General features: G+C 37.3%; 96 protein-coding genes, 6 pseudogenes and 1 riboswitch (2 of these 103 cut by a window edge). Of the genes and pseudogenes, 95 read left to right on the forward strand and 7 right to left on the reverse strand.

What is annotated here, in order from left to right:
- The 64 genes from MHH45_RS24560 to MHH45_RS24875 all read left to right on the forward strand — a co-directional run.
- Positions 1-753, forward strand: partial view of a DAK2 domain-containing protein gene (locus tag MHH45_RS24560; RefSeq protein ID WP_016115979.1) — the 3' end only. The gene continues 924 nt to the left of window position 1, outside the view; only the last 753 of its 1,677 coding nucleotides appear in the window; the start codon falls outside the window, past its left edge; the stop codon is at positions 751-753.
- 430 nt (positions 754-1,183) lie between these two features.
- Positions 1,184-3,232 carry an ATP-dependent DNA helicase RecG gene (gene recG, locus MHH45_RS24565; protein WP_016133225.1) on the forward strand — a complete coding sequence of 683 codons (2,049 nt, stop codon included), beginning with the start codon at positions 1,184-1,186 and terminating at the stop codon, positions 3,230-3,232.
- An 83-nt stretch (positions 3,233-3,315) separates the two neighbouring features.
- The gene (gene fapR / locus MHH45_RS24570; RefSeq protein ID WP_340863271.1) at positions 3,316-3,915 is read left to right on the forward strand and encodes a transcription factor FapR; all 600 of its coding nucleotides are present in this window, start codon (positions 3,316-3,318) and stop codon (positions 3,913-3,915) included.
- Entirely contained in the window at positions 3,912-4,904 is a 993-nt protein-coding gene (gene plsX / locus MHH45_RS24575; protein WP_016115976.1) for a phosphate acyltransferase PlsX, read from the forward strand. Before fapR ends, plsX begins: the two co-directional genes overlap by 4 nt.
- Before the next feature lie 14 nt (positions 4,905-4,918).
- Entirely contained in the window at positions 4,919-5,869 is a 951-nt protein-coding gene (gene fabD / locus MHH45_RS24580; RefSeq protein WP_016115975.1) for an ACP S-malonyltransferase, read from the forward strand.
- The gene (gene fabG, locus MHH45_RS24585) at positions 5,863-6,603 is read left to right on the forward strand and encodes a 3-oxoacyl-[acyl-carrier-protein] reductase (protein WP_016115974.1); all 741 of its coding nucleotides are present in this window, start codon (positions 5,863-5,865) and stop codon (positions 6,601-6,603) included. The genes fabD and fabG overlap by 7 nt, the downstream gene beginning before the upstream one ends.
- A 71-nt stretch (positions 6,604-6,674) precedes the next feature.
- A complete protein-coding gene (gene acpP / locus MHH45_RS24590; RefSeq protein WP_000786062.1) occupies positions 6,675-6,908 on the forward strand; it encodes an acyl carrier protein in 234 nt (77 codons plus the stop codon).
- Between the two features lie 59 nt (positions 6,909-6,967).
- Positions 6,968-7,705, forward strand: coding sequence for a ribonuclease III (rncS, locus tag MHH45_RS24595; protein WP_003199450.1), 738 nt, complete (start codon positions 6,968-6,970; stop codon positions 7,703-7,705).
- A 148-nt stretch (positions 7,706-7,853) separates the two neighbouring features.
- A complete protein-coding gene (gene smc / locus MHH45_RS24600; protein WP_016115973.1) occupies positions 7,854-11,423 on the forward strand; it encodes a chromosome segregation protein SMC in 3,570 nt (1,189 codons plus the stop codon).
- 14 nt (positions 11,424-11,437) lie between these two features.
- Positions 11,438-12,427, forward strand: coding sequence for a signal recognition particle-docking protein FtsY (gene ftsY / locus MHH45_RS24605; RefSeq protein WP_016115972.1), 990 nt, complete (start codon positions 11,438-11,440; stop codon positions 12,425-12,427).
- Positions 12,428-12,706: 279 nt separating this feature from the next.
- Entirely contained in the window at positions 12,707-13,039 is a 333-nt protein-coding gene (locus tag MHH45_RS24610; RefSeq protein ID WP_000891062.1) for a putative DNA-binding protein, read from the forward strand.
- 12 nt (positions 13,040-13,051) lie between these two features.
- Positions 13,052-14,401 (forward strand): signal recognition particle protein, encoded by a 1,350-nt coding sequence (gene ffh, locus MHH45_RS24615; RefSeq protein ID WP_003199457.1) that lies wholly within the window; start codon positions 13,052-13,054, stop codon positions 14,399-14,401.
- Positions 14,402-14,502: 101 nt separating this feature from the next.
- On the forward strand, positions 14,503-14,775 hold the full coding sequence (gene rpsP / locus MHH45_RS24620; RefSeq protein ID WP_000268750.1) for a 30S ribosomal protein S16: 273 nt from the start codon (positions 14,503-14,505) through the stop codon (positions 14,773-14,775).
- A gap of 14 nt (positions 14,776-14,789) precedes the next feature.
- Positions 14,790-15,017, forward strand: coding sequence for a KH domain-containing protein (locus MHH45_RS24625; RefSeq protein WP_016115971.1), 228 nt, complete (start codon positions 14,790-14,792; stop codon positions 15,015-15,017).
- A 119-nt stretch (positions 15,018-15,136) separates the two neighbouring features.
- The gene (gene rimM / locus MHH45_RS24630; RefSeq protein ID WP_033671426.1) at positions 15,137-15,652 is read left to right on the forward strand and encodes a ribosome maturation factor RimM; all 516 of its coding nucleotides are present in this window, start codon (positions 15,137-15,139) and stop codon (positions 15,650-15,652) included.
- Positions 15,652-16,386 carry a tRNA (guanosine(37)-N1)-methyltransferase TrmD gene (gene trmD / locus MHH45_RS24635; protein ID WP_016115969.1) on the forward strand — a complete coding sequence of 245 codons (735 nt, stop codon included), beginning with the start codon at positions 15,652-15,654 and terminating at the stop codon, positions 16,384-16,386. Before rimM ends, trmD begins: the two co-directional genes overlap by 1 nt.
- A gap of 146 nt (positions 16,387-16,532) precedes the next feature.
- Positions 16,533-16,877 (forward strand): 50S ribosomal protein L19, encoded by a 345-nt coding sequence (gene rplS / locus MHH45_RS24640; protein ID WP_001186516.1) that lies wholly within the window; start codon positions 16,533-16,535, stop codon positions 16,875-16,877.
- A 101-nt stretch (positions 16,878-16,978) separates the two neighbouring features.
- Positions 16,979-17,530, forward strand: coding sequence for a signal peptidase I (lepB, locus tag MHH45_RS24645; protein WP_016115968.1), 552 nt, complete (start codon positions 16,979-16,981; stop codon positions 17,528-17,530).
- Between the two features lie 21 nt (positions 17,531-17,551).
- Positions 17,552-18,424: a ribosome biogenesis GTPase YlqF gene (gene ylqF / locus MHH45_RS24650; protein ID WP_016115967.1), complete on the forward strand. Its 873-nt coding sequence runs from the start codon at positions 17,552-17,554 to the stop codon at positions 18,422-18,424.
- 56 nt (positions 18,425-18,480) lie between these two features.
- Entirely contained in the window at positions 18,481-19,254 is a 774-nt protein-coding gene (locus MHH45_RS24655; protein ID WP_016115966.1) for a ribonuclease HII, read from the forward strand.
- Between the two features lie 193 nt (positions 19,255-19,447).
- Entirely contained in the window at positions 19,448-20,608 is a 1,161-nt protein-coding gene (sucC, locus tag MHH45_RS24660; RefSeq protein WP_016115965.1) for an ADP-forming succinate--CoA ligase subunit beta, read from the forward strand.
- A gap of 19 nt (positions 20,609-20,627) precedes the next feature.
- Positions 20,628-21,530: a succinate--CoA ligase subunit alpha gene (sucD, locus tag MHH45_RS24665; protein ID WP_016115964.1), complete on the forward strand. Its 903-nt coding sequence runs from the start codon at positions 20,628-20,630 to the stop codon at positions 21,528-21,530.
- 89 nt (positions 21,531-21,619) lie between these two features.
- On the forward strand, positions 21,620-22,489 hold the full coding sequence (gene dprA, locus MHH45_RS24670; RefSeq protein WP_016115963.1) for a DNA-processing protein DprA: 870 nt from the start codon (positions 21,620-21,622) through the stop codon (positions 22,487-22,489).
- Positions 22,490-22,633: 144 nt separating this feature from the next.
- Positions 22,634-24,712, forward strand: a complete 2,079-nt coding sequence (topA, locus tag MHH45_RS24675; protein WP_016115962.1) for a type I DNA topoisomerase — start codon at positions 22,634-22,636, stop codon at positions 24,710-24,712.
- A 51-nt stretch (positions 24,713-24,763) separates the two neighbouring features.
- On the forward strand, positions 24,764-26,068 hold the full coding sequence (gene trmFO, locus MHH45_RS24680) for an FADH(2)-oxidizing methylenetetrahydrofolate--tRNA-(uracil(54)-C(5))-methyltransferase TrmFO (RefSeq protein ID WP_016115961.1): 1,305 nt from the start codon (positions 24,764-24,766) through the stop codon (positions 26,066-26,068).
- A 65-nt stretch (positions 26,069-26,133) separates the two neighbouring features.
- Positions 26,134-27,033, forward strand: coding sequence for a tyrosine recombinase XerC (gene xerC, locus MHH45_RS24685; RefSeq protein ID WP_088093638.1), 900 nt, complete (start codon positions 26,134-26,136; stop codon positions 27,031-27,033).
- 42 nt (positions 27,034-27,075) lie between these two features.
- Positions 27,076-27,618 (forward strand): ATP-dependent protease proteolytic subunit HslV, encoded by a 543-nt coding sequence (gene hslV / locus MHH45_RS24690; RefSeq protein ID WP_003199482.1) that lies wholly within the window; start codon positions 27,076-27,078, stop codon positions 27,616-27,618.
- Between the two features lie 22 nt (positions 27,619-27,640).
- Positions 27,641-29,032: an ATP-dependent protease ATPase subunit HslU gene (gene hslU / locus MHH45_RS24695; protein ID WP_003199484.1), complete on the forward strand. Its 1,392-nt coding sequence runs from the start codon at positions 27,641-27,643 to the stop codon at positions 29,030-29,032.
- Positions 29,033-29,109: 77 nt separating this feature from the next.
- A complete protein-coding gene (codY, locus tag MHH45_RS24700; protein WP_016115959.1) occupies positions 29,110-29,889 on the forward strand; it encodes a GTP-sensing pleiotropic transcriptional regulator CodY in 780 nt (259 codons plus the stop codon).
- A gap of 362 nt (positions 29,890-30,251) precedes the next feature.
- A complete protein-coding gene (gene rpsB, locus MHH45_RS24705) occupies positions 30,252-30,953 on the forward strand; it encodes a 30S ribosomal protein S2 (protein WP_016115958.1) in 702 nt (233 codons plus the stop codon).
- 82 nt (positions 30,954-31,035) lie between these two features.
- On the forward strand, positions 31,036-31,923 hold the full coding sequence (tsf, locus tag MHH45_RS24710; protein ID WP_016115957.1) for a translation elongation factor Ts: 888 nt from the start codon (positions 31,036-31,038) through the stop codon (positions 31,921-31,923).
- Positions 31,924-31,989: 66 nt separating this feature from the next.
- A complete protein-coding gene (gene pyrH, locus MHH45_RS24715; protein WP_016115956.1) occupies positions 31,990-32,712 on the forward strand; it encodes a UMP kinase in 723 nt (240 codons plus the stop codon).
- A gap of 2 nt (positions 32,713-32,714) precedes the next feature.
- A complete protein-coding gene (gene frr, locus MHH45_RS24720) occupies positions 32,715-33,272 on the forward strand; it encodes a ribosome recycling factor (protein WP_003199493.1) in 558 nt (185 codons plus the stop codon).
- Between the two features lie 85 nt (positions 33,273-33,357).
- Complete coding sequence (gene uppS, locus MHH45_RS24725) at positions 33,358-34,134, forward strand: isoprenyl transferase (RefSeq protein ID WP_016115955.1); 777 nt, start codon at positions 33,358-33,360, stop codon at positions 34,132-34,134.
- A 17-nt stretch (positions 34,135-34,151) separates the two neighbouring features.
- Complete coding sequence (locus MHH45_RS24730) at positions 34,152-34,943, forward strand: phosphatidate cytidylyltransferase (RefSeq protein WP_016115954.1); 792 nt, start codon at positions 34,152-34,154, stop codon at positions 34,941-34,943.
- A gap of 20 nt (positions 34,944-34,963) precedes the next feature.
- On the forward strand, positions 34,964-36,106 hold the full coding sequence (gene dxr, locus MHH45_RS24735) for a 1-deoxy-D-xylulose-5-phosphate reductoisomerase (protein ID WP_016115953.1): 1,143 nt from the start codon (positions 34,964-34,966) through the stop codon (positions 36,104-36,106).
- 17 nt (positions 36,107-36,123) lie between these two features.
- On the forward strand, positions 36,124-37,380 hold the full coding sequence (gene rseP, locus MHH45_RS24740; RefSeq protein WP_140385942.1) for an RIP metalloprotease RseP: 1,257 nt from the start codon (positions 36,124-36,126) through the stop codon (positions 37,378-37,380).
- 152 nt (positions 37,381-37,532) lie between these two features.
- Positions 37,533-39,233, forward strand: a complete 1,701-nt coding sequence (locus tag MHH45_RS24745; RefSeq protein WP_016131881.1) for a proline--tRNA ligase — start codon at positions 37,533-37,535, stop codon at positions 39,231-39,233.
- A gap of 126 nt (positions 39,234-39,359) precedes the next feature.
- Complete coding sequence (locus tag MHH45_RS24750) at positions 39,360-43,661, forward strand: PolC-type DNA polymerase III (protein ID WP_016115950.1); 4,302 nt, start codon at positions 39,360-39,362, stop codon at positions 43,659-43,661.
- 334 nt (positions 43,662-43,995) lie between these two features.
- On the forward strand, positions 43,996-44,466 hold the full coding sequence (rimP, locus tag MHH45_RS24755) for a ribosome maturation factor RimP (RefSeq protein WP_000359094.1): 471 nt from the start codon (positions 43,996-43,998) through the stop codon (positions 44,464-44,466).
- 17 nt (positions 44,467-44,483) lie between these two features.
- Positions 44,484-45,584 carry a transcription termination factor NusA gene (gene nusA, locus MHH45_RS24760; RefSeq protein WP_016115949.1) on the forward strand — a complete coding sequence of 367 codons (1,101 nt, stop codon included), beginning with the start codon at positions 44,484-44,486 and terminating at the stop codon, positions 45,582-45,584.
- Positions 45,585-45,595: 11 nt separating this feature from the next.
- Positions 45,596-45,868, forward strand: coding sequence for an RNase P modulator RnpM (gene rnpM / locus MHH45_RS24765; protein ID WP_000071126.1), 273 nt, complete (start codon positions 45,596-45,598; stop codon positions 45,866-45,868).
- The gene (locus MHH45_RS24770) at positions 45,869-46,180 is read left to right on the forward strand and encodes a YlxQ family RNA-binding protein (protein WP_001286526.1); all 312 of its coding nucleotides are present in this window, start codon (positions 45,869-45,871) and stop codon (positions 46,178-46,180) included.
- A 4-nt stretch (positions 46,181-46,184) separates the two neighbouring features.
- Positions 46,185-48,251: a translation initiation factor IF-2 gene (gene infB / locus MHH45_RS24775; RefSeq protein ID WP_016115948.1), complete on the forward strand. Its 2,067-nt coding sequence runs from the start codon at positions 46,185-46,187 to the stop codon at positions 48,249-48,251.
- Positions 48,248-48,529: a DUF503 domain-containing protein gene (locus MHH45_RS24780; RefSeq protein ID WP_016115947.1), complete on the forward strand. Its 282-nt coding sequence runs from the start codon at positions 48,248-48,250 to the stop codon at positions 48,527-48,529. The genes infB and MHH45_RS24780 overlap by 4 nt, the downstream gene beginning before the upstream one ends.
- 15 nt (positions 48,530-48,544) lie before the next feature.
- Positions 48,545-48,901: a 30S ribosome-binding factor RbfA gene (gene rbfA / locus MHH45_RS24785; RefSeq protein ID WP_016115946.1), complete on the forward strand. Its 357-nt coding sequence runs from the start codon at positions 48,545-48,547 to the stop codon at positions 48,899-48,901.
- A gap of 236 nt (positions 48,902-49,137) precedes the next feature.
- Positions 49,138-50,061 (forward strand): tRNA pseudouridine(55) synthase TruB, encoded by a 924-nt coding sequence (gene truB / locus MHH45_RS24790; RefSeq protein WP_016115945.1) that lies wholly within the window; start codon positions 49,138-49,140, stop codon positions 50,059-50,061.
- 43 nt (positions 50,062-50,104) lie between these two features.
- Complete coding sequence (ribF, locus tag MHH45_RS24795) at positions 50,105-51,073, forward strand: bifunctional riboflavin kinase/FAD synthetase (protein WP_016115944.1); 969 nt, start codon at positions 50,105-50,107, stop codon at positions 51,071-51,073.
- Between the two features lie 100 nt (positions 51,074-51,173).
- The gene (gene rpsO / locus MHH45_RS24800) at positions 51,174-51,443 is read left to right on the forward strand and encodes a 30S ribosomal protein S15 (protein WP_001229392.1); all 270 of its coding nucleotides are present in this window, start codon (positions 51,174-51,176) and stop codon (positions 51,441-51,443) included.
- 160 nt (positions 51,444-51,603) lie between these two features.
- Complete coding sequence (pnp, locus tag MHH45_RS24805) at positions 51,604-53,757, forward strand: polyribonucleotide nucleotidyltransferase (protein ID WP_016115943.1); 2,154 nt, start codon at positions 51,604-51,606, stop codon at positions 53,755-53,757.
- A 162-nt stretch (positions 53,758-53,919) separates the two neighbouring features.
- Positions 53,920-54,819 (forward strand): polysaccharide deacetylase family protein, encoded by a 900-nt coding sequence (locus MHH45_RS24810; protein WP_016115942.1) that lies wholly within the window; start codon positions 53,920-53,922, stop codon positions 54,817-54,819.
- An 86-nt stretch (positions 54,820-54,905) separates the two neighbouring features.
- On the forward strand, positions 54,906-56,144 hold the full coding sequence (locus tag MHH45_RS24815) for a M16 family metallopeptidase (protein WP_016115941.1): 1,239 nt from the start codon (positions 54,906-54,908) through the stop codon (positions 56,142-56,144).
- A 197-nt stretch (positions 56,145-56,341) separates the two neighbouring features.
- The gene (locus MHH45_RS24820; RefSeq protein ID WP_033671483.1) at positions 56,342-56,593 is read left to right on the forward strand and encodes a YlmC/YmxH family sporulation protein; all 252 of its coding nucleotides are present in this window, start codon (positions 56,342-56,344) and stop codon (positions 56,591-56,593) included.
- Between the two features lie 410 nt (positions 56,594-57,003).
- Positions 57,004-57,906, forward strand: a complete 903-nt coding sequence (gene dpaA, locus MHH45_RS24825) for a dipicolinic acid synthetase subunit A (RefSeq protein WP_016115939.1) — start codon at positions 57,004-57,006, stop codon at positions 57,904-57,906.
- Positions 57,903-58,502: a dipicolinate synthase subunit B gene (locus MHH45_RS24830; RefSeq protein ID WP_016115938.1), complete on the forward strand. Its 600-nt coding sequence runs from the start codon at positions 57,903-57,905 to the stop codon at positions 58,500-58,502. Before dpaA ends, MHH45_RS24830 begins: the two co-directional genes overlap by 4 nt.
- Positions 58,503-58,651: 149 nt before the next feature.
- A complete protein-coding gene (gene asd / locus MHH45_RS24835) occupies positions 58,652-59,698 on the forward strand; it encodes an aspartate-semialdehyde dehydrogenase (protein ID WP_016115937.1) in 1,047 nt (348 codons plus the stop codon).
- 23 nt (positions 59,699-59,721) lie between these two features.
- Positions 59,722-60,954 (forward strand): aspartate kinase, encoded by a 1,233-nt coding sequence (gene dapG, locus MHH45_RS24840; protein ID WP_016115936.1) that lies wholly within the window; start codon positions 59,722-59,724, stop codon positions 60,952-60,954.
- 11 nt (positions 60,955-60,965) lie between these two features.
- Positions 60,966-61,844, forward strand: coding sequence for a 4-hydroxy-tetrahydrodipicolinate synthase (gene dapA / locus MHH45_RS24845; protein ID WP_003203717.1), 879 nt, complete (start codon positions 60,966-60,968; stop codon positions 61,842-61,844).
- Between the two features lie 512 nt (positions 61,845-62,356).
- A complete protein-coding gene (locus MHH45_RS24850; protein WP_006095695.1) occupies positions 62,357-64,027 on the forward strand; it encodes a ribonuclease J in 1,671 nt (556 codons plus the stop codon).
- Between the two features lie 101 nt (positions 64,028-64,128).
- A complete protein-coding gene (locus tag MHH45_RS24855; RefSeq protein WP_016115934.1) occupies positions 64,129-64,878 on the forward strand; it encodes a ClpP family protease in 750 nt (249 codons plus the stop codon).
- Positions 64,875-65,078: a YlzJ-like family protein gene (locus MHH45_RS24860; protein ID WP_016115933.1), complete on the forward strand. Its 204-nt coding sequence runs from the start codon at positions 64,875-64,877 to the stop codon at positions 65,076-65,078. Before MHH45_RS24855 ends, MHH45_RS24860 begins: the two co-directional genes overlap by 4 nt.
- 213 nt (positions 65,079-65,291) lie before the next feature.
- Complete coding sequence (locus tag MHH45_RS24865) at positions 65,292-67,691, forward strand: DNA translocase FtsK (RefSeq protein ID WP_033671425.1); 2,400 nt, start codon at positions 65,292-65,294, stop codon at positions 67,689-67,691.
- A gap of 664 nt (positions 67,692-68,355) precedes the next feature.
- On the forward strand, positions 68,356-68,517 hold the full coding sequence (locus MHH45_RS24870) for a hypothetical protein (protein WP_033671424.1): 162 nt from the start codon (positions 68,356-68,358) through the stop codon (positions 68,515-68,517).
- A 606-nt stretch (positions 68,518-69,123) separates the two neighbouring features.
- Positions 69,124-69,558, forward strand: a complete 435-nt coding sequence (locus tag MHH45_RS24875; protein WP_016133220.1) for a hypothetical protein — start codon at positions 69,124-69,126, stop codon at positions 69,556-69,558.
- 366 nt (positions 69,559-69,924) lie between these two features.
- On the opposite strand, the pseudogene MHH45_RS24880 reads toward MHH45_RS24875, so the two are convergent.
- Positions 69,925-70,221, reverse strand: a pseudogene (locus MHH45_RS24880) (tyrosine-type recombinase/integrase); the annotation flags it as partial.
- A gap of 325 nt (positions 70,222-70,546) precedes the next feature.
- The gene (locus MHH45_RS24885) at positions 70,547-71,053 is read right to left on the reverse strand and encodes a DUF3995 domain-containing protein (protein WP_229161841.1); all 507 of its coding nucleotides are present in this window, start codon (positions 71,051-71,053) and stop codon (positions 70,547-70,549) included.
- 474 nt (positions 71,054-71,527) lie between these two features.
- Positions 71,528-71,629, forward strand: a riboswitch (purine riboswitch).
- A 232-nt stretch (positions 71,630-71,861) separates the two neighbouring features.
- Between MHH45_RS24885 and MHH45_RS24890 the strand changes: the two genes are divergently transcribed.
- From MHH45_RS24890 to MHH45_RS25015, 26 genes are all read left to right on the forward strand, one after another.
- Positions 71,862-72,587, forward strand: a complete 726-nt coding sequence (locus MHH45_RS24890; RefSeq protein ID WP_016115928.1) for a GntR family transcriptional regulator — start codon at positions 71,862-71,864, stop codon at positions 72,585-72,587.
- A gap of 89 nt (positions 72,588-72,676) precedes the next feature.
- Entirely contained in the window at positions 72,677-73,753 is a 1,077-nt protein-coding gene (locus MHH45_RS24895; protein ID WP_016133219.1) for a BMP family lipoprotein, read from the forward strand.
- A 105-nt stretch (positions 73,754-73,858) separates the two neighbouring features.
- Entirely contained in the window at positions 73,859-75,391 is a 1,533-nt protein-coding gene (locus MHH45_RS24900; RefSeq protein ID WP_016133218.1) for an ABC transporter ATP-binding protein, read from the forward strand.
- The gene (locus MHH45_RS24905; protein WP_016115925.1) at positions 75,384-76,442 is read left to right on the forward strand and encodes an ABC transporter permease; all 1,059 of its coding nucleotides are present in this window, start codon (positions 75,384-75,386) and stop codon (positions 76,440-76,442) included. Before MHH45_RS24900 ends, MHH45_RS24905 begins: the two co-directional genes overlap by 8 nt.
- Positions 76,443-77,402 carry an ABC transporter permease gene (locus tag MHH45_RS24910; RefSeq protein ID WP_003199393.1) on the forward strand — a complete coding sequence of 320 codons (960 nt, stop codon included), beginning with the start codon at positions 76,443-76,445 and terminating at the stop codon, positions 77,400-77,402.
- Between the two features lie 359 nt (positions 77,403-77,761).
- Positions 77,762-79,036, forward strand: coding sequence for an EF-P 5-aminopentanol modification-associated protein YfmF (gene yfmF, locus MHH45_RS24915; RefSeq protein ID WP_016133216.1), 1,275 nt, complete (start codon positions 77,762-77,764; stop codon positions 79,034-79,036).
- Entirely contained in the window at positions 79,037-80,323 is a 1,287-nt protein-coding gene (gene yfmH / locus MHH45_RS24920; protein WP_016115923.1) for an EF-P 5-aminopentanol modification-associated protein YfmH, read from the forward strand.
- Between the two features lie 184 nt (positions 80,324-80,507).
- On the forward strand, positions 80,508-81,221 hold the full coding sequence (gene ymfI / locus MHH45_RS24925) for an elongation factor P 5-aminopentanone reductase (protein ID WP_016115922.1): 714 nt from the start codon (positions 80,508-80,510) through the stop codon (positions 81,219-81,221).
- Positions 81,222-81,300: 79 nt separating this feature from the next.
- Positions 81,301-81,549, forward strand: coding sequence for a DUF3243 domain-containing protein (locus MHH45_RS24930; RefSeq protein WP_003199403.1), 249 nt, complete (start codon positions 81,301-81,303; stop codon positions 81,547-81,549).
- 136 nt (positions 81,550-81,685) lie between these two features.
- Positions 81,686-82,471 (forward strand): DUF3388 domain-containing protein, encoded by a 786-nt coding sequence (locus MHH45_RS24935; protein ID WP_016115921.1) that lies wholly within the window; start codon positions 81,686-81,688, stop codon positions 82,469-82,471.
- A 12-nt stretch (positions 82,472-82,483) separates the two neighbouring features.
- Positions 82,484-83,395, forward strand: coding sequence for a RodZ domain-containing protein (locus MHH45_RS24940; RefSeq protein ID WP_140386083.1), 912 nt, complete (start codon positions 82,484-82,486; stop codon positions 83,393-83,395).
- A 64-nt stretch (positions 83,396-83,459) separates the two neighbouring features.
- Positions 83,460-84,038 (forward strand): CDP-diacylglycerol--glycerol-3-phosphate 3-phosphatidyltransferase, encoded by a 579-nt coding sequence (pgsA, locus tag MHH45_RS24945; RefSeq protein ID WP_016115919.1) that lies wholly within the window; start codon positions 83,460-83,462, stop codon positions 84,036-84,038.
- A 20-nt stretch (positions 84,039-84,058) separates the two neighbouring features.
- A complete protein-coding gene (locus MHH45_RS24950) occupies positions 84,059-85,297 on the forward strand; it encodes a competence/damage-inducible protein A (protein WP_016115918.1) in 1,239 nt (412 codons plus the stop codon).
- Between the two features lie 142 nt (positions 85,298-85,439).
- Positions 85,440-86,465, forward strand: coding sequence for a recombinase RecA (gene recA / locus MHH45_RS24955; protein ID WP_016115917.1), 1,026 nt, complete (start codon positions 85,440-85,442; stop codon positions 86,463-86,465).
- Positions 86,466-86,896: 431 nt separating this feature from the next.
- On the forward strand, positions 86,897-88,465 hold the full coding sequence (rny, locus tag MHH45_RS24960; RefSeq protein WP_016115916.1) for a ribonuclease Y: 1,569 nt from the start codon (positions 86,897-86,899) through the stop codon (positions 88,463-88,465).
- Between the two features lie 182 nt (positions 88,466-88,647).
- Entirely contained in the window at positions 88,648-89,442 is a 795-nt protein-coding gene (locus tag MHH45_RS24965; protein ID WP_003199419.1) for a TIGR00282 family metallophosphoesterase, read from the forward strand.
- A 149-nt stretch (positions 89,443-89,591) separates the two neighbouring features.
- On the forward strand, positions 89,592-89,852 hold the full coding sequence (gene spoVS / locus MHH45_RS24970) for a stage V sporulation protein SpoVS (RefSeq protein WP_000404341.1): 261 nt from the start codon (positions 89,592-89,594) through the stop codon (positions 89,850-89,852).
- Positions 89,853-89,875: 23 nt separating this feature from the next.
- Positions 89,876-90,838: a dipeptidase gene (locus MHH45_RS24975; protein ID WP_016115915.1), complete on the forward strand. Its 963-nt coding sequence runs from the start codon at positions 89,876-89,878 to the stop codon at positions 90,836-90,838.
- Positions 90,839-91,096: 258 nt separating this feature from the next.
- Complete coding sequence (locus MHH45_RS24980) at positions 91,097-92,854, forward strand: 2-oxoacid:acceptor oxidoreductase subunit alpha (protein ID WP_088094301.1); 1,758 nt, start codon at positions 91,097-91,099, stop codon at positions 92,852-92,854.
- Positions 92,841-93,707, forward strand: a complete 867-nt coding sequence (locus MHH45_RS24985) for a 2-oxoacid:ferredoxin oxidoreductase subunit beta (protein ID WP_016115913.1) — start codon at positions 92,841-92,843, stop codon at positions 93,705-93,707. Before MHH45_RS24980 ends, MHH45_RS24985 begins: the two co-directional genes overlap by 14 nt.
- Positions 93,708-94,154: 447 nt before the next feature.
- Entirely contained in the window at positions 94,155-95,684 is a 1,530-nt protein-coding gene (miaB, locus tag MHH45_RS24990; protein WP_016115912.1) for a tRNA (N6-isopentenyl adenosine(37)-C2)-methylthiotransferase MiaB, read from the forward strand.
- Positions 95,685-95,687: 3 nt separating this feature from the next.
- Positions 95,688-96,119, forward strand: a complete 432-nt coding sequence (locus MHH45_RS24995; protein WP_016115911.1) for a RicAFT regulatory complex protein RicA family protein — start codon at positions 95,688-95,690, stop codon at positions 96,117-96,119.
- 129 nt (positions 96,120-96,248) lie between these two features.
- Complete coding sequence (gene cotE, locus MHH45_RS25000; RefSeq protein ID WP_016115910.1) at positions 96,249-96,791, forward strand: outer spore coat protein CotE; 543 nt, start codon at positions 96,249-96,251, stop codon at positions 96,789-96,791.
- Positions 96,792-96,969: 178 nt separating this feature from the next.
- Positions 96,970-99,642 carry a DNA mismatch repair protein MutS gene (gene mutS / locus MHH45_RS25005; RefSeq protein WP_016115909.1) on the forward strand — a complete coding sequence of 891 codons (2,673 nt, stop codon included), beginning with the start codon at positions 96,970-96,972 and terminating at the stop codon, positions 99,640-99,642.
- 8 nt (positions 99,643-99,650) lie between these two features.
- Positions 99,651-101,582, forward strand: coding sequence for a DNA mismatch repair endonuclease MutL (mutL, locus tag MHH45_RS25010; protein WP_016115908.1), 1,932 nt, complete (start codon positions 99,651-99,653; stop codon positions 101,580-101,582).
- Between the two features lie 1,320 nt (positions 101,583-102,902).
- Entirely contained in the window at positions 102,903-103,421 is a 519-nt protein-coding gene (locus tag MHH45_RS25015; RefSeq protein ID WP_016115907.1) for a GNAT family N-acetyltransferase, read from the forward strand.
- 273 nt (positions 103,422-103,694) lie between these two features.
- On the opposite strand, the gene MHH45_RS25020 is transcribed toward MHH45_RS25015, so the two are convergent.
- Positions 103,695-103,991, reverse strand: coding sequence for a WXG100 family type VII secretion target (locus tag MHH45_RS25020; protein WP_016115906.1), 297 nt, complete (start codon positions 103,989-103,991; stop codon positions 103,695-103,697).
- Positions 103,992-104,128: 137 nt separating this feature from the next.
- Positions 104,129-104,326, reverse strand: a pseudogene (locus MHH45_RS25025) (DUF1433 domain-containing protein); the annotation flags it as partial.
- Between the two features lie 103 nt (positions 104,327-104,429).
- Here MHH45_RS25025 and MHH45_RS25030 point away from each other — a divergent pair.
- Positions 104,430-104,684: pseudogene (locus MHH45_RS25030) on the forward strand (RNA-guided endonuclease InsQ/TnpB family protein); the annotation flags it as partial.
- A gap of 367 nt (positions 104,685-105,051) precedes the next feature.
- Entirely contained in the window at positions 105,052-106,101 is a 1,050-nt protein-coding gene (locus MHH45_RS25035) for a glucan-binding protein (protein ID WP_016115903.1), read from the forward strand.
- A 295-nt stretch (positions 106,102-106,396) separates the two neighbouring features.
- Here the strand turns inward: MHH45_RS25035 and MHH45_RS25040 are convergent.
- Positions 106,397-107,670, reverse strand: a pseudogene (locus tag MHH45_RS25040) (IS4 family transposase).
- Between the two features lie 189 nt (positions 107,671-107,859).
- Here MHH45_RS25040 and MHH45_RS25045 point away from each other — a divergent pair.
- Positions 107,860-109,290: pseudogene (locus tag MHH45_RS25045) on the forward strand (IS4 family transposase).
- A gap of 314 nt (positions 109,291-109,604) precedes the next feature.
- Here the strand turns inward: MHH45_RS25045 and MHH45_RS25050 are convergent.
- Both MHH45_RS25050 and MHH45_RS25055 read right to left on the reverse strand, forming a co-directional pair.
- A pseudogene (locus MHH45_RS25050) lies at positions 109,605-110,779 on the reverse strand (serine hydrolase domain-containing protein).
- A 618-nt stretch (positions 110,780-111,397) separates the two neighbouring features.
- Entirely contained in the window at positions 111,398-112,828 is a 1,431-nt protein-coding gene (locus MHH45_RS25055) for an IS4 family transposase (RefSeq protein ID WP_016131864.1), read from the reverse strand.
- Positions 112,829-113,336: 508 nt separating this feature from the next.
- On the opposite strand from MHH45_RS25055, the gene MHH45_RS25060 reads away from it, so the two are divergent.
- Complete coding sequence (locus tag MHH45_RS25060; RefSeq protein WP_016115899.1) at positions 113,337-114,083, forward strand: ABC transporter ATP-binding protein; 747 nt, start codon at positions 113,337-113,339, stop codon at positions 114,081-114,083.
- Positions 114,084-114,100: 17 nt separating this feature from the next.
- Positions 114,101-115,343: the start of an ABC transporter permease gene (locus tag MHH45_RS25065; protein WP_016115898.1), read on the forward strand. It continues 1,328 nt past the right edge of the window; the window shows 1,243 of its 2,571 coding nt (coding positions 1-1,243); its start codon is at positions 114,101-114,103; the stop codon falls past the right edge of the window.

The following is a 115,343-nucleotide window of genomic DNA, read 5'->3' on the forward strand; positions in this document are numbered from 1 at the left end:
ATTAAAATTAAAGTAGAAAATATGCGTGAACAGCATACTGCTTTATTAGATGAGCCAGCACCGATGCCGGAAAAAGTAATTCCAGTAAAAGAAAAGCAACCATACGGTATTGTAACTGTAGCGATGGGATCGGGTATTAAAAACCTATTCGAGAGCATTGGGGCAACACAAGTTATCGAAGGTGGTCAAACGATGAATCCAAGTACAGAGGATATCGTAAAGGCAATCGAAGAAGCAAATGCTGAAAAAATCATTATATTACCGAATAACGGGAATATTGTGATGGCAGCAGAGCAAGCGGCATCTGTTGTTGATCAAGAAGTGATTGTTGTTCGTTCAAAAACTGTTCCTCAAGGAATGGCTGCGATGTTAGCATTTAATCCAGTTGGAACGTTAGAAGAAAACGAAGAGAACATGCAAGAAGCACTAGCACATGTGAAAACAGGTCAAATTACGTATGCAGTTCGTGATACGGAAATTGACGGTGTAGCGATTCAAAAAAATGATTTCATGTGTATTGCAGATGGGAAAATTGTATCTACAAATTCTAAAAAAGTAGATGCAGCGAAGCAATTGCTAGAAAGCATGATTGATGAAGATTCTGAGATTGTAACGATCTTGCAAGGTGAAGATGCAACAGATGAAGAAGTTGCAGAGCTAGTTGCATTTGTAGAAGAGAAGTTTGAAGATGTAGAGGTAGAAGTTCACCAAGGAAATCAACCTGTATATTCTTTCATATTCTCTGTAGAATAAAGGGAATCTCTTTTTTGCATAGAGATGAATGGTTTTACTTGCTAATGAGCAAGAACTAGCGACAATCTATCGTCAGTGGTTCTTTTTCAAAAGGCTAGCATAATGACGATAAAAAAGAGCCTTGCTGCTATAGTAAGGCTCTTTTTTATCGCATATCTTTCTTCGGAATATACATAATTTGATAAAAGATTTCGCAAAGTTTAATCAAGTAGGTATTTAGGTTAATGGAAGGAAAGGGTCATTATATATGGCTGATAATGTATAAGGGTAGTTTCCTTGAGAATGCCTATGATAGAATAGAAAAGGCAGAAGAGAACGATTACAAGTTAGGATAGTAAATATGTAAGTTATATGGAATTGTATATCCATATATGCATGAAGTATATACGCGAGTAAAAATAAGAAAATGATGTGACGGAGCGTGAAAATCTTGAATGAAGTTGTGCAAGTTCCTGTTACGGATGTAAAAGGAATCGGGGAAGAGACATCTGAATTATTACATGAGATGGGGATTTATACAGTTTCCCATCTATTAGAGCATTTTCCGTACCGTTATGAAGACTACGCGATGAAAGATTTGGCAGAAGTGAAACATGAAGAGCGTGTAACAGTGGAAGGAAAGGTGCATAGTGCTCCTTTATTACAATATTACGGGAAAAAGAAATCGCGTCTTACTGTTCGCGTACTTGTTGGCCGTTATTTAATTACGGCTGTATGTTTTAATAGACCGTATTATAAGCAAAAATTAAAGCTTGATGAAACGGTGACGATTACTGGTAAATGGGATCAGCATCGTCAAACGATTTCTATATCCGAGCTTCACTTTGGTCCAGTCGTACGTCAGCAAGAAGTGGAACCTGTGTATTCAGTAAAAGGAAAATTAACAGTAAAACAAATGCGACGTTTTATTGCACAAGCTTTAAAAGAGTATGGTTCCTCTATAGAAGAAATGTTGCCAGATGGTTTGTTAGGGCGTTATAAATTATTACCGCGTTATGAAGCGCTTCGAGCGCTCCATTTTCCAGTTGGTCAAGAAGATTTAAAACAGGCACGTCGCCGATTTGTATATGAAGAATTTTTCTTATTCCAGCTCAAAATGCAAGCGTTGCGTAAAATGGAAAGAGAGAGTTCGAAGGGGACGAAAAAAGATATTTCAATGAAAGAATTAGAAGAGTTCACTGATGCACTTCCGTTCCCGCTTACTGGCGCACAGTGTCGCGTTGTTTCTGAGATTATAAAAGATATGCAGTCTCCGTACCGGATGAATCGGTTATTACAAGGGGATGTTGGATCAGGAAAAACAGTCGTAGCTGCAATTGCTCTTTATGCAGCGAAACTTGCACATTATCAAGGTGCGTTAATGGTCCCTACAGAAATTTTAGCTGAACAACATTATCAATCGCTAGCAGAGACGTTCTCGCATTTTAATATGAATGTGGAATTGTTAACGAGTTCAGTTAAGGGCGCACGTCGTCGTGAAGTTTTAGCGAAACTTGAACAAGGAGAAATAGATATTCTTGTTGGGACACATGCTTTAATTCAGGATGAGGTCATTTTCCATAGACTTGGACTTGTTATTACTGACGAACAGCACCGTTTTGGTGTAGCGCAGCGCCGCGTTTTACGAGAGAAAGGTGAAAGTCCAGATGTGTTGTTTATGACAGCAACACCGATTCCTCGTACATTGGCGATTACTGCTTTTGGAGAGATGGATGTTTCTATTATTGATGAAATGCCTGCTGGGCGTAAAGTGATTGAAACGTATTGGGCAAAACATGATATGTTAGAACGTGTCCTTGGCTTCGTGGAAAAGGAAGTGAATAAGGGGAGACAAGCTTATGTAATTTGTCCGCTTATTGAAGAATCTGAGAAGCTTGATGTGCAAAATGCAATTGATTTGCATAGTATGCTGATGCATCACTATCAAGGAAAGTTTCAGGTTGGATTAATGCACGGACGTTTATCCTCTCAAGAAAAAGAAGATGTAATGGAGAGATTTAGTGAAAATAAAGTGCAAATTCTTGTTTCAACAACTGTAGTTGAGGTTGGTGTCAACGTGCCAAATGCAACGGTTATGGTAATTTATGATGCGGAGCGCTTTGGTTTATCGCAATTGCATCAGCTTCGAGGTCGTGTTGGCCGTGGGAGTGAGCAGTCGTATTGTTTGTTAATCGCAGATCCGAAATCGGAAACTGGGAAAGAACGCATGCGCATTATGACGGAAACAAATGATGGATTTGTATTGTCGGAAAAAGATTTAGAGTTACGTGGTCCTGGAGATTTCTTTGGAAGTAAACAAAGTGGTCTACCAGAGTTTAAGGTAGCTGATATGGTACATGATTATCGAGCGTTGGAAACGGCGAGACAAGATGCGGCCATGCTGGTTGATTCTGAAGCGTTTTGGCACAACGAGCAGTATGCTGCATTACGCGTATATCTTGAAGGAGCAGGTGTGTTTCAAGGAGAAAAGCTCGATTAAAAATGGAATGTGCAAATTTTTTTGTTGCATTCTACTTTTAATGATTATATACTACTGTTAGTACCTAGTCATAAAAACGGATGGTGCGGTATGAAAAAAGAAAAAGTAAGAAAGAAAGACAAGTATTATTACAACAAACAATAGAAACGAATCCGTTCATAACGGACGAAGAGTTAGCAGAGCAGTTTCAAGTAAGTATCCAAACGGTTCGCCTTGATCGAATGGAATTATCGATTCCTGAGTTAAGAGAGCGAATTAAACATGTGGCAACGAAACAGCATGAAGAAGATGTAAAATCTTTACCGTTAGAAGAGGTAGTTGGAGAAATTATTGATATAGAATTAGATAGACATGCAATTTCTATTTTTGAAGTGAAGATGGAGCATGTATTTAAAAGAAATCAAATTGCGCGTGGGCACCATTTGTTTGCTCAAGCGAACTCACTAGCTGTTGCAGTTATTGATGAAGAATTAGCTTTAACTGCAAAGTCTACCATTCGATATATTCGTCCTGTAAAATTAGGAGAACGTGTTGTTGCGAAAGCACGCGTTGAAGATGTGGAGAATGATAAAGGACGGACGGTTGTCAAAGTGCATAGCTTTGTTGGCGAAGAACTTGTTTTTACAGGCACTTTTGAAATGTATCGATCTAGTAATTATAGTGAGGAAGGTAACAATTTATGAAAATCGCAATAGATGCAATGGGTGGCGATCACGCTCCAAAAGCAGCTGTATTAGGAGCAATGAAAGCTATTAAGGAATTTTCAGATTTACATATTACTTTGGTAGGAAAAGAAGAGGAGATTCGTCAGTATTTAACAAGCGAAGAGCGTATTACTGTACTTCATACAGATGAAAAGATTGAAGGGACAGATGAACCAGTAAGAGCTGTTCGACGGAAAAAGCAAGCTTCAATGGTACTTGCAGCGCAGCAAGTAAAAGAAGGTATAGCTAATGCTTGTATATCAGCAGGTAACACAGGGGCTTTAATGGCAGCTGGATTGTTTGTGGTAGGACGTATGGAAGGGATTGAACGTCCAGCGTTATCTCCTACAATGCCAACAATTGATGGGAAAGGTTTTGTTATGTTAGACGTTGGAGCAAATGTTGACGCGAAGCCAATTCATTTATATCAATATGCGGTAATGGGTTCTATTTACGCTGAGAAAGTAAGAGGAATTAACAATCCGCGTGTTGGTCTTTTGAATGTCGGGACAGAAGATGGCAAAGGAAACGAACTTTCAAAACAAGCATTCGCTATGCTAAAAGATGCGCCAATTAATTTTGTTGGAAACGTTGAGTCAAGAGACCTATTACAAGGTGTGGCAGATGTAGTTGTATGCGATGGTTTTACTGGAAACGTAGCATTAAAATCATTGGAAGGAACTGCACTAGCATTATTTTCTATGTTAAAAGAACAATTAATGAGTTCGTTCACAAGTAAATTAGCAGCGGCAGTATTAAAACCGAAGCTGATGGTATTAAAAGATAAAATGGATTATTCGGAGTATGGCGGAGCAGCATTGTTTGGATTAAAAGCTCCTGTCATTAAGGCTCACGGATCTTCTAATGATCAATCGATTTTTAGTGCGATTCGTCAAACGAGAGAAATGGTAGCGAAAGAAGTCATTCCTACAATTTCAAGTGTAATGGAGAAAGAGCCGCTTCAATAAGAGGAGGATTTGAAATGGGAAAACTAGCATTTCTTTTTCCGGGCCAAGGTTCACAGGCGGTTGGAATGGGACAGCAATTAGCAGGGAATAATAAAGAGGTTGCAAAAATATTTCAAAAAGCGGATGAAGTTTTACAGGAGTCTCTTTCATCATTAATTTTTGAAGGACCTCAGGAGAAGCTAACATTAACGACAAATGCGCAACCAGCACTATTGACGACAAGTATTGCAATCTTAACAGCTTTGAAACAATATGATATTACGCCTGATTATGTTGCTGGCCATAGCTTAGGTGAGTATAGCGCGCTTGTTGCAGCGGGAGCATTAACATTTGAAGATGCTGTTTACGCTGTGAGAAAACGTGGTGAATATATGGAAGAAGCTGTGCCGAGCGGAGAAGGTGCCATGGCCGCTATTTTAGGGGCAAATCCAGATGTTCTGAAACAAGTTACAGAAGAAGTAACGAGTGAAGGGCATGCTGTGCAAATTGCTAATATGAATAGTACGAAGCAAATCGTTATCTCTGGAACGAAACGAGGAGTAGAACTCGCTTCTCAAAAAGTGAAAGAAAATGGTGCGAAACGAGCAATTCCGCTTCGTGTGAGCGGTCCGTTTCATTCTTCATTAATGAAACCAGCAGCTGAGAAGTTTCAAAATGTTTTAAATGAAATTACAATTCAAGATGCAAACATTCCAGTTGTTGCAAACGTTACGGCCAATTGCGTTAATCGCAGTGAAGATATTCAAGAAAAGCTAATTGAACAGCTCTATTCACCTGTTTTATGGTACCCATCTATTGAACAGATGGTAGAACAAGGTGTAGATACATTTATTGAAATTGGTCCTGGGAAAGTTCTTGCTGGTCTTATGAAATCAATTGCTCCATCTGCAAAGGTATATGCGATATATGATGAAGAGACATTGAAAGATACCATTTCAAGTTTGAGAGGAGAAAGCGGATGTTAAAAGGGAAAGTTGCATTAGTAACAGGTGCATCACGTGGAATTGGCCGCGCAATTGCAATTGATTTAGCGAAGCAAGGGGCAACAGTTGTAGTAAACTATGCTGGTAATGAGCAAAAAGCAAATGAAGTAGTTGATGAAATAAAAAAACTTGGATCAGAAGCAATCGCAGTGAGAGCAGACGTTGCTAATGTTGAAGAAGTTACAAACCTGGTAAAACACACTGTGGATACATTTGGACGAGTTGATATTCTTGTGAATAATGCAGGGGTAACAAGAGATAATTTATTAATGCGTATGAAAGAAGAAGAATGGGATACAGTTATTGATACAAACTTAAAAGGTGTATTCTTATGTACGAAAGCAGTATCTCGCTACATGATGCGTCAGCGTCATGGCCGTATTATTAATATTGCTTCTGTTGTCGGTGTTACAGGGAATCCTGGTCAAGCAAATTACGTTGCAGCAAAAGCTGGGGTAATCGGATTGACAAAGACTTCCGCAAAAGAATTGGCTAGCCGAAATATAACAGTAAATGCAATTGCTCCAGGATTTATTGCTACTGATATGACAGATGTATTAGGCGAAAACGTAAAAGAGGAAATGTTAAAATTAATCCCTGCTGCTAAGTTTGGAGAAGCGCAAGATATTGCGAATGCTGTAACATTTTTTGCTGCTGATCACAGCAAATATATTACAGGACAAACATTACATGTTGATGGTGGTATGGTAATGTAATAAAAGAAACGATTTCACCTAGTTTTTTTGTGAAATATTTAATATAATATTTGAGGGGAGGTGAATGAATTATGGCAGATGTTTTAGAGCGTGTAACGAAAATTATCGTGGATCGTTTAGGAGTAGAAGAAACAGAAGTAGTACCAGCTGCAAGCTTTAAAGAAGATTTAGGTGCAGACTCCCTAGATGTAGTTGAACTTGTAATGCAATTGGAAGATGAGTTTGAAATGGAAATTTCTGATGAAGATGCAGAAAAAATTGCTACTGTTGGCGATGCTGTGACTTACATAGAGAGTCATCTATAATGTTTGAGTGAAGTCCCGTTTTATAGCGGGGCTTTCTCGGCTTATATCTGGAGGGACCTATGCCGTACCGAAAATATAGAGAAAAAAAATATGAAACAAAATATCGTGAAGCTTTTAAAATGTTTCAACAAAAAATAGGTATTACGTTTACAGACGAAAAATTATTGATTCAAGCATTTACGCATTCATCGTATGTGAATGAGCATCGAAAAAAGCCACATGAAGACAATGAACGTCTAGAATTTCTTGGAGACGCTGTATTAGAACTAACTGTATCACAGTATTTGTTTCAAAAATATCCGACAATGAGCGAAGGAGAGCTAACAAAGTTGCGTGCAGCTGTTGTATGTGAACCATCTCTTGTCCGCTTTGCGAATGAATTGTCATTTGGTAACCTTGTTTTACTAGGAAAAGGTGAAGAAATGACAGGTGGACGTGAACGACCAGCTTTATTAGCGGATGTCTTTGAAGCGTTTATTGGTGCCCTTTATCTTGATCAAGGGTTGGAGACAGTTTGGGAATTCTTAAAAGAAATTGTATATCCAAAAATTAATGAAGGTGCTTTTTCTCATGTGATGGATTATAAGAGTCAACTACAAGAATTAATTCAGCGTGATGGTAGCGGTAATATTGAGTATCAAATTTTGCAAGAAAAGGGACCTGCTCACAATCGAGAGTTTGTGTCACGTGTTACATTAAATGGCGTGGCTCTAGGTCTTGGTAGCGGTAAGTCGAAAAAAGAAGCAGAGCAACAAGCTGCTTCAGAGGCGTTGAAAAAGTTAAAAGAACAATCATAAGGAATCCCCCTTTACATGAGGGGGATTCCTTATGCATAGAATGAAACTTTATTTTTATCTGGATATGAAAAGATAAAAATGAATCCGTACAGTAGTTTGTTTTTATAGACAGAGACTATAAAAACGGAGAATAGGGGGAAGGCCTTTCGTGTTTTTAAAGAGATTAGAAATAGTAGGATTTAAATCCTTTGCGGAGCGTGTATCTGTTGACTTTGTTCCAGGTGTAACCTCTGTAGTTGGTCCTAATGGAAGCGGAAAGAGTAATATTACTGACGCGATTCGCTGGGTACTTGGTGAACAATCTGCAAAATCATTACGCGGTGCAAAAATGGAGGATATTATTTTTGCGGGAAGTGATACGCGAAGAGCAGTTAATGTTGCAGAGGTAACATTAACCTTAAATAATGAAGATCAGCGTTTACCTATTGAGTATAATGAAGTGAGTGTTACGCGTCGCGTTTCTCGCTCAGGAGATAGTGACTTTTTTATTAACAAACAATCTTGTCGATTAAAAGATATTGTTGATTTATTTATGGATTCTGGCATGGGACGAGAAGCTTTCTCAATTATTAGCCAAGGAAAAGTAGAAGAAATTTTAAGCAGTAAATCTGAAGAGCGTCGTGGTGTATTTGAAGAAGCAGCAGGCGTATTAAAATATAAGCTTCGCAAAAAGAAAGCTGAAGGAAAATTAGCAGAAACACAAGAAAACTTAAATCGTGTGCAAGATATTATTCACGAATTAAGCACTCAAGTAGAGCCGCTTGAAAGACAAGCTTCTATTGCGAAAGACTATCTTGAGAAAAAAGAAGAACTAGAAAAAGTAGAAGCAGCTCTCATTGTATATGAAATTGAAGAATTACATGAAAAATGGGAAGCGATTAGAAAGCAGTTTGGACACAATAAAGATGAAGAAGTAAAAATGTCAACGCATTTACAAAAAAATGAAGCAGAGCTCGAAGAATTACGCGGACAATTGCAAGCGATTGATGAATCTGTAGATTCCTTGCAAGAAGTTCTCCTTCTTTCTAGTAAAGAGTTAGAAAAATTAGAAGGGCAGCGTGAATTGTTAAAGGAACGAAAGCAAAATGCAACAACGCACTGCGCACAGCTTGAACAGTTAATTATTGAGTTAACAGAAAAAGCCAAGATTTATGATGGGGAAATCGAAACCAGTACAGAAGAACTAATGAAATTTGCAAATCAGGTAAAAGAATTAGAACAAAAGCTACACGAAAATGAGAAACTTCTTTCTACATATGCAGAAAACCTAGAAGAGCAAATTGAGCATTTAAAAGGAGATTATATTGAACTTTTAAATCAACAAGCAAGTAATCGTAATGAATTATCTATGCTTGAGGAACAATTCAAACAACAAAATTCTAAAAATCAACGCCTTGATGAAGAAAATGAAAAGTATGTACAAATGCGTATGCAAATTACAGCTAAAAAGGAAAAATTTGTAGAGAGTTATGAAGAAGTAAAAGAGAAAGTGACAAGCGTTATTACCAATATACAAAAAACAGAAGCGGCGCTTGGAAAATGCAAGGTGCAATATAGTGAAAATGAAACAAAATTGTATCAAGCATATCAATTTGTTCAACAAGCTCGCTCTCGAAAAGAAATGCTGGAAGAGATGCAAGAAGACTATTCTGGATTTTATCAAGGTGTACGTGAAGTATTAAAAGCCCGTGAAAGTAAACTACATGGCATTGAAGGTGCGGTCGCTGAACTACTTACTGTACCGAAGGAATATGAAGTTGCTATGGAGATTGCACTTGGTGCAGCAATGCAACACGTTGTTGTACAAACAGAAGAGCATGCTCGCGAGGCAATTGCCTTTTTGAAACAAAATCGCCATGGACGTGCGACGTTTTTACCACAGGCAGTTATTAAGGGAAGGTCGTTATCATTTGAACAGTTACGTATGATAAAGCAACATCCAGCGTTTATAGGTGTGGCAGCAGAACTCGTGCAGTACAATAATAAATATGAAAACATAGTTTCAAATTTATTAGGAACGGTCGTCGTTGCAAAAGATTTAAGAGGTGCGAATGAGTTAGCGAAGCAATTACAATATCGCTACCGTATTGTAACGATTGAAGGAGATGTTGTAAATCCTGGCGGTTCTATGACTGGTGGGGCTGTAAAACAAGCGAAATCTTCTCTATTAGGGCGACAACGTGAATTAGAAGAGTGGAGCAAGAAGCTTACTGAAATGGAAGAAAAAACTTCTAAGTTAGAAAATTTTGTTAGAGCGTTAAAACAAGAAATTCAAGAAAAAGAAGTTAAGATAAAAGAATTACGTCACGATGCAGAACAAGAGCGTGTAGATGAACAAAAATTAAAAGAAGAAATTAATCAGCTTGAGCTAGAAGAGCATCGCATTAATGATCGTTTATCTATTTATGATTTGGAAATAGAAGGATTTTTACAAGATCAAGTGAGAATGCAAGGGCGAAAACAAGAGCTGGATAGAATTTTAATAGAGCTTCAAAAAGATATCACAGAGCTTGATGAAAAAATTGTTGCTTTAACGAAGCAAAAAAGTGACCAGCATTCTTCGAAAGAAAAAGTTCAGGCGGAGATGACGGAGCTGAAAGTACAAGCAGCAGAAAAGCAGCAACGTTTGTCTAATCAAAAAGAGAAAGTAGATCGTTTGACGAAAGAACAAGAGGAAACGCAGCGAACGCTTGTAAAAACAAAAGAAGATTTAACATTTTTAAAGCAAGAAATGACATCGAATTCAAGCGGTGAAGAGCAAATTACGAATATGATTGAAAAGAAAGCACATGATCGAAATCAAACATCGGAATTAATTAGTTCCCGTCGTGAGCAACGCCTGAGCCTTCAAGAACGGGTAGAACATATAGAGCGTGAAGTGAAAGATACGAAAGGACGACATAAATATGTTCTCGAGGTTTTAAAAGATCAAGAAGTGAAAATCAATCGCCTTGATGTTGAATTAGAAAATAGATTGCAACATTTACGCGAAACGTATACGATTTCATTTGAAGCAGCAAAACTGAAGTATACAATGATAATACCTGCAGAAGATGCGCGTAAAAAGGTGAAATTAATCAAACTATCAATCGAGGAGCTCGGAACAGTAAACTTAGGGGCAATTGAAGAGTATGAACGCGTAGCGGAACGACATACGTTCTTGTTAGAGCAGCGAGATGACTTAGAAGAAGCGAAAGCGACATTGCATCAAGTTATTATGGAAATGGATGAAGAGATGAAAAAACGCTTCTCTACTACATTCCAGGCAATTCGTACAGAATTCCAGACTGTCTTTTGTGAACTATTTGGCGGAGGAAGAGCAGACTTAGTGATGACAAATCCGCAAGATTTATTAAATACAGGCATTGATATTGTTGCGCAGCCACCGGGTAAGAAACTGCAAAATTTAGGTTTACTTTCAGGCGGGGAGCGTGCTTTAACTGCAATTGCACTGCTATTTGGTATTTTAAAAGTAAGACCTGTTCCGTTCTGTGTACTAGATGAGGTTGAAGCGGCGCTTGATGAAGCGAATGTAGCTCGTTTTGCGCAGTATTTGAAAAAGTTTAGTGATGAAACGCAGTTTATTGTTATTACACATCGAAAAGGTACGATGGAAGAATCAGATGTACTGTACGGGGTAACAATGCAAGAATCAGGTGTTTCTAAGCTTGTTTCCGTTCGTTTAGATGACGGAGAAGAGCTTGTTGCAAGCAAATAGGAAGGATGAGAAGAATGAGCTTCTTTAAAAAATTAAAAGAAAAGATTTCGAAACAAACAGATACTGTAACAGAGAAGTTTAAGCAAGGGTTAGAAAAAACGAGAAATTCATTTGCGGATAAAGTAAATGATTTAGTGTATCGCTATCGTAAAGTCGATGAGGATTTCTTTGAGGAATTAGAGGAAATTTTAATTGGTGCAGATGTTGGTGTTGCAACAGTAATGGAACTTATCGATCAGTTGAAGGAAGAAGTACAACGCCGCAATATTCAAGATCCGAGAGAAGTGCAAGCTGTTATTTCGGAAAAACTAGTAGGGATTTACAAAGGTGAAGAAGACTTCAGTAATGAACTTAATATACAACAAGATCAATTAACGGTTATTTTATTTGTGGGTGTTAATGGTGTTGGGAAAACGACAACAATTGGCAAAATGGCTCATAAGTTTAAATCCGAAGGTAAGTCTGTCTTATTAGCAGCAGGGGATACGTTCCGTGCAGGGGCAATCGAACAGCTAGAAGTATGGGGCGACCGAGTTGGTGTGGAAGTTATTAAACAAGGATCTGGTTCTGACCCGGCAGCGGTTATGTATGATGCTGTTCAAGCTGCAAAAGCGCGTAAAGTAGATGTCTTGCTATGTGATACAGCAGGTCGCTTGCAAAATAAAGTGAATTTAATGAAGGAGTTAGAAAAGGTGAAACGTGTCATTGAACGCGAAGTTCCAGGTGCTCCTCATGAAGTATTGCTTGTTATTGATGCAACGACAGGTCAAAATGGTTTAAGTCAAGCGAAAACATTCCGCGAAGCAACGAATGTTACAGGTATTGTTCTAACGAAATTAGACGGGACTGCTAAAGGTGGTATCGTATTAGCGATTCGTAATGAGATGGACGTACCAGTGAAATTTGTTGGACTTGGAGAACAAATGGACGACTTACAGCAATTTGATCCAGAACAATATGTGTATGGTTTATTTGCAAACTTAGTAGAAAAAGAAGAAGTATAAAGTGAAACTTCCATCCGTGGAGGCATTTTCTATGGATGGTTAGCCCTCACCAATCGGGTATTTATGGGTGGTTATCCTCCACCTATCTTCTTCGCTTCTCTTTGAATCTTAAGGTGGAGGTCTTACTGCCCGCAAATAACAGGGGAAGTGAAAGAAGCGGTTTTTTCGCTTCTTTTTTATAAAAAATATATCATGTTAAGAAAAAAACTTGACACTCTTTTATACTCCATGTAAACTAATTCATGTAAAGGGAAATCACTTAACAAAGGATGATCCAACATGCTCGAAAAAACAACGAGAATGAATTATTTATTTGATTTTTATCAATCGTTGTTAACGCAAAAACAAAGAAGTTATATGTCGCTTTATTATTTAGATGATTTATCTCTTGGTGAAATTGCGGAAGAATTTGATGTAAGTCGCCAAGCCGTGTATGATAACATTAAACGGACTGAAGCGATGCTTGAAGAATATGAAGAGAAATTAGTATTACTTCAAAAGTTTCAAGAGCGACAGCGACTTGTTGCAAAGCTAAAACAGCTAATCAGCGAAGAAGAGCATGTGAATGAAGAAATGAAACAAGTTGTTGAAGCTATCGAAAAATTAGATTAGGAGGGCGGCAATATGGCATTTGAAGGATTAGCCGACCGACTTCAACAGACGATGCAAAAAATCCGCGGCAAAGGAAAAGTTTCTGAAGCCGATGTAAAAGAAATGATGAGAGAAGTTCGTCTTGCTCTTTTAGAAGCGGATGTTAACTTTAAAGTAGTAAAAGATTTTGTAAAGCGTGTGTCTGAGCGTGCTGTCGGACAAGATGTAATGAAGAGTTTGACACCTGGCCAACAAGTAATTAAAGTTGTACAGGAAGAACTTACAGAACTTATGGGCGGAGAGCAAAGTAAAATTGCTGTCGCTAATAAGCCGCCAACTGTTATTATGATGGTTGGTCTGCAAGGGGCAGGTAAAACAACGACAACAGGTAAACTTGCGAATTTGCTTCGTAAAAAGCATAATCGTAAACCGATGCTTGTTGCAGCGGATATTTACCGTCCTGCAGCGATTAAACAGCTTGAAACATTAGGGAAGCAATTGGACATGCCTGTTTTCTCATTAGGAGATCAAGTAAGTCCTGTTGAAATTGCGAAACAAGCGATTGCGAAAGCAAAAGAAGATCATCATGATTATGTTTTAATCGATACAGCGGGTCGCCTGCATATTGATGAAGAACTAATGGATGAATTAGCGAAAGTGAAAGAAGTTGCGAAACCGGATGAAATCTTCCTTGTTGTCGATGCGATGACAGGACAAGATGCGGTAAATGTTGCACAAAGTTTCCATGAACAGTTAGGTTTAACAGGTGTTGTTTTAACGAAATTAGACGGTGATACGCGCGGTGGTGCGGCACTATCTATTAAAGCAGTAACAAACACACCAATTAAATTTGCTGGTATGGGTGAAAAGCTAGATGCGATTGAAGCGTTCCATCCAGAACGCATGGCATCCCGTATTTTAGGGATGGGTGACGTTTTAACATTAATTGAAAAAGCGCAAGCTACAGTTGATGAGGAAAAAGCAAAAGAACTTGAGCAAAAAATGCGTACGCTTTCGTTTACGCTAGACGATTTCCTAGAGCAACTTGGACAAGTGCGTCAACTTGGACCACTTGATGAATTGCTAGGAATGCTTCCTGGTGCAAATAAAATTAAAGGGCTGAAAAATGCACAAGTTGATGAAAAACAAATTGGGCATATTGAGGCAATTATTCGTTCTATGACAAAAGTAGAGCGAGAACATCCGGAAATTATCAATGCTAGTCGTAAAAAACGCATTGCCAAAGGTAGTGGTACAACAGTACAAGAAATTAATCGTCTACTGAAGCAGTTTGAAGATATGAAAAAAATGATGAAGACGATGACAGGCATGCAAAAAGGTAAGAAAAAAGGACTAGGTGGATTGAAGTTTCCATTTATGTAAGGAAAAAAAGATGGCTCTGTTAAGAAAAAATACTTTACAAAGCAATAGTCTTTTTGCTAATATAATTATCTGTGTGAAATAAATTCGGAGGTGCTTTATAAATGGCAGTTAAAATTCGTTTAAAACGTATGGGAGCTAAAAAAACTCCTTTCTATCGTGTAGTTGTTGCAGATTCTCGTTCTCCTCGTGACGGACGTTTCATTGAGGAAATCGGTACTTACAATCCGGTTGCTCAACCAGCTGAAGTGAAAATCAACGAAGAAGCAGCATTAAAATGGTTAGGAAATGGTGCGAAACCATCTGATACAGTTCGCAATCTTTTCTCTAACCAAGGTATCATGGAGAAATTCCACTTATCTAAACAAGGTAAGTAATTGAGGCAATGACAATGAAAAAGTTAATCGAAACAATTGTCAAACCTCTTGTAGATCATCCTGAAGATGTAAAAGTTTCACAGGAACTTTGCAACGGAGAGATAAAGTATCGATTGACTGTGCATCCTGAGGATGTTGGAAAAGTCATTGGAAAGCAGGGGCGAGTTGCGAAAGCAATTCGGATGCTCTTGTATTCAGTGGGACATCACAATGATGAGAAAGTCACACTGGAAATTCAATAAACGTTAAAAGGGCGAGGATTTTTCCTCTCCCTTTTTTAACATTTTTAAAGAAATTGCATGTTCCATATATGGAATGGAAATGCTTAACTTATATAGAAAACAGGGGTGACATGCTGTTTATGACAAAATGGTTTAACGTAGGTAAAATTGTAAATACTCATGGTGTTAGAGGGGAAATTCGAGTTATTTCTCGTACCGATTTTCCTGAAGAACGATATAAAGTAGGGAATACATTATACATATGGCATGATAAAGGGACGGAACCACTTTCGGTAAAGGTCGCTTCTCATCGTCAACACAAAACATTTGATTTATTAACGTTTGAAGGGTATAACAATGTAGATGAAGTAGAGAAGCTAAAAGGTTCTTCAATCAAAGTACCAGAAGAGCAGTTAGGTGAACTTGCTGAAGGTGAGTACTATTACCATGAAATTATTGGCTGTAAAGTTGTAACAGAAGATGGAGAGGATTTAGGTACGATAAAAGAGATTCTATCTCCTGGTGCGAATGATGTTTGGGTGATCAAACGCCCGAAAGGTCAAGATCTTTTAATTCCTTACATTGATGATGTTGTACTTCAAGTTAATATTGAAAATAAATTAGTAACCATTCATGTAATGGAAGGATTGCTATAATGAAAATCGATATTTTAACATTATTTCCAGAGATGTTCACCGGTGTTTTTGGATCTTCGATTTTAAAAAAAGCGCAAGAAAAAGAGGCAGTGGAGCTTAGGGTTGTAAATTTTCGTGATTATACAACAAGTAAGCATAACAGTGTAGATGATTATCCGTACGGTGGGGGCGCGGGGATGGTATTAACCCCGCAGCCTATCTTTGATGCGGTGGAAGAGTTAACGAAGGAAACTGACCGTAAACCAAGGGTTGTCTTAATGTGTCCACAAGGAGAGCGTTTCACGCAGAAAAAGGCAGAAGAGCTTGCTGGAGAAGAGCATGTTATTTTTGTATGTGGTCATTATGAAGGATATGATGAACGAATTCGTGAACATCTTGTAACAGATGAGATTTCTATTGGTGATTACGTATTAACGGGCGGAGAATTAGCCTCTATGGTTGTTACCGATAGTGTTGTACGTCTTTTGCCAGGAGTACTTGGAAATCACACTTCTCAGGTGGAAGATTCTTTTAGTACTGGTTTGTTAGAGCATCCGCACTATACACGTCCAGCTGATTTCCGTGGCATGAAGGTACCGGATGTACTTACGTCAGGGAATCATAAAAATATTGATGAATGGCGTCATAAAGAATCCCTGCGCCGTACGTATACACGTCGACCAGATTTACTTGAAGAACGTCAATTATCAAAGCAAGAAGAAAAATGGATTGAACAAATTAAAAAAGAGCAATAAGAACTTCATATATTTTCTATTGCAACAGGCCTAGCAATATGATATTATAACATTTGTGTTACTGAAATCAGTAGCCGTATTAACGATGTTCCGCTGTAATTTATTAAGACTTTATAAGAGCATCCGTTTAAAGGAGAGAATTGAATATGCAACAATTAATCGCAGAAATTACAAAAGGCCAATTAAAAACTGACCTACCTTCATTCCGTCCTGGTGACACTTTACGTGTACACGTAAAAGTAGTTGAGGGTACTCGTGAGAGAATTCAGCTTTTTGAAGGTGTTGTAATTAAACGTCGTGGTGGCGGAATCAGTGAAACATTCACAGTGCGTAAGATTTCTTACGGTGTAGGTGTTGAGCGTACATTCCCAGTTCACACGCCAAGAATCGCGAAAATCGAAGTACTTCGCCGTGGTAAAGTACGTCGTGCTAAGTTATACTACTTACGTAACCTTCGCGGTAAAAAAGCGCGTATTAAAGAAATTCGATAAGACATGTATGGGAGCTTGTAAATGCACAAGCTCCCTTTTTCCAATCTATATGAAATTTTGATATAATACGAACAGCTTACATAACTGTGGAGGGGAAATACATGAAGAAAGAGAAGAGTTCACTTTGGGAATGGATAAAAGCAATTTTGATTGCTATTGTGTTAGCGGGTGTTATTAGACAATTTTTCTTTGCTCCAATCCTTGTGGATGGTGTATCAATGTCGCCGACGCTACATGATCGTGATCGAATGATTGTTAATAAAATTGGTTATCACATTGGTGAACCGAAACGTTTTGACATAATCGTATTCCAAGCAACAGAAGAAAAAGATTATATTAAACGTGTTATCGGCTTGCCAGGCGATGAAATTGAGTATCGTAATGATAAACTCTATATTAACGGAAAACCTTATGAGGAACCGTATTTAGACAAGCAGAAAAAACAACTTGCTGATGGACCACTTACATATGATTTCAAGCTTGAAGAAATTACAGGTAAGAAAACAGTTCCAAAAGGTCAATTATTTGTACTAGGTGACAATCGTCGTTTTAGTAAAGATAGTCGTACTATTGGAACGATTTCGATGGACCAAGTAATTGGAGAAGCGAATATGTTATATTGGCCATTAAAAGACGCACGTATTGTGAAATAAACGAAAAAAGAAGGTGGCAACATGGTAATTCAATGGTTCCCAGGGCATATGGCAAAAGCTAGGCGCCAAGTAACAGAGAAATTAAAGTTAATTGATGTTGTAATTGAACTTGTAGATGCTCGATTACCTTTATCTTCTCGAAACCCGATGATTGATGAAATTATTACACATAAGCCGAGGCTTGTTGTTTTAAATAAAGCGGATATGGCAGATGATCGACTAACAAAGCAATGGATCGCCTATTTTGAGGAAAAAGGGCATAAAGCAATTTCAATTAATGCGCAGGCTGGACAAGGTATGAAAGAAATTGCAGCTGCATGTAAAGTGCTTGTAAAAGAAAAATTTGACAAAATGGTTGCAAAAGGCATTCGTCCAAGAGCAATTCGCGCTTTAATTGTAGGTATTCCCAATGTCGGTAAATCTACATTGATTAATAAATTAGCAAAGAAAAATATTGCAAAAACAGGTGATCGTCCAGGTGTTACAACAGCCCAACAATGGATTAAGGTTGGTAAGGAAATGGAACTACTGGATACACCAGGTATTTTATGGCCTAAATTTGAAGATGAATTAGTTGGACTTCGCCTTGCGACAACGGGTGCAATTAAAGATTCTATTTTAAATTTACAAGATGTAGCAGTATATGCACTTCGTTTTATGGAAAAGCATTATCCAGAACGTATACAAGAACGTTATAAATTAAGTGAAATTCCAGAAGACATTGTAGAATTCTTTGATGTGATTGGAAGAAATAGAGGTTGCCTAATGGGCGGCGGAATGATTGATTATGATAAAACATCTGAGCTTATTCTTCGCGAGCTTCGCGGTGGTAAACTTGGAAAAATGACATTTGAAACACCGGAAGAATTTGCAGAGGAAGTAGAAGAAGTATAAGACGTGCGTTTGTGCGTCTTTTCTTTTTGGTTATTTTTAAAAGGGAGTGTACATTGATGCAAAAAATCACAATTCAAGAGGCAGAATGTGTATTACAAGAAATTAAGAATGAAGAAGATGAAAGATTTCAAGTGTTATTGAAGGATGAGCGGAAAGGCGTTCAAAAGCTCATTTTAAAATGGTATAAACAAAAAGAGTTAGCGCAAAAGGAAAAAGAAAAGTTTTTAGAGATGTCAAAATATGAAAAAGCATTACGTGAAAAAGGGCTCTCATATATTGCTGGAATTGATGAAGTGGGGAGAGGACCGCTAGCTGGGCCCGTTGTTACGGCTGCTGTCGTCCTTCCGGGAGATTTCTATATCCCAGGGTTAAATGACTCTAAAAAACTCAGTGAAGCGAAACGTGAGCGTTTTTATGATGAAATTAAAGAACAGGCAATCGCGATTGGGGTTGGAATTGTATCTCCGCAAGTTATTGATGAAATAAATATTTATCAAGCGACGAAACGAGCAATGTTAGATGCAATTGCGAATTTAGCATGTACACCAGAATATTTATTAATTGATGCAATGAAGCTTCCTACACCAATTCCGCAAACATCTATTATTAAAGGTGATGCAAAAAGTATTTCTATTGCAGCTGCGTCTATTATTGCGAAAGTAACGAGAGATCGCATGATGAAAGAACTTGGGAAAGAATATCCAGCATATGGATTTGAGCAACATATGGGCTATGGAACGAAACAACATTTACAAGCGATTGAAATGTACGGAGTATTAGAAGAGCATAGAAAAACATTTGCACCGATTAAGGATATGATTCAAAAATAAGCTGTGACTCACAGCTTATTTTTTTATTTTGGTATATAAACATTACTATTTTCAAAAAAGAATAAAGCGATTTCAGTTTTCTGACACTTTATTGTAGACAGCGTGCCAATCATTTTATACAATGGCAATGTAGTGTTTTTTAAACATTAAAAAACTTTTTGAGTAAAACAGGAAAACAGGGGAGGATGGGACCATGAATATCCATGAGTACCAAGGTAAAGCAGTCCTTAGAAGCTATGGGGTTAGCGTTCCGAACGGGAAGGTTGCATTTACAGTAGAAGAAGCTGTAGAAGCAGCGAAAGAATTAGGAACAGATGTATGTGTAGTGAAAGCACAAATTCACGCTGGTGGACGCGGCAAAGCTGGCGGAGTAAAAGTTGCGAAAAATTTAGAAGAAGTTCGTACATATGCGGAAAGTATTTTAGGTACTACGCTTGTTACGCATCAAACGGGTCCTGAAGGTAAAGAAGTAAAACGCTTACTTATCGAAGAAGGATGCGATATTAAAAAAGAATATTATGTAGGTCTAGTTTTAGACCGTGCGACTTCTCAAGTTGTTTTAATGGCGTCTGAAGAAGGCGGAACAGAAATTGAAGAAGTAGCAGAAAAAACACCAGAAAAAATCTTTAAAGAATATATCGATCCAGCAGTAGGCTTGCAAGGTTTCCAAGCGCGCCGAATCGCATTTAACATCAATATTCCAAAAGAGCTTGTAGGACAAGCTGTGAAGTTTATGATGGGCTTATATCGTGCTTATATCGAAAAAGATTGCTCTATTGCAGAAATCAACCCACTTGTTACAACAGGTGATGGAAAAGTTATGGCATTAGATGCAAAATTAAATTTTGATTCTAATGCATTATATCGTCATAAAGACATTCTAGAACTTCGTGATCTTGAAGAAGAAGATCCGAAAGAAATTGAAGCTTCTAAATACGACTTAAACTATATTCCTTTAGATGGAAATATTGGTTGTATGGTAAATGGTGCAGGATTAGCAATGGCAACAATGGATATCATTAAACATTACCATGGCGATCCAGCTAACTTCTTAGATGTTGGTGGCGGTGCTACAGCTGAAAAAGTTACAGAAGCTTTCAAAATTATTCTTTCTGACAAAAATGTAAAAGGTATTTTCGTTAACATTTTTGGTGGCATTATGAAATGTGATGTTATTGCAGAAGGTGTTATTGAAGCGACAAAACAAGTAGGCCTTGAATTACCACTTGTTGTTCGTCTTGAAGGTACAAATGTTGAGCTAGGTAAGAAAATTTTAAATGAATCTGGTTTAAATATTGTTGCAGCAGAATCTATGGCAGACGGTGCACAAAAAATTGTTTCACTAGTGGGCTAATAGAAAGCGGGGGAGAAAAATGAGCGTATTAGTTAATAAAGATACAAAAGTTATTGTACAAGGTATTACTGGTTCACAAGGTTTATTCCATACAAAACAAATGATTGAATATGGTACGAAAATTGTCGGTGGTGTAACACCTGGTAAAGGTGGCACTGAAATTGAAGGTGTACCTGTCTTTGATACGGTAGAAGATGCTGTAAAAGCAACGCGCGCAAATGCTTCAGTTGTGTACGTTCCACCCGCTTTTGCGGCTGATGCAATTATGGAAGCAGTTGATGCAGAGATTGATTTAGTAGTATGTATTACAGAAGGAATCCCTGTATTAGATATGGTTAAAGTTAAGAAGTATATGGCAGGTAAACAGACGCGTTTACTTGGACCAAACTGCCCAGGTGTTATTACACCAGATGAATGTAAGATTGGTATTATGCCAGGATATATTCATAAAAAAGGTCATGTCGGTATTGTATCTCGATCTGGTACATTAACATACGAAGCTGTACATCAATTAACACAAGAAGGCATTGGTCAATCTACTGCTGTAGGTATCGGTGGCGACCCTGTCAATGGTACAGACTTTATTGATGCGTTAAAAGCGTTTAATGAAGACGAAGAAACACATGCTGTTATTATGATTGGTGAAATCGGCGGAACAGCAGAAGAAGAAGCTGCTGAGTGGGTAAAAGCAAATATGACAAAACCTGTTGTTGGATTTATCGGTGGTCAAACAGCGCCTGCAGGAAAACGTATGGGCCATGCTGGTGCGATTATTTCTGGCGGTAAAGGTACAGCTGCTGAAAAAATCAAAACAATGGAAGCTTGTGGTATTAAAGTTGCTGAAACACCAGCTGTTATGGGCGAAACTTTAATCGCTGTTTTAAAAGAAAAAGGATTATTTGAAACTTGTAAAAACTATTAATCTTTTTGAAAGACACCTTCGTGTTAGAGGGTGTCTTTTTACACTTTTTCCTGTTTACATAATAAAAATTATGGGTAAGGAGAATGATCATGAAAAGGGAACGATTGCTCCATCTTCATTATGTGTTAGCGGATCATTGGAAAGCGTTAACTCGCTTATTACATATAGACCCAGAGATAAAGAAACTGTATAAATTTAGTTCAGTGGAATTTGAAAAGTATGCTGGGCTGACTCCGAAAAAATCTGCTGAATTAGTTAGCTTCTTACAAACATCTACCCCAGCACAATGTATACGTCATTTAGAAGAAAAGCATATTTTTTATGTCACAATATGGGATGATGATTATCCAGAATTATTACGTGAAATATCAGATCCGCCTTTCATTTTATATGGAAAGGGAAAGAGAGAATTATTAGGAGAAATAAATAAATTTGCAGTAGTTGGAACAAGAAAACCTTCTTTATACGGGAAAGAAAGCATACAATCTATTTTACAACCGCTAATAGACAAAGAATGGCTAATTGTAAGTGGTTTTGCAAATGGAATTGATACCATTGCTCATCAAATCGCAGTGCAACAACATAGCTCTACTATTGCTGTCTTAGGGCATGGATTACAGTATATGTATCCAAAAGAGAATTGCTACTTTTATAAAATATGGAAGAATACTGTACTGTTATTAACAGAATATCCGCCACATTACGCGCCTAGAAAATGGTATTTTCCAAAGCGAAATCGAATTATCAGTGGTCTTTGTAAAGGAGTTCTAGTAGTGGAAGCGAAATCGAAAAGTGGCTCGCTTATTACTGCAGATCTCGCTTTAGAACAAAATAGGGAGGTATTTGCTTTTCCAGGTCCTATTTTTACAGAAAGTGCAGCAGGAACAAATCAACTTATAAAGCAAGGGGCGAAACTTGTTCAAAAAGCAGAGGATATTCTCGAGGAATTTTTAAATTAATCGTATATTTTTATGTTTTTATTAAACAATTATTGACAAATGGTAGAGTGGCACTGTATGTTATACTCATTCTTGATTGACAAAAACAAGAGAAATCAATAAGATTAATGAAGACTTGAATCCACCTCTTAAGGAGGCACTAGCATGTCAGATTACCTCGTAATCGTGGAGTCGCCTTCTAAGGCGAAAACCATTGAGAAATATTTAGGGAAAAAATACAAAGTCGTCGCGTCTATGGGACATGTTCGCGATTTGCCTAAAAGTCAAATGGGGATAGAAGTAAAAAATAATTTCACCCCGAAGTATATTACCATCCGTGGTAAAGGTCCTGTTTTAAAAGATTTAAAATCAGCAGCAAAAAAAGCAAAAAAAGTCTATCTCGCGGCCGATCCAGACCGCGAAGGAGAAGCGATCGCTTGGCATTTAGCGAATACGCTAAATGTGGATGTTGAATCAGATTGCCGGGTTGTATTTAATGAAATTACAAAAGATGCGATTAAAGAGTCATTTAAGCATCCTCGTGCAATTAATATGGATTTAGTAGATGCACAGCAAGCAAGACGGATACTTGATCGCCTTGTTGGTTATAATATTAGTCCTTTATTATGGAAGAAAGTCAAAAAGGGATTAAGTGCAGGACGTGTACAATCTGTAGCGGTTCGCTTAATTATTGATCGTGAAAAAGAAATTCAAAGTTTTATTCCGGAAGAGTTCTGGACAATTAAAACAGAATTTGTAAAAGGAAAAGACACATTTGAAGCATCTTTTTATGGTGTGAATGGAGAAAAGGTTCAATTAACAAATGAAGCGCAAGTAAAAGACATAATTGAAACAATGAAAGACAATGCGTTTTCAGTTGAAAATGTAACGAAAAAAGAGCGAAAACGTAATCCTGCATTACCATTTACAACGTCTTCTTTACAACAAGAAGCTGCACGTAAATTAAATATGCGAGCAAAGAAAACAATGATGCTTGCGCAGCAGCTATACGAAGGGATAGATATTGGTAAACAGGGAACCGTAGGTCTTATTACGTATATGAGAACAGACTCAACGCGTATATCGGAAACTGCTCAAGAGGAAGCTCGCTCTTATATTACTGAGGCGTTTGGTTCAGAATACATAGGGACAGAGAAGAAGAAGGAAACGAAAAAAGCGAATGCACAAGATGCGCATGAAGCAATTCGTCCAACTTCGGTAATGAGAAAGCCAGAGGAACTAAAAAGTTTCTTAAGTCGTGATCAACATCGTTTGTACAAATTGATTTGGGAGCGATTTGTTGCAAGTCAAATGGCATCCGCTGTAATGGATACTGTTACAGCTAGACTCATTAATAATAACGTTCAATTCCGTGCAAGTGGCTCAGTAGTGAAATTTTCAGGGTTTATGAAAGTTTACGTAGAATCGAAAGATGATGGTGCGGAAGAAAAAGATAAAATGTTGCCTCCTTTAGAAATAGGAGAAACCGTATTTTCAAAAGATATGGATCCAAAGCAGCACTTTACGCAGCCGCCACCACGTTATACAGAGGCCCGTTTAGTTAGGATGCTTGAAGAGCTTGGAATCGGGAGACCGTCTACTTACGTACCGACACTTGAAACGATTCAGAAGCGAGGATATGTTGCATTAGACAATAAACGCTTTGTTCCGACTGAACTTGGAGAAATTGTAATTGAACTTATTTTAGAGTTTTTCCCGGAAATTATTAACATTGAATTTACGGCCAATATGGAGCAAAACCTTGATGAAGTAGAAGAGGGGAAAGCAAATTGGGTGAAAATTGTTGATGATTTCTACGTAGGCTTTGAACCCCGCTTAGAAAAAGCGGAAAAGGAGATGCGTGAGGTCGAAATTAAAGATGAACCTGCTGGGGAAGATTGTGAATTATGCGGTCACCCAATGGTCTTTAAAATGGGCAAATACGGGAAGTTTATGGCTTGTTCTAATTTCCCTGATTGTCGCAATACAAAACCGATTGTGAAAGAAATCGGTGTAACTTGTCCGAAATGTGATAAAGGACAAATTATTGAACGCCGAAGTAATAAAAAGAAACGTCTTTTCTATGGATGTGGCACATATCCAGAATGCGATTTCGTATCTTGGGATAAACCGATTGGCCGGAAATGCCCGAAATGTGAAGGTATGCTCGTAGAGAAGAAGCTGAAAAAAGGCGTTCAAGTACAATGTATTTCTTGTGATTATGAAGAAGAACAACAAATGTGAGCGTAACTGCTCACATTTTTTTCGGGATAGAAAAGGAAAGGTGATAAATACATGACAACACAAGTAGTAAACGTCATTGGCGCAGGTCTTGCAGGAAGTGAAGCAGCTTATCAAATTGCAAAACGTGGTGTTCAAGTAAAATTATATGAAATGAGACCAGTAAGACAAACGCCGGCTCATCACACAGATAAATTTGCTGAGTTAGTATGCAGTAACTCACTTCGTGCAAATACATTAACAAATGCTGTTGGGGTCATTAAAGAAGAAATGCGCAAAATGGACTCTGTTATTATCCGTGCGGCAGATGAGTGTTCTGTGCCAGCAGGAGGAGCATTAGCGGTTGATCGGCATGAATTTGCAGCAAAAGTAACGGAGTATGTGAAAAATCATCCAAACGTAACTGTGATGAACGAAGAAATGACAGAAATTCCAGAAGGACCAACTGTTATCGCGACAGGTCCACTCACATCTCCAGAACTTTCTGCACAGTTAAAAGAGTTAACGGGTGAAGATTATTTTTATTTCTATGATGCAGCTGCACCAATTGTGGAAAAAGAAAGCATTGATATGAACAAAGTATATTTAAAATCTCGTTACGATAAGGGAGAAGCGGCTTATTTAAACTGCCCAATGACAGAAGAAGAGTTCGATCGTTTTTATGATGCTTTAATTGCTGCAGAGACAGTGCCATTAAAAGAATTTGAGAAAGAAGTATTCTTTGAAGGGTGTATGCCTGTAGAAGTAATGGCAAGCCGTGGTAGACAGACATTGTTATTTGGACCGATGAAACCAGTGGGGCTGGAAGATCCGAAAACAGGTAAAACGCCATATGCTGTTGTTCAATTACGTCAAGATGATGCAGCAGGAACGTTATACAATATTGTTGGGTTCCAAACACATTTAAAGTGGGGACCTCAAAAAGAAGTATTACAATTGATTCCTGGACTTGAAAATGCAGAAATTGTACGCTATGGTGTAATGCATCGTAATACGTTTATTAATTCACCAAAATTACTTCGTCCAACATACCAATATAAACATCGTGATGATTTATTCTTTGCTGGACAAATGACAGGTGTAGAAGGATATGTAGAATCGGCTGCTTCAGGGCTGTTAGCGGGTATTAATGCAGCTCGTCTTGTAAAGGGAGAAGAGCCTGTTGTATTACCTCCTGTAACAGCAATGGGCAGTATGGCGAATTATATTACTGCAACTAATGCGAAAAACTTCCAACCGATGAACGCAAACTTTGGTTTATTTGCGCCATTAGAAAAGAAAATTAAAAAGAAACAAGAGCGAAATGAAGCATACGCAACACGCGCTTTAGAGACAATTCGAAATTTTGTAAATATTTAGTTAAATTTCTTGCAAAGGCTACTGAGTTGTGATACGATTTAGTAGCCTTTATTGAGGTGAGTTATGTGAATGTGAAGAAATTGTTACAATTATTCGTTGGATATTTACAAATTGAAAGAAATTATTCAAAATATACAATTGCAAGTTATCAAAATGATTTAGAACATTTTGTGCAATTTATGGAGCGAGAAGGCATATCCTCTTTTTTAGACGTTACATACGTAGATGTTCGTTTGTACTTAACAACATTACACGATGAAAAGCTAGCCCGTAAATCTGTCGCAAGAAAAGTATCGAGCTTACGAAGTTTATATCGTTTTCTGATGCGTGAAGGATATCGAGAAGATAATCCGTTTGCATTTGCGTCACTCCCCAAAAAAGAACTGTCAATCCCAAAGTTTTTGTATGTTGAAGAATTGGAGAAATTGTTTGAAGTTTCTGATGTAAAAACACCACTTGGTCAAAGGGATCAAGCTTTATTAGAGCTTATGTATGCAACGGGGATCCGTGTGAGTGAATGTGTAAGTTTACAACTTACTGATATTGATTTCTCGGTAGGGACAATTCTAGTGACGGGAAAAGGCAAAAAACAAAGGTACGTTCCATTTGGAAGTTATGCACAAGATGCTTTAATTACCTATATAGAAAACGGTAGAAAACAGTTAGCTAAAAAAACAGAGGAACACTCTCAAATGGTGTTTTTAAATGCAAAGGGTAAGCCGTTAACGGATCGCGGTGTTCGTTATATTTTAAATGAGCTCATTAAGAAAGCTTCTCTTACAATGCGAATAAGTCCGCATATGTTAAGGCATACATTTGCTACACATATGTTAGATGAAGGTGCAGATTTACGAACTGTGCAGGAGTTATTGGGTCATGAAAATCTATCAACGACACAAATTTATACGCATGTTTCAAAAGAAAGATTGCGTTCTGTTTACATGAAGCATCACCCGCGGGCATAAATTGCTTTTAAAGCTATAAAAACATATAAAGGAGTTTTTTCTATGGGAAATTTCCACGCTACAACGATATTTGCCATTCACCATAATGGCGAGTGTGCTATGGCCGGCGACGGACAAGTGACATTTGGTAATGCTGTTGTGATGAAGCACACAGCACGCAAAGTTCGAAAGCTATTTCAAGGGAAGGTGTTAGCTGGATTTGCAGGTTCCGTTGCGGATGCGTTTACTCTTTTTGAAATGTTTGAGGGGAAATTAGAAGAGTATAATGGAAATTTACAACGTGCTGCAGTTGAAATGGCGAAACAATGGCGTGGCGATAAAATGCTGCGTCAATTGGAAGCGATGTTAATCGTTATGGATCAAACAACGTTACTTCTTGTTTCAGGAACAGGAGAAGTAATTGAACCGGATGATGGCATTTTAGCAATCGGTTCAGGTGGACATTATGCGCTTGCAGCTGGCCGCGCTTTAAAGCAACATGCGAGTGAACATTTAACAGCAAAAGCAATTGCGAAAGCAAGTTTAGAAATTGCTGGTGACATTTGTGTGTATACAAATCACAATATTATTGTGGAAGAATTGTAGAATCGTAAGGGAGGCATTTTATATGCATTTACATTTTACTCCGCGTCAAATTGTAGAAAAATTGGATCAATATATTATTGGTCAAAAAGATGCGAAAAAAGCGGTTGCAGTAGCGCTTAGAAATCGATATCGTCGCAGTAAATTAGCGGAAGATTTACGCGATGAAATTGCTCCGAAGAACATTTTAATGATTGGACCGACAGGGGTCGGAAAGACAGAGGTAGCACGACGAATGGCGAAGCTCGTTGGAGCACCTTTTATTAAGGTTGAAGCAACGAAATTCACAGAAGTTGGATATGTCGGTCGAGATGTAGAATCTATGGTGCGTGACCTTGTAGAAACTTCAGTTCGCATCGTAAAAGAAGAAATGGTCGTCAAGGTTAAAGATAAGGCTGAGGAACAAGCAAATCAACGGCTTGTTGAAATTTTGGTGCCAAGTCCGCAAAAACAATCCGGATTCAAAAATCCGTTAGAGATGTTATTTGGTGGAAATCAAAATGCGAATCAGACATCTGAAACACAAGATGACACAGAAATTGAAAAGAAGCGCAGAGAAGTTGAAAAGAAACTTGCCGCAGGTTTACTTGAAGATGAAATTGTATCGATTGAAGTGACGGAACAACAGTCTTCTATGTTTGATATGTTGCAAGGTACTGGTATGGAGCAAATGGGGATGAATTTCCAAGATGCATTAGGAAGTTTTATGCCGAAAAAAACGAAAAAACGTAAACTTTCTGTAAAAGAAGCAAGAAAAGTCTTGACAAATGAGGAAGCACAGCGCTTAATTGATATGGATGAAGTTACACAAGAGGCTGTTTATCGTGCTGAACAGCTCGGGATTATTTTTATTGATGAAATTGACAAAATTGCTGGTAAGCAGTCGAATAGCGTGGATGTATCGCGTGAAGGTGTACAGCGTGACATTTTGCCAATTGTAGAAGGATCAAACGTTGCAACGAAATATGGATCGGTGAAAACAGATTATATTTTATTTATTGCGGCTGGTGCCTTCCATATGTCCAAACCGTCTGATTTAATTCCAGAACTGCAAGGAAGATTCCCGATTCGAGTGGAATTAACAAAATTATCGGTAGATGATTTTGTTAAAATTCTTGTAGAACCTGATAATGCTTTAGTGAAGCAATATATAGCATTATTAGCAACTGAGGGTATAGAAATTGAATTTTCTGACGAAGCTATTCGTAAGATTGCTGAGATTGCTTATCAAGTTAATCAAGATACGGATAATATTGGAGCGAGAAGACTTCATACCATTATGGAGAAACTTCTTGAAGATTTATCGTTTGAAGCATCTGAGATTACGTTAGAGAAAATAACGATAACACCTCAATATGTAGAGGAAAAATTAGCAACGATTGCTAAAAATAAAGATGTGAGCCAGTTTATTTTGTAATAGTGTCATCAGGTGACTCGCCCTAGTTTCCAAGTGATGAAAAAATATGTAAGTAACATGTAGGAGGAACTTTTGAAATGGAATTATTAGCAAAAACGAGAAAATTAAATGCGTTATTACAGAGCGCAGCAGGAAAGCCTGTAAACTTTAGAGAAATGTCAGATACAATGTGTGAAGTAATTGAAGCGAACGTATTCGTTGTAAGTCGTCGCGGTAAATTATTAGGATATGCAATTCACCAACAAATCGAGAATGAGCGCATGAAACAAATGCTTGCAGAGCGTCAATTTCCAGAAGAATATACACAAAGCCTATTCAACGTTACAGAAACATCTTCAAACTTAGATGTAAACAGTCAATTTACAGCATTCCCTGTAGAAAACAAAGAATTATTCGGTCAAGGTTTAACTACAATTGTACCGATCGTTGGTGGCGGTGAACGTCTAGGTACACTAGTGTTAGCGCGTCTTGGTCAAGAATTTTTAGATGATGATTTAATTCTTGCTGAGTACAGCGCAACTGTAGTAGGTATGGAAATCTTACGCGAAAAAGCGGAAGAAATCGAAGAAGAAGCGCGTAGTAAAGCGGTCGTTCAAATGGCAATTAGCTCGTTATCATACAGTGAGTTAGAAGCAATTGAGCACATCTTCGAAGAATTAAATGGAACAGAAGGTTTACTTGTTGCAAGTAAAATTGCTGATCGTGTAGGAATTACTCGTTCTGTAATCGTAAACGCACTTCGTAAATTAGAAAGTGCAGGCGTTATTGAATCTCGTTCTTTAGGTATGAAAGGAACATACATTAAAGTATTAAACGACAAGTTTTTACAAGAACTTGCTAAATTAAAAACAAACTAATTGTTAAGGGAAGCTCTCCTCATGTGAGGAGAGCTTTTTTATTTTCTAAAAGATTCATTGCGTTCTGATGGGGGGGAAAGCCGTGGTTTTGCTTTATTAGGCACGGCTGCTTAAAGGAAAGGAAGAGTGGTAATACTGAAGTTAGAATTGAGAAATAGATGAGTAAAATCATAATTAAAAAGAAAGTTTTACATTGTTCGCATTTTCGACTTGATTGTAATATTTCATTATGATATAGTAAGCAGTGGTGTCAGTACAAAGTACACACGTTTACCGATTTAAGTGTTGGTGCTACGCTTGTAGTTTCGCTTAAAGGTGAAGTAAACGGAGGATATCAAAAACCATTTAGGAGGAACTAAATTATGGCAGTAATTTCTATGAAGCAATTGCTTGAAGCAGGTGTTCATTTCGGACATCAAACTCGTCGTTGGAACCCAAAAATGAAACGTTACATTTTCACAGAGCGTAACGGTATCTACATCATCGACTTACAAAAAACTGTGAAAAAAGTTGAAGAAGCTTTCAACGTAATGCGTAACATCGCTGCTGAAGGTGGCGACATTTTATTCGTAGGTACAAAAAAACAAGCACAAGAAGCTATTAAAGAAGAAGCAACTCGTGCAGGTATGTACTTCGTTAACCAACGTTGGTTAGGTGGAACGTTAACAAACTTCCAAACAATCCAAAAGCGTATCAAGCGTCTTAAAGACATCGAAAGAATGCAAGAAGATGGTACATTCGATGTACTTCCTAAGAAAGAAGTTGTTCAACTTAAAAAAGAGTTAGAGCGTCTTGAAAAATTCTTAGGCGGTATTAAAGATATGAAAGGTCTTCCAAGTGCATTATTCGTAGTAGACCCTCGTAAAGAGCGTATCGCAGTTGCTGAAGCACGCAAATTACACATTCCAATCATCGGAATCGTTGATACAAACTGTGATCCAGACGAAATCGATCACGTAATTCCAGCAAACGATGATGCAATTCGTGCTGTAAAACTTCTTACATCTAAAATGGCAGACGCGATCCTTGAAGCAAAACAAGGTGAAGAAACTGTTACTGCGTAACAAATTTGGAAAGGTGATAAGGGGTTCGGCCTTTTATCACCTTTTTTAAGGTATAAATACATATTTTAGGAGGATGAAAAGTATGGCAATTACTGCACAAATGGTAAAAGAACTTCGTGAAAAAACGGGCGCAGGTATGATGGACTGCAAAAAAGCTTTAACAGAAACGAATGGCGACATGGAGAAAGCAATTGATTTCTTACGTGAAAAAGGTATTGCGAAAGCTGCGAAAAAAGCAGACCGTATTGCTGCTGAAGGTTTAACTTATATCGAAACAAACGGTAACGATGCTTTAATCTTAGAATTAAACTCTGAAACTGATTTCGTTGCGAAAAACGAAGGTTTCCAAGCTTTAATAAAAGAATTAGCTGCGCACTTATTAGCTAACAAGCCTGCATCTGTTGAGGAAGCTATGACTCAAACAATTGCAAATGGTAAAACAGTAGAAGAGCACATCAATGAAGCAATCGCTAAAATTGGTGAAAAACTTACACTTCGTCGTTTTGAAATCGTAACAAAAACTGATGCAGATGCATTCGGTGCTTACCTACACATGGGTGGACGCATTGGTGTAGTAACAGTTCTTGAAGGTTCTACTGATGAAGCAGCTGCTAAAGATGTAGCAATGCACATTGCAGCAGTTAACCCTAAATACATCGACCGCGATGCTGTAACAGCTGAAGAAGTTGAGCATGAGCGTCAAGTATTAACACAACAAGCTTTAAACGAAGGCAAGCCTGAAAAAATCGTTGCTAAGATGGTTGAAGGTCGCCTAGGTAAATTCTTCGAAGAGATTTGCTTACTTGACCAAGCATTCGTTAAAAACCCTGATATGAAAGTTCGTCAATTCGTTGAGTCTAAAGGCGGAACGGTAAAAGGATTCGTTCGCTACGCTGTTGGTGAAGGTATCGAGAAGCGTGAAGACAACTTTGCTGAAGAAGTAATGAACCAAGTAAAAGGTAACAACTAATACAGATTAGGGAACACATTGTGTTCCCTTTTTTAAAATAAAGATGTAGGCAATTGGAGGTTCATTATGAGTAAACCGAAATATAATCGTGTTGTTTTAAAGCTAAGCGGTGAAGCTTTAGCTGGTGAAAAAGGATTTGGAATTAACCCAGCTGTTATTAAGTCAGTTGCAGAACAAGTGAAAGAAATTGCAGAACTTGATGTAGAGGTTGCTGTTGTTGTTGGCGGCGGTAACATTTGGCGTGGGAAAATTGGAAGTGAAATGGGCATGGACCGTGCAGGAGCGGACTACATGGGCATGTTAGCGACAGTTATGAACTCATTAGCTCTTCAAGATAGCTTGGAGAACATTGGAATTCAAACACGTGTTCAAACTTCTATTGAAATGCGTCAAGTGGCAGAACCTTACATTCGTCGCAAAGCAATTCGTCACTTAGAGAAGAAGCGTGTTGTTATCTTTGCAGCGGGTACAGGTAACCCGTACTTCTCTACAGATACAACTGCAGCATTACGTGCAGCAGAAATCGAAGCTGATGTTATTTTAATGGCGAAAAACAATGTAGATGGCGTATATAATGCAGATCCATCTATTGACCCAACAGCTACGAAATATGAAACACTTACTTACTTAGATGTATTAAAAGAAGGTTTAGGTGTAATGGATTCTACTGCTTCTTCTTTATGTATGGATAATGATATTCCATTAATTGTATTCTCAGTTATGGAAAAAGGTAATATTAAGCGTGTCGTTTTAGGCGAAAATATTGGAACAATTGTAAGGGGGAAATAAAAATGGGACAACAAGTATTAAAAGCTGCAAATGAAAAAATGGAAAAAGCAGTTGCTGCTTATTCTCGCGAATTAGCTTCAGTTCGTGCTGGTCGTGCAAGCGCGTCTGCATTAGATAAAGTACAAGTTGATTATTATGGTGCACCAACACCTGTTGTGCAATTAGCGAACATTACAGTTCCTGAAGCACGTTTGCTTGTTATTCAGCCGTATGATAAAACTTCTATCGGTGATATTGAAAAAGCAATTTTAAAAGCTGATTTAGGTCTAAATCCTTCTAACGATGGATCAGTAATTCGTATTGCATTCCCTGCATTAACAGAAGAACGTCGTAGAGACCTAGTAAAAACTGTTAAGAAATATGCTGAAGAAGCAAAAGTAGCAGTTCGTAACGTACGTCGTGATGCTAATGATGATCTTAAAAAGCTTGAAAAAGCTGGAGATATTACAGAAGACGACTTAAGAGGATATACAGAAGATATCCAAAAAGAAACAGATAAATATATTGCAAAAGTTGACGAAATCGCAAAAAACAAAGAAAAAGAAATCATGGAAGTGTAATAGCGATACCTTCGCAAATATGACCCTCTTCTTAAGGGGGTCTTTTTACACTTTTTGGCATACGTCTGCTTGTTGGAGGGTATGAATGATGTTTAAAAAGTTTCCTTTTTTTAAAGGTAAAAAGGTCACATCGTTTGATCATCTCATTGGAAAAGTGAAAAAGGGACATATCCCAGAGCACATTGCGATCATTATGGATGGTAATGGAAGATGGGCAAAGAGAAGAGCAATGCCCCGCATTGCCGGACATCATGAAGGAATGCAAGTAGTAAAAAAAATTACGAAATTTGCTAGTAAACTTGATGTGAAAGTGCTGACTCTTTATGCTTTTTCTACTGAGAATTGGAAAAGACCGAAAAAGGAAGTCGATTATTTAATGAAGCTTCCAGAAGAATTTTTAGGTGCATTTTTACCAGAATTAATTGAAGAAAATGTACAAGTTCGAGTAATTGGACAAAAAGATCGTCTTCCTACGCATACGCGCAGAGCGATGGAAAAAGCCATGGAAGATACAAAAGAGAACACGGGATTAATTCTCAATTTTGCGTTAAACTATGGAAGTCGCGATGAAATCGTTTCTGCTGTGCAACATATGATGAAAGATAGCGAAGAAGGGAAAGTTCGTTCAGAAGATGTAAATGAAGAAATGCTTTCTTCATACTTAATGACAAGCTCTTTACCTGACCCAGACTTGCTTATTCGTACAAGTGGGGAGCTACGTATTAGTAATTTCATGCTATGGCAAATTGCGTATTCGGAGCTTTGGTTTACAGATGTGTATTGGCCAGATTTTACCGAGGAACATTTGCTAAATGCGATTACAGACTTTCAACATAGAGGGCGCAGATTCGGAGGCGTGTAGAAAGAGAGGGTTTGGTAGTGAAACAGAGAATTATTACTGGAGTGATTGCTGCCGCGCTGTTCATTCCCATCGTAATTTACGGTGGCGTGCCTTTTACAGTTTTAGTGTATGCACTTGCTTCTATAGGATTATATGAATTAATTCGTATGAACAAGCTTACACTTATTTCGGTACCAACAGTTTTAGCCGCATTATTATTGTGGAGTATTTTAGTTCCAAGTAATGCATCAGGAGTGTTCAATTGGATTGGATTAGATAAACTAGAAATCACATTTGTGATTGTTTTATTACTTTTATCATATACAGTCCTTTCAAAGAATACATTTACTTTTGACAATGCTTCTTTTTTACTTATGGCAACAACGTATGTTGCAATGGGATTCTTATATTTAAATGAAACGAGAATAGCGGGAATCCATTTTGTGTTTTATGCGTTATTTGTCATTTGGGCAACTGATTCAGGTGCATATTTCATAGGGAAAGCAATCGGAAAAAGAAAATTGTGGCCAGAAATTAGTCCGAATAAAACGATAGAAGGTTCACTAGGCGGTATTGTTTGTGGGATTATTGTTGCTTTTGTATACAATATGTTTTTCCAAGTTCAAGGGAACGTTGGGATGTTAATAATTGTTACAATCGCGATCTCCATTTTTGGACAACTTGGTGATTTAGTACAATCTGCTTTTAAACGCCATTACGGTGTGAAAGATTCGGGTACAATTTTACCAGGACATGGTGGAATCTTAGATCGAACAGATAGTTGGTTGTTCGTATTACCGATTTTACACTTCTTACATTTCATTTCATAATAAAACGAGGGGTTGGAGTCATGAAAAACATTAGTTTATTAGGGGCAAGCGGATCAATTGGGACGCAAACTTTAGATGTACTACGCTCGCACCCAGACCAATTCCGTCTCGTTGCTTTTTCTGTAGGGAAAAATATTGACTACGCAGTAAAAGTTATTCAAGAATTTTCTCCTCAGCTTGTTTCTGTACAAAGAGAGGAAGATGTTGTAAGGTTACAATCAGTTTCTGGAAATACAAAAGTAGTATATGGTGACGAAGGACTATTAGAGGTAGCTCTTCACCCGAGTGCAGAAGTTGTAATAAATGCTGTTGTAGGTAGTGTAGGGTTGTTACCAACACTCCGTGCAATTGAGGCGAAAAAAACAATTGGAATTGCAAACAAAGAAACATTAGTAACTGCGGGACATATTGTAATGGAAGCTGCACGCAAACATAATGTGCCGTTACTTCCAGTAGATAGTGAGCATTCGGCTATTTTTCAATGTTTGAATGGAGAAAATGAAAAGCGAATTTCTCGCTTAATTATCACTGCTTCAGGCGGGAGTTTCCGCGATAAAACGAGAGATGAATTACATCATGTGACTGTGGAAGATGCGCTTCGTCATCCAAACTGGTCAATGGGTTCGAAAATTACAATTGATTCTGCTACAATGATGAATAAGGGGCTGGAAGTAATTGAAGCGCATTGGCTTTTCGGTATACCTTATGAGCAAATTGATGTTGTTTTACATAAAGAAAGCATTATTCATTCTATGGTTGAATTTGAAGATCGTAGTGTAATGGCACAGCTCGGCTCACCAGATATGCGTGTACCAATTCAATATGCACTTACATATCCAGATCGATTACCTCTCTCAGATACAAAACAGTTAAATTTATGGGAAATTGGAACACTGCATTTTGAACAAATGAATCAAGATCGTTTCCGTTGCCTACGTTTTGCATATGAAGCTGGAAAGATGGGCGGGAGCATGCCAGCTGTTATGAATGCAGCAAATGAAGTAGCTGTAGCAGCCTTTCTACAAAAGAAAATTGGTTTCCTAACAGTAGAAGACCTCATTGAAAAAGCAATGCACCATCACAATGTTATTGCACGTCCGAGCTTAGAAGAAATTCAGGAAATTGATGCGGCCACAAGACGGTTTGTGATGGAACAAATTTAGCAAAGGTGGTTATGGAATTGAATACAGCGATTGCCTTTATATTAATTTTCGGTGCACTCGTATTTTTCCATGAGCTAGGGCATCTATATTTCGCAAAAAGAGCGGGTATTTTATGTCGCGAGTTTGCAATTGGTTTTGGACCAAAAATATTTTCATTTGAAAAGAATGAAACAGTTTATACAATTCGGCTACTACCTCTTGGAGGCTATGTTAGAATGGCTGGTGAGGATGCAGAAACGGTTGAATTAAAACCAGGAAAAAAAGTTGGACTCGTGTTAAATGAAAACGAAGAAGTTATGAAATTAGTTTTAGACGGGCGCGAAAAGTATCCGAATGTTCGCGTGATTGAAGTAGAGCAATCTGATTTGGAACACAATCTCACAATTGCTGGTTACGAAGAATACGAAGAGGAATTGCAAACATTCCGTGTGAATGAAAAAGCTCGTATTGTTTCAGCAGGAGAAGAAATACAAATCGCCCCGTTTAACAGACAATTTGGTTCTAAAACGCTAGGACAGCGAGCATTAACAATCTTTGCAGGTCCTGCTATGAACTTCATTCTTGCATTTGTTATTTTTGTTATCATTGGATTGGTACAAGGTATTCCTGTTGATAAGCCGATGGTTGGGAAAGTAATGAAGGATAGTGTTGCAGAACAAGCAGGATTGAAACAAGATGATACGATTCAAGCAATCGATGGGAAAGACACGAATACATGGAAAGATGTTGTCACGATTGTACGTGAACACCCAAATAAAGAAATTACGCTTCATGTAAAACGTGACAGTGATCAATTTAATGTAAAAGTAACGCCATCAGCTGATAAAGAGGGGAAAGAAGAGGTTGGTAGAATTGGTGTATACTCTCCTGTAGAGAAATCTATTTTTGGTTCTATTAAATCAGGTTTTGAGCAGACGTATACATGGACAAAATTAATTTTTGATTCCCTTGTAAAACTAGTGACGGGTCAGTTTTCTATTAATGATTTATCAGGTCCCGTAGGAATTTATAATTTAACAGACCAAGTAGTAGATTATGGTGTTATGCGTGTTCTTAGTTTGGCAGCTGTTTTAAGCATAAACCTTGGCCTATTCAACCTATTACCGGTTCCTGCTCTTGATGGAGGACGCTTGTTCTTCTTCTTAATTGAAGCTTTGCGTGGGAAACCAATTGATCGCCAAAAAGAAGGAATGGTTCATTTTATTGGCTTTGCGTTATTGATGTTACTTATGTTAGTTGTAACGTGGAATGACATTCGGAGATTTTTCTTGTAAAATAAAGTGAAACTTGTAGTAAGTATAAAATTCACGATGTTTTTTGTGAATAGTGAATGAAATGAATAAAACTCTTAGAGTCGTAATCCCTCACCTAATTTGAGGTGGGGGGTTTTACTGCGTATTAGAGTAAATTAAAGAGGTGCGAATAGATGAAACAAAGTATGGTATTTAGTCCTACATTACGTGAAGTGCCAGCTGATGCTGAGATTAAAAGTCATCAATTGCTACTTCGTGCAGGATTCATGCGTCAAAATGCTTCTGGTATTTACAGCTTTTTACCACTGGGGCTAAAAGTATTGCATAAAGTGGAACGTATTGTTCGAGAAGAGATGGAACGAGCAGGGGCTGTAGAATTATTAATGCCAGCATTACAAGCAGCTGAATTGTGGCAAGAATCAGGTCGTTGGTATTCTTACGGTTCTGAGTTAATGCGTATGAAAGATCGTAATGATCGTGAGTTTGCACTAGGAGCAACGCATGAAGAAGTTATTACAGACCTTGTACGTGATGAAATTAAATCTTATAAAAAGCTACCGTTAACATTATATCAAATCCAAACAAAATTCCGTGACGAGCAAAGACCCCGTTTTGGTTTATTACGCGGAAGAGAATTTTTAATGAAAGATGCTTATTCTTTCCATGCGACACAAGAAAGTTTGGATGAAGTTTATAGTGGCCTATACCAAGCATATTCTAATATCTTCGCGCGCTGTGGATTGAATTTCCGTGCGGTTATTGCTGATTCTGGAGCAATGGGTGGTAAAGATACACATGAATTTATGGCATTATCTGATGTAGGAGAAGATACAATTGCGTATTCTGATACATCTGATTATGCAGCAAATATTGAAATGGCACCTGTTGTTGCTTCCTATGCAAAAAGCGATGAAGCAGAAAAAGCACTTGAAAAAGTAGCAACGCCAGATCAAAAAGCAATTGAAGAGGTTTCTGCATTCTTAAATATGGAAGCGTCAAATTGCATCAAATCTATGGTCTTTAAAGTCGATGAAAAGTTTGTTGTTGTACTTGTTCGCGGGGATCATGAAGTAAATGATGTAAAAGTGAAGAATGTCTATGGTGCTTCAGTTGTTGAACTTGCTTCACATGAAGAAGTAAGAGAACTGTTAAATTGCGAAGTTGGTTCTTTAGGACCAATTGGTGTAACAGGAGACATTGAAGTCATTGCTGACCATGCTGTAGCAGCAATTGTAAATGGTTGCTGTGGTGCAAACGAAGAAGGATTCCATTATATAAATGTAAATCCAGAGCGTGATTTCAAAGTGAGTCAATATACAGATTTACGTTTCATTCAAGAAGGAGATCAATCTCCAGATGGAAATGGGACAATCCGTTTTGCTCGTGGTATCGAAGTTGGACATGTGTTTAAATTAGGTACACGTTATAGCGAAGCAATGGATGCAACGTTCTTAGATGAGAATGGAAAAACGAAACCACTTATCATGGGATGCTATGGTATCGGGGTATCTCGTACAGTTGCGGCAGTTGCTGAGCAATTTAACGATGAAAATGGTTTGGTTTGGCCAAAAGCTGTTGCACCATTCCATGTACATGTAATTCCAGTAAACATGAAGTCTGATGCACAGCGTGAAGTAGGTGAAACGATCTACAATTCATTACAAGAACAAGGTTATGAAGTATTGTTAGATGATCGTGCAGAGCGTGCAGGTGTTAAATTTGCTGATGCAGACTTATTTGGTCTTCCAGTTCGAGTAACAGTTGGTAAAAAAGCTGATGAAGGCATTGTTGAAGTAAAAGTACGTGCTACAAATGAATCTGCAGAAGTAAAAGTAGAAGAACTTCATGCATACATTGCTAATATTTTGAAATAAGAAGAGGTACCTCCAGGTGAGGTACCTTCTATTTCTATGTAAAGTAAAAAAATAATCAGTTAAAAGGAAGAAATCTTTCCTTGCCGAAAGTTTCAATTTATAATAGCAAAGGGAAGGAGGTTGCTTATGTCGTTAACAAATGAACAACAAGAGCGATTTCAAATTTTGCTCCAGCAGTTGCAGATACCTGAAGACCTTATAAATCAATACTTACAAGGTGGAGGTATACAAAAGTTAGTTGTCGATAAAGCAAATAAAAGCTGGCATTTTGACTTGCAAGTGCCACGTATTTTGCCAACAGAATTATATGAACTGTTTGAAACACAGCTCAAGCAGTCATTTTCACATATTGCAAAAACGTCATTTGCACTAGAAACAGAGAATAAACAATTTACAGAAGAAGAGGTCAAAGCATATTGGCCACTTTGTACAGATCGAATTACTTTTTCACCTATGTTTGCGTATTTAAAAAAGCAACTTCCGCATGTAAACGGAGTGAAGTTGTTACTTGATGTGAATAATGAGTTAGAATCTACTGCGCTAAAGAAAAATCTTGCGAAATCGGTAGGGGATCAATATGAAGTTTTCGGATTTCCACGTTTTCAGCTTGAAACAAATATAAAGCAAAACGAAGAGGAAGTTCAAAAATTTCGTGAACAAACACAGCAAGAAGATCGTCAGCGTGTTATACAAGCTATGGAAGAAATGGCCAAGAAGCAAGCTGAAGAAAGTGATGTTGTACATGAAGGGCCGATTGTACTCGGTTACCTTATTAAGCCTGATGAAGAGATTACACCGCTACGCGAAATTCAAGATGAAGAAAGAAGAAAAACTGTTCAAGGTTATGTCTTCAATGTGGAAACAAAAGAGCTGCGTAGTGGACGTACGTTATTAACGTTAAAAATAACGGATTATACGGATTCTATTATGATTAAGATGTTCTCACGTGATAAAGAAGATATTCCGATGCTGCAATCCTTAAAAAAAGGAATGTGGGTAAAAGCGCGAGGTTCGGTCCAAAACGATACGTTTGTTCGTGACTTAGTAATGATTGCGAACGATATTAACGAAATAACAGGGCCTTCTCGTAAAGATAAAGCACCTGAAGGAGAAAAACGGGTAGAGCTTCATTTGCATACGCCAATGAGTCAAATGGATGCTGTTACATCAGTATCTAAGCTTGTTGCTCAAGCTGGAAAATGGGGACATGAGGCTATCGCTGTTACAGACCATGCTGTTGCACAGTCTTTCCCAGAAGCGTATTCCGCTGGTAAAAAAGCCGGTGTAAAAGTCATTTATGGTGTAGAAGCCAATTTAGTAAATGACGGTGTTCCTATTGCTTATAATGAGGCTCATCGACTACTTGCAGATGAAACATACGTTGTTTTCGACGTTGAAACGACAGGGTTATCAGCTGTATATGATACGGTTATTGAATTAGCCGCTGTAAAAGTGAAAGGCGGCGAAATTATCGATCGCTTTGAATCTTTTGCAAATCCGCATCAACCATTATCAGCAACAATCATTGAATTAACAGGTATAACAGATGATATGTTGACTAATGCACCAGAAGTAGGAGAAGTATTTAAAAAGTTTGAATCATGGATGGGTGACCATACACTTGTTGCCCATAACGCAAGTTTTGATATGGGATTCTTAAATGTTGGGTTTAAGAAATGTGGCTTAGACAAGCCGAAAAATCCAGTTATTGATACATTGGAGTTAGCTAGATTTTTATTCCCAGAGATGAAGAATCATCGTTTAAATACGATGTGTAAAAAGCTTGATATTGAATTAACGCAACATCACCGTGCAATTTATGATACGGAAGCAACAGGTTATTTACTTGTGAAAATGTTAAAAGATGTGATTGAAAAAGGTTTTGAATATCACGATCAATTAAATGACAGCATGGGGCAAGGGGATGCGTATAAACGTGGACGTCCAAGTCATATGACACTGCTTGCAACATCGGATGTTGGATTGAAAAATTTATATAAACTTGTTTCGTATTCCCATTTGAATTACTTTTACCGTGTACCACGTGTACCGCGTTCGTTGTTAAAAAAATATCGCGAAGGTATATTAGTTGGTACCGCTTGTGATAAAGGTGAAGTATTTGAAGCAATGATGCAAAAGGCACCAGAAGAAGTAGAAGAAATTGCACAGTTCTATGATTATATTGAAGTTATGCCTCCAGAGGTGTTACGTCATTTAGTAGAACGTGAACTCGTTCGAGATGAAGGACAGTTAAAAACAATTATTTCAAACTTAGTAAAACTAGGTGAAACGTTAGATAAACCAGTTGTTGCTACAGGGAACGTGCATTATTTAGATACTGAAGATGCAATGTATCGTAAAATTTTAGTGAGTTCGCAGGGCGGAGCAAACCCATTAAATCGCCATTCACTACCGCCTGTACATTTCCGTACAACTGATGAAATGTTAGAGTGTTTCTCATTCTTAGGTGAAGAGAAAGCGAAAGAAATTGTTGTGACAAATACACAAAAAATTGCAGCGTTAATTGGTGATGTTCATCCAGTAAAAGATGATTTATACACACCGAAAATTGAAGGCGCTGATGATGAAACACGTGATATGAGTTATAGAATGGCCCGTAGCATTTATGGTGACGAGCTCCCAGAAATTGTAGAAGCTCGTCTTGAAAAAGAATTAAAAAGTATTATTGGACATGGATTTGCCGTTATTTATTTAATTTCACATAAGCTTGTAAAAAAATCACTTGTTGACGGCTACCTTGTAGGTTCACGTGGATCGGTAGGGTCATCATTCGTTGCGACGATGATGGAAATTACCGAAGTAAATCCATTACCACCACACTATGTATGTCCAAATTGTAAGCAATCAGAATTCTTTAATGACGGTTCTGTAGGTTCTGGTTTTGACCTACCCGATAAAGAATGTCCAACGTGTAATGTTCCATATGTAAAAGATGGACATGATATTCCGTTCGAAACGTTCCTTGGCTTTAAAGGAGATAAGGTACCCGATATCGATTTGAATTTCTCCGGAGAATACCAACCTCGTGCCCATAACTATACGAAAGTATTGTTTGGGGAAGATTACGTATATCGTGCTGGAACAATTGGTACGGTTGCTGAAAAAACAGCATACGGGTATGTAAAAGGTTATGCAAATGATCATAACTTAACAATTCGAAATGCAGAGATTGATCGTCTTGTTGCTGGTTGTACTGGTGTAAAACGTACAACTGGACAGCATCCAGGTGGTATTATCGTTGTACCGGATTACATGGACATTTTTGACTTTTCACCAATTCAATTCCCAGCCGATTCAATAGGAGCGGAGTGGAGAACAACACACTTTGACTTCCATTCGATTCATGATAATTTATTGAAACTTGATATACTGGGGCACGATGATCCGACCGTAATTCGTATGCTTCAAGATTTAAGTGGTGTAGATCCGAAAACCATACCAACAGATGATCCGGAAGTTATGAAAATCTTCTCTGGTCCAGAATCTTTAGGTGTAACAGAAGAACAAATTAACTGTAAAACCGGTACACTTGGTATACCAGAGTTCGGTACAAAATTCGTAAGGCAGATGTTAGAAGAAACAAAACCGACAACATTCTCAGAACTTGTCCAAATTTCTGGACTGTCTCACGGTACAGACGTATGGCTTGGTAATGCGAATGAGTTAATTTATAACGGTACATGTACGCTAAGTGAAGTTATCGGTTGTCGTGATGACATCATGGTATATTTAATATATCAAGGATTAGATCCATCACTAGCGTTTAAAATTATGGAGTCGGTACGTAAAGGTAAAGGTGTTCCGGAAGAATGGGAAGAAGAAATGCGCAATAATAATGTGCCTGGATGGTATATTGAATCTTGTAAGAAGATTAAGTACATGTTCCCTAAAGCCCATGCAGCTGCTTATGTACTTATGGCGGTGCGTATTGCATATTTCAAAGTACATTTCGCGCTCTTATTCTATGCAGCATACTTTACGGTACGTGCAGATGACTTTGATGTAGAGGCAATGGCAAAAGGTTCAGCATCCATACGGGTAAGAATTGATGAAATTGCACAAAAAGGATTGGATGCAGCGCCGAAAGAGAAGAGTTTATTAACGGTATTAGAAATGACACTTGAAATGTGTGAGCGTGGCTACTCATTCCAAAAAGTTGATTTATACCGTTCGCATGCAACGGACTTTATTATTGATGGAGATTCGTTAATTCCTCCATTCAATGCAGTGCCTGGCCTGGGTACAAACGCAGCTTTTAGTATTGTAGAAGCTCGTAAAAATGGAGATTTCTTATCAAAAGAAGATTTACAACAACGTAGTAAGGTTTCTAAAACGATTATTGAGTATTTAGATAGTCAAGGTTGCCTAGGTGATTTGCCAGATCAAAACCAATTGTCACTGTTCTAGTAGGTAGGAAAAATCTTTGCAAATCAGCATTTGCTATGGTATACTATTAACCGAGATAACCATGTCATGTATATTTTGCAAAAAAGAGAGTGGGGAAACCCACTCTTTCTTGTTACTATCTATGTTTTATCTACGTAGGTAGGTGAGGCATTTCTGTCGTATATACATATTTTGTTACAAGTTTTACTTCTTAAATTTGGTAATACTAAGACAGATATTCCCTGCTTAACGGCAGGGGCTTTTGTTAGCTAACGAGAAAGAATAAGAAAGACCGTTTTTATGGGCGGAGTTCTTTTCTTTCAGATGGTACATGGCGGCAGGAAGGAGGCTGTTTATGGATAAGAAAGTCACAGAAGTTGTAGAAGCATTTGCGCAGCCGATTGTTGAAGAGTTAAATCTTGAACTTGTAGATGTAGAATATGTGAAAGAAGGAAAAGACTGGTTCCTACGCGTATTCATCGATTCTGAAAAAGGCGTCGACATTGAAGAATGCGGTGCGGTAAGTGAACGTTTAAGCGAAGCTTTAGATAAAGAGGATCCAATTCCTCATCTTTACTTTTTGGATGTATCATCTCCTGGAGCGGAACGCCCATTAAAGAAAGAGAAAGACTTCCAGCAAGCGGTAGGAAAGCAAGTGGCAATTAAAACATATGAGCCGATTGATGGTGAAAAGATGTTTGAAGGAAAGCTACTTTCCTACGATGGTACAACAATTACATTACTATTAACTATTAAAACACGTAAAAAAGAAATCCAAATTCCAATGGATAAAGTTGCAAATGCGCGACTTGCTGTTACGTTTTAGTAAGAAGGGGGATCTTCATGAGCACTGAGTTGTTAGATGCTTTGCTCGTATTAGAATCAGAAAAAGGTATTAGCAAAGATATTATTATTGATGCAATTGAGGCAGCTTTAATCTCTGCTTATAAACGCAATTTTAACCAAGCACAAAACGTTCGTGTGAGCTTTAACCCAGAAGTGGGAACAATTCAAGTTTTAGCACGTAAAGACGTTGTAGATAGTGTGTTTGATCCACGTCTTGAGATTTCTGTAGAGGAAGCAAGACAAATCAATCCGAACTACCAAGATGGCGATGTACTAGAAATTGAAGTAACGCCAAAAGATTTTGGTCGTATTGCAGCGCAAACTGCAAAACAAGTTGTAACCCAGCGTGTGCGTGAAGCAGAACGTGGTGTTATTTATTCAGAATTTAGTGATCGTGAAGAAGACATCATGGTTGGTATTGTACAACGTCAAGATGCTCGTTTCATCTATGTAAGCTTAGGGAAAGTAGAAGCTTTACTACCTGTAAGTGAGCAAATGCCGAATGAACAATATAAACCACATGATCGTATTCGCGTATTTATTACAAAAGTAGAAAAAACAACAAAAGGACCACAAATTTACGTATCACGTACACATCCTGGCCTTTTAAAACGTTTATTCGAAATTGAAGTGCCAGAAATTTATGATGGAACTGTAGAAATTCGTTCTGTAGCACGTGAAGCAGGCGATCGTTCTAAGATTTCTGTATATGCAGAGAATACTGATGTTGATCCAGTAGGTTCTTGTGTAGGACCAAAAGGACAACGTGTACAACGTATCGTAGATGAATTAAAAGGTGAAAAGATTGATATCGTTCGCTGGTCAAATGATCCAGTTGAATATGTGGCTAATGCTTTAAGCCCATCACAAGTTGTAAAAGTACTTGTGGATGAGGATGAAAAAGCAACAACTGTTGTTGTTCCAGACCACCAGCTTTCATTAGCAATTGGTAAGCGTGGACAAAATGCACGTCTTGCAGCTAAATTAACAGGTTGGAAAATTGATATTAAGAGCGAGTCTGATGCGAAGCAACTTGGTATTGTAACAGAAGAAGACAACATGATCGCATTCGATTCAGTCGAAGACGAAATCGAATAGAGGTGATGATTGTGAGCAATCGAAAAGTTCCGTTACGAAAATGTATTGCAACGCAAGAAATGAAGTCAAAACGAGAGCTCGTTCGCATTGTTCGTTCCAAAGAGGGCGAAGTGTCTATTGATGTAACTGGAAAAAAATCAGGACGCGGTGCATATTTGTCAAAAGACAAGGAATGCATTATCCAAGCGCAAAAGAAAAATATTTTGGAACATCATCTAAAAGCGAAAATCGACAGTTCCCTTTACGAAGAGCTTCTTGAGCTTGTTGAAAAGGAGTCGAAATAAGTGTCCGATTGGAAATCATTTTTAGGACTAGCAAACCGCGCTCGGAAACTCATTTCGGGTGAAGAACTCGTTTTAAAAGAAGTACGAAGTGGCAAAGCAAAGCTTGTATTGCTTTCTGAAGATGCGTCAGCGAACACTACAAAACGTATCACTGATAAAACCACGTACTACAATATACCAATGAGAAAAGTCGAAAATCGACAACAATTAGGGCATGCGATTGGGAGAGACGAGCGAGTCGTTGTAGCTGTGTTAGATGAGGGCTTTGCGAAAAAGCTGCGTAGCATGCTCGATACAACTTACCGGGGGTGAAGGTATGAGTAAAATTCGAGTACACGAATATGCAAAGAAGTACAATATTTCAAGTAAAGATATTATTACAAAACTAAAAGAAATGAATATTGAGGTTTCGAATCATATGACAATGTTAGACGATGAAGTAGTAAACAAATTAGATAATCAGTACAATAATGGAGCAGAAAAGCCTTCTGTTGCAGATGATTTTGAAGTAGAAGAGAAAGTTGTTCGCAGTAAAAAGAACAGCAATAAGAAGAAGAAAAAAGGCAAAGGGACTGAAGACAAACGTCAAGAGAACTTTGCTGGAAGACAGCAAACACAAATTGTAGAAACACCAGATAAAATTACTTTCTCTGGAAGCCTTACAGTAGGTGACCTTGCTAAAAAATTAAGCAAAGAGCCATCTGAAATTATTAAGAAGCTCTTTATGCTAGGAATTATGGCAACAATTAACCAAGATTTAGATAAAGATACAATTGAGTTAATTGCTACTGATTACGGCATTGAAGTAGAAGAAGAAGTAATTGTAAGCGAAACTGAGTTTGAAACATTCATGGATGAACAAGATGATGAAGAAAACTTAAAAGAGCGTCCAGCTGTTGTTACAATTATGGGGCATGTTGACCATGGTAAAACAACATTACTTGACTCTATTCGTAATTCAAAAGTAACTGCTGGCGAAGCTGGTGGAATTACTCAACATATCGGTGCATACCAAGTTGATGTAAATGATAAGAAGATTACATTCTTAGATACACCTGGTCACGCAGCATTTACAACGATGCGTGCACGTGGTGCGCAAGTAACAGATATTACAATTCTTGTTGTTGCAGCTGATGACGGTGTTATGCCACAAACAGTTGAAGCAATTAACCATGCGAAAGCAGCAGGAGTACCAATTATTGTTGCTGTGAATAAAATGGATAAACCAGCAGCAAATCCAGATCGCGTAATGCAAGAGTTAACAGAATATGAACTAGTTCCAGAAGCTTGGGGCGGAGATACAATTTTTGTACCAATTTCAGCAATTCAAGGCGAAGGAATTGACAACTTGCTAGAAATGATTCTTCTTGTAAGTGAAGTAGAAGAATATAAAGCAAATCCAAATCGCTATGCAACTGGTACTGTAATTGAAGCACAGCTTGATAAAGGTAAAGGAACAATCGCGACATTACTTGTGCAAAACGGTACGCTTCGAGTTGGAGATCCAATCGTTGTTGGAACATCATTCGGACGTGTTCGTGCAATGGTAAGTGATATTGGTCGTCGCGTTAAAGTTGCTGGTCCATCAACTCCTGTTGAAATTACAGGTTTAAATGAAGTACCACAAGCAGGGGATCGCTTCATGGCGTTTGCTGATGAGAAGAAAGCACGTCAAATTGGTGAATCACGTGCACAAGAAGCATTAGTTGCACAACGTGGTGAGAAATCTAAATTAAGCCTTGAAGATTTATTCCAACAAATTCAAGAAGGCGATGTAAAAGAAATCAACTTAATTGTGAAAGCAGACGTACAAGGTTCTGTAGAAGCAATGGCAGCATCACTTCGCAAAATTGATGTTGAAGGCGTAAAAGTGAAAATTATCCATACAGGCGTAGGTGCGATTACAGAGTCTGATATCATTTTAGCTTCTGCATCTAATGCAATTGTAATTGGATTTAACGTACGTCCAGACGTGAATGCGAAGCGTACAGCTGAATTAGAAAATGTTGATATTCGTTTACACCGTATTATTTATAAAGTAATCGAAGAAATCGAAGCAGCGATGCAAGGTATGCTTGATCCAGAATTCGAGGAAAAAGTAATTGGTCAAGCAGAAGTTCGTCAAACGTTCAAAGTAACAAAAGTTGGAACGATTGCAGGTTGTTACGTAATAGATGGTAAGATTACACGTGATAGCGGCGTGCGTATTATCCGTGATGGCGTAGTAATTTTTGAAGGGCAACTTGATACGTTAAAACGTTTCAAAGATGACGTAAAAGAAGTTGCGCAAAACTATGAGTGTGGTATTACAATTGAGAGATATAATGATCTTAAAGAAGGGGACATCATTGAAGCGTACGTTATGGAAGAAGTGAAGCGATGATCATCGCTTCACTCTCATTCGAGTGTATGATTTACGATGTGCATTCTTTAAAACAGAAACGTGCAATTTTACAACGTGTGTTAACTCGTGTGAAGCAACGCTATAATGTGGCTGTTTCAGAAGTAGGACACCAAGATGTATGGCAACGTACAGAAATTGCGATTGTTTCCGTATCCTCAAATCGTGTTGTCTGTGAAAAAGAAATGAATCGTGTACTTGCGTACATTGATTCATTTCCTGAAATTGAACGTACGATAACACAATTGGAATGGTATTGAATGAGGTGAAAAGTTATGAAATTACGTGCGAACCGTGTGGGCGAGCAAATGAAGAAAGAATTAGGCGACATCATCAGTCGTAAAATTAAAGACCCACGTATTGGATTTGTTACAGTAACAGATGTGCAAGTAAGTGGGGATTTACAGATTGCCAAAGTATATATTTCTGTTTTAGGAGACGAACAACAGAAAGAAAATACATTAAAAGGCTTAGCGAAGGCAAAAGGCTTTATTCGTGCTGAAATTGGGCAGCGTATTCGCCTTCGTAAAACACCTGAAATTACCTTTGAATTCGATGAGTCTATCGCTTATGGACATCGAATTGACACGCTTTTACATGAAATTAATAAAGACGGTAAACGTGAAGAATAATGGATAGACATTTGTCTATCCATTTTTTCAATGGAAAGTAAGTTTTGCATACAAGTGCGTGTTCAAAAAGGAGGATAAAGAGAGCCAAGCAGTTCGAGGCGCGGAAGCCAGGAAAGTGCGGCGTGGAGATTGACCTACATGAGTACCGGACTGGCGACGTAACAAAGAAATGCGATAGCTATCTTTACCGGATTTTTTGAACATTCTCTACAACAGTATAACGATGAGGTGAACATATGGAAGGTGTATTATTACTACATAAACCAAAAGGCATGACGTCACATGATTGCGTATTTAAGTTAAGAAAGATATTAAGAGAAAAACGTATAGGTCATACAGGTACATTAGACCCAGATGTGACAGGTGTATTACCAATTTGTGTAGGGCGTGCTACAAAGATTGCGCAGTTTTTAACAAGTGAAACAAAAACGTATGAAGGTGAAGTTACCCTTGGTTTCTCAACAACGACAGAAGATGCTTCAGGTGAAGTTGTGGAAAAACAAGATGTAAATCGTATTATTACACGCCAAGAGGTGGAATCTGTATTAGCGGAACTAACGGGGACAATTGAACAAGTGCCGCCGATGTACTCAGCTGTAAAAGTAAACGGAAAGAAACTATATGAATATGCCAGAGCTGGAAAAGAAGTAGAACGTCCAGTACGTACGATTGCAATTCATGAATTTGCGCTACTTGATGACCGGGAAGTGTTTGAAGGAAAGGCGGTTTCATTCCGTTTCCGCGTTACGTGCAGTAAAGGAACATATGTGAGAACGTTAGCTGTTATGGTTGGTGAAAAGCTTGGTTTCCCGGCACATATGTCACATCTTGTGCGAACAGCATCAGGAGAATTTAACTTAGAAGATTGCATATCATTTGAAGAAATTGAACAAACGGTGCAAAATGGAACAGTGGATTCTATTTTTATTTCCATTGATGAAGCATTAAGTAAGTTTCCAAAAATGGTTGTAGATGATGAGCAAGCAGAAAAAATAAAAAATGGCATGTTTTTAAAGAATGAGTTGCAAGTGACAGCGCCATTTATTACAGTATTTGATACAAATGAACGTTGCTTAGCAATTTATGAACATCATCCAAAGCACCCTGGAATGTTAAAGCCAATGAAAGTACTTGTGAATAATCAGGAACTAAAGCTATAATGAATTATTGGAAGGATTATTACAGAAAAAGGTGAATTCAAGCGTGAAACTCATTCATTTAACTCATCCACATGAACAAAATAAAATAGAATTACCACCTACTGTAATGGCATTAGGATTTTTTGATGGCATTCATTTAGGGCATCAACGTGTGATTCGCACAGCAAAAAAAATAGCGGATGAAAGAGGATGTAAAAGTGCTGTCATAACGTTTCATCCACATCCATCTGTTGTCTTAGGGAAAAAGGAAGCGCATGTGGAGTATATTACACCGCTACGTATTAAAGAAAAAGTAATTGCAAGCCTAGGGATTGATATGTTATATGTGGTGAAATTCGATGAATCATTTGCTGGATTGTTACCACAACAGTTTGTAGATGAATATATTATTGGGCTAAATGTAAAGCATGTAGTAGCAGGCTTTGATTATTCATATGGACGTTTAGGAAAAGGGACGATGGAGACTTTACCATTTCATGCAAGGGGGGAGTTTACACAGACCGTGATTGAAAAAGTAGAATTTCAAGAAGAAAAAGTAAGTTCCACATCATTACGAAAGTTGATTCGTAATGGGGAAATGGAAAAAATTCCGTCTATTTTAGGCAGGTCCTATACTGTGGAAGGAACTGTCGTTCACGGAGATAAACGCGGACGTCAAATTGGTTTTCCAACAGCAAATGTTGCTTTAAAGGATGAATATCTTCTGCCACCTGTTGGTGTATATGCGGTGAGAATGAAAGTAAATGATGAGTGGCATGATGGCGTATGTAACATCGGCTATAGGCCAACATTTAAAGAAGAGCGCCAGCTTTCTATTGAAGTACATCTACTTAATTTCCATCAAGATATATATGACCAGTCTGTTGTTGTGGAGTGGCGTGTGCGTATTCGGGAAGAGAAAAAGTTTAATGGTATCGATGAGTTAGTTGCGCAGATCGCGAAAGATAAACAGACGGCGCAAGAATATTTTAGCACTGCAAAGAATATACTTGCTTTTTCAAATGAAAAGTAGTATTCTATGTTATGTACTTTATGACAACCATTGCTTGGCATTGCGACTCACCGACGCTTGCTAGGTAATTGGGGGTTTAATAATTAGGAGGTGAAATAGGATGGCTTTAACACAAGAGCGTAAAAATGAAATCATTGCACAATTTAGAACTCATGAGACTGATACTGGTTCTCCAGAGGTTCAAATTGCTGTCCTAACGGAGCAAATTAACACTCTAAACGAGCACTTACGTACTCACAAGAAAGATCATCATTCACGTCGTGGTCTATTAAAGATGGTTGGTAAACGTCGTAACTTACTTACTTACCTTCGTAATAGCGATATCACGCGTTACCGTGAATTAATCACAAAGCTTGGCTTACGTCGATAGTCAAAGAAGCGGGAATATTCCCGCTTTTTTGTTAGGTAAAAATATATCTTCTACTCTTAATAGCTTACTTAAATTTCGGTAATACTAGAGGAAGAATATTGTGATATATTATCCATTTACATAGAAGAATTGAATATTTAAAATTGAGAGGGGTACTTAAATGAGTCAAGAAAAGCAAGTCTTCTCGATAGATTTAGCTGGTCGTCAGCTAACAATTGAAACAGGCCAGCTTGCAAAACAAGCAAACGGGGCAGTATTAGTAAGATATGGCGACACAGCAGTTCTATCTACAGCAACTGCATCAAAGGAGCCAAAAAATGTAGATTTCTTCCCGCTTACAGTAAACTATGAAGAGCGTTTATATGCGGTCGGAAAAATCCCAGGCGGTTTTATTAAACGTGAAGGTCGTCCAAGTGAAAAAGCAATTTTAGCAAGTCGCTTAATTGACCGACCAATTCGTCCACTTTTCGCAGATGGCTTCCGTAATGAAGTGCAAGTTGTCAGCATCGTTATGAGTGTTGACCAAGATTGTTCTTCTGAGATGGCAGCTATGCTTGGTTCTTCATTAGCATTATCGATTTCAGATGTGCCATTTGAAGGTCCGATTGCTGGCGCGACAGTTGGTCGTATTGACGGGAAATTTGTTATTAATCCAACAGTAGCACAACAAGAACAAAGTGATATTCACCTTGTTGTAGCTGGAACAAAAGATGCAATTAACATGGTAGAAGCAGGGGCTGATCAAGTACCTGAAGAAATAATGTTAGAAGCGATTATGTTCGGTCATGATGAGATTAAACGTCTAGTTGCTTTCCAAGAAGAGATTGTACAAGCAGTTGGTAAAGAAAAAACAGAAGTGAAATTATATGAAGTAGATGCTGCAATCAATCAAAATGTACGCGAAATGGCAGAGAAAGATATGCATGCTGCGATTCAAGTATATGAAAAACATGCACGTGAAGATGCAATTAACGAAGTGAAAAAGCGTGTGATTGAGCACTATGAAGCAAATGAAGCTGATGGAGAAACATTAGGACAAGTAAATGAGATTTTATATAAAATTGTAAAAGAAGAAGTACGTCGTCTTATTACAGTTGAAAAAATCCGCCCAGATGGACGTAAAGGTGACGAAATCCGTCCTTTAGCATCAGAGGTAGGAATTTTATCTCGTACGCACGGTTCTGGTTTATTTACACGTGGACAAACACAAGCGCTTAGTATTTGTACGTTAGGTGCATTAGGCGATGTGCAAATTTTAGATGGTCTTGGTGTAGAGGAATCAAAACGTTTTATGCATCACTATAACTTCCCGTCCTTTAGTGTTGGAGAAACAAGACCAATGCGTGGACCTGGTCGTCGTGAAATCGGTCACGGTGCATTAGGTGAACGTGCGCTTGAACCAGTTATTCCATCCGAGCAAGACTTCCCGTATACAGTTCGTCTTGTATCAGAAGTATTGGAATCAAATGGTTCTACTTCACAAGCAAGCATTTGCGGAAGTACGTTAGCAATGATGGATGCAGGTGTTCCGCTTAAAGCACCAGTTGCTGGTATTGCAATGGGACTTGTGAAGTCAGGTGAGCACTACACAATTTTAACTGATATCCAAGGTATGGAAGATCACTTAGGTGATATGGACTTTAAAGTAGCAGGTACAGCTCAAGGTGTAACAGCGCTACAAATGGATATTAAAATTGCTGGTTTATCTCGTGAAATTTTAGAGGAAGCATTGCAACAAGCAAAAGTTGGCCGCATGCACATTCTAGATCATATGTTATCTGCTATTGCCGAGCCTCGTAAAGAGTTATCTGCGTACGCTCCGAAAATTATTACAATGACAATTAATCCGGACAAAATCCGTGATGTTATTGGACCGAGCGGTAAGCAAATTAACAAAATTATTGAAGAAACTGGCGTGAAAATTGATATTGAACAAGATGGTACAGTCTTCATTTCTTCTATTGATCAAGAGATGAATGAAAAGGCGAAGAAAATCATTGAAGATATTGTTCGTGAAGTACAAGTAGGCGAAATTTACTTAGGAAAAGTAAAACGCGTTGAAAAATTCGGTGCTTTCGTTGGATTATTTAGTGGTAAAGACGGTCTTGTTCATATTTCTGAACTTGCACTTGAACGTGTAGGCAAAGTAGAAGACGTTGTAAAAATCGGTGACGAGATTTCAGTAAAAGTTATCGAGATTGATAAACAAGGTCGTGTAAACTTGTCTAGAAAAGTATTGCTTAAAGAAGAGCAAGAAAAAGAAGCTGCAAAAGAAGAAGCCTCAGAACAAGAAAATATACAAGAACAGAAGTAAGTAAAAAAGCCAGGATTCCTGGCTTTTTTTGTTAAATAAAAATACATTCGATGCATAGATTTTTATTAGTGAAAAGGTATAGTTTTCATAATAACGCTCAAATTAACAAGGATAAGAAGAAAATGGATTTTTCTTATGTGTATAGTTAATGGGAGGGTTTATATGAGAACTCGTATATTTGTATTCATATCTATATTCTTTCTTTGTATGGGTTTATGCTCATATTCAGCGCTAGCAAATGATGATCTTTATGAAGAAATTCAGAAACAAGCGAAGCAATATTCAATTGCACCGCAAAATGCGATAATTGATAAGATTTGGAAAGCGACGCCAGGGTATAATGGTAAAGAGGTTGATATTGAAGCGTCATATAATAACATGAAGAAAATAGGGAGGTTTGATGAGAAGCAACTTGTATATCGGGAAGTTTCACCAAGCACGCATTTAGAAGATTTATCGTATTCTCCCATTTATCGTGGGCATCCACATAAAAAAATGGTAGGATTAACGATAAATGTGGCGTGGGGAAATGAGTATCTTCCGCGTATATTAGAAACATTGAAAAAGCATGATGTAAAGGCAACGTTCTTTTTAGAAGGACGCTGGGTAAAAGAAAATTTAAGATTTGCAAAAATGATTGTAGATGCAAAGCAAGAAGTAGGAAATCATTCTTATACGCATCCGGATATGAAAACGCTGTCTAGAAATCAAATACAAGAACAATTACAAAAAACAAATCAAATTATTGAGGCAGCTACAAGTCAAAAAGTACGATGGTTTGCACCACCGAGTGGAAGTTTCCGCGATGAAGTTGTAGAAGTGGCGGGCGGATTGAAGATGGGGACTATTATGTGGACAGTTGATACAATTGATTGGAAACGTCCAGATCCTGAAGTGCTTCTTCAGCGTGTGATGCGGAAAGTACACCCAGGTGCAATTGTATTAATGCATCCGACATCTCCAACAGCTGAGGCGTTAGATACGATGATTTCACAGTTAAAAAAACAAGGGTATAAAGTAGGGAATATTACAGAATTATTAGATGAAAAACGCATTGATTAAATACATTTACATGACATTCATGTTCAAACTTGTTATCATTAAATAATAGCAATTATTTAGAGAAACTGGCATTAGGAGGAAAGTTTTTGATTAAAAAATATACTTGTAAAAATGGTGTAAGAATCGTTATGGAGAATATACCAACTGTTCGTTCTGTTGCAATTGGTATATGGATTCATGCAGGTTCAAGAAATGAAAATGAAAAAAACAATGGAGTTTCGCACTTTTTAGAGCACATGTTTTTTAAGGGGACAGAGACGCGTAGTGCGAGAGAAATTGCAGAGTCATTTGATAGCATTGGTGGTCAAGTGAATGCATTTACTTCAAAAGAATACACGTGCTATTATGCAAAGGTACTTGATGAGCATGCAAAATATGCACTAGATGTGTTAGCTGACATGTTCTTCAATTCCACATTTGATGAAGAAGAATTGAAAAAAGAGAAGAACGTTGTATTTGAAGAAATTAAAATGTATGAGGATACGCCAGATGATATTGTGCATGACATGTTAACGAAAGCGACATATGAAACGCATCCGCTTGGATACCCAATTTTAGGTACAGAAGAAACGCTTGAAACATTTACAGGGGATACATTACGTCAATATATAAAAGATCATTATACACCTGAAAATGTTGTAGTTTCGATTGCTGGAAATATTGATGAAACATTTGTTCAAACAGTAGAACAATATTTTGGCAACTACGAGGGAACAACAAATCGTGAACAAGTACATAGTCCGATTTTTCATTTTAATAAAGTGACCCGTAAAAAGGAAACAGAGCAAGCTCATTTATGTTTAGGATTCCAAGGATTACAAATGGGACATGAAGATATTTATAACTTAATTGTATTAAATAATGTACTAGGTGGCAGTATGAGTAGCCGTTTATTCCAAGAAGTACGTGAGCAACGAGGATTAGCATATTCAGTGTTCTCTTATCATTCTTCATATGAAGATACAGGAATGTTAACACTTTACGGTGGTACAGGAAGCCAACAATTAGATACTTTATATGATACAATGCAAGAAACGTTAGAGACATTGAAAAATACAGGTATTACAGAGAAAGAACTTGTTAATAGTAAAGAGCAGCTTAAAGGAAATCTGATGTTAAGTTTAGAAAGTACGAATAGCCGTATGAGTCGCAATGGAAAAAATGAATTGCTCCTTAGAAAACATCGTTCGCTCGATGAAATTATTGAGAGTGTGAACAAGGTTACCAAAACAGATGTGGATCAATTGATTCGCAGTATATTTACAAATGAATTTTCCGCAGCGCTAATTAGTCCGAATGGAGAGCTTCCAAAAGGAATGAAATAAGACGAAATAACCGTATCTCGTACGAGGAGATACGGTTATTTTTATGTACGAAGCTTTTTATAAGTATAACAAATTTTGAATGCTAGGGAGAGGAGTTCATTTTCTTGGTATTTTTTAGAGACGTGTAGAATACGTACTTATTATAGGCTAGGATTTGAGGATGTTGTATGGAAGATGTTCGTAAAGGGGAGAAGCATATGCGTTTAAGTGAATTAAGTGGAAAAGAGATTGTGGACTTGGAGCGTGCGGAAAAAATGGGAGTTTTAGGTCACGCTGATTTAGAAATAAACGAGAAGGATGGGGAAATTCAAGCTCTCATTATACCGGTAGGAAAATGGGGCGGGTTTAAAAGAGAGCAGCAAGAAGTTCGTGTAGAATGGAACCGTATTAAAAAGGTCGGTCATGATATGATTATTTTTGACCTTGCAAGCCGCCCAAGCTCACAGTAAAAGATAACCATTTTGGTTGTCTTTTTTTATTCCACTATTCATGGGCAAGTAATACTCCTACCTCAAGATTCAGTAAAAACAAAGAAGATAGGTTGGAAGATAAACTGTCGGTAAAGGTCCAAGTGATGAAGCCTAATAATCGGTGGGGGATGTCGTTGATTAAAGTTTCGCTTTATTGGAACAGGTGTAGCACGTTCAAATGAAAATGGAGTGAGGGAGTAGTAGTTAAGTAATGAGGAAGAGTGTAACTCTAATGGAAGTTTTATCATATAGAATTTCACATATTTAGAAATATTGAATGCTTTTTGTTTTTCAATCACCTCTAACTCGTACGGTACATATGATGTGGAGGAAAAAGAAAAAGTAGGCACTTTTCTTATAAATGAAAGAAAAAGAAGGTGAAGTAGGGAATGTTGACTGAGATGCACATTGCTGTCATAGGAGGAGATGCAAGGCAGCTAGAAGTGATTCGTAAGTTGGTTGAACTTGATGCAAAACTTTCATTAGTAGGATTTGATCAACTGGATCATGGTTTTACAGGGGCAGCAAAAGAGAGTATGCAAGATCTAGATTTCACTTCTTTAGATGCAATTATTTTGCCGGTAGCAGGAACAAATGCAAAAGGAGAAGTAGATACTATTTTTTCAAATGAAAAAGTTGCGCTTACGAAAGAACAGATTGAAAAAACACCAGCAAACTTTACTATATATTCAGGAATTGGTACACCGTATTTAGAAAGTATTGCATCTACCACAAATCGAAAACTTGTGAAACTATTCGATCGTGATGATGTGGCGATCTATAATTCTATTCCAACGGTAGAAGGAACATTAATGATGGTTATTCAACATACAGATTATACAATTCACGGTTCGAATGTAATGGTTTTAGGATTTGGTAGAACTGGAATGAGTGTAGCGAGAGCTTTTCAATCACTAGGAGCTCATGTCAAAGTAGGAGCACGACGTTCAGAACATATCGCTCGTATTTCGGAAATGATGTTTTCTCCTTTTTATATGCAGGATATTGAGAAAGAAGTAAGTGATGTTGATATTGTCATTAATACGATTCCGCACCTCGTTGTAACGGCAAGGGCTATTTCTAGGATGCCAGCTCATACGTTGATTATTGACTTGGCTTCTAAGCCTGGTGGTACGGATTTTCGTTATGCAGAGAAACGAGGGATTAAAGCCTTGTTAGCACCCGGTCTTCCAGGAATTGTTGCACCAAAAACAGCAGGGCAAATTTTAGCGAATGTTCTTTCTCAGTTATTAACGGCAGATATGATGGCAAAGGAGGAGAATGGAAAATGAGTTTAAAAGGAAAACGAATTGGGTTTGGATTTACAGGATCACATTGTACGTATGCGGAAGTTATGCCGCATGTAGAGAAACTAATTGCAGAAGGAGCAGAAGTGCGGCCGGTTGTTTCATATACTGTACAAACAACAAATACTAGATTTGGTGAAGGAGCAGAGTGGATTGAAAGGATTGAAGGGATAACAGGAAATAAGGTTATTAATTCTATTGTAGGCGCAGAACCACTCGGTCCTAAAATTCCATTAGACTGCATGGTGATTGCTCCATTAACAGGGAATTCAATGAGTAAATTTGCCAATGCAATGACAGATTCTCCTGTATTAATGGCAGCAAAGGCGACGCTTCGGAATGGAAAACCAGTTGTGTTAGCTGTTTCAACAAATGATGCTCTTGGCCTTAATGGTGTAAACCTAATGCGTTTAATGGCGACAAAACATATTTATTTTGTGCCATTTGGGCAAGATGCACCAGAAAAAAAACCCAATTCAATGGTAGCTCGTATGGAACTTCTTGAAGATACAATTATAGAAGCAATAGAAGGGAAGCAATTACAGCCAGTTGTTGTAGAAAAATTCAGATATATGAATTAAAAAACGAAAAAAAACGGACAATTTTTTACGAAACCATCATTCTTATCGCAGAATATGATAAAATTAATGTTATTAAGATTAGAAGGGGTACTCTATACTCCTTCTAATTCTAAGTATAGAAGGATTGGTATCTAGAAAGGGGCATAGTGATGGAAAAGGAAAAATCTTTTCATGTCGCTGTAGTTGGAGCAACCGGCGCAGTTGGTGAACAAATGTTAAATACTTTAGAGAAACGAGAATTTCCAATTGGGAAGTTAACGTTACTTTCATCTAAACGTTCTGCAGGCAAGAAGCTTGTATTTAAAGGAGAAGAATTCACAGTACAAGAAGCAACTCCTGAAAGCTTTGAAGGAGTCGATATTGCACTCTTTAGTGCAGGTGGATCTGTATCGAAACAACTAGCACCAGAAGCAGCAAAGCGTGGTGCAATTGTTGTTGATAATACAAGTGCATTCCGCATGACAGAAAATGTACCACTTGTTGTACCTGAAGTGAATGAAAATGACTTAAAAGAACATAGTGGTATTATTGCAAATCCAAACTGTTCTACAATTCAAATGGTAGTTGCTCTTGAACCAATTCGTCAGCAGTTTGGTTTAAAACGAGTAATCGTTTCCACATATCAAGCTGTGTCAGGTGCAGGTGCTGCTGCAATTGAAGAGCTTCATGAACAATCACAAGCAATCTTAAATGGAGAAGAAGTAAAAGCAAATGTTTTACCTGTATCAGGTGACAAAAAACATTTCCAAATTGCTTTTAATGCCATTCCACAAATTGATAAGTTTCAAGAAAATGGATTTACATTTGAAGAAATGAAAATGATTAATGAAACGAAAAAAATTATGCATATGCCCGAGTTAGAAGTAGCAGCGACATGTGTACGTTTGCCAGTTGTATCAGGTCATTCTGAGTCCGTTTACATTGAAGTGGAAAAAGAAGGCGTAACTGTAGAAGAACTGAAAAACTTGCTTGCGGATGCGGAAGGAATTGTACTGCAAGATGATCCAGCAGAACAATTATATCCAATGCCATCTACTGCGGTAGGGAAAAATGAAGTATTTGTTGGGCGTATTCGTAAAGATTTAAATAATGAAAAAGGATTCCATCTTTGGGTCGTATCTGATAACTTATTAAAAGGTGCTGCATGGAACTCTGTTCAAATTGCAGAACGATTAGTAAAATTACAATTAGTGTAAACGGCTAAGAGAAGGTGCAAAAAATGAAGATTATTGTTCAAAAATTTGGTGGTACATCGGTACGTGATGAAAACGGACGTAAGCATGCACTTCACCATATTAAAAAATCATTAGATGCTGGTTATAAAGTAGTTACGGTTGTATCAGCTATGGGACGTAAAGGTGAACCATATGCAACGGATACATTATTAAGTCTTGTAAATCAACAGGAATCTAGCATTTCAAAACGTGAGCAAGATTTATTATTATCATGCGGAGAATTAATCTCGGCAATCGTCTTTTCAAATATGCTAAATGAAAATGGTGTGAAAGCAGCAGCACTAAATGGTGCACAAGCTGGTTTTGTAACAAATAATGATTTTACGAATGCAAAGATTATTGAAATGAATTGTGATCGTATACATGAAGAGTTACAAAACGTAGATGTTGTTGTTGTTACTGGATTCCAAGGGCGAACTAAAGAAGGCGATACGACAACACTTGGACGCGGAGGTAGTGATACTTCAGCTTCAGCACTAGGTGTTGCGCTTCAAGCTGAATATATCGATATTTTTACTGATGTAGAAGGTGTGATGACTGCTGATCCAAGGATTGTAAAGGATGCGCGTCATCTTCAAAACGTAACATATAATGAAATTTGCAACATGGCTTATCAAGGTGCAAAAGTTGTTCATCCGCGCGCCGTTGAAATTGCAATGCATGCAAAAGTCCCACTTCGTGTGCGCTCCACGTACTCTGATAATGAAGGGACACTTATTGCTGCATATGATGGTGCTACAAAAGGCCGTGATGTAGAAGAACGGCCCGTTACAGGTATCGCTCACGTATCAAACGTGACGCAAATTAAAGTGCTTGCAAAAGACGGATCGTATGATTTGCAAAAGCATGTTTTTAAAGAGATGGCAAATGAAGGAATTAGTGTAGACTTAATTAACATTTCGCCTACAGGTGTGGCTTATACAGTAAATGATAATGTATCAAGTCGTGCTGTTGAAGTTCTTCATAAGCTTGGATATGATCCGATCGTGACGGAGCACTGTGCAAAAGTATCTATTGTAGGAGCTGGAATGGCAGGTATTCCAGGAGTTACTGCGAAAATTGTCACAGCATTGGCAGAAAAAGGTGTGACAATTTTACAATCGGCAGATAGTCATACGACCATTTGGGTGCTTGTAAAAGAAGTAGATTTAGTGGAAGCTGTGAATGCATTGCATAGTGCGTTTGAGCTTTCAAAAGAAAAGCAACTGGAACAATAAGGAGTGAGACCATGATAGATTTTGGGACAATCGCGACAGCGATGGTAACACCGTTTGATAAAAATGGAAACGTCGATTTTGCAAAGACAACTAAATTGGTAAATTATTTAATTGATAACGGTACAACAGCAATTGTGGTAGGAGGAACAACCGGAGAGTCTCCTACATTGTCATCAGAAGAAAAAGTAGCGTTATATCGCCATGTTGTATCTGTTGTCGATAAAAGGGTGCCCGTAATCGCTGGAACAGGTAGCAATAATACACATGCTTCTATCGAATTAACGAAAAAAGCTACAGAAGTTGGTGTCGATGCAATTATGTTAGTGGCGCCGTATTATAATAAACCGAGTCAAGAAGGCATGTATCAGCATTTTAAAACAATTGCTGAAAGTACAGAACTTCCGGTTATGCTATATAATGTTCCAGGACGATCTATTGTACAAATCTCCGTTGATACAGTTGTTCGTTTATCAGAAATACAAAACATTGTTGCAATTAAAGATGCTGGCGGCGATGTATTAACAATGACAGAAATTATTGAAAAAACAGCGGACGACTTTGCTGTATACAGCGGTGATGATGGTTTAACGTTACCAGCTATGGCAGTTGGAGCTAAAGGTATTATTTCTGTTGCATCTCATGTGATTGGAAATGAAATGCAAGAAATGATTGCGGCATTCCAAGCAGGAGATTTCAAAAAAGCACAGAAATTGCATCAGTTACTTGTCAAAGTAACAAATGCATTATTTATGGCGCCGAGCCCAACTCCAGTCAAAACAGCGTTACAAATGGTTGGATTAGACGTAGGATCTGTACGTCTCCCACTTCTTCCATTAACAGAAGAAGAACGATTAACATTACAAGAAGTAATCCAATCGATTCCTCGCTAAATAAAAAATGGCTTAGTAAAAACTAGGCCATTTTTTATTTATTCCTCATTAACAGAGTATTTTATCTTAAGTTGCTTGTAAATAGACCATATAAGTCTCTTCTAATCAGAAATAAATGAAAAAGCCGAATTGGTAAGGAGAACATACTTATGAATAGATGGTTTATTTTATATAAAATTTCTATGCTTCTCTTCTCTTTCTCGCAAATTAACTTGTGTTCTATTTCTGGTATCAGTTATAATATGGCTAAGTAGCTTAGTACGGGTATGCTTAGCAAAATTGGAAAAAATTATGGTTTAACGGAATTTTTATATCATATCGCATAAGATATTTGATTTATATAATGAAAGAGAGGTGAAACCTGGTTTAAAAAACGAACAAGAACATGATATCGCATAACGGTAAGGACATTCGTCTTGGACGGTGAATATATGGTGGTTGTAGAGCTTCCCTGGTGTCTCTACGATTTTAGTGAAATCAGTGTTTGTAAGATTTTTAAACCAGGCAACAACATGAAGAGAAAAGAGATTGATTCTGTAAAAGTATTTGCTCTTGGTGGAGTAGGTGAAATCGGGAAAAATATGTATTGTGTGGAAATTGATTCCGAAATTTTTATTGTGGATGCAGGATTGATGTTCCCGGGAGACGAAATGTTTGGAATTGATATTGTTATCCCTGACATTACATATTTAGTAGAAAATCAAGAGCGAGTAAAAGGTTTATTTATTACACATGGTCATGAAGATCATATTGGTGGAATTGTTTATGTGCTGCGCAAACTTTCCATCCCGGTGTATGCAACGAAGTTAACGGTAGGTCTTATACAAGAAAAACTCGGTGAAGCGGGAATGCTAGGCCGTGTAGACTTAAAAACAATTGATTCGAATTCGGCTGTAGAATTTAATACGACAACGGTTTCATTCTTTGGAACAACACACAGTATCCCAGATTCTGTTGGTGTGTGCTTCCATACATCACAAGGAGCCATTGTATATACAGGAGATTTTAAATTTGACCAAACACCAATTGGCAACAGCGGGGCAGATCTTGGAAAGATGGCGCAAATTGGAAATGAAGGCGTTCTTTGTCTGTTATCAGATAGTACAAATGCTGAACGTCCTGGTTACACGGGGTCTGAAAAAGAAGTTGGTATAGAAATTTCAAAAGTATTTTACAATGCAGAAGGACGTATCATTGTTGCTTCTTTCGCATCTAATGTACATCGTATTCAACAAGTATTTGATGCAGCTGCTGAAACAGGCCGTAAAGTGGCCGTTGTAGGTCGTAGTATGGTAAAAGTGGTAGATATTGCAAGGCGTCTTGGATATTTAGACGTTCCAGATGGTATGGTTATTTCATTGCAAGAGGTAGATAATTTCCCGGAGAAGAAGGTAGCGATTTTAACAACTGGTAGTCAAGGGGAACCAATGGCAGCTCTTTCAAGAATGGCAAAGCAAGCTCATAAACAAATTTCAATCCGTAAAGGAGACACAGTTATCATTGCAGCTTCTCCAATTCCGGGAAATGAAATATCAGTATCTAAAATTATTGATTTATTATTTAGAGCTGGTGCAGAAGTTGTTTATTATGGAGAAAGAAAAGTTCATGTTTCGGGTCATGGTAGTCAAGAAGAATTGAAATTGATGCTGAATTTAATGAAACCGAAATATTTTATACCCGTACACGGCGAATTTCGTATGCAAAAAGCACATGCGTATTTGGCGGAAGATGTTGGTGTCTTGAAAGAAAACATTTTTATTGTAGAAAAGGGCGATGTAATTGCTTTTGAGGGCGAAGAGGCAAAGCAAGCTGGTAAGGTACAAGCGGGTAATGTTCTTATTGATGGATTAGGTGTAGGTGATGTCGGAAATATTGTCTTGCGTGATCGTAAGATGTTATCACAAGACGGAATTTTAGTCGTTGTTGTAACGCTTGGAAAAGATGAGAAAAAGATCATATCTGGACCAGAAATTATTTCGCGTGGTTTTGTGTATGTTCGTGAATCGGAAGCGTTAATCGAAAGGTCTACAGATATTGTACGTACAATTGTTGAACAGTCCATTAAAGAGTATTCTATTGAATGGTCCATGCTAAAACAAAATATTCGTGAATTATTAGGACAGTTTCTGTATGAGGAAACGAAGAGAAAACCGATGATTTTACCAATTATCATGGAAGTATAAGAAAAACCACCTTTATCGGTGTTTTTTTCTTTTTTATCCCTATCGCATGAAATTTACAACTTAAGAAATAATAGTTGTATAAGAGTGAAAGGGGATGCGACATGACAGAACGTGATAGTTTAACAAATGAGGAAAAAGAAGCAGAACCGAAAGAGGATTCAAAAGAGGCGTCAGTAATAGAAAAAATTCAACAACTTGGCCAAACGAATGTTCCGCAAATGAATGAATCACGTATTCACTGCTTAACGATTGTTGGACAAGTAGAAGGACATGTGCAGCTTCCACCACAAAATAAAACGACGAAATATGAACATGTAATTCCACAAATTGTGGCAATTGAGCAAAATCCAAAAATTGAAGGGTTACTTTTATTGCTAAATACTGTTGGTGGTGATGTTGAAGCTGGATTGGCAATCTCTGAAATGGTAGCTTCATTATCGAAGCCAACTGTATCTTTGGTTTTAGGTGGAGGGCACTCGATAGGTGTGCCAATTGCAGTGTCAACAGATTATTCGCTTATTGCTGAAACTGCAACGATGACGATTCATCCAGTTCGTCTGACGGGTCTTGTTATTGGTGTGCCGCAAACATTTGAGTATTTGGATAAAATGCAAGAACGTGTAATTCGATTTGTAACAAAACACTCAAAAGTGACGGAAGATCGTTTTAAAGAGCTTATGTTTGCGAAGGGAAATTTAACACGAGATATTGGAACAAATGTAATTGGAATAGATGCAGTAAAGTATGGCCTTATAGATGATGTCGGTGGTATCGGGGATGCGATTCGAAAGTTGAATGAATTAATAGACATGCGAACAGATGGAAATCAAGACGGGAAGTTGCTGCAATGATTTTGTATACAATTATGCCGGAGCAACTTGTTTATCAGGCTGATTATTCACAGTATGAACAACAAAAAATAGTGAATGTAAATGGAGTAGAGATGATTGTATCTGAAGAGAGTAGTCAATATTATTCCGTTGTTCGTGTGCTAAGTACAAATCCATCCCACTACTTACAGTATGAACCAGGCCAGAAAATAACCTTTTAGCAAAAAGCAGGATTTTGTGTAGAAGCTATGGTATAATATAAAAAACAAGACGGTTGAGCAGCCATGATTAGGCTGCTTTCTTCTGTTTATTTGACATTTTACAAGAAGTGTAAAATGTCAAATGAACAGATCTAGAAGATGTGACGAACAACATGTAGAGAATACTTTCAATGAATGAAAGTCTTACTTAATTTTTGGACTTGGGGTGAAGAAATGGCAAAACAAAAGCAAAGAGGGACGAAATCAAAAGCAAGACGTACGATAAAGCCAACTTTGTATTACGAAATCGTCGGATTGACTCTTTTTGCACTTTCAATCATTACAATTTTACAGCTAGGTATTGTAGGGAAATCGTTTGTTTTCTTCTTTCGCTTTTTCTTTGGTGAATGGTACATAATTGGTGTGCTTGGTGTGATTGCATTGTCGATTGCATTTGTTATAAAGCGCGCATGGCCAAACCTTTTAAATAAACGGTTAATCGGTGTCTATTTAATTGTATTAGCAATAGTAATGTTTAGTCATATTACATTATTTAATTTGCTTTCAAAAGAAGGAACCGTAGAAAATACATCTGTGATTGTCAGTACAAAAGATTTATTTTTTTATGAGATGAAGAAAGGTGTAGTAAAGTCCGTTCACTTAGGCGGGGGGATGGTTGGTGCCCTTATGTTTGCTACATGCTACTTTTTGTTTGATGAAGCAGGAGCCTACATTATAGGTATCATTCTTGTTATTCTTGGTATACTTTGCATTACAAACAAACACATTGGGGAAGTGTTAGCCCCGGTTGGACGAATACTCAGAAGTCAATTTCAGGGGATGCAAGGGGATTACAAGGATTGGAGATCGAAACGTACTGCTGAACAAACAGAAAAGAAAAAAACGACAAGGCGTACGCGTAGTGAACGTTTTGATAGCGAAGAAGAAATTACTGAGCCGTTAGAAGAGATAGAAATTGGACCGCCAATTATTTCGAATTTTACAGAGAACTATCCAGTTAGTGAAGAAAAAGATAAGGAAAGTGAAGATGAGATTGCAAATGAGTTGATTGCGCCGCCTTCTATGGCAGAGGAAGAGATTCCATCTGCATCAAAAGAACGAACACAAAAGAAACGAGGAGAAAAAATTGTTGAATCTCTGGAAGGAGAAACAAAAGCTCCTCCAATGCAATTTTCAAATGTGGAAAACAAAGATTACAAGCTTCCTTCTATCGATATATTGAAGTTCCCAAAAAATAAACAGGTTACAAATGAAAATGAGAAAATTTATGAAAATGCTCGTAAGTTGGAACGTACTTTTCAAAGTTTTGGTGTAAAGGCAAAAGTAACGAAAGTGCATAAAGGACCTGCAGTTACGAAATATGAAGTGTATCCTGATATGGGAGTAAAGGTAAGTAAAATTGTTAGTTTGAGTGATGATTTAGCACTCGCATTAGCTGCGAAAGATATTCGTATTGAGGCCCCTATTCCTGGGAAATCCGCGGTAGGGATTGAAGTTCCAAATTCAGAGGTTTCTATGGTAACGCTTAGAGAAGTACTTGATTCGAAAGCGAATAATCATCCGGAAGAAAAGTTATTAATTGGTCTTGGGCGTGATATTACTGGTGAAGCAGTATTAGCACGTCTAAATAAGATGCCCCATCTATTAGTAGCTGGAGCGACTGGTAGTGGAAAGAGTGTATGTATTAATGGTATTATTGTTAGTATTTTAATGCGTGCCAAACCACATGAAGTCAAATTAATGATGATTGATCCGAAAATGGTAGAGTTGAACGTATATAATGGTGTTCCGCACTTATTAACACCTGTTGTAACGGATCCGAAAAAAGCATCACAAGCTTTGAAAAAAGTTGTGAGTGAGATGGAGCGTCGCTATGAATTATTTGCTCATAGTGGAACGCGTAACATTGAAGGATATAATGAATACATTAGACATCATAATGAACAATCAGAAGCAAAACAGCCTGAGCTTCCATACATTGTTGTTATCGTGGACGAGTTGGCCGATTTAATGATGATTGCTTCTTCAGATGTAGAAGATGCAATTATGCGCCTAGCACAGATGGCACGTGCTGCTGGTATTCATTTAATTATCGCGACGCAGCGCCCATCTGTTGATGTTATTACAGGTGTTATCAAAGCAAATATTCCATCACGTATTGCGTTTGCTGTGTCTTCACAAACTGACTCTCGAACGATTCTTGATGGCGGAGGCGCTGAAAAATTATTAGGACGAGGGGATATGCTGTTCATACCAATTGGAGCATCGAAACCAGTTCGTGTACAAGGTGCATTTTTATCAGATGATGAAGTGGAAAGAGTTGTGGAATATGTTATTGGACAACAAAAAGCGCAATATCAAGAGGACATGATTCCACAGGATGTACCAGAAACAAGACAAGAAGTAGAAGATGAATTATATGATGAAGCGGTTCAGCTTGTTGTAGAAATGCAAACGGCTTCTGTTTCTATGTTACAACGTAGATTCCGAGTGGGATATACACGTGCGGCGCGTTTAATTGATGCGATGGAGATGAATGGTGTAGTTGGACCTTATGAAGGTAGTAAGCCGAGAGAAGTTTTGATTAAAGATATACAAGAAAAAAGTTCTTAATAAAAAAGCCCAATTGTTTACTTTTACTGAAAGACACGTTAGGTGAAGTTTGAGGCTTAATCTCACAATAAAGACATGTTGTTTAACAATTATAAGGAAAAAGAAAAGGAGTGGGTTTCCCACTCTTTTTATCACGACTGTCTCATTAAAAAATGTTTTAGACTATAGAAAAAAGTATTAAACTGTTAAAAAATAGTTGTAGACTGAAAAGGTGTTTTTGTAAATGTGTAGAAGTAATAAAGTTCTTTAATTTTAAAACCTCAAACACGCATAACCCCATGCTGATTTTAGGATGGGGTTAAAATAAAATTGTTTAATTTTTGATGTAGATTACTTCACTATACTTAAAAATATAACAATAAAGTTGTTTAAATCTAAGAGTTATTCAATAATCACGCCCGATTGTGGAACATCACCAAGCTTCTATTAGCTGGTTAGTTGAAGAAGAATTTGTTCCACAACTCTTAAGTTATGATACTTAAGAGTTAAATTCACCTCCTACAATCCCTTCAAAGCCGTCAATCTCCATCTTTTGAATTCCCTGAGCATTGCTGATCCTAAGCCAAACAACTATACCACCTCTAGCAAAATAATTAACATATCATATTCAAGAAAGGTTAGTTAGCTAATAGCATATGTTTTATTGAAAGGGTGTGATTGAATTATGGATCGGCAGAAATGGGGCGTTGGAGTATTAGTATTTGTTGGCTGCATGTTTCTTGGTGGAGGAGTGGGATCTTTGTTAGGAAGTTCCCAAATTGGATGGCTGATAGGAATGGGTGTTGGATTTCTTGGGATGGCTTTAACGAGACTGATTGGAAAATAATAGAACAGGGGTTCTTCTTCCAGTAAATAAGGCAATATGCATTTAAGTAATTACTTACATACTAGCCCTGTAACATGTAGTAATCGTACTCATACAAAGCCACTCTCTAACAGAAAGTGGCTCTTTTTGTTTTCGGCTCTGTTAAATTTCATTGTTGATTTTTAGTCAAATAAAAAGCCGATGTTTTACATAACGGGTTCTCTTTTGGAGTACAAAATTAGACATCACACAACTTTTGACAACACAAATCACAACATAATAGACCATCAATTGACACAAAGATTCGCTTGAAAGCGGGATTTTTTGCTTACTCAATTTGTAGCTTTGAAATAAAATTTGATCAAAAATACCTCGCAATCCCAAGTTTTACGATAAATAAAAAGAATCCATTTTGAAAAAAGTTTGATCCTTTCTACACCTATGTTGTTTCACAATCGCGCCCGTTTGTAGCATAAAATGACAAGGTCACGGAAATGAGCCACTTTATTTAAAGTAACGTTCTTTCTGCATTAAAGTGAATAAAATCAATTTAAGGAAATAAATTAAAAATAATAAAGAAGTAAACAAAAAAGAGAAAGAAGAAACCGGGAATTTCCAAGGAAGGTTGTGGTGAACATCAAGGTTAGGAATTTTTATTATCTGATTGCAGGCATCCTTGCGATGCTGTTTGCCGTCACGCACGCATGGAACGGGCAATCCGCTGTGCTACCGACGCTCAACATTGAGGCGATATCCGTGGGTACCCGGACAGTATTCACGTATGTCTGGCACATCATCACGGCGGAAAATCTGGTCTTCGGCATCGCTTTCATTTTCATGTCATTCCAAACCGAGCGATCAAAGATCCGGTTTGCCGCATGGTTGATTGCGGCGATCCTGATCGTCCGACTAATGGTTATTCTTGGTGTAACGGCATTGCTTGACGTATCGGGGCTTACGGATACGCTTATAGATTCGATTGCCATCGTAATCTATGTTGCCCTCATCATACTGGGCACAAGAGTGAAGAAAAAGCAGTACGATGGTCAGCAACCACAGTAACAGAGATGTCCGAGTTGTCTTCTAACTCTGTAAGAGGGTAAACCCCATGCCCATCAAGCTAATAACAAAAAACGAGTTACATACTACCGTTTTTCTCAAAACCCGAATCAACTGGGACCTGAACAGAATGTCGTGCAGACCTAAATGAGCGTTATCAAGATAGAGGACATTAACACCAGGAATTAAAGATTCTAATGTCCTCTAAGGCTTAACCAAAAAGGATGTTATTATTTCCGCTCAAGTTTAAATGTAAAAGTTACAGGTATCTTGGGGTTACCCGTTATTCCAGAATATGGCCCAATTCAAAAAGATACGTCTTTATATATGCACGCCTCGATTTTGATTAAAGATTAATTTCAGTAGCTTTCAAAAATATTTACTATACAAATCGCGTCTCAACTTTCCGCTCAGCTGAGCATATATTCTCGTGGTTTCACTCTTCTCATGACCAAGTAAGCTTTGTATTACTTCAAGTGGCGCACCGTTGTTAATCATATGTGTAGCATAGCTATGACGTAATTGATGAGGATGAATACTCTTTTTAATCCCGGCACGATTCGATATACGTTTGATAATAAATCTTAGGTTATCAATACTCATACGTCTTTTTGGCCTTCTTTCCGTAATAAACAAACAAGGCTCCCCATCATCTCTTTCATCTAAGGTGAATATCCCTCAATTTTTTTATCTAATTGATACTTCTCCCAGGCCTCAGATAATAACATTATTCTTCACGCTCCCATTCTATAAATCAATTAATCTAGATTCCATTATGTTCAAGAAGAGTCTCTTTTATACGCTAGTTATTCAACAATCGTATAAAACAAAAAATTACTTAACTATGAGAACACTTGAAATACAAGAAAAAGACGCTTTCTCTATAAAAGAATAGCGCCCTTTAATTGGATAAGACATCTGAAATTTTATCCACAATTATTATTAATTACAGTAACTTTTCAGGTTTTTCACATTATTTATTGCTCAAACCTTATTTAATATTACATTGTTGATCCATTACTCCCCTTATATCACTCTGATAGTGCAAAGTAGCCAATCCGAATAAGATCCCTGCGACTAAGAACCAAGGTTCGAAAAGCAACAGGTCTATTAGAATCATATAATCGACGTCTATTGTTGCCCATGCAGAAAAATCGAAAAATTCTAAAGGAATAACACCAGCTAGAAAAAGCCCCTTAGTAATATATCCATAGACAGCATGCGTGATTGGCAATATGCAAGCAAACCAGCCCATAGCAAGCATTAAATATCTTGGGATCTTTTGTCCCCAAGGATGAACTAGTAATAGTGCAAATATTGCTGCTGCTAACAACACTACAGATGCTCCCCAGTTTACTGCTTCCCACATCGCCTCATCTTTCCAAACCCCAGGCATCCATGCCATTCCTCCAAATGCCCAATAAACGTGAATCGGAATATACAAGAGCGACCAGATACATACGGCATAACCAGCCCATTTCATTTGACTAATCTTCAATTCCTTTCACCCCACCATCATTATATGCAGCAAAATTAAAAGTAAAGGTTGGATTTACTTTCTAATAATTCTTTACTTTACAATCTGGCCCGATTGTTGAAGAACTGAATGGGCTTTTTTAAATAACTTTATTGTAAATGTTAACTGTACTATGATTATTAGAGGATAATTAGTTCAATATATGAGCTAATATCCTTTTTTTAATACATATTAGAATTATAAACTATATTAAAAAATTCTAGTTTAATATGTTTATTTTCTAATAATAATTAATTCAGTATTACATATACAATTGGGATTTTTTATATGGTTCTTTTGTTATATACTATAGTCATCAAGAAAGAAAGGGCTTACACCTTAGGGTGATTCTTTAGAATGCGAATGATTTTAATGTTATTTTTGAAAAACGTTCGAGATTAGTTGTAGAAAAGTGTTGAATTATGTTGACACATATGGGAGCAAGTGGTAAGATTACTTCGAAAAGAATCACTGCCTCATATAATCTTGGAGATAAGGTCCATAAGTTTCTACCTGGCAACCATGAATTGCTAGACTATGAGGGGAAAAGTGTGTAACAAAGGATGTAAGGGATCTTTGTATCTAACTTTTTCTCTATATGAGGAATGTTGGGGTGCAAAGTTTTTTTTATGAAATAAAGATAGAAAATTTCATTTTGAAAAATTATTAACACTTATTCGACAAATGTTATTGTATCGTATCGTTATGTAAGGTATATCATGTATTGGTTGAAAATCGAGAACAGAAGTCTTACATCAGAGGTCGAATAATTGGAATGCGGGGGAGTCTTATGTCAGTTAAATCCGATAGTCGACACTTATATTTACGGGTGATCGATCATATTAAAGAGAAAATCAAAAGCGGGGCATATAAAGAAAAACAAAAGTTGCCTTCAGAGTTTGATTTAGCAAAAGAACTTGGCGTAAGTAGAGCGACTTTACGGGAAGCATTGCGTATTTTAGAAGAGGATAATGTTGTTATTCGCAGACATGGCGTTGGTACTTTTGTGAATGCAAAGCCGTTGTTTTCTTCTGGAATTGAACAACTTTCTAGTATTACAGATATGATTTCTAGTGTGGGGAAAACACCGGGAACAATCTTTTTATCATCATCTACTACGAGTCTAACAGAAGAGGAAAAAGAAAAGTTTAATAGTGATGAAGGCTTTGAGGCTGTGATGATTGAGCGTGTTCGTACAGCAGATGGGGAACCTGTTGTCTATTGCATTGACAAGTTGGCAAAAGAAGTATTACCAGATTTGTCTGATTATAATGAGGAATCGCTACTTACTGTTATTCATAATAACACGCATAAACGCATTACATACGCGGTTGCTCATATTGAACCAATTGGTTATCATCCGAAAATATCACCAATTTTACAATGCGAACCAGAAACAGCGCTGCTGATTCTAAAGCAAATGCACTATGATCAAAATGATGAACCAATCTTATATTCTATTAATTATTTCAGAGCAGATAAATTTAGCTTCCACGTATTAAGAAAACGCATGTAATAAAGTTCCTTTTTAGGGAGGTGACAGCAAGAAGAAGGGGACACTAGCATATTAATAGATACATATATCATTTAGGAGGGGTTTCTAGTATGAAGAAAAAAACAGGTCTTTTACTATCATTAACGTTAGCGGCGAGTACAGTGTTAGGTGCATGTGGTAACTCGGATAAAGCAAGTGGAGATAAAAAAGATGGAAAGAGCATTAAAGTAGGTATGGTTACAGACGTTGGGGGCGTTGATGATAAATCATTTAACCAATCTTCTTGGGAAGGTTTACAAAAATTCGGTAAAGATAATGGGCTAAAAGAGAAGACGAACTATCGTTACCTTCAGTCTGAAAAAGAAGCAGATTATATTCCGAACTTAAAGAAATTTGCAAAAGATAAATATGATTTATCTTTTGGTATTGGTTATAAATTAGAAAAAGCAATTGAAGAAGTTGCGAAAGAAAATCCAAAGCAACAGTTTGCGATTGTAGATACTGTAGTAAAGCAACCGAACGTAACAAGTATTACATTTAAGGATCATGAAGGATCATTCCTTGTAGGTGCAGTAGCAGCGATGTCAACAAAAACAAATAAAGTTGGGTTTGTTGGTGGAATGAAGAGTGATTTAATTAGTAAGTTTGAGAATGGATTTAAAGCTGGTGCTAAAGCTGTTAACCCAAATATTGAGATTGTATCTGAATATGCAGAAGCATTTGATAAACCTGAAAAAGGTGCTGCACTTGCATCAGCAATGTACGGACAAGGAGTAGACGTAATTTATCATGCTGCTGGTGGTACTGGTAACGGAGTGTTTACTGAAGCGAAAAACCGTAAGAAGAAAGGTGAAAATGTTTGGGTAATCGGTGTTGACCGTGACCAAAATCAAGAAGGTATGCCTGAAAACGTAACGCTAACTTCTATGGTAAAACGCGTTGATGTTGCGGTTGAAAAAGTAGCACAAGAAGCAAAAGATGGTAAGTTAGAAGGCGGAAAAGTAGAAGCGTTTGGTTTGAAAGATGAAGGTGTTGGCATTGCGAAAACAACTGATAATGTGAAAAAAGTAAATCCAGAAATTTTACCAAAAGTAGAAGAGTTTGAAAAGAAAATTACTGCTGGTGAAATTAAAGTACCTGCTACTGATAAAGAGTACAAAGAATACGAAGCTGCTCTTAAGAAATAATAGAGAAATAGCAAAGGTTAGTTCTTAGAACTAGCCTTTGTATATATAAAATTACTTTTAATAGAGTGTAATTGGGGACTGTTCCCTGCTAAAAGGAGGAACAAAATGGAATACGTAATTGAGATGAATAATATTACAAAAGTATTCCCAGGCATTGTAGCGAACGATAATATTACGCTGCAAGTAAAACAGGGAGAAATACATGCTTTACTCGGAGAAAATGGTGCAGGGAAATCAACGTTAATGAATGTACTATTTGGTTTGTATCAGCCAGAGCAGGGAGAAATTAAAATTAAAGGAAACCCTGTGAAAATTACAAATCCGAACATCGCAAATGACTATGGAATTGGTATGGTCCATCAACATTTTATGCTCGTTCATAATTTTACAGTTACAGAGAATATTATTCTTGGAAATGAACCAAAGAATAAAGGAAAGATTGCTATTGATGAAGCAGCGAAAGAAATTAAACAGTTGTCTGAACAATACGGTTTAGCGGTGGATCCGTATGCAAAAATCGAGGATATTTCAGTTGGTATGCAACAACGCGTTGAGATTTTAAAAACGCTCTATCGCGGGGCAGAAATTTTAATATTTGATGAACCGACGGCAGTGTTAACTCCTCAAGAGATTCATGAGCTTATTCAAATTATGAAAAAGCTTGTGCAAGAAGGTAAATCTATTATTCTTATTACACATAAGTTAAAAGAAATTATGGAAGTTTGTGATCGTTGTACGATTATTCGTAAAGGAAAAGGAATCGGAACGGTTGACGTTGCAAATACAGATGAACATAAACTTGCAGAACTAATGGTCGGACGTCAAGTGAATTTTAAAACAGAAAAAATAGATGCCAGACCTAAGGAAGATGTACTTTCTATTGCAAACCTTGTTGTTCATGATGTGCGCCAATTGCCTGCTGTAAAAGGCCTTGACTTAACTGTTCGTGCAGGAGAAATCGTCGGTATTGCAGGGATTGATGGGAATGGACAAAGTGAATTAATAGAGGCAATTACTGGTTTACGAAAAGTTGAGTCAGGTTCTATTGCAATTAATGGGAAAGAAATCACAAACTGGCCTGTTAGACGAATTACGGAAGAAGGAGTCGGTCATATTCCAGAAGACCGTCATAAACATGGACTCGTTCTTGATTTTTCCGTTAGAGATAATATTGTTTTACAAACATATTATAAGAATCCATTTTCAAATAAAGGAATTTTAAATTTTAGTAAAATAACGAAAAAGGCAAAAGAGCTGATTGAGCAGTTTGATGTACGTACACCTAGCGAGCAAACAGTAGCTCGTGCATTATCTGGCGGGAACCAGCAAAAGGCAATTATTGCACGTGAAGTAGATCGTGATCCAGATTTATTAATTGCAGCGCAGCCGACACGTGGTTTAGATGTAGGTGCGATTGAATTTATTCATAAGAAATTAATTGAACAGAGAGATAAGGGGAAAGCGGTGCTTCTTCTTTCTTTAGAACTCGATGAAATTTTAAATGTGAGTGACCGCGTTGCTGTTATTTATGAAGGGAAAATTGTCGCGATTGTTAATGCAAAAGAAACAAATGAAAAACAATTAGGTCTTTTAATGGCTGGTGGAACAGGGGAAGCGAAGGTGAGTACAAATGGCTAAAAAGTTTTTAACGGAGCGAACGATTAATATTTTAGTTCCTGTATTATCCGTTATATTTGGGTTGCTTGTTGGTGCCATTGTTATGTTAGTTAGTGGGTATGATCCGATTGTTGGATATAGTGCACTTTGGACTGGGATGTTCGGAAGTCCCAGTGCAATTGGAGAGACGTTTCGTACAATGATTCCGCTTATTCTTGCGGGGTTATCGGTAGCTTTTGCGTTTCGTACGGGATTATTTAATATCGGAGTAGAAGGGCAATTGTTAGTTGGTTGGCTTGCGGCTGTTTGGTTTGGTTATGCAGTATCATTACCTGCCTTTCTTCATATTCCATTGTCTATTTTAGTGGCAGCTATAGTTGGTGGACTATGGGGATTTATTCCGGGATATTTGAAAGGGAAATTTAAGGTTAATGAAGTTATTGTAACGATTATGATGAACTACATTGCATTATATGTTACATATGACATCATTAAACGTTTTTTACATGAAGGCAATGACAAAACATATGATATTCAGCCGAGCGCGTCATTAGCTTCAGATTGGTTAGCTTCTTTAACAGATGGCTCTCGTCTTCACTGGGGAATTGTTGTCGCAATTCTTGTTACGATTCTTATGTGGTTCTTATTAGATAGAACAACTTTAGGTTATGAATTGAAATCAGTTGGTTTTAACCAACAAGCGTCTCAATATGCGGGTATGAAAGTGTCTCGTAATGTTGTGTTATCTATGACAATTGCGGGTGCATTTGCCGGTATTGGTGGCGCGATGGAAGGGCTTGGAACATTCCAAAGTATGACGGCAATGGCTACATTTACCGGAATTGGATTTGACGGGATTGCGGTAGCACTTCTTGGAGGGAATAATCCATTTGGTATTATACTTGCTGCGTTATTATTTGGAGGTTTAAAAAGTGCAGCGCCGCAAATGAACTTTGAAGCAGATGTACCATCTGAGTTAATTAATGTAATTATTGCATGTATTATTTTCTTTGTTGCTTGTAGTTATATTTTACGCTGGGCACTTACGCGCATGAGCAAGGAGGGGAAATAAATGAGCTTTCTAGATGTTTTAGCCATTCTTGTGACGGGTACGTTATACACGGCAGCACCTCTAATCTTTACAGCGTTAGGTGGCGTATTTAGTGAGCGTTCTGGTGTTGTAAATATCGCATTGGAAGGATTAATGTTATTTGGGGCATTTGTTGGTGTTGTTACCACGCTATTAATGGGGGATACTTGGGGGGCTATGACTCCTTGGATTGCACTTATATTTGCAGCAATTGGTAGCGGATTATTTGCACTTCTTCATGCAGTTGCATCGATTACATTCCGTGCGGATCAAGTTGTTAGTGGAGTAGCAATTAACTTTTTATCTCTTGGTTTAACTGTTTTTGCGATTAAGAAAATCTTTGGTAAAGGTCAAACTGATTTTATTCACTACCGTATTGAGAAAATTGATGTTCCAGGACTGTCGGATATTCCGGTTATTGGAAAAATCTTTTTCTCAAATGTACCATTAACATCGTATATTGCCATTATTTTAGCATTTGTTGTTTGGTATATCATTTATAAAACACCGTTTGGTCTTCGTCTTCGTGCGGTTGGTGAACATCCGATGGCTGCGGATACAATGGGGATTAATGTATATAAAATGCGTTATATTGCTGTTTGTATTTCAGGGATGTTTGCTGGAGTAGGCGGTGCAACCTTTGCACTGTCAATCTCAAACAACTTCTCAGGTGCAACGATTACGGGACAAGGTTTTTTAGCGTTAGCTGCTATGATCTTTGGGAAATGGAACCCAATTGGTGCACTAGGAGCTGCTTTATTCTTTGGATTTGCACAATCACTAGGGGTAACTGGTGGTACAATCCCTGTATTAAAAGAAATTCCGAGTGTTTTCTTAGCGATATTACCATATGTGTTCACGATTTTAGCACTTGTCGGTTTTGTAGGACGTTCAGAAGCTCCAAAAGCACTTGGAACACCGTATGAAAAAGGAAAAAGATAATCGTTTAAAAAGTATAGAAAAAGCTCGCACATTAGGAAGGCACTGAAAAAGTGTTTACTTTGAAAAAATAACACGAATTTTATCAATATGTTGAAAAGAAAAAGGAGTCCATTACCTGTATATAGTAGGTGATGAACTCCTTTTTCTTATGAAGTGGACTTTTTCAGTGGCCTACACATTAGTGCGGGCTTTTTTACATAGAATATGCTTAATACAGAAATGTATTTTCTGCTTTTTAATGAAGAAATGATTAGAAGGAAAAGGAAATAAAGATGATAAGGGAGAAAAGTTGATTTTTCTTTTCTAAAAACTGTATATTGAAGAGGAATATTCCTACATACGTAAAGGAGGGCTATAAAATGAAACTGATGGAACAGCAAATGCATGAACTAGGTGGTTTACGTGTACATATGATTCCGACAGATAAATATAAAACAAATACATTTGTATTTCGCTTTAAAGCACCTTTAAATGAAGAAACGGTGACAGAGCGTGCTTTATTACCATATGTATTGCAAAGTGCAACAGAAAAACTACCATCTGTAATTCGTCTTCGCCAATATTTAGAGGAGTTGTACGGTTCTTCTCTGGCGGTAGATGTAAGTAAAAAAGGGGAAGATCATATCATCTCTATTTATGTGGATATTGCCAACGAAACATATTTACAAGATGCACCGCCGTTGTTTGAAAAAGCACTGTCTATGCTGTCTGATATTGTATTACACCCAGCAACGGAAGGGAGCGGTTTTTTATCATCAATTGTAGAAAGTGAAAAAAGAGCGCTCGTGCAACGAATTGAAGCTACATATGATGATAAAATGCGCTATGCGAATGAACGATTAATAGAAGAAATGTGTAAAGTAGAACCATATCGTTTAAGTGCAAATGGTCAAAAAGAGCGCGTTGCCTCCATTACAAATGAAACTTTATACCGCTATTATCAAAATGTGTTAGCGGAAGATGAAATGGATCTATATATCATTGGTGACATAGATGAAGATGCGGTTGACTTAGTAGGTAAATACTTTTCAATCGCGCCTCGTACAGCAAAAGACAAAAATGTCATTCTTCATAAGCGAAATAATGAAGAACAAGAAATTGTTGAAAAACAAGAATTAAAGCAAAGTAAATTAAATATCGGATATCGCACATATATTACGTACCGTGATGAGGATTATTTTGCGCTACAGCTGTTTAACGGGTTATTTGGTGGATTCTCACATTCGAAATTATTTGTGAATGTACGTGAAAAAAACAGTTTAGCCTATTATGCAGCGTCGCGTTTTGAAAGCCATAAAGGTCTTCTCTTTGTTATGTCGGGAATTGAAGCGAAAAATTATGAAAAAGCAGTCGAGATTATTAAAGAGCAAATGAAAGCAATGCAAAACGGTGACTTTTCAGAAGAAGAAATTCATCAAACAAAGAGTGTAATTCAAAACCAAATTTTAGAGGCAATTGATACACCGCGTGGTTTCGTAGAAATGCTTTATCATGGCGTCATTGCAGAACGTACCCGTCCAGTAGAGGAATGGTTAACTGGAATTGAGCGTGTTACAAAAGAGAAAATTGTAAAGGTTGCCAATAATATTGAGCTAGATACGATTTACTTTTTACACGGAACGGAGGGAGAATAGATGGAGAAAATTTCTTATGAACAATTAAAAGAAACACTTTATTATGAAAAGCTTCCAAATGGGTTAGATGTATATATATTGCCGAAGCAAGGATTTAATAAAACTTTTGCGACGTTTACAACAAAATATGGTTCCATTGATAACACGTTTGTTCCACTTGGAAAAGAAGAAATGGTTCGAGTGCCAGATGGGATTGCTCATTTTCTTGAGCACAAATTGTTTGAAAAAGAAGATCATGATGCGTTTCAGTTGTTTAGTAAACAAGGTGCTTCTGCGAATGCGTTTACATCATTTACGAGAACAGCGTACTTGTTTTCATGTACATCAAATGTAGAACAAAATTTAAATACATTATTAAATTTTGTTCAGGAACCTTATTTCTCTGAAAAAACAGTTGAAAAGGAAAAGGGAATTATTGGTCAAGAGATTCAAATGTATCAAGATAACCCGGATTGGCGTTTGTATTTTGGCTTAATCGATAGTTTATTTGTCAAACACCCAATTAAAATTGATATTGCAGGAACAATTGAGTCCATTAGTAAAATTACAAAAGACTTATTGTATGAGTGCTACGAGACATTTTATCATCCTAGCAATATGTTGTTATTTGTTGTAGGAGCAATTGACCCAGAAAAAACAATGAACTTAGTACGTGAAAATCAGGCGAAAAAAGATTATAAAAATCAACCAGAAATCGTACGTTCGTTTGAAGATGAACCAGAATCAGTAAATGAAAAGAAAAAAATTATTTCTATGCCTGTTCAAACACCGAAATGTTTAATAGGCATAAAGGCGACTGGGCTTAAAGAAAAAGGGCAAGAGCTTTTAAAACAAGAGATCGCGCTTACATTACTTTTAGATTATTTATTTGGGAAAGGATCAGTTCATTATGAGTCTTTATATAATGAAGGACTTATTGATGACTCATTCTCTTATGATTATACAGAAGAAAGTAACTTTGGTTTTGCGATGGTTGGTGGTGATACGAAGCAACCTGATGAGCTAGCTGAACGTTTAAAAGGTGTTTTACTACAGACTAATTATAATGAATTAGATGAGAATGCGTTAGAGCGTGTAAAGAAAAAGAAAATTGGCGGCTTTTTACGATCGCTTAACTCACCTGAATATATTGCAAATCAATTCACAAGGTATGCGTTTAATGAATCTAGTTTGTTTGATGCTCTGTCCGTTTTAGAGGGCTTAACTGTTCAAGATTTACAAGAAGCAGCCAAAGTATTTTTATCCGAAGAAAGAATGAGTATTTGCCAAGTCTTGCCGAAGAAATAAAATGAAACATGAATAAGTGGGGCTTAAGCCTTACGATTTAGAACTTTACGGACAGTTTATCCCCCACCTAACCTTTTGGCTATTGCTGAATTGTAAGGTGGGGGTATTATTTGTTTGTGAATACATGATAAGATTAGTGATTTGAAAGAGTTTCTCTGTAGAGGAAAGATAAGAGAGGATACATATGACAAAGTTTGCATTAGTGACTGGAGGAAGCGGAGGAATTGGCTCTGCAATTTCGAAACAATTAGTTGAAGATGGTTATACGGTGTATGTCCATTACAACAAAAGTGAAGAGAAAATAAAAAAATTAGAACAGCAACTTGGTGCAATCATTCCAGTTCAAGCGAATTTAGCAGCGGTAGATGGCGTGCAAAAGCTCTGGGCGCAAATTCATTATCCGATTGATGTTATTGTGTATGCAGCTGGAAAAAGTATATTTGGTTTGGCGACAGATGTGACAAATGAGCAATTGAATGAGATGGTGGAATTGCAGGTGAAGAGTGTTTATAACCTTCTTTCACTTGCGCTTCCATCGATGATTCGCCTGCGAAGTGGAAATATCGTTGTTATTTCATCTATATGGGGACAAGTAGGAGCGTCTTGTGAGGTGCTGTATTCTATGGTAAAAGGTGCACAAAACTCTTATGTAAAGGCGCTCGCAAAAGAGGTTGCGCTAAGTGGTATACGTGTAAATGGAGTGGCACCAGGAGCCATAGAGACGGAAATGTTAAGTGTGTTTTCAGAAGAGGACAAGAAAGAGATCGCAGAAGAGATTCCAGCTGGAAGGATTGGATTTCCAAAGGAAGTCGCCAAAACTGTTTCTTTCCTTGTATCACCAGGCGCTTCCTATATAACAGGGCAAATTATTGGAGTAAACGGTGGCTGGCATTGTTAAAATAAAAATATGTACATAAAAAGTAAGAAATTGTACAAATTAAGTATGATTGTATTACTTAATAGTGAGGTGCTTAAACATGTCAGTATTAGAAAATTTTGACCAGTGGAAAAGCTTTTTAGGAGAACGTTTAGAACAGGCGCAAGGAAAAGGGCTTGATGGTGGTGCAGTTTCAGATATGGCATTCCGTGTAGGCGATTATTTGGCAAATGAGGTAGAGGCGCGAAATGATCAAGAAAAATTATTAGCCGAGCTTTGGAAAGTGGCTGATGAACAAGAACAACACATGATAGCTAACTTAATGGTAAAATTTGTACAACATAAGTAAAAAAGAGAGGAGAAAATCCTCTCTTTTTTTTAGGTATTGAAAATACCGTGATTCATTATACATTTATCTTCCCTATTAACGTAAAATCATATAATATAGTACGTAGGTGTAAAGTAAGCAGGGGGAGTGACATTTGATGATTGAATGGTATTTTGAATATGAAATACATAAAAACCGACCTGGCTTGCTTGGTGACGTTTCTTCGTTAATCGGTATGCTTGGTATTAATATTGTCACAATTAATGGTGTAGACAACGCTCGGCGCGGGTTGTTGCTTATGTGTGATAGCCAAGAGCAAATCTCTAGACTTGAATCAATTTTGAATACGATGGATAATATAACGGTAACGAAATATCGTCCACCAAAGCTCAGAGATAGGTTGGCAGTTAGGCACGGTAGGTACATACAGCGAGACGCAGATGATAAGAAAACATTTCGTTTTGTTCGTGATGAATTGGGTTTACTCGTTGATTTTATGGCGGAACTAATGAAAAAAGAAGGGCATAAACTCATCGGAATAAGAGGAATGCCTCGCGTTGGAAAAACGGAATCTATCGTTGCTGCAAGTGTTTGTGCAAATAAGCGTTGGCTATTTGTTTCGTCTACTCTTATTAAACAAACTGTACGCAGTCAACTGATTGAAGATGAGTATAGTGACGATAATATTTTTATATTAGATGGCATTGTTTCAACAAAGCGTGCGAATGAAAGGCATTGGCAACTCGTTCGTGAAATTATGAGGTTACCCGCAACTAAAGTTGTCGAACATCCAGATGTATTTGTGAGTCAATCAGAATATACACTTGATGATTTTGATTATATTATTGAATTGCGTAACGATTATGATGAAGAAATTCAATATAATTTAGTAGATGAAATTGAGCAAGGAGCGCAAAACAATTTCTCTATGTTTGACTTTTAAAGAAATATTGAGGTGTTAGTAGTGACGGAATTAGGACAAAAGCTGAAGGATGCAAGAGAAGCGAAAGGCTTGTCTATTGATCAGCTACATGAGGTAACGAAAATTCAAAAACGGTATTTAGTAACAATTGAAGAGGGCGATTATAGTATATTGCCTGGTGCATTTTATGCACGTGCATTTATTAAACAATATGCGGACGCGGTTGGTCTGAACGGAGAAGAGTTGATTGTAGAGTATCAAAGCGTAGTACCACAATCTGAATCTCATGATGTACCGCAAATATCAAAAGGTCAAAAAACACAAGAAACTATGCAAAAAGCAGCATCGCTTCCAATAGCAGATCATATGTCTAAAATATTGATTGCATTATTGGTAATTGCAGTAGGGGTAGCTGTGTGGTTTGTTTTCCAATGGTTAATTGGAAAAGATGAAGGACAAGTAAAACAAACGAAAAGCGAACAAATAGAAGTACAAAAGGCGAAAGATTCGCCGCTTGATGAAAAGAAAGATGAAGTAAAAGCAGAAGAACCTAAAAAAGAAGAGCCAAAGAAAGAAGAACCACCAGCACAACAGCCGCCTGCTGGACAAGAAGAAGTGAAGCTTGTTGGAACAAGTGGTAAGGTATCTACTTTGGAAATTCATAATAATAAAGCACTGGAGTTAGAAATTACAGCGAAGGGTGCAAGTTATGTAGACATTAAAAATGAAGGTGGAAATGTCGTTTTTAATGGTACACTTCAAGAAGGTCAAACAGAAAAACATGATTTAACAACAGCAAAAGAAGTACTTCTCAACATTGGAAGTACACCGAATGTTGAAATTAAACTGAATGGCCAAGTTGTTGCTTTCCCACTAGATCCAGAAAAGGAATATCACCAAAGATTAGTGATTAAAAATCTAGGGGTAGGACAACCTGCACAATAACAGTCATCGCTTCGATGACTTTTTTCCAATGAACAAATGTTTTTGACATGATGGAGGAATAGCTGTGAATTTACCAAATAAAATTACAATATCTCGAATCTGCTTAATTCCAATTTTTTTAGTAATTATGTTAGCTCCTTTTAACTGGGGAACATATACAGTTGGAAATGTAGATTTACCAATTCAACATTTAGTAGGAGCGATAGTTTTCATTGTTGCTTCAGCTACAGATTGGATTGATGGACATTATGCAAGAAAGTATAATCTCGTGACGAATCTAGGTAAGTTTCTTGATCCATTAGCTGATAAGTTACTTGTTTCAGCAGCGCTTATTACATTAGTAGAAATGCAATATGTTCCATCTTGGATTGTTATTGTAATCATTAGCCGTGAGTTTGCTGTAACAGGATTACGTCTTATATTGGCTGGAACTGGTGAGGTTGTTGCGGCGAATATGTTAGGGAAAATTAAAACATGGACACAAATTATTGCGATTTCAGCATATTTATTACATGATGTACCGTTAAATTTAATCCATATTCGGGTTGCGGATATTTCCATATGGATTGCACTTATCTTTACGGTTATTTCTGGCTTGGACTATTTCTGGAAAAATAGAGCTGCTTTTGTAAATTCAAAATAACAGCTTATGGGGGAATCGGAATGAATGCCGAAATTATTGCGGTTGGAACAGAATTGTTACTCGGGCAAATTACAAATACAAATGCGAAGTTTTTATCTGAAAAGTTAGCTTCCATCGGAATGAATGTGTATTATCATACGGTTGTGGGTGATAATAATCACCGTTTACAAGAAGCAATTCAAATTGCTGAGAAACGTGCAGATATACTCATTTTTACCGGTGGATTGGGACCAACAAAAGATGATTTAACGAAAGAAACAATTGCTTCAACCTTACAAGAAGAACTTGTTTATGATGAAGTGGCTTTAACGTCAATTGGCGAGTATTTTAGACGTACAGGACGCGAATTCACAGAAAATAATAAGAAACAAGCACTTGTTTTGAAAGGATCGACTGTATTTGCAAATGATCATGGTATGGCACCGGGTATGGGGCTGGCTAAGAACCAGAAGGTTTATATTTTATTACCGGGCCCGCCAAAAGAAATGAAACCGATGTATACAAGCTACGTAGAGCCGTTTTTACGTAACTTTACAACTGAAGAGCATATATATTCCCGTGTTCTTCGTTTTTTCGGCATTGGAGAATCCCAACTGGAAGTGAAAGTTCAAGACTTAATTGATGGGCAAACGAATCCAACAATTGCTCCGCTAGCTTCAGATGGAGAAGTAACGCTTCGTTTGACCGCTAAACACCATGATGTAAAGCATGCGGAAGTGTTAATTCAACATGTAGAAGATTTGATTTTAGAACGAGTAGGGGAGTTTTTCTACGGATATAATCAAGATTTTCTTCATAATAAAGCGATTGATTTATTGAATAAAAAGGCTTTAACTTTAGCGTGTGCAGAAAGTTTAACAGGCGGTCTGTTTGGAAATCAAGTAACAGAAAATGCCGGCGTATCTTCTGTTTTTAAAGGCGGCGTGATTTGCTATCATAACGATGTGAAACAACATGTTTTACAAGTGCCTGAAGAAATCTTACAAACAGTCGGTGCTGTTAGCGAACAATGTGCCCGTTATCTTGCTGAAAATGTAAAGACACTATTGAAGGCAGATATTGGGATTAGCTTTACTGGAGTGGCAGGACCGGGTGCTTCGGAAAATAAAGAGCCTGGTACTGTTTTTGTAGGTTTAGCGATAAAGAATGAACCAACGTTTGTTTTTCCTCTTAAATTAAGTGGAAGTCGTCAGCAAATTCGAGAACGCTCTGTGAAATATGGATTTTATCATTTATACAAAAAACTAGAAGAGATGTAAGTTTCTTCTAGTTTTTTTGTGATGAAAAATGAAACTTTTTCCATGGAAAACAAAAAAACGAATAAACGTTCGATTTTTGTTGGCAAATTGATATGAAAATAGGTATAATAAGATTAGCAATTCAGTTAAGGAGGAATTTTGAATGAGTGATCGTCAAGCGGCATTAGATATGGCGTTAAAACAAATAGAGAAGCAATTTGGTAAAGGTTCCATTATGAAATTAGGAGAACAGGCAGAACGTAGAATTTCTACAATTCCAAGTGGTTCATTAGCACTTGATGTAGCTTTAGGTGTTGGTGGTTACCCGCGCGGACGTGTTATCGAAATTTATGGACCTGAAAGCTCAGGTAAAACAACGGTTTCCTTACATGCGATTGCAGAAGTGCAACGTCAAGGTGGACAAGCAGCATTTATTGATGCAGAACATGCGATGGATCCTGTATATGCACAAAAATTGGGTGTTAATATTGATGAGTTACTATTATCACAGCCTGATACAGGAGAACAAGGTCTAGAAATTGCAGAAGCTTTAGTACGAAGCGGTGCAATTGATATTATCGTAATTGACTCTGTAGCGGCTCTTGTACCAAAAGCGGAAATCGAAGGAGAAATGGGTGACTCTCACGTCGGTTTACAAGCACGTCTAATGTCACAAGCACTTCGTAAGCTTTCCGGTGCGATTAACAAATCGAAAACAATTGCAATCTTTATTAACCAAATTCGTGAAAAAGTTGGGGTTATGTTCGGGAACCCAGAAACAACTCCAGGTGGTCGTGCGTTGAAATTCTATTCAACAGTTCGTCTTGAAGTGCGTCGCGCTGAGCAATTAAAGCAAGGTAATGATATTGTTGGTAACAAAACAAAAATAAAAGTAGTGAAAAATAAAGTAGCACCTCCTTTCCGTGTTGCTGAAGTTGATATTATGTACGGAGAAGGGATTTCAAGAGAAGGCGAAATTTTAGATATGGCTTCTGAACTTGATATCGTTCAAAAAAGTGGTGCTTGGTACTCTTATAATGAAGAACGTTTAGGACAAGGGCGCGAAAATGCAAAACAATTCTTAAAAGAAAATCCAGAATTAAGAGATGAAATTGCATTCTTTATTCGTGAACATCATGGTATTGGTGAAGATTCTGGAAACTTAGAAGAAGGCGCTATTGTAGATTAACAAAAGACACGATTTCGTGTCTTTTGTTTTTTATTTCACAATAATATGTAGCAAGGCCTTTCATTCAGGCGTTCTCCCTTGTTAAAACTGATTAGGTAAGGGGTGTCATCGTTGGTGAATATAAACTTTTTTCGTTAAAAGGAGATTTATATGACAAAGGTAAAGAAAGTAAAAGTAGACAACGCTTGACAATGAAAATTGCGATAGATACAATGAGAATGTATATTTTTTCTTATATACGATACACTCTTCTCTAGAAGAGAAGTAACATTCGGAGTAGGTTCTATACCTTTTCGAAATAATAATATGACATTTTAATTGTGAAATGAAGAAAGTCCCTTAAAAAGCGGGGCGACGGTCTTTGCTGTACGTTGCAAATTAATGTACATGCCGACAGTCTTTTTTCATTCATGGCAAGGGGAGGTGAAATCATGAGTAGTAGTACATTAATTTGGATACTCATCTCCATTTTGCTTGCAACAGTCGGTGCAGTTGTTGGCTTTTTTGTTCGAAAGTCTATTGCAGAAGCGAAGATTAATGGTGCAGCAAACGAAGCGAGACGCATTTTAGAAGATGCAAATCGTGAAGCAGAGGCACTTAAGAAGGAAGCGCTTTTAGAAGCAAAGGATGAAATTCATACACTTCGTACAGAAGCTGAATTAGAAATTCGTGATCGTAGAAGCGAATTACAAAAACAAGAAAATCGTTTAATGCAAAAAGAAGAGAACCTTGATCGTAAAGACGAGACGCTCGATAAACGTGAGCAGATGTTAGAAAAGAAAGAGGAATCTCTTGTAGCGAGACAACAACAGATTGAAGAGTTGGAAAGCAAAGTGGGAGAGTTAGTTCAAAAGCAGCAAACGGAATTAGAGCGCATTTCCAATCTGACACGCGAACAAGCGAAAGCAATCATTTTAGGGAAAGTGGAAAGTGAAATTTCTCATGAAATTGCCGTTATGGTAAAAGAAAGTGAAGTTCGTGCGAAAGAAGAGGCAGATAAGAAAGCAAAAGAGATTTTATCTCTTGCAATGCAAAGATGTGCAGCTGATCATGTTGCTGAAACAACCGTTTCGGTTGTAAATCTTCCAAATGACGAAATGAAGGGACGTATTATCGGGCGTGAAGGTCGTAATATTCGTACGTTAGAAACGTTAACAGGTATTGACCTTATTATTGATGATACGCCAGAAGCGGTAATCCTATCAGGGTTCGATCCAATTCGTCGTGAAACAGCTCGTATCGCTCTTGATAAGCTCGTACAGGATGGACGTATTCACCCAGCGCGTATTGAGGAAATGGTCGAAAAATCGAGACGTGAAGTGGATGAGTATATTCGCGAAGTTGGGGAACAAACAACATTTGAAGTAGGTGTCCACGGATTACATCCAGATTTAATTAAAATCTTAGGTCGTTTGAAATACCGTACAAGTTATGGACAAAATGTGTTGAAACACTCTATGGAAGTAGCGTACTTAACAGGACTTATGGCAGCGGAGCTTGGCGAGGACGAAAAATTAGCAAGACGTGCGGGTCTATTGCATGATATCGGAAAAGCAATTGACCATGAAGTAGAAGGTAGTCACGTTGAAATTGGTGTTGAACTCGCAACGAAATATAAAGAGCATCCGGTTGTTATTAATAGTATCGCATCTCACCATGGTGATACAGAACCAACTTCTATCATTGCAGTTTTAGTTGCAGCAGCGGATGCGTTATCAGCTGCAAGACCAGGAGCTCGTAGTGAAACGCTTGAAAACTATATTCGTCGTCTTGAAAAGTTAGAAGAGATTTCAGAATCCTATGAAGGAGTAGAAAAATCTTTTGCAATTCAAGCAGGACGTGAAGTTCGCATCTTGGTAAAACCGGATACAATCGATGATTTAGAAGCCCATCGTTTAGCGCGTGATATTCGAAAACGTATTGAAAATGAATTGGATTATCCAGGACATATTAAAGTAACAGTTATTCGTGAAACACGTGCAGTGGAATACGCAAAATAAAGTGGTGAAACGCCACTTTATTTTTTTGTGTTGGGATTGGGCAATATAAAATAAATCGTTTGCAAATCACTTTATTCGATTTCCATTCTAGTTGGCTAGAATGGAAGAAGAATTTTAATGAGCAGTTTGTTTTTCTTATAAGTGAGTAATAAAATACGTAGTACATAGAAAGGGTAAGACATATGAGAATTTTATTTGTTGGAGATGTAGTAGGATCCCCTGGAAGAGGTATGATTCAACAATACGTACCGGCGTTAAAGAAAAAATATACGCCTACTGTAACAATTATTAATGGAGAAAATGCTGCAGGTGGTCGTGGTATTACAGAGAAAATTTACCGAAACTTTTTAGAGTGTGGTGCACAAGCAGTTACGCTTGGGAATCATGCTTGGGATAACCGTGAAGTGTTTGAGTTTATTGATGATGCAAAATATCTTGCAAGACCAGCCAATTTCCCAGAGGGAACACCGGGAAAAGGACTTATTTTTGTAAATTGTAACGGTACCGAAGTAGCGGTAATTAATTTACAAGGACGTACGTTCCTTCCGCCAATTGATTGCCCGTTCCGAAAAGTGGATGAATTAATTAACATTGCCAAAAAACGTACAAATATTATCTTTATTGATTTTCATGCTGAGACAACAAGTGAAAAACAGGCGCTTGGTTGGTACGTAGATGGACGTGCTACGGCAGTCGTAGGGACACATACGCATGTTCCAACAGCAGATAATCGTATTTTACCAAGCGGAACAGCTTATATTACAGATGTTGGAATGACTGGTCCGTATGATGGGATTTTAGGTATGGATCGTGAGGCTGTACTGAAGAAATTTTTAACGAATTTACCTGTACGTTTTGAAGTAACAAATGGAAGAACACAACTAAGTGCAGTATTAATTGATGTGGATCCAAATACAGGAAAAGCGAAAAAAATTGAGCGTATTTTAATCAATGATGATCAACCATTTTTCGAATAAGATTATTTAAAAGTTAGAAAAAACATTATATTTTAATTTTTTAGAAAAATTACAGAAATTTAGCAGGAATACATGTCTCCCCTCGTGAATATAAGTTAAAGTGAAATCAATCGCTAATACTTTTTAAAGAAACGAGGAGGAAACGAGGAATGGAAATATTAAAAGTTAAAGCAACTTCGGTCCCTAACTCTGTAGCCGGTGCACTTGCTGGAGTTATTCGCGAACGCGGAACAGCAGAAATCCAAGCTATTGGCGCAGGTGCATTAAATCAAGCTGTGAAGGCAGTAGCAATTGCAAGAGGGTTTGTAGCGCCTAGTGGTTTGGATTTGATTTGTATCCCAGCTTTTACAGACATTATGATTGATGGTGAAGAACGTACAGCAATAAAATTAATTGTAGAACCTCGTTAAGTTTGAACAACCTGTTTGCTTTTATGCAAACAGGTTGTTTTTATGGGGAAGGGGAAATGAAAGTGAAAGTGTTTGATGCGCACTGTGATGTACTATGGCAACTATGGAGTGCAAAAGGAAAGAAGAATTTTCAAAATGATCCGTCTTTACATATTACATTTGAACAATTGGAGCAAAGAAAAGGAAGCGTACAATGCTTTGCGATATATGTACCTGAAATCGTACCATATGAACAACGTTTTGAAGCTACGTTAGCTATGATAGATATATTTTATAAGCAGGTTTTATCGTTACCAAACATGAAATTGATTCAGACAAAAAAAGATATAACGCAGTTAGAACCAAATGAAATTGGCGCGATTTTAACATTAGAAGGCGGCGAAGCAATTGGAAAAGAAATGATGAAATTGCGCACGCTCTATCGTTTAGGAGTCCGATCTATGGGACTCACGTGGAATCATGCGAATTTATTAGCTGATGGAGCACTGGAAACAAGAGGAGCGGGACTTACTGCGTTTGGTAAGAAGGTTGTAGAAGAGCTGAATTCGTTTCGTTTATGGACAGATGTGTCTCACTTAAATGAAAAAGGTTTTTGGGACGTGATGGAAATTGCTCAATATCCAATTGCATCACATTCAAATTGTTATGGGCTTTGTCAGCACCCGCGTAATCTGAAAGATGAACAAGTACAAGCACTTATTCAAAAAGATGGTGTAATTGGTGTAACGTTCGTTCCAGAGTTTTTAACCAACCATAGGCCTGCTTATATGGATGACATATTACGGCATGTGGAGCGCATTTGTTCGCTTGGAGGAGAGCGCAATATAGGATTTGGTTCGGATTTTGATGGTATCACAGAAATGGTTGTCGGTGTGGAAGCGTATCGGCGTTATGAATATGTAATCAATGAACTGAGTAAGCGATACAGTGAAACAAATGTTCAAAGCTTTTTATATGATAATTTCATTAATCATATTTCTTTCTAGTTGCTTATTGTTTAATGTTTTTTTATTTGAAAATAAAAAGTTAGAAAAATTAAAAAATTCGAATGAAATTCAGGCCAAATTATTGCATTTTTTTCAGTGTAAGGCTAGAATTGTAGACGAATTAAGATTATGCAAAACATTCAGGGAAGTCTGAAGAGGTATAATTTGTGTCCATTGTAGTTTCTTTGCATAAAAAGTGCTACACTATTACTGTAAAAAAATACACTACAATGAATGCAGCCAAAAGGGGTGTAGGAGATGATTAGTCAACTTTCATGGAAAGTTGGAGGACAACAAGGTGAAGGAATTGAAAGTACAGGAGAAATCTTCTGTATTGCATTAAACCGCTTAGGGTATTACCTATACGGTTACCGCCACTTTTCATCACGAATTAAGGGTGGTCATACAAATAATAAAATTCGCGTAAGTACAACTGAAGTACGCGCAATATCAGATGATTTAGATATTTTAATTGCTTTTGATCAAGAAACAATTGATTTTAACTTCCACGAACTACGACCAGGTGGAATTGTTGTTGCAGATGCAAAATTTAATCCAACTATACCAGAAAGTTCAGATGTAAATATATATGCAATACCGTTTACAGATATTGCCTCTGAATTAGGGACATCACTAATGAAAAACATGGTTGCCATTGGAGCATCTAGTGCAGTATTAGGGTTAGATGAAACTGTGTATTTAGAAGTTGTTGAAGAAATTTTCGGTCGCAAGGGAGAGCAAGTCGTTAAAAAGAATATGGAAGCAATCAAACGCGGCTCTCAATATATGAAAGAATTACTTGGTGAGAAAGTGAATATGATGCAGCTTGAAAAAGCTGATGGTCAAAAACGTATGTTTATGATCGGTAACGATGCAATTGCATTTGGCGCAGTAGCTGGTGGAGCGCGCTTTATGTCAGCATATCCAATTACACCTGCCTCTGAGATTATGGAATACTTAATTAAAAAATTACCAAAAGTAGGCGGAACAGTCATCCAAACAGAGGATGAAATTGCTGCTTGTACAATGGCAATTGGTGCGAACTATGCGGGTGTACGTACCCTAACAGCATCAGCAGGACCTGGTTTATCTTTAATGATGGAATCAATTGGTTTAGCTGGTATTACAGAAACACCTCTTGTAATCATTGATACACAGCGTGGTGGTCCAAGTACTGGTTTACCAACAAAGCAAGAGCAATCTGATTTAATGGCGATGATTTACGGGACACACGGTGAAATTCCAAAAATCGTAATGGCGCCAAGTACTGTTGAAGAAGCGTTCTATGATATCGTAGAAGCATTTAACCTAGCGGAAGAATATCAAGTTCCTGTTATTTTCTTAACAGATTTACAGCTTTCTTTAGGAAAGCAAACAGTAGAACCATTGAAGTTAGACAGAGTAGAAATTCGCCGCGGTAAGCTTGATTTACAGGTAGAGTTACCAGATCGTGAAAATAAAGCTTACTTTAAACGTTATGAAGTGACAGAAGATGGTGTTTCACCACGTGTTTTACCTGGTATGAAAAATGGTGTTCACCATGTGACAGGTGTAGAACATGATGAAACTGGTAAACCATCTGAATCAGCACTGAATCGTAAAGCACAAATGGACAAACGTTTCCGTAAAATGGAGAATTTAAAGTTTAATACCCCTGTTTACAAAAATGTTAAGTATGATGAAGCTGATGTATTGTTAGTTGGCTTTAACTCTACTCGTGGTGCAATTGAAGAAGCAATGGAGCGTTTAGAGCAAGAAGGATTAAAAGTAAATCATGCTCATGTTCGTTTAATTCATCCGTTCCCAACTGATGAAATTCTTCCACTTGTAAAGGGTGCGAAGCGCGTTGTTGTAGTAGAAAACAACGCAACTGGTCAGCTTGCTAACATTATGAAAATGAATCTTGGCAATGGTGAGAAAATTTCTAGTCTGTTAAAATATGACGGGAATCCATTCCTACCAAAAGAAATTTACAACGAATGCAAAAAAGGGGTTGTATTAAATGGCAACATTTAAGGACTTTCGGAACAGTGTAAAACCAAACTGGTGTCCAGGTTGCGGAGACTTCTCGGTGCAAGCTGCGATTCAACGTGCAGCAGCTAACGTTGGTTTAAACCCAGATGAATTAGCTGTTATTTCTGGAATTGGCTGTTCAGGTCGTATTTCAGGTTATATTAATTCATATGGTGTTCATAGTATTCATGGGCGTGCACTTCCAATTGCACAAGGTGTAAAAATGGCAAACCGTGATTTAACAGTTATCGCATCTGGTGGTGACGGAGATGGCTTTGCAATCGGTATGGGACATACAATTCATTCGATTCGTCGTAACATTGACATTACGTACATCGTTATGGATAACCAAATTTACGGTTTAACAAAAGGTCAAACTTCACCACGTAGTGAAGCGGGATTTAAAACGAAAAGTACACCGCAAGGTTCAATTGAACCAGCGTTATCTGTAATGGAAATGGCGTTAACAGCTGGTGCAACTTTTGTGGCACAAAGCTTCTCTAGTGACTTAAAAGAATTAACGCAGCTTATCGAAGCTGGTATTCAGCATAAAGGATTCTCTTTAATTAATGTATTTAGCCCATGTGTAACTTATAATAAAGTAAATACGTATGACTGGTTTAAAGAAAATTTAACAAAATTAAGCACAATCGAAGGATACGATCCATCTAATCGTATGATTGCTATGCAAACATTAATGGAAAACAAAGGTTTAGTAACAGGCTTAATTTATCAAAATACAGAGCAGCCTTCTTACCAAGAACTTGTAAAGGGATATAGCGAAAAACCTTTAGTGCAAGCTGATTTACAAATGGATCAAAAAATGTTTGATGAACTTGTTGCTGAATTCATGTAATCATAATAAAAAGCTGCTTAATGGCAGCTTTTTTATTTACATGGTGAGTAAACAAAAGGAGTTAACTTTTTAATACATTTTGTTTACTCGGAAAATTCAGAATGATAAAATGATAGTGTATCGTCTTGTCAAAAAAATTGGTTTGTGCGCTGTAGTACGTGGGTATGATACTGTCTCTTTGTTGTTAAATTTGGCTAAACACTTTATACTATGATAGTGTGTATAGGAATAAAATAACATGTTATTTAAAAGGACAAGGTTAAAACAACAAAAAAGGGAATGTCTATTGGTGTCGGGAAGACTCCATTCTTACGGATGGTTAGATCGATTACTCGAGTTTCAAAGGGGCAAGTTATCTCTCAAACTATCCTAATCTTTAAGATGGGTCTGATTGTCATTAGAATGGACTACAGAGTGTGTATAGTTAAGGTTGAAAGGAGATTACCCATGAACGAGCAACAACGATTAGCAAGTCAACAAGCCAATTCTTCTATGAAAAAAGGAGAAAAAGATTACAGTAAATACTTTGAAAGTGTATATCAGCCGCCTTCTTTAAAAGATGCGAAAAAACGCGGAAAAGAAGAAGTTAAAATTGAACGTGATTTTGGTTTGCCAGAAGAGTTTCGTAACTTTGGTGCCGGAAGAAAGTTTTATATCCGTACTTATGGATGTCAAATGAATGAACATGATACAGAAGTAATGGCTGGTATTTTTACAGCACTTGGATATGAACCAACATTTTCGACAGAAGATGCAGATGTGATTCTATTAAATACTTGTGCCATTCGTGAAAACGCTGAGAATAAAGTATTTGGTGAACTTGGTCATTTAAAACCATTAAAACAAAGAAACCCAGATCTTTTAATTGGTGTGTGTGGTTGTATGTCTCAAGAAGAATCTGTTGTAAATAAAATTATGCAAAAAAACCAGCATGTAGATATGGTATTTGGTACACATAATATTCATCGTTTGCCGTACATTTTAAAAGATGCGATGTTCTCAAAAGCGATAGTTGTTGAAGTATGGTCTAAAGAAGGGGATGTAATTGAAAACCTTCCGAAAGTACGTCGTGGTGATATTAAAGCATGGGTAAATATTATGTATGGATGCGACAAATTCTGTACATATTGCATAGTACCATATACACGTGGTAAAGAACGTAGTCGCCGCCCAGAAGATATTATTAATGAAATTCGTCATTTAGCGGCAAATGGATATAAAGAAATTACGTTGCTTGGTCAGAACGTAAACGCATACGGTAAAGACTTTGAAGATTTAGAATATGGTCTTGGCGATTTAATGGATGAACTTCGTAAGATTGATATAGCACGTGTTCGCTTTACGACAAGCCACCCACGTGATTTCGATGACCACTTAATTGAAGTACTTGGAAAAGGCGGTAATTTAGTTGAACATATCCACTTACCGGTGCAATCTGGAAGTACAGATATGTTGAAAATTATGGCACGTAAATATTCACGGGAACACTATTTAGAACTTGTACGTAAAATTAAAGAAGCGATTCCGAATGCAGTATTAACAACTGATATTATCGTTGGTTTCCCAAATGAAACAGACGAGCAGTTTGAAGAAACGATGTCGTTATATCACGAAGTAGGGTTTGATAGTGCATTTACATTTATTTATTCTCCACGTGAAGGTACACCTGCTGCAAAAATGAAGGATAATGTACCGATGGAAGTGAAAAAAGAGCGTTTACAACGTTTAAATGCATTGGTTAATGAATATTCTATGGAAAAGAATAAACGATATAAAGGCCAAATCGTTGAAGTACTAGTTGATGGAGAAAGTAAGAATAATCCCGATGTGCTTGCAGGCTATACGCGTACCAATAAACTTGTAAACTTCGTAGCTCCAAAATCTGCAATCGGTCAGCTTGTAAAAGTAAAAGTAACGGAAGCAAAAACTTGGTCTCTAAACGGGGAATTGGTTGAGGAGCCAATCGAGGTGAAATAATAGATGAAAGTTTATACAAAAGATGAAATTGTTGAGCAAGCGAAAGAATTAGCGAAAATGATTTCTGAAACAGAAGAAGTGGATTTCTTTAAACGTGCGGAAGCGCAAATTCATAAAAATGAAAATGTAAAACGTGCAATTGATGAAATTAAAACGCTGCAAAAACAAGCCGTAAACTTACAGCATTATGGAAAATGGGAAGCATTGAAAAAAGTAGAAGCGGAAATAGATGCTCTGCAAGATAAACTTGATAGCATTCCGGTTGTACAGGAATTTAAATCTTCACAAACATATGTAAATGATTTACTGCAGCTTGTAGCAAGTACCATTTCTAATAACGTAACGGATGAAATTTTAATTTCGACTGGTGGCAATGTGTTGAAAGGTGAAACGGGTGCTGAAGTAGAGAGTAAAAAAGGGAATTGTGATTGTTAAGGGAGATGTCTTATGGACATCTCTTTTTTGTTTTTATTTTGCTCTATAGTCTTTTGTCAAAAAAAGAATGACACATTCCGCTATTGTCACGCATATGATTAAGTGAATATTGATTGAGGAGGGTTCCGAATGTCCGAATTTAGAGAGATTATTACAAAGGCAGTAGTGGGCAAAGGACGTAAGTATACAAAGTCAACGCATACATGTGAATCAAATCATGAGCCGACAAGTATTCTCGGATGTTGGGTAATTAATCACACATATGAAGCAAGAAAGAGTGGGAAGGCTGTAGAAATTGAAGGATACTACGATGTGAATACGTGGTACTCATTTGATGAAAACACAAAAACAGAAGTTGTAACAGAACGTGTTAGTTACACGGATGAAATCAATATTGGATATCGTGACAAAAATTTTTCAGGTGAAGATTTAGAAATTATTGCCCGCGTTATTCAACATCCAAATTGTTTAGAAGCAATTGTTTCACCAAATGATAACAAAATTGTTGTAACGGTAGAGCGTGAATTTGTAACAGAAGTTGTCGGTGAAACAAAAATTTGTGTAAATGTAAATCCAGATGGATGTCCAGAGGATGAGGATAACTTTGAAGTAGATGATGATGAATTTGAAGAGTTAGATCCAAACTTTATTGTAGATGCAGAAGAAGAATAATAGAAAGCTAGGGAGAATTTCTTCCTAGCTTTTTACATAGTATTAGTGATACTGGATGGAACTATTTTGTATTGAAAATGTGCTATAATGAAGAGAGACTCCTATAAGTGGAGAGAAAATTGTCCGTGAAGTGCGGCATATAAATATAGCACATTTTTATGAAGTATGGAGGAAACAAATGGCACAGTACACCCCGATGATACAACAATATTTAAAGGTCAAGGCAGATTATCAAGATGCCTTTTTATTTTTCCGTTTAGGAGATTTTTATGAAATGTTCTTTGAGGATGCTATAAAGGCAGCACATGAGCTTGAAATTACATTGACAAGCCGAGATGGTGGGAGTAGTGATCGCATACCGATGTGTGGTGTCCCATATCATGCAGCAAAAAACTATATTGAACAGCTCGTTGAAAAAGGATATAAGGTTGCGGTTTGTGAACAAGTAGAAGATCCAAAAACAGCAAAAGGTGTTGTAAGACGTGAAGTTGTTCAATTGATTACGCCAGGAACGATGATGGAAGGGCGCACAATTGATGAGAAAGAAAACAACTTCTTAGCGGCGTTAACTCATTTTGAAGATGGTTCTTATGCACTGGCTTGTAATGATTTAACAACAGGACAAAGTACAGTGACACTATTAACGGGTACGGTAGAAGATGTTTTATTAGAGGTGTATGCAACAGGTTCAAAAGAAATTGTTGTAGATTCTACATTTTCAAAAGATGAGCTAAACAAGCTAACAGAAACATTGAAAATGACAATTTCATATGAAGATGAAACGAAGATTCCTGAAGGGTTGGAACATCTTGTTAAAAATGTGACGCAAACGAAATTAGTTACAGCAGTAGGACGCTTATTGAATTATGTATTAAGAACGCAAAAACGTTCATTGGATCACTTGCAGCCGGTGGATATTTATTATACAAATCAATTTATGAAAATTGATGTACATTCAAAGCGTAATTTAGAGTTAACAGAAACACTTAGAACAAAAGAGAAAACAGGCTCTTTATTATGGCTATTAGATAAAACAAAAACAGCTATGGGCGGCCGTATGTTAAAACAGTGGATGGAACGTCCACTTATACAAAAAGACAACATTGAAGAACGTTTAGAAATGGTTGAAACGTTTGTGAATGACTATTTCTTACGTGAAGATTTAAAAGAAAAACTAAAAGAAGTGTATGATTTAGAGCGTTTAGCAGGAAAAGTCGCATATGGTAACGTAAATGCGCGTGATTTACTGCAATTAAGACGTTCACTTCTGCAAGTGCCAGCTATTTTAGAGGCCATTAGTTTATTAGACAATTCTTATGCAGCAAGGTTAATTCAAGGCGCTGATCCATGTGAAAGTTTAACAGAGTTACTAGGAAGAAGTATTCAAGAAAACCCACCGCTTTCTATAAAAGATGGGGATATTATAAAAGATGGCTATAATGACAAATTAGATCAATATCGCTATGTTAGTAAGAACGGAAAAACGTGGATTGCAGAGCTTGAAAAACGTGAGCGTGATATTACAGGGATTAAATCATTAAAGATTGGTTACAACCGTATTTTTGGCTACTATATTGAAGTGACAAAGGCAAATCTTTCTGCTCTTCCAGAGGGGCGCTATGAGCGTAAGCAGACACTTGCAAACGCAGAACGTTTCATCACAGATGAATTAAAAGAAAAAGAAACATTAATTTTAGAGGCAGAAGAAAAAATTGTACAGCTAGAATATGATTTATTCACTGCACTTCGTGAAGAAGTAAAGGTGTTTATTCCTAAATTACAGCATTTAGCGAAAGTTATTAGTGAACTAGATGTACTGCAAAGCTTTGCAACAGTAAGTGAAGAAGAGCAATTTGTAAAACCAGTTTTAACAGATAAACGTGAAATCTTTATAAAAGATGGTCGCCATCCTGTTGTAGAAAAAGTATTGAACGGCAAATTGTATGTTCCAAATGACTGCATGATGCCTGAAAATATGGATGTCTTTTTAATTACGGGTCCAAACATGTCTGGTAAGAGTACGTATATGCGTCAATTAGCACTTGTTACTGTTATGTCGCAAATCGGTTGTTTTGTACCAGCAACAGAAGCGGTGTTACCTGTCTTTGACCAAATCTTTACGAGAATCGGTGCAGCAGATGATTTAATTTCAGGTCAAAGTACATTTATGGTCGAAATGTTAGAAGCGAAAAATGCAATTGCGAATGCATCGGAAAGAAGTCTAATTCTATTTGATGAAATTGGACGCGGTACATCTACGTATGACGGTATGGCACTCGCACAAGCAATCATAGAACATATTCATGATCAAATTGGAGCGAAAACATTATTCTCAACACATTATCACGAACTAACTGTATTAGAAGAAAGCTTAGAGCAACTGAAAAATGTACACGTTTCAGCTATTGAAGAAAACGGAAAAGTTGTTTTCTTGCATAAGATTCAAGATGGTGCAGCGGATAAAAGTTATGGTATTCACGTTGCCCAGCTTGCTGAACTGCCAGATAGCTTAATTGCTCGTGCGAAAGAAGTGTTAGCACAGCTAGAAGGACAAGAGGAAATCATCATTCCAAAACGAGTGGAAGTGAAAGTACAAGAAGAAATTGTCCAAGAACCAGTCGTTGAAAAAGAAAAATCAGAACCGCAGCTAGAAGAGAAAGAAGAATCTGCAGAATCACAGCTATCTTTCTTTACTACAGAACAGCCTGTGAAAAAAGAAGACAAGCCTATGTTTGATCAAAAAGAAACAGCTGTATTAACACAAATTAAAAAAATCGATTTACTTGATATGACTCCTCTAGAAGCTTTAAATGAATTGTATCGTTTGCAGAAAAAGTTAAAGAAAGGATGAGTAAGTAGATGGGGAAAATTCGCAAACTCGATGATCAACTCTCTAACTTAATTGCCGCAGGGGAAGTAGTCGAACGACCTGCTTCAGTTGTAAAAGAACTTGTCGAAAATTCCATCGATGCGAATAGTACATCTATTGAAATCCACTTAGAAGAAGCTGGATTATCAAAAATTCGCATCATTGATAATGGAGATGGCATTGCTGAAGAAGATTGTATTGTTGCTTTTGAGCGACATGCAACAAGTAAAATTAAAGATGAAAATGATTTATTTCGCATCCGCACGCTCGGTTTCCGTGGTGAGGCATTGCCAAGTATCGCATCTGTTAGTGAATTAGAGTTAGTCACAAGTACAGGAGATGCACCAGGTACACATCTTATTATTAAGGGCGGAGACATTATAATGCAGGAAAAAACAGCGAGCCGTAAAGGGACAGATATTACGGTTCAAAATCTGTTTTTTAACACGCCAGCACGCCTTAAATATATGAAAACAATTCATACAGAGCTTGGGAATATTACAGACATTGTATATCGCATTGCTATGTCCCATCCAGAAGTATCTTTGAAATTGTTTCATAATGAGAAAAAAATGCTACACACTTCAGGGAATGGTGATGTGAGGCAAGTACTTGCCGCAATTTACAGCATTCAAGTTGCGAAAAAACTCATTCCGATTGAAGCGGAATCATTGGACTTTACCATTCGTGGATATGTGACGTTACCTGAAGTAACGAGAGCATCTCGTAATTACATATCTACGATTGTAAATGGCCGTTACGTTCGAAACTATGTCTTAATGAAAGCAATTCAGCAAGGGTACCACACATTACTTCCAGTGGGACGTTATCCAATCGGTTTTTTATCAATCGAGATGGATCCAATGTTAGTTGACGTGAACGTTCATCCAGCGAAATTAGAAGTGCGTTTTAGTAAAGAGCAGGAATTACTGCAATTGATTGAAAAAACATTGCAGGACGCGTTTAAAAAAATACAGCTCATTCCAGATGCTGGTGTTACAACAAAGAAAAAAGAAAAAGATGAAAGTGTACAAGAGCAATTTCATTTTGAACATACAAAACCGAAAGAAGCACCACTGCCAAACATCGTCTTACCGACTGGAATGGATGAGAAACAAGAAGAAATCCAAGCCAAACCACAAAACAAAAATTTACTTTGGCAACCACCAAAGCAGGAATGGCAGCCGCCAGAATCTTTAGTAAAAGAAGAAAATAGTTGGCAACTTTCTAAATCAATGATTGGAGAATCTGTCCAAGACGGGAATGAATGGGATAACAGCGAGGAAGATTTTGAATTAGAAGAAGTAGCAGAAATCCAAGAAATCGAAATGAATGGAAACGACTTACCACCGCTTTATCCAATTGGGCAAATGCATGGAACCTATATTTTTGCCCAAAATGATAAAGGTTTATATATGATTGACCAGCATGCAGCGCAAGAGCGAATCAATTATGAATATTTCCGTGATAAAGTAGGACAAGTAACGAAAGAAGTACAAGAATTGCTCGTACCATATCGTATTGATTTATCTCTCACTGAATTCTTACGTGTCGAAGAGCAATTAGAGGAATTGAAAAAGGTAGGGTTATTCTTAGAACAATTTGGTCATCAATCCTTTATCGTTCGTTCGCATCCAACGTGGTTCCCAAAAGGACAGGAAATAGAAATCATCGATGAAATGATGCAGCAAGTTGTCAAACTAAAAAAAGTCGATATAAAAAAACTGCGTGAAGAAGCAGCCATTATGATGAGCTGTAAAGCATCGATCAAAGCAAATCAATATTTAACGAACGATCAAATATTTGCTTTGCTAGAAGAACTACGTACAACGACAAATCCTTACACATGTCCGCATGGTAGACCTATACTTGTGCATCATTCGACGTATGAACTGGAGAAGATGTTTAAGCGGGTGATGTAGGAGAGTTGTCCAAAGAGAAAGAAGTCCGCTACTGCGTATAAAAAAACGTCTTTATATTCTTATATTAAAAAAATAATGGTGTTAGAGAGTAACTCATTGTTAGAAATAAGGCTATATAGTGCATTGAAGTGAGGTAGCTAATTGTCGATTTAAAACAAAGTTGTACCGTTTATAAAAAAGTCATACCGTTTTGAAGAAAGTTTAACCGTTTATAAAAAAGATGTACCAAAATTAACTACACTCTGTTATTTCACTAAAGGTGCAGGATAGTTGTGCGAAATAAATGGAGAATGGTCACATTACTCTGGTAAAGGCTAGACCGTTTCATCTTGATGAAACGGAAGGATTATATCGAAGAGTCGAATGATAGGGTAACGCCTTGAAAGGCTCTTTCTGCGTCGAATAGCCACGACATTGAGTAAGAAGTTTCGTGTTATAAGCTCGGCAAATAGGCGTGAGAATTTACCGTAACAGTATCGGCTGACGAAAACCTTACCCGAGGGGGCGGTGTAAATCCTGATGCTTGAGTTGAACAAATATGGTGAGAATGCAATGCATCTTACAATAAGAAATGGGGTTGCTGACGAACTTTCGAATGTACGGGTCTAGACCTGCAATACATAGAAATGTGTATCTCACCTTGTGTGAAGTTAGTAGTGGATGAGTAAAACTAGCTAATATGAAAATCCATGATACGTTACAGGCGTATGAAGATTAACAGGCTCACAGGAAATACCTACGTTTGTTCTATAATAGATATAATTCAACGTTGTAAGCTGATAACGTGGAGGGCTTACTCCCTTTGAAGCGTTGAGTTGGAAAGTATTTGTGAGATTAGCGAATGTATAACTTCTCTTTATATCAGTGAAAGTGGTAGCACAGTATCGATGAAATGTCTAATCCACATGGAGGGATAGCCACTAGACTAATGAAGGATTATTTGTTCATGCAAGGCAAATCTTTATCAATTAATAAGGTTTTTGTGAGACTAATAGAGGTTCACCTTTTGCGAAAGGCACCGACTTATTAATACGGAAGAATTGAGGCTCTGAAGATACACAGTATCAGAAGTGTCAATGAGCAAATAAATTTGGATTAGTTGGGGCGCCGTATGCGATGAAAGTTGCACGTACGGTGCTAACGAGGGGAAAAGGGAGCGATAACTTCAAACCCTTACCTATTCGTATGAATAAAAAAATAATATTGAAAATTGGTTATAGGGAGGAGAAATATCCGAATGGTTATTTTATGAAATTAGATAGGCAACACAGATACACCTGATTTTTATTAAGCTGCTAATTTAAAATAGAGGTGATTGTCTTGGATATTGATGTAAAAATTGAACAATTATTTTTAATTGAAGAACATCTTAATGAGCTTTCAGAACTTTTAATAAAGGTCGTAGAAGATGGGGCTTCGATTGGATTTTTACCACCAATGGGAAAAGTAGATGCAGAGAAGTACTGGGAAACCGTTCTTAGCCCCGAAGTGATTTTATTTGTTGCTAAATCAAACAATCAAATTGTTGGAAGTGTACAGTTACAATTATCGACGAAGCAGAATGGAAGCCATAGAGCTGAAATCGCAAAATTAATGACACACCCCAATTATCGACGTAACGGTATTGGTCGTTTACTTATGCAAAGGGCTGAAGAAATAGCAAAACAGAAGGATAGGTCATTATTAGTTCTTGATACAAGAGAAGGAGACCCTTCCAATAAACTATATACTTCATTAGGCTATATTCAAGCTGGGCGGATTCCTAACTATGCGAAATCTGAGAATGGTGAATTAGCTGCTACCATCTTCTACTATAAAAATAACAATCAATCTTCTTGAACTAACAGGTGCTTTCGTATTATAGAGTTCAGCCAGATATTACTGGTTGAACTTTTTTATAAAAAACAGCTCTTAAAAATAAAAGTAAGCTATCGTTTTGATCAATCTTTATTCAAAACGATAGCTTTTTATATGCAGTGAAATTAATAGTTTAGAGTGACTTTTAATTCTAAACCTACATAAGTATACATTCAAGTCCACGAAAGGCACTCTAATGAGTGCGTTTACTTTCACAAGTAGTTCTCTTTGTTTTTTTAGAAATTACAACATTTCTTATTTCAAACCGAAATTACGTGATAATTCTTCATCATGAGAAGCAACAGCCTCTGCAGTTTTGTTAAGTTGAACATTAATCTCATGTAATAATTGTGAGAAGCTTTCTACTTTTGGTCTTAAATCGTTGAATTGTCGATCAAAACCTTCAAAAGCACGGCCTTCCCATTCTCCACGTGATTCATTTTGTAATCCTTGTAATTTTCCAAGAATGTCTTTAATTTCATCAGAACTCCGTCCGTATAGTTTAGCTTTTGATTTTAGCTCCTCAGGACTCATACGAATTTGTCCAGCCATTTTAATCTCTCCTTTAGTACATAATGAGTAAAATATATATTGGTTAATTTTACCGAAAATATTATGATATATTGTTTGAAACTTTTAAAGATTTTATTTTTCTCTAATAAAAAACAAGAGTAATCGCAAAGACTACTCTTGTTTTTTTCCTTCTTTTCTTTTTTAATTTCAGATACCGATTTTTCAGATTTTTTTATAAGTTTTCCAAGTTCTCCAGAACGCCCCAATTTTCTTTCAAAAGTATCATTATCATCAAGGCCAGCATCAAACCATAATTCTCGATTATCATTTATATATCCTTTTATATGAGGAACTCCCATTGGGCTTATTTTATGAATCGATAAGAAGAGGTATCCTTTTCTCAAAGAAGTGCCATCACAGCCCTTACAAGAAGTATTTTTACGATTGGAAAAGGCATATGATTGCTTTTTTCGTGGGGATGTGGGCTGGGGTGCTTTTCGCAGGATGCTTTTGTATAAGTGCAAGAAATTTGGAGGCCTACTTGTGAAAGTAGATCCAGCATACACATCGCAAGATTGTTCTAGTTGTGGAAATCGTGTGAAAAAATCACTTTCTATTCGGACGCATATTTGTGCAAAGTGTGGAACGGTATTAGACAGGGATCATAATGCAAGTCTAAACATTTTGCGAAAAGGGTTAGAACAATTACTTGTGAGAACGATTGAAGACTGAAACTGTAGGGCAAGGTTGTGTCCAAACAGTATAACCGACGCCTGTGGAGAGTATGTAAGACTGCTTGGATTCTCAAGCAGCAACACTCTATGAAACAGGAAGCTCCTTCTTCAAACGACTCGTAAGAGTGTTAAGGAGGGGTCATTCACTCGTTTTGGATAAATGTCTTAGATTGATGGATGTGTGGTGTTATCTCTAATATAACAAAAAAGTAATAAAAATTACTTATATGATAATTTTGTTTCGTTTGATTAAAAAAATATTTCATTTCTGTTACAAAAACTATTGATTATATTTAAACATCGTAATATAATTCTGTTTATGGAAATAAAAACTAAAATTACTCATTATTTGGGGGATATGGAAAATGAAGAAAGCTATTTTACCAGTTTTAATGTCTGCAATGTTTGTAGTTCCTGCAGTATCTCATGCCGAAAATCAAGAAACTATGAAAAAGATTACTCCAAAAACAGAACAGACAATGCAGCAAACAGGTTGGGTAAAAGACGGAGGTACATGGTATTTCTATGATCAAAATGGTATGAAGAAAACTGGTTGGTTACAAGATGGAGGAAAGTGGTACTATTTTGATGCAAGCGGAAAAATGAAAACGGGTCATATTGAAGAAGAAAATGGAGCTTACTTATTAGGAGCAGACGGTGCACTGTATACTAATGAAGGATGGGTTCAATATGAGGGAGATTGGTATTACGTTCTCCAAGGCGGAAATCTACACATGGGCCATCTTGAATATAATGGTAAGACATATTATTTAGATGGATTTAGTAAAGGGAGAATGCGAACAGGTTGGGTAGGAGAATACCGTACTTTTAGCTATTTTCTTGAAGATGGATCCATGGTAACAGGGTGGAATTTAATCAAGAATGAGTGGTACTACTTTAATGACAAGGGCATTAGCTATAATGGTTGGTTGAACTATAAAGGAAGCTGGTATTACTTTGTTAGTGGTAAGATGCAAACAGGTTGGGTACAAGATAAGGATAATTGGTACTATATGAATGCAGATGGCACAATGCAAACAGGTTGGGTACAAGATAAAGGGAATTGGTATTATCTAAATGCAGATGGTACGATGAAAACTGGCTGGATACAAGATAAAGGGAATTGGTATTACTTGGATGAAGACGGACGTATGACTTTAAAGTTAAAAACTATTAATGAAAAGACATATTACTTTGGTTATGAAGGGGTTATGTCTACAGGGTGGATAAGTTTTGGTAGATCCGATACCGATGCAGTATGGCGTTATTTCATAGAAGATGGTTCTATGGCTACGGATTGGAGAAAAATTGAAGGTAACTGGTATTACTTTGATAACTACGGATATATGGCTACTGGATGGCAGAATATCAATGGAAAATGGTATCAATTTGCCGATAATGGCGTTATGATGTAACAAAAGGTCTTTTAAACTGAATATATGACACCAGATATTTATTTTAAGATATTTTTATAATGAAAAAAGGCACCTGTGAGGGCATAGCCATCAAGTTAACAAAAATAAATCGGATGCTAAAAAGCATCCGGTTTATTTTTGTTAGATATAGAATACAAGTTTTTATATTTGGACATACTCAAATAAGACTTCAACATATTTTATTTTTTAAGCGGTGTGTTGAAGTGAATTTTGATATTCTTGAGTGATGCCAAGAATATCAAATGGTGAATATTTGGTATACCGATGTGCTTTCCTACCATTTTTTGATAGGTCTTCGAACAATCTGACAAGAATGGGAATCATGTCTCGACAGGATGTGAACAGCACATCGCGTATACTTGAAAAATAAATATATACCATATACGTTGCCTTATATTCACTGATTTCTTTCTGTTTTCTCTCCCAGATGAGTCTCCTCATTTTATAAGTTATACCTGCGATCAGACATAGCGCAATCAATTGTCCATACAAATGGCACTGGAAGCGTTCAAGTTTTATCTTTTTTACCGCATGAATATGAAAAATAGATTTCCATGTTTTAAACAAAATTTCAACTTGCCAACGAAGAGAATAGAGCTGATAAATTTTATGGGACTTCATTTCAGTTTCACTTATATTTGTAATAAATAAGTTGATACCACTCGCGTATTTAGGCATTCGTCGTTTATCTTTTTTATGCCGTTCTAATCGTTTTGTATGTTCAGGTTCTGTTAATTTATAGACGATCAAACGAGTTGCTTGTTTTTGATGAAATCCGATATATACTCGAGAGAACTCGATATATTCTCCTTCTTTTAATTGTTTTGAGATGGTTTCTACATCAATCAGTTCCCATGCGTCTTCTTGTTTTCTATATATTTGCGTATTCCAACGGATACGTGAAATATATGAAGCTCTCTTTTCCTCCATTTTCTTAAAATCATCGATATAAAAATATCCTAAGTCTCTAATACATAAATCACCTGGCTCTAATGTATCTGTTCGGGTTTGTCCATACACGTTATCATTACTAACCGCGGGATTCACATCCATTTGAAGAAAGTTTCCAGATAATAAATCATACTCTAGTTGGATTTTGACTCCAGCTTCTGATCCACCACCCCAAAATCCCTTGTATACCCCTGAATAGTGATTAGGAAGTTGAAACATGGTAGAATCTAGAATTTGAATTCGTTTGAAATCCCCTCCAAAGGATGGAGTAGGACAAATATTTTGATGAAACAATTTAGAAAAAATTTGTTTGAAAAATTGAACAGTATGAGGATTGAAACGTTGATTCAACCCTTCAGAAGATAGGGAGACACTGGTTGTTTCATTCAATTTGGCACATAGACTAGCTAAAGATTCTGTTCCAACTGTTTTACTTAGGAAGACACATAAAGAAACGATATCTTGCGCTTTACATTTTCTTGCACGTTGAATCATCCCTGTTTCACGCGCGAGTGATTCTAAAAATGAAAGTGAAAATGTATTCTTTAATTCCTGATCTAATAATTGTAATTCTTTTGTAAGACTCATTGAAGACATAAAAACAGCCACCCTTTCATGGATACTCCATGAAAGGGTGGCTGTTTTTGATGAAAATTATACATAACCTTAACTTGATGGATGTGTGGCAGGACCCCATCGCTATCAAGCTAATAAAACAAAATCCCCCCTAAAATAAAAAAATACGCTATTCTTTCTGTAGAATCATAAGAAAGGATGGCGTTTTTTATGTCTATTTCTGTATCCGATGAATTACAGCTATTCGCTCAAGAGATTCAAAGCTTGTTATCTCCAAATACTTTACGGGACCTTGCTAAAGACGTTGGTTTTGTGCAACGAACCAGTAAGTACCAAGCAAAAGATTTAGTTGCTTTATGTGTATGGATGAGCCAAAATGTCGCTACGACTTCTTTAACTCAGTTATCTAGCTGTTTAGAAGCATCAACAGAAGTGCTCATCAGTCCTGAGGGATTGAATCAACGGTTTAATAAAACGGCCGTCCAATTTTTGCAACACATATTAGCTGAACTACTAAACCAAAAATTGGCCTCATCTATACCGATTTCTTCTCCATATACTTCTGTTTTTAAGCGTATTCGTATTTTAGATTCAACTGCATTTTAGCTCCCAGATTCCTTTTCATTCGTTTATCCAGGTGCAGGAGGCTGCAGCCATACAGCGGGGGTGAAAATTCAGCTTGAATATGATTTATTAAGTGGACGGTTCCTGCATATTCATACCGGTCCAGGTAAACAACATGATCGAACCTACGGTTCTCTGTGTGTCCCAACTGTGACAGCGAATGATTTATGTATCCGAGATTTAGGATATTTTCATCTGAAAGATCTTCAACATATACAGGATAAAAAGGCTTACTATATCTCTCGTATCAAGTCGAATACACGTATTTATCAAAAAAATCCCAATCCTGATTATTTTAAAGATGGAAGAATCAAGAAAGGTACAGAGTATATACAAATAGATATGGAGGATTTAATGAACTCTCTTCTGCCAGGACAAACATGTGAAATATCCAACGCTTATGTAGGAATGAAGGATAAGGTACAAACTCGTGTGATTGTTCATCGACTAACAAAAGAACAACAAGAAAAACGACTACAAGATCAAACCGTAAGAGAAAAAAAGAAAGGAATGAAGTATTCTCCTCGTAGTAAACGACTCAGTGGTATCAATGTATATATGACAAACACTTCTACAGATGTTGTACCAATGGAACAAGTACATGATTGGTATTCTTTACGTTGGCAAATCGAAATTTTATTTAAAACGTGGAAATCATTCTTTTGCATTCATCATTGTAAAAAGATAAAACAAGAACGATTAGAATGCCATTTGTATGGGCAACTGATTGCCATTCTACTCTGTTCTTCTATTATGTTTCAAATGCGGAAGTTACTTCTTATGAAGAAGAAACAAGAATTGAGTGAATATAAAGCTATTTATATGATTAAAGACTATTTTTTTCTTCTATTCCAAGCTATACAGAAAGACACCCAAGAGCTATCAAAGATTCTAATTCGCCTGTTCAACCTCCTACAGCAAAATGGGCGAAAATCTCATCGATATGAGAAGAAAACAGTCTTTGATATATTAGGTGTCGTTTACAATTGTACCACGTCTGATAATCAAGCGGCTTAATTCAAAAAAATGAAACCCGATAGGGTTTATTTCGTATGCAAATCTTTAAATTCTCTACACATAATCTTTATAAAAAAGAAACAACCTCTATAATAATTAACGTTGTATGAGCTTAGCTTGATAGCGATGTGGCAGGACCCCTAATATCTATTAATAAAAGCAGTTTTTCTCGGATAGTTGAGGGCATCATCCTCAAAATATATGGATATATATTCAAATAATAATATTATAATATAACATTAAAAAATATACGCCAAGCCTATGATTATGCATCCGTCTTGGCATTTTCCTTTAAACAATACCTAAGTTCGGTTTCAGTCTTCGATTGCTTGGTAGACCGTGGTCCAGAAGTCTTGGATAAGATGCGATGAGTCCGGAGTGGACATCCCAACCTGGGTGAACAGGATTCCAGTAAACTGTTTGTCTGGATCAGCGTAAGCTGCAGTGCCGGTTCCGCCATCCCAGCCGAACTGACCGATAGACGCGTAGTCTCCAAGATAGGTGCGCACCGCCATCCCAAAGCCCCAGCCGCCTTGTATCCCTTGGCCAAACGACAAATGGACGTTGTTTTTGGCCAAATCGTCTCGGTATACTTGTTGTTCAGGAGTAAGACGGTTGGTGGTCATCAGCTGGACCGCAGGTCGGGACAGGATCCGTTTGGTTCCGTGCATCCCTTTGTTCAACAGCATCTGCAAATACGCGTGATAATCGTCGACGGTTGCGAGCAGCCCACCACCGCCTGCTTGGAATGCTGGAGGTTTGCTGTAACGTCCGCCTGCACCCTCATCCCACACGATGAACTCACCTGTCTGCGGATCGGGGTTGAAGGCAGGTGGAAGCCGGTCAATCTTACGCTCAGGCACGACTCGAATGTCTGACCCGTGACCCTGGCAACAAGCACGCCAAGCACTTCAATACTGATATGATACTGCCACCGCTCTCCGGGCTGGTAGCTTAGCGGAAGTGCACCTAGGCGACACATAAACTCATCTGGATCGGGCATATCCTGCCCTGGCGTGTCGAATATCCCACTCTCGAAGAACGTGTTCATGATCGGAGAACCCATCAACGTGAGATCCACTCCGAGCCCGAATGTGGAGGTCAACAGGTCTCGTACAGTGATAGGACGCCGTGCTGGGACGGTCTCTTCCAGCGGACCATCGGGCCGTTTCAACACCTGCCGGTCGGCGAGTTCGGGCAGCCATTTGTCTACTGGGTCGTCCAAATGCAGTTTGCAATCGTCGAGCAGAACCATTACCGGTGAAACTGCGATCGGCTTGCTAGTGGACGCCAATCGAAAGATCGTGTCCCGACGCATTGGTGCGCCACCATCATGCCTCATTGTTCCAAGCGCTTCGACGTGCGTCTCGCCGTTTCGGCTGACTAAGGCGACGAGCCCAGGAATCTTTCCAGAATCGATATGCTGCGCCAGTACATTGCGCATTTTGCGCAACCCTGTTTCAGAAAAGCCTTTATTGTTTTGTCCCATTTTGTTCTCCTTTAGTTTAGATTGAGATTTCTAATACATATTGGTAAACAATTATTAGTTCTTCAAATAGAAAAATTCCCCTTTTTAATAATTTCGACAAAATGTATTTATGTATATCCTATACATGTGAGGTTAACATAACCCCGCATTATCGGTAGCAAGGAAAAGACGAATCCCTACTCTCACAAGGAATCCGCCTTTTTCTTTTTCTATGACTCTATTCATTTTTCTATACATTCCTATTCTGGCGTGGGTTTCAGGGTTCCCGTTTGTTATTGGATTGGCCGAAAAACTGTATAAAATCTTGCATGCTCTTAGCGTAGTTTTTTTCCGAAATGCTGGCGATACCCCATGCCCATCAAGCTAATATTTTGAAGTGTCCCCAAAACGAAAATTTTATTATTTTACAGTTATTTATGGGAATTCAACTCATTTTCTTCGTTTTGGGGAACTACCAATTTCTTAAGTTGATGGATGTGTGGCAGCATCCCATCGCTATCAAGCTAAGATTATGCAAAGTCAATTTTAGGCGGGATTGTTTCTTTTTTCTAAAGGGCAAGTGTAGGTGATTGAAAGATTTGCATACGAAATAAACCCTAACGGGTTTCATTTTTTGAATTAAGCGGCTTGATTATCAGACATGGTACAATTGTAAACGACACCTAATATATCAAAGACCGTTTTTTTCTTATATCGATGAGATTTCCGCCCGTTTTGCTGTAGGAGATTGAACAGGCGAAGTAACACCTTTGATAGCTCGTGAGTGTTTTTTTGTATAGTTTGGAATAGAAGAAGAAAATAGTCTTTAATCATATATATGGCTTTATACTCACTAAGCTCTCGTTTTTTCTTCATGAGGAGCAATTGTCGCATTTGAAACATGATAGAAGAACAGAGTAGAATGGCAATCAATTGACCATATAAATGGCACTCCAATCGTTCCGGTTTTATCTTTTTACAATGATGAATTTGAAAGAATGACTTCCACGTTTTAAATAAAATTTCGATTTGCCAACGTAAAGAATACCAATCATGTACTTGTCCCGTCGGGACAATATCTGTAGGGGTGTTTGTCATATATACATTGATACCACTGAGTCGTTTACTACGAGGAGAATACTTCATTCCTTTCTTTTTTTCTCTTACAGTTTGATCTTGTAATCGTTTTTGTTGTTGTTCTTTTGTTAGCCGATGAACAATCACGCGGGTTGGTACTTTATCAGTCATTCCTACAAAAGTATCGAATATTTCACATGTTTGTCCTGGCTGAAGGGAGTTCATTAAGGCCTCCATATTTATCTGTATATACTCTGTCCCTTTTTTGATTCTTCCATCTTGAAAATAATCAGGGGTGGAATTTTTTTGATAAATACGTGTATTTGACTTGATACGAGAGATATAGTAAGCCTTTTTATCTTGTATATATTGAAGGTCTTTCAAATGAAAATACCCTAAATCTCGAATACATAAATCATTCGCTGCTACAGTTGGGACACACAGAGAACCGTAGGTCCGATCATGTTGTTTCCCTGGACCTGTATGAATATGTAGGAACTGTCCACTTAATAAATCATATTCAAGCTGAATCTTCACCCCCGCAGTATGGCTGCATCCTCCTGCACCTGGATAAACAGATGAAAATACATCGGGAAGTTGAAATGCAGTTGAATCTAAAATACGGATACGTTTGAAAATAGAAGTGTATGGAGAAGAAATCAGCTTAGTTGAAGATAACTTTTGGTTGAGAAGTTCGGCTAACAATTGTTGTAGAAATTGCACGGCTGTGGCATTAAATCGTTGATTCAGTCCTTCCGGACTGATAAGTACTTCTGTTGATGCTTCTAAACAGCTACATAACTGAGTTAAAGAGGTTTTAGCGACATTTTGACTCATCCATATACATAAAGCCACTAAATCTTTTGCTTGGTACTTACTTGTTCGTTGCACAAAACCAACGTCTCTAGCAAGATTTCGTAAGATATTTGGAGATAAGAAGCTTTGAACTTCTTGAGCAAATAGTTGTAATTCATCAGATACAGAAATAGACATATAAAAACGCCATCCTTTCCTATGATTCTACAGAAAGAATAACGTTTTTTTCGTTTTATAGATACAATTTCTCTTTAGCTCGATGAGTATGCGGCAGGCTCACAGGTAAAAGAAATATAAAAAGCGTGGAAAAATGTCGAAAAATACAAAATATTATTGAATATACTTTAATAGTATTATATCATAAAGATTGTTAATGTTATAAATTATGTAATTTCAACTAAAAAAAGTAATTAGAACAATTATTTGCGAAAAATTTTATTTCCTAACAATTGACGAATTCAGAAATGCTTTTGACGTAGTAAAAGGCTGTGGTTTTGAAGTTTGGTTAAATAACTACTTCTACACTGTAGTTGGTGGTATTTGCAAAGATAGTACACCAGGTGAATAAGTAGAGTGCTAATTAAACTTAAATATACTATAAAACAACAGGTATCTATTACTTTTTCATTAAGAAGAAAGTAATAGATACCTGTTGTTGTCTAAATACTAATATAGGGAGATTTTTATGGGGATTATAGAAGTTAAGAATTTAGAGAAATCATTTATCATTGAAAAGAAAATGATAAACATCCTGAAAGGGGTAAATCTTGAAGTAAAGCAAGGTGAATTCCTATGTATAATGGGTGCGAGTGGTTCAGGTAAAACTACTCTGTTGCAATTACTCGGAGGGATAGATACAACTACAATGGGAGAAATTAAAATAGGGAATACAGAAATCTCAATGATGAATGAAAAAGAATTGGCACTGTTTCGAAGAAGAAAAATAGGGTTCATTTTTCAGCAGTTTAACTTAATACCGATATTTAATGCGGAAGAAAATGTTACCCTTCCTTTATTATTAGATAATGTCGAACAACAAAAAGCCACAAATCAAGCAAAAAAACTTTTGAAAATTGTTGGCTTAGAAGGAAAGGAGGAAAATCTTCCTTCTCAGCTTTCTGGAGGTCAACAACAACGAGTAGCGATTGCTAGAGCTTTTGCTAATGATCCTGAAATTATATTAGCAGATGAACCGACAGGAGCATTGGATTCTGAAAACAGTAAAAATATAATTACTGTACTTAGGAATGCTTGTGATGACTTAAATCAAACGGCAGTTGTAGTAACACATGATCCTTTTGTAGCAGCTCATGCGGACAGAGTTGTTTTTCTATTGGATGGTTTAATAATTCATGAATACGAGGAAACTAACGAAAATATTTCAGAAAAAGTTAAGCGTATTCAAGAAATAATGAACAAACACTTTCAATAGAACGGGAGGTTTTGAAAATGTGGATTTTTAAATATGCTATAAAATCAATTAAGGAAAATCGATTAAGAACATCACTTATTGCCCTTGGTACAGCTTTAGGTGTTATGTTAGCCACAATGTTGTTACTAGGCAATAATTCTGTCGAAGAAACAGTAAGACAGCAAGTTAAGAACAATTACGGTGACTACAATTTGCAATTCGGTTATATGAAAAATGATCAATATTTAGATGACAAAGAAGTAGATCAAATAAAAAATATTAAAAACCTTAAAACTGTATCAAAGGTATTAATACCATATGTAATACCTAATAAACCGGAAATTTCAAACCAACCGGCGTATTGGGGAGTCGAACCAAATTCACCTGAAATTCGTGCTTATAAGATTGATCAAGGGAGATATCCAGAAAAAGGGGCAGAAGTTGCGATTACAAAGTCCTATGTAGAGAAAAATGGGATTAAATTAGGTGAAAAAATTGAAATGCCTTTTCCACCTTTTAATAAAAAAACAGTAACAGTAGTTGGTATTATTAATCCGCCAACAATGTCTGCAATGAAGCAAACTGCATTCTTTCCTATTGATTGGCTACAAAATGAAATGAATTTGAAAAATAAATATAATTTAGTGCAAATAAAAACGGCTAATGCTAATGAAAAAGCCTTTTTAGTTTCGGAAATAAAAAGTGTGTTAAATGGTGTGAAAATTGATCAACGCTTATATGTTGATAAAGCATTTGAACGTTTAAATGTAATGAAGCCTTTAATCTGGGGGCTAGGTGGGGTAGCTCTATTTGTTGTAGCTCTTTTAGTCATGGGAAGCTTTTTCTTATCTGTACGTGATCGTCTTAAACAGTGGGCATTACTACGTGCCCTAGGAAGTGGATCTGTTCAAATAATAGGTGTAGTCCTACTTGAATCCTTAATAATTGGTAGTATTGGTTCCTTAATAGGAGTCACAATGGGTACTTTATTATATCGTTTAGTATCAGGATTAATTAATAGGTGGATAGGAGGGGCAACTGTTGATAGTGAGACTTTTATAATCTCCTGGGGCTTATTAATATCAACTTTTATTGTAGGAATTATGATGTCAATTATAGGGTCTATTATTCCAGCAATGTCTATAAGGAAAATTCCACCAGTAGAAGCTTTTAGACCTGTGATTTTGTCTGTCAATAAAAAGGAAAAGAAAATAAGTATAATTAGTTTCTTTGTAGCAGTAGTTGGTATTATCATTGGAACTTGTGCAACGTTTTTAGAGA

This window comes from Bacillus sp. FSL K6-0042 (assembly GCF_038006685.1).
In the GTDB taxonomy this organism is placed as follows: domain Bacteria; phylum Bacillota; class Bacilli; order Bacillales; family Bacillaceae_G; genus Bacillus_A; species Bacillus_A pseudomycoides.

What these genes read in the sequence shown, in the direction of transcription:
- plsX (WP_016115976.1), top strand. Translation starts at nt 3,912, where the DNA reads ATGAAAATCGCAATAGATGCAATGGGTGGCGATCACGCTCCAAAAGCA.
- fabD (WP_016115975.1), top strand. Translation starts at nt 4,919, where the DNA reads ATGGGAAAACTAGCATTTCTTTTTCCGGGCCAAGGTTCACAGGCGGTT.
- fabG (WP_016115974.1), top strand. Translation starts at nt 5,863, where the DNA reads ATGTTAAAAGGGAAAGTTGCATTAGTAACAGGTGCATCACGTGGAATT.
- acpP (WP_000786062.1), top strand. Translation starts at nt 6,675, where the DNA reads ATGGCAGATGTTTTAGAGCGTGTAACGAAAATTATCGTGGATCGTTTA.
- rncS (WP_003199450.1), top strand. Translation starts at nt 6,968, where the DNA reads ATGCCGTACCGAAAATATAGAGAAAAAAAATATGAAACAAAATATCGT.
- ftsY (WP_016115972.1), top strand. Translation starts at nt 11,438, where the DNA reads ATGAGCTTCTTTAAAAAATTAAAAGAAAAGATTTCGAAACAAACAGAT.
- MHH45_RS24610 (WP_000891062.1), top strand. Translation starts at nt 12,707, where the DNA reads ATGCTCGAAAAAACAACGAGAATGAATTATTTATTTGATTTTTATCAA.
- ffh (WP_003199457.1), top strand. Translation starts at nt 13,052, where the DNA reads ATGGCATTTGAAGGATTAGCCGACCGACTTCAACAGACGATGCAAAAA.
- rpsP (WP_000268750.1), top strand. Translation starts at nt 14,503, where the DNA reads ATGGCAGTTAAAATTCGTTTAAAACGTATGGGAGCTAAAAAAACTCCT.
- MHH45_RS24625 (WP_016115971.1), top strand. Translation starts at nt 14,790, where the DNA reads ATGAAAAAGTTAATCGAAACAATTGTCAAACCTCTTGTAGATCATCCT.
- rimM (WP_033671426.1), top strand. Translation starts at nt 15,137, where the DNA reads ATGACAAAATGGTTTAACGTAGGTAAAATTGTAAATACTCATGGTGTT.
- trmD (WP_016115969.1), top strand. Translation starts at nt 15,652, where the DNA reads ATGAAAATCGATATTTTAACATTATTTCCAGAGATGTTCACCGGTGTT.
- rplS (WP_001186516.1), top strand. Translation starts at nt 16,533, where the DNA reads ATGCAACAATTAATCGCAGAAATTACAAAAGGCCAATTAAAAACTGAC.
- lepB (WP_016115968.1), top strand. Translation starts at nt 16,979, where the DNA reads ATGAAGAAAGAGAAGAGTTCACTTTGGGAATGGATAAAAGCAATTTTG.
- ylqF (WP_016115967.1), top strand. Translation starts at nt 17,552, where the DNA reads ATGGTAATTCAATGGTTCCCAGGGCATATGGCAAAAGCTAGGCGCCAA.
- MHH45_RS24655 (WP_016115966.1), top strand. Translation starts at nt 18,481, where the DNA reads ATGCAAAAAATCACAATTCAAGAGGCAGAATGTGTATTACAAGAAATT.
- sucC (WP_016115965.1), top strand. Translation starts at nt 19,448, where the DNA reads ATGAATATCCATGAGTACCAAGGTAAAGCAGTCCTTAGAAGCTATGGG.
- sucD (WP_016115964.1), top strand. Translation starts at nt 20,628, where the DNA reads ATGAGCGTATTAGTTAATAAAGATACAAAAGTTATTGTACAAGGTATT.
- dprA (WP_016115963.1), top strand. Translation starts at nt 21,620, where the DNA reads ATGAAAAGGGAACGATTGCTCCATCTTCATTATGTGTTAGCGGATCAT.
- topA (WP_016115962.1), top strand. Translation starts at nt 22,634, where the DNA reads ATGTCAGATTACCTCGTAATCGTGGAGTCGCCTTCTAAGGCGAAAACC.
- trmFO (WP_016115961.1), top strand. Translation starts at nt 24,764, where the DNA reads ATGACAACACAAGTAGTAAACGTCATTGGCGCAGGTCTTGCAGGAAGT.
- hslV (WP_003199482.1), top strand. Translation starts at nt 27,076, where the DNA reads ATGGGAAATTTCCACGCTACAACGATATTTGCCATTCACCATAATGGC.
- hslU (WP_003199484.1), top strand. Translation starts at nt 27,641, where the DNA reads ATGCATTTACATTTTACTCCGCGTCAAATTGTAGAAAAATTGGATCAA.
- codY (WP_016115959.1), top strand. Translation starts at nt 29,110, where the DNA reads ATGGAATTATTAGCAAAAACGAGAAAATTAAATGCGTTATTACAGAGC.
- rpsB (WP_016115958.1), top strand. Translation starts at nt 30,252, where the DNA reads ATGGCAGTAATTTCTATGAAGCAATTGCTTGAAGCAGGTGTTCATTTC.
- tsf (WP_016115957.1), top strand. Translation starts at nt 31,036, where the DNA reads ATGGCAATTACTGCACAAATGGTAAAAGAACTTCGTGAAAAAACGGGC.
- pyrH (WP_016115956.1), top strand. Translation starts at nt 31,990, where the DNA reads ATGAGTAAACCGAAATATAATCGTGTTGTTTTAAAGCTAAGCGGTGAA.
- frr (WP_003199493.1), top strand. Translation starts at nt 32,715, where the DNA reads ATGGGACAACAAGTATTAAAAGCTGCAAATGAAAAAATGGAAAAAGCA.
- uppS (WP_016115955.1), top strand. Translation starts at nt 33,358, where the DNA reads ATGATGTTTAAAAAGTTTCCTTTTTTTAAAGGTAAAAAGGTCACATCG.
- dxr (WP_016115953.1), top strand. Translation starts at nt 34,964, where the DNA reads ATGAAAAACATTAGTTTATTAGGGGCAAGCGGATCAATTGGGACGCAA.
- MHH45_RS24745 (WP_016131881.1), top strand. Translation starts at nt 37,533, where the DNA reads ATGAAACAAAGTATGGTATTTAGTCCTACATTACGTGAAGTGCCAGCT.
- MHH45_RS24750 (WP_016115950.1), top strand. Translation starts at nt 39,360, where the DNA reads ATGTCGTTAACAAATGAACAACAAGAGCGATTTCAAATTTTGCTCCAG.
- rimP (WP_000359094.1), top strand. Translation starts at nt 43,996, where the DNA reads ATGGATAAGAAAGTCACAGAAGTTGTAGAAGCATTTGCGCAGCCGATT.
- nusA (WP_016115949.1), top strand. Translation starts at nt 44,484, where the DNA reads ATGAGCACTGAGTTGTTAGATGCTTTGCTCGTATTAGAATCAGAAAAA.
- infB (WP_016115948.1), top strand. Translation starts at nt 46,185, where the DNA reads ATGAGTAAAATTCGAGTACACGAATATGCAAAGAAGTACAATATTTCA.
- MHH45_RS24780 (WP_016115947.1), top strand. Translation starts at nt 48,248, where the DNA reads ATGATCATCGCTTCACTCTCATTCGAGTGTATGATTTACGATGTGCAT.
- rbfA (WP_016115946.1), top strand. Translation starts at nt 48,545, where the DNA reads ATGAAATTACGTGCGAACCGTGTGGGCGAGCAAATGAAGAAAGAATTA.
- truB (WP_016115945.1), top strand. Translation starts at nt 49,138, where the DNA reads ATGGAAGGTGTATTATTACTACATAAACCAAAAGGCATGACGTCACAT.
- rpsO (WP_001229392.1), top strand. Translation starts at nt 51,174, where the DNA reads ATGGCTTTAACACAAGAGCGTAAAAATGAAATCATTGCACAATTTAGA.
- pnp (WP_016115943.1), top strand. Translation starts at nt 51,604, where the DNA reads ATGAGTCAAGAAAAGCAAGTCTTCTCGATAGATTTAGCTGGTCGTCAG.
- MHH45_RS24810 (WP_016115942.1), top strand. Translation starts at nt 53,920, where the DNA reads ATGAGAACTCGTATATTTGTATTCATATCTATATTCTTTCTTTGTATG.
- MHH45_RS24820 (WP_033671483.1), top strand. Translation starts at nt 56,342, where the DNA reads ATGCGTTTAAGTGAATTAAGTGGAAAAGAGATTGTGGACTTGGAGCGT.
- dpaA (WP_016115939.1), top strand. Translation starts at nt 57,004, where the DNA reads ATGTTGACTGAGATGCACATTGCTGTCATAGGAGGAGATGCAAGGCAG.
- MHH45_RS24830 (WP_016115938.1), top strand. Translation starts at nt 57,903, where the DNA reads ATGAGTTTAAAAGGAAAACGAATTGGGTTTGGATTTACAGGATCACAT.
- asd (WP_016115937.1), top strand. Translation starts at nt 58,652, where the DNA reads ATGGAAAAGGAAAAATCTTTTCATGTCGCTGTAGTTGGAGCAACCGGC.
- dapG (WP_016115936.1), top strand. Translation starts at nt 59,722, where the DNA reads ATGAAGATTATTGTTCAAAAATTTGGTGGTACATCGGTACGTGATGAA.
- dapA (WP_003203717.1), top strand. Translation starts at nt 60,966, where the DNA reads ATGATAGATTTTGGGACAATCGCGACAGCGATGGTAACACCGTTTGAT.
- MHH45_RS24850 (WP_006095695.1), top strand. Translation starts at nt 62,357, where the DNA reads ATGAAGAGAAAAGAGATTGATTCTGTAAAAGTATTTGCTCTTGGTGGA.
- MHH45_RS24855 (WP_016115934.1), top strand. Translation starts at nt 64,129, where the DNA reads ATGACAGAACGTGATAGTTTAACAAATGAGGAAAAAGAAGCAGAACCG.
- MHH45_RS24860 (WP_016115933.1), top strand. Translation starts at nt 64,875, where the DNA reads ATGATTTTGTATACAATTATGCCGGAGCAACTTGTTTATCAGGCTGAT.
- MHH45_RS24865 (WP_033671425.1), top strand. Translation starts at nt 65,292, where the DNA reads ATGGCAAAACAAAAGCAAAGAGGGACGAAATCAAAAGCAAGACGTACG.
- MHH45_RS24870 (WP_033671424.1), top strand. Translation starts at nt 68,356, where the DNA reads ATGGATCGGCAGAAATGGGGCGTTGGAGTATTAGTATTTGTTGGCTGC.
- MHH45_RS24890 (WP_016115928.1), top strand. Translation starts at nt 71,862, where the DNA reads ATGTCAGTTAAATCCGATAGTCGACACTTATATTTACGGGTGATCGAT.
- MHH45_RS24895 (WP_016133219.1), top strand. Translation starts at nt 72,677, where the DNA reads ATGAAGAAAAAAACAGGTCTTTTACTATCATTAACGTTAGCGGCGAGT.
- MHH45_RS24900 (WP_016133218.1), top strand. Translation starts at nt 73,859, where the DNA reads ATGGAATACGTAATTGAGATGAATAATATTACAAAAGTATTCCCAGGC.
- MHH45_RS24905 (WP_016115925.1), top strand. Translation starts at nt 75,384, where the DNA reads ATGGCTAAAAAGTTTTTAACGGAGCGAACGATTAATATTTTAGTTCCT.
- MHH45_RS24910 (WP_003199393.1), top strand. Translation starts at nt 76,443, where the DNA reads ATGAGCTTTCTAGATGTTTTAGCCATTCTTGTGACGGGTACGTTATAC.
- yfmF (WP_016133216.1), top strand. Translation starts at nt 77,762, where the DNA reads ATGAAACTGATGGAACAGCAAATGCATGAACTAGGTGGTTTACGTGTA.
- yfmH (WP_016115923.1), top strand. Translation starts at nt 79,037, where the DNA reads ATGGAGAAAATTTCTTATGAACAATTAAAAGAAACACTTTATTATGAA.
- ymfI (WP_016115922.1), top strand. Translation starts at nt 80,508, where the DNA reads ATGACAAAGTTTGCATTAGTGACTGGAGGAAGCGGAGGAATTGGCTCT.
- MHH45_RS24930 (WP_003199403.1), top strand. Translation starts at nt 81,301, where the DNA reads ATGTCAGTATTAGAAAATTTTGACCAGTGGAAAAGCTTTTTAGGAGAA.
- MHH45_RS24935 (WP_016115921.1), top strand. Translation starts at nt 81,686, where the DNA reads ATGATTGAATGGTATTTTGAATATGAAATACATAAAAACCGACCTGGC.
- MHH45_RS24950 (WP_016115918.1), top strand. Translation starts at nt 84,059, where the DNA reads ATGAATGCCGAAATTATTGCGGTTGGAACAGAATTGTTACTCGGGCAA.
- recA (WP_016115917.1), top strand. Translation starts at nt 85,440, where the DNA reads ATGAGTGATCGTCAAGCGGCATTAGATATGGCGTTAAAACAAATAGAG.
- rny (WP_016115916.1), top strand. Translation starts at nt 86,897, where the DNA reads ATGAGTAGTAGTACATTAATTTGGATACTCATCTCCATTTTGCTTGCA.
- MHH45_RS24965 (WP_003199419.1), top strand. Translation starts at nt 88,648, where the DNA reads ATGAGAATTTTATTTGTTGGAGATGTAGTAGGATCCCCTGGAAGAGGT.
- spoVS (WP_000404341.1), top strand. Translation starts at nt 89,592, where the DNA reads ATGGAAATATTAAAAGTTAAAGCAACTTCGGTCCCTAACTCTGTAGCC.
- MHH45_RS24975 (WP_016115915.1), top strand. Translation starts at nt 89,876, where the DNA reads ATGCAAACAGGTTGTTTTTATGGGGAAGGGGAAATGAAAGTGAAAGTG.
- MHH45_RS24980 (WP_088094301.1), top strand. Translation starts at nt 91,097, where the DNA reads ATGATTAGTCAACTTTCATGGAAAGTTGGAGGACAACAAGGTGAAGGA.
- MHH45_RS24985 (WP_016115913.1), top strand. Translation starts at nt 92,841, where the DNA reads ATGGCAACATTTAAGGACTTTCGGAACAGTGTAAAACCAAACTGGTGT.
- miaB (WP_016115912.1), top strand. Translation starts at nt 94,155, where the DNA reads ATGAACGAGCAACAACGATTAGCAAGTCAACAAGCCAATTCTTCTATG.
- MHH45_RS24995 (WP_016115911.1), top strand. Translation starts at nt 95,688, where the DNA reads ATGAAAGTTTATACAAAAGATGAAATTGTTGAGCAAGCGAAAGAATTA.
- cotE (WP_016115910.1), top strand. Translation starts at nt 96,249, where the DNA reads ATGTCCGAATTTAGAGAGATTATTACAAAGGCAGTAGTGGGCAAAGGA.
- mutS (WP_016115909.1), top strand. Translation starts at nt 96,970, where the DNA reads ATGGCACAGTACACCCCGATGATACAACAATATTTAAAGGTCAAGGCA.
- mutL (WP_016115908.1), top strand. Translation starts at nt 99,651, where the DNA reads ATGGGGAAAATTCGCAAACTCGATGATCAACTCTCTAACTTAATTGCC.
- MHH45_RS25020 (WP_016115906.1), bottom strand. Translation starts at nt 103,991, where the DNA reads ATGGCTGGACAAATTCGTATGAGTCCTGAGGAGCTAAAATCAAAAGCT.
- MHH45_RS25035 (WP_016115903.1), top strand. Translation starts at nt 105,052, where the DNA reads ATGAAGAAAGCTATTTTACCAGTTTTAATGTCTGCAATGTTTGTAGTT.
- MHH45_RS25055 (WP_016131864.1), bottom strand. Translation starts at nt 112,828, where the DNA reads ATGTCTATTTCTGTATCTGATGAATTACAACTATTTGCTCAAGAAGTT.
- MHH45_RS25060 (WP_016115899.1), top strand. Translation starts at nt 113,337, where the DNA reads ATGGGGATTATAGAAGTTAAGAATTTAGAGAAATCATTTATCATTGAA.